Origin of the sequence: Pseudomonas sp. S5F11 (assembly GCF_019641515.1) — a bacterium.
GTDB lineage: Bacteria > Pseudomonadota > Gammaproteobacteria > Pseudomonadales > Pseudomonadaceae > Aquipseudomonas > Aquipseudomonas rhodesiae.
In genome coordinates this window covers 1,377,393-1,492,452 of the sequence record NZ_JAIFJZ010000001.1, presented here as the reverse complement: position 1 = coordinate 1,492,452, position 115,060 = coordinate 1,377,393, and the positions used below count along the sequence as shown (strand labels likewise).

At 60.5% G+C, this 115,060-nt stretch carries 102 protein-coding genes, 1 rRNA gene and 1 pseudogene (1 of these 104 running past the window's edge); 52 read left to right on the top strand and 52 right to left on the bottom strand.

Annotated features, from left to right (window positions below; all coding sequences use genetic code 11):
- Positions 1-54: 54 nt before the first annotated feature.
- Both rrf and mrdA read left to right on the top strand, forming a co-directional pair.
- Positions 55-170, top strand: a 5S ribosomal RNA gene (gene rrf / locus K1567_RS06415).
- A 279-nt stretch (positions 171-449) separates the two neighbouring features.
- Positions 450-2,342, top strand: coding sequence for a penicillin-binding protein 2 (gene mrdA / locus K1567_RS06410; protein ID WP_169868877.1), 1,893 nt, complete (start codon positions 450-452; stop codon positions 2,340-2,342).
- A 1-nt stretch (position 2,343) separates the two neighbouring features.
- Here mrdA and K1567_RS06405 read toward each other — a convergent pair whose 3' ends face one another.
- Positions 2,344-2,745: a GFA family protein gene (locus K1567_RS06405; protein ID WP_080758705.1), complete on the bottom strand. Its 402-nt coding sequence runs from the start codon at positions 2,743-2,745 to the stop codon at positions 2,344-2,346.
- A 97-nt stretch (positions 2,746-2,842) separates the two neighbouring features.
- On the opposite strand from K1567_RS06405, the gene K1567_RS06400 reads away from it, so the two are divergent.
- From K1567_RS06400 to K1567_RS06375, 6 genes are all read left to right on the top strand, one after another.
- Positions 2,843-3,295, top strand: coding sequence for an SRPBCC family protein (locus K1567_RS06400; RefSeq protein ID WP_034096800.1), 453 nt, complete (start codon positions 2,843-2,845; stop codon positions 3,293-3,295).
- Positions 3,296-3,343: 48 nt separating this feature from the next.
- Positions 3,344-4,420: a M4 family metallopeptidase gene (locus tag K1567_RS06395; RefSeq protein WP_034096801.1), complete on the top strand. Its 1,077-nt coding sequence runs from the start codon at positions 3,344-3,346 to the stop codon at positions 4,418-4,420.
- Positions 4,395-4,709, top strand: a complete 315-nt coding sequence (locus tag K1567_RS06390) for a protealysin inhibitor emfourin (protein WP_034096802.1) — start codon at positions 4,395-4,397, stop codon at positions 4,707-4,709. Before K1567_RS06395 ends, K1567_RS06390 begins: the two co-directional genes overlap by 26 nt.
- Positions 4,710-4,797: 88 nt before the next feature.
- Positions 4,798-7,155 carry a DNA polymerase II gene (locus K1567_RS06385; RefSeq protein WP_169868878.1) on the top strand — a complete coding sequence of 786 codons (2,358 nt, stop codon included), beginning with the start codon at positions 4,798-4,800 and terminating at the stop codon, positions 7,153-7,155.
- Between the two features lie 64 nt (positions 7,156-7,219).
- A complete protein-coding gene (locus K1567_RS06380) occupies positions 7,220-7,852 on the top strand; it encodes a glutathione S-transferase family protein (protein ID WP_034112901.1) in 633 nt (210 codons plus the stop codon).
- A 164-nt stretch (positions 7,853-8,016) separates the two neighbouring features.
- On the top strand, positions 8,017-8,598 hold the full coding sequence (locus K1567_RS06375) for a DUF4174 domain-containing protein (RefSeq protein ID WP_034096804.1): 582 nt from the start codon (positions 8,017-8,019) through the stop codon (positions 8,596-8,598).
- 33 nt (positions 8,599-8,631) lie between these two features.
- Here the strand turns inward: K1567_RS06375 and K1567_RS06370 are convergent, their stop codons facing one another.
- From K1567_RS06370 to K1567_RS06315, 12 genes are read right to left on the bottom strand one after another with little or no spacing between them, the layout of a single operon-like run.
- Positions 8,632-9,666: an acyltransferase family protein gene (locus K1567_RS06370; RefSeq protein WP_034096805.1), complete on the bottom strand. Its 1,035-nt coding sequence runs from the start codon at positions 9,664-9,666 to the stop codon at positions 8,632-8,634.
- 30 nt (positions 9,667-9,696) lie between these two features.
- Positions 9,697-11,106: a lipid II flippase MurJ gene (locus K1567_RS06365; protein ID WP_220698271.1), complete on the bottom strand. Its 1,410-nt coding sequence runs from the start codon at positions 11,104-11,106 to the stop codon at positions 9,697-9,699.
- Positions 11,106-12,533, bottom strand: a complete 1,428-nt coding sequence (locus K1567_RS06360; protein ID WP_034096807.1) for an O-antigen ligase — start codon at positions 12,531-12,533, stop codon at positions 11,106-11,108. Before K1567_RS06360 ends, K1567_RS06365 begins: the two co-directional genes overlap by 1 nt.
- Before the next feature lie 2 nt (positions 12,534-12,535).
- Positions 12,536-13,639 carry a glycosyltransferase family 1 protein gene (locus K1567_RS06355; protein ID WP_034112819.1) on the bottom strand — a complete coding sequence of 368 codons (1,104 nt, stop codon included), beginning with the start codon at positions 13,637-13,639 and terminating at the stop codon, positions 12,536-12,538.
- Positions 13,630-14,847, bottom strand: coding sequence for a glycosyltransferase family 4 protein (locus K1567_RS06350; protein WP_167417986.1), 1,218 nt, complete (start codon positions 14,845-14,847; stop codon positions 13,630-13,632). Before K1567_RS06350 ends, K1567_RS06355 begins: the two co-directional genes overlap by 10 nt.
- Positions 14,848-14,855: 8 nt before the next feature.
- Positions 14,856-16,184: a GH39 family glycosyl hydrolase gene (locus K1567_RS06345; protein WP_220698270.1), complete on the bottom strand. Its 1,329-nt coding sequence runs from the start codon at positions 16,182-16,184 to the stop codon at positions 14,856-14,858.
- Positions 16,174-17,364 carry a glycosyltransferase gene (locus K1567_RS06340; protein WP_220698269.1) on the bottom strand — a complete coding sequence of 397 codons (1,191 nt, stop codon included), beginning with the start codon at positions 17,362-17,364 and terminating at the stop codon, positions 16,174-16,176. The genes K1567_RS06345 and K1567_RS06340 overlap by 11 nt, the downstream gene beginning before the upstream one ends.
- Positions 17,364-19,355 (bottom strand): exopolysaccharide transport family protein, encoded by a 1,992-nt coding sequence (locus K1567_RS06335; protein WP_034096812.1) that lies wholly within the window; start codon positions 19,353-19,355, stop codon positions 17,364-17,366. Before K1567_RS06335 ends, K1567_RS06340 begins: the two co-directional genes overlap by 1 nt.
- 15 nt (positions 19,356-19,370) lie before the next feature.
- Entirely contained in the window at positions 19,371-20,147 is a 777-nt protein-coding gene (locus K1567_RS06330) for a polysaccharide biosynthesis/export family protein (protein WP_034112829.1), read from the bottom strand.
- Between the two features lie 29 nt (positions 20,148-20,176).
- Entirely contained in the window at positions 20,177-21,088 is a 912-nt protein-coding gene (locus K1567_RS06325; RefSeq protein ID WP_220698268.1) for a glycosyltransferase family 2 protein, read from the bottom strand.
- A 1-nt stretch (position 21,089) separates the two neighbouring features.
- Positions 21,090-22,550: a mannose-1-phosphate guanylyltransferase/mannose-6-phosphate isomerase gene (locus K1567_RS06320; RefSeq protein ID WP_220698267.1), complete on the bottom strand. Its 1,461-nt coding sequence runs from the start codon at positions 22,548-22,550 to the stop codon at positions 21,090-21,092.
- Entirely contained in the window at positions 22,550-23,989 is a 1,440-nt protein-coding gene (locus K1567_RS06315) for an undecaprenyl-phosphate glucose phosphotransferase (protein ID WP_047882776.1), read from the bottom strand. The genes K1567_RS06320 and K1567_RS06315 overlap by 1 nt, the downstream gene beginning before the upstream one ends.
- 594 nt (positions 23,990-24,583) lie before the next feature.
- Between K1567_RS06315 and K1567_RS06310 the strand changes: the two genes are divergently transcribed.
- Positions 24,584-25,213 carry a LysE family translocator gene (locus tag K1567_RS06310; RefSeq protein ID WP_220698266.1) on the top strand — a complete coding sequence of 210 codons (630 nt, stop codon included), beginning with the start codon at positions 24,584-24,586 and terminating at the stop codon, positions 25,211-25,213.
- 8 nt (positions 25,214-25,221) lie between these two features.
- Here K1567_RS06310 and inhA read toward each other — a convergent pair whose 3' ends face one another.
- Positions 25,222-25,902, bottom strand: coding sequence for an isonitrile hydratase (gene inhA / locus K1567_RS06305; protein ID WP_184336865.1), 681 nt, complete (start codon positions 25,900-25,902; stop codon positions 25,222-25,224).
- 90 nt (positions 25,903-25,992) lie between these two features.
- On the opposite strand from inhA, the gene K1567_RS06300 reads away from it, so the two are divergent.
- The gene (locus K1567_RS06300) at positions 25,993-26,961 is read left to right on the top strand and encodes a GlxA family transcriptional regulator (RefSeq protein WP_220698265.1); all 969 of its coding nucleotides are present in this window, start codon (positions 25,993-25,995) and stop codon (positions 26,959-26,961) included.
- Here the strand turns inward: K1567_RS06300 and K1567_RS06295 are convergent.
- The 3 genes from K1567_RS06295 to K1567_RS06285 form a co-directional block, all read right to left on the bottom strand.
- Positions 26,958-27,857, bottom strand: a complete 900-nt coding sequence (locus tag K1567_RS06295) for an alpha/beta fold hydrolase (RefSeq protein ID WP_169868882.1) — start codon at positions 27,855-27,857, stop codon at positions 26,958-26,960. The two genes, K1567_RS06300 and K1567_RS06295, sit on opposite strands and share 4 nt — an antisense overlap.
- 90 nt (positions 27,858-27,947) lie before the next feature.
- On the bottom strand, positions 27,948-29,774 hold the full coding sequence (locus K1567_RS06290) for a glycoside hydrolase family 15 protein (protein ID WP_220698264.1): 1,827 nt from the start codon (positions 29,772-29,774) through the stop codon (positions 27,948-27,950).
- A complete protein-coding gene (locus K1567_RS06285; protein WP_220698263.1) occupies positions 29,767-30,567 on the bottom strand; it encodes a glucose 1-dehydrogenase in 801 nt (266 codons plus the stop codon). Before K1567_RS06285 ends, K1567_RS06290 begins: the two co-directional genes overlap by 8 nt.
- A gap of 628 nt (positions 30,568-31,195) precedes the next feature.
- Between K1567_RS06285 and K1567_RS06280 the strand changes: the two genes are divergently transcribed.
- The 13 genes from K1567_RS06280 to K1567_RS06220 all read left to right on the top strand — a co-directional run bounded on the left by K1567_RS06280 (position 31,196) and on the right by K1567_RS06220 (position 44,452).
- Entirely contained in the window at positions 31,196-32,344 is a 1,149-nt protein-coding gene (locus K1567_RS06280) for a transaldolase family protein (RefSeq protein WP_310794494.1), read from the top strand.
- Positions 32,341-33,069, top strand: a complete 729-nt coding sequence (locus tag K1567_RS06275; protein WP_034096824.1) for a sulfotransferase family protein — start codon at positions 32,341-32,343, stop codon at positions 33,067-33,069. The genes K1567_RS06280 and K1567_RS06275 overlap by 4 nt, the downstream gene beginning before the upstream one ends.
- Before the next feature lie 10 nt (positions 33,070-33,079).
- Positions 33,080-33,805, top strand: coding sequence for an SDR family NAD(P)-dependent oxidoreductase (locus K1567_RS06270; RefSeq protein ID WP_034096825.1), 726 nt, complete (start codon positions 33,080-33,082; stop codon positions 33,803-33,805).
- Entirely contained in the window at positions 33,802-34,947 is a 1,146-nt protein-coding gene (locus K1567_RS06265) for a hypothetical protein (protein ID WP_169868884.1), read from the top strand. Before K1567_RS06270 ends, K1567_RS06265 begins: the two co-directional genes overlap by 4 nt.
- Positions 34,947-35,717, top strand: coding sequence for a bifunctional 2-polyprenyl-6-hydroxyphenol methylase/3-demethylubiquinol 3-O-methyltransferase UbiG (locus tag K1567_RS06260; RefSeq protein ID WP_034096827.1), 771 nt, complete (start codon positions 34,947-34,949; stop codon positions 35,715-35,717). The genes K1567_RS06265 and K1567_RS06260 overlap by 1 nt, the downstream gene beginning before the upstream one ends.
- 8 nt (positions 35,718-35,725) lie before the next feature.
- Complete coding sequence (locus tag K1567_RS06255) at positions 35,726-36,928, top strand: nitrate/nitrite transporter (protein WP_220698261.1); 1,203 nt, start codon at positions 35,726-35,728, stop codon at positions 36,926-36,928.
- Between the two features lie 72 nt (positions 36,929-37,000).
- Complete coding sequence (locus K1567_RS06250) at positions 37,001-37,642, top strand: CGNR zinc finger domain-containing protein (protein ID WP_034112851.1); 642 nt, start codon at positions 37,001-37,003, stop codon at positions 37,640-37,642.
- Positions 37,643-37,731: 89 nt separating this feature from the next.
- Positions 37,732-38,232: a sigma-70 family RNA polymerase sigma factor gene (locus K1567_RS06245; protein ID WP_034096830.1), complete on the top strand. Its 501-nt coding sequence runs from the start codon at positions 37,732-37,734 to the stop codon at positions 38,230-38,232.
- A 26-nt stretch (positions 38,233-38,258) separates the two neighbouring features.
- Positions 38,259-39,209 carry a FecR family protein gene (locus tag K1567_RS06240; protein WP_034112903.1) on the top strand — a complete coding sequence of 317 codons (951 nt, stop codon included), beginning with the start codon at positions 38,259-38,261 and terminating at the stop codon, positions 39,207-39,209.
- A gap of 97 nt (positions 39,210-39,306) precedes the next feature.
- Complete coding sequence (locus K1567_RS06235; protein ID WP_220698260.1) at positions 39,307-41,703, top strand: TonB-dependent receptor; 2,397 nt, start codon at positions 39,307-39,309, stop codon at positions 41,701-41,703.
- A gap of 201 nt (positions 41,704-41,904) precedes the next feature.
- Positions 41,905-42,903 carry a type III secretion effector protein gene (locus K1567_RS06230; RefSeq protein WP_034096833.1) on the top strand — a complete coding sequence of 333 codons (999 nt, stop codon included), beginning with the start codon at positions 41,905-41,907 and terminating at the stop codon, positions 42,901-42,903.
- 252 nt (positions 42,904-43,155) lie between these two features.
- Positions 43,156-43,356 carry a type III secretion effector protein gene (locus K1567_RS06225; protein WP_232925227.1) on the top strand — a complete coding sequence of 67 codons (201 nt, stop codon included), beginning with the start codon at positions 43,156-43,158 and terminating at the stop codon, positions 43,354-43,356.
- A gap of 190 nt (positions 43,357-43,546) precedes the next feature.
- On the top strand, positions 43,547-44,452 hold the full coding sequence (locus tag K1567_RS06220; protein WP_236238711.1) for a hypothetical protein: 906 nt from the start codon (positions 43,547-43,549) through the stop codon (positions 44,450-44,452).
- A gap of 51 nt (positions 44,453-44,503) precedes the next feature.
- On the opposite strand, the gene K1567_RS06215 is transcribed toward K1567_RS06220, so the two are convergent.
- Positions 44,504-45,655, bottom strand: coding sequence for an MFS transporter (locus tag K1567_RS06215; protein ID WP_034112856.1), 1,152 nt, complete (start codon positions 45,653-45,655; stop codon positions 44,504-44,506).
- Positions 45,656-45,973: 318 nt separating this feature from the next.
- On the opposite strand from K1567_RS06215, the gene K1567_RS06210 reads away from it, so the two are divergent.
- The 5 genes from K1567_RS06210 (at position 45,974) to K1567_RS06190 (ending at position 53,106) form a co-directional block, all read left to right on the top strand.
- Positions 45,974-46,960 (top strand): DeoR family transcriptional regulator, encoded by a 987-nt coding sequence (locus K1567_RS06210; protein ID WP_047882783.1) that lies wholly within the window; start codon positions 45,974-45,976, stop codon positions 46,958-46,960.
- 315 nt (positions 46,961-47,275) lie between these two features.
- Positions 47,276-49,324: a type VI secretion system tip protein VgrG gene (locus tag K1567_RS06205; RefSeq protein ID WP_220698259.1), complete on the top strand. Its 2,049-nt coding sequence runs from the start codon at positions 47,276-47,278 to the stop codon at positions 49,322-49,324.
- A complete protein-coding gene (locus tag K1567_RS06200; protein ID WP_034096837.1) occupies positions 49,324-50,160 on the top strand; it encodes a DUF4123 domain-containing protein in 837 nt (278 codons plus the stop codon). Before K1567_RS06205 ends, K1567_RS06200 begins: the two co-directional genes overlap by 1 nt.
- The gene (locus K1567_RS06195) at positions 50,153-50,932 is read left to right on the top strand and encodes a hypothetical protein (RefSeq protein WP_034112861.1); all 780 of its coding nucleotides are present in this window, start codon (positions 50,153-50,155) and stop codon (positions 50,930-50,932) included. Before K1567_RS06200 ends, K1567_RS06195 begins: the two co-directional genes overlap by 8 nt.
- A gap of 14 nt (positions 50,933-50,946) precedes the next feature.
- A complete protein-coding gene (locus tag K1567_RS06190; protein ID WP_169868933.1) occupies positions 50,947-53,106 on the top strand; it encodes a lipase family protein in 2,160 nt (719 codons plus the stop codon).
- Between the two features lie 9 nt (positions 53,107-53,115).
- Here K1567_RS06190 and codA read toward each other — a convergent pair whose 3' ends face one another.
- The 6 genes from codA to K1567_RS06160 all read right to left on the bottom strand — a co-directional run bounded on the left by codA (position 53,116) and on the right by K1567_RS06160 (position 59,273).
- On the bottom strand, positions 53,116-54,351 hold the full coding sequence (gene codA / locus K1567_RS06185; protein WP_169868892.1) for a cytosine deaminase: 1,236 nt from the start codon (positions 54,349-54,351) through the stop codon (positions 53,116-53,118).
- 27 nt (positions 54,352-54,378) lie between these two features.
- Positions 54,379-55,584 (bottom strand): PucR family transcriptional regulator, encoded by a 1,206-nt coding sequence (locus K1567_RS06180; RefSeq protein WP_169868893.1) that lies wholly within the window; start codon positions 55,582-55,584, stop codon positions 54,379-54,381.
- Entirely contained in the window at positions 55,581-56,849 is a 1,269-nt protein-coding gene (codB, locus tag K1567_RS06175; RefSeq protein WP_034096842.1) for a cytosine permease, read from the bottom strand. The genes K1567_RS06180 and codB overlap by 4 nt, the downstream gene beginning before the upstream one ends.
- 191 nt (positions 56,850-57,040) lie before the next feature.
- On the bottom strand, positions 57,041-57,664 hold the full coding sequence (locus tag K1567_RS06170) for an NUDIX hydrolase (protein WP_034112870.1): 624 nt from the start codon (positions 57,662-57,664) through the stop codon (positions 57,041-57,043).
- 97 nt (positions 57,665-57,761) lie between these two features.
- Positions 57,762-58,118, bottom strand: coding sequence for a 6-carboxytetrahydropterin synthase QueD (gene queD, locus K1567_RS06165; protein ID WP_003173033.1), 357 nt, complete (start codon positions 58,116-58,118; stop codon positions 57,762-57,764).
- Between the two features lie 75 nt (positions 58,119-58,193).
- Entirely contained in the window at positions 58,194-59,273 is a 1,080-nt protein-coding gene (locus K1567_RS06160) for a patatin-like phospholipase family protein (RefSeq protein WP_169869103.1), read from the bottom strand.
- A gap of 193 nt (positions 59,274-59,466) precedes the next feature.
- On the opposite strand from K1567_RS06160, the gene K1567_RS06155 reads away from it, so the two are divergent.
- Genes K1567_RS06155 through K1567_RS06140 form a run of 4 tightly spaced genes read left to right on the top strand, consistent with a single transcriptional unit; the run spans position 59,467 to position 62,064 of the window.
- Complete coding sequence (locus tag K1567_RS06155) at positions 59,467-59,769, top strand: PepSY domain-containing protein (RefSeq protein ID WP_034096845.1); 303 nt, start codon at positions 59,467-59,469, stop codon at positions 59,767-59,769.
- On the top strand, positions 59,769-60,080 hold the full coding sequence (locus K1567_RS06150) for a PepSY domain-containing protein (RefSeq protein ID WP_034096846.1): 312 nt from the start codon (positions 59,769-59,771) through the stop codon (positions 60,078-60,080). The genes K1567_RS06155 and K1567_RS06150 overlap by 1 nt, the downstream gene beginning before the upstream one ends.
- Positions 60,080-60,748, top strand: a complete 669-nt coding sequence (locus K1567_RS06145; RefSeq protein ID WP_034096847.1) for a response regulator transcription factor — start codon at positions 60,080-60,082, stop codon at positions 60,746-60,748. The genes K1567_RS06150 and K1567_RS06145 overlap by 1 nt, the downstream gene beginning before the upstream one ends.
- A complete protein-coding gene (locus K1567_RS06140; protein WP_034096848.1) occupies positions 60,745-62,064 on the top strand; it encodes a sensor histidine kinase in 1,320 nt (439 codons plus the stop codon). Before K1567_RS06145 ends, K1567_RS06140 begins: the two co-directional genes overlap by 4 nt.
- Positions 62,065-62,115: 51 nt before the next feature.
- Here K1567_RS06140 and K1567_RS06135 read toward each other — a convergent pair whose 3' ends face one another.
- Positions 62,116-64,263 (bottom strand): methyl-accepting chemotaxis protein, encoded by a 2,148-nt coding sequence (locus K1567_RS06135; RefSeq protein ID WP_034112877.1) that lies wholly within the window; start codon positions 64,261-64,263, stop codon positions 62,116-62,118.
- A 251-nt stretch (positions 64,264-64,514) separates the two neighbouring features.
- Between K1567_RS06135 and K1567_RS06130 the strand changes: the two genes are divergently transcribed.
- Together K1567_RS06130 and K1567_RS06125 are read left to right on the top strand one after the other, a co-directional pair.
- The gene (locus tag K1567_RS06130) at positions 64,515-65,834 is read left to right on the top strand and encodes a Na+/H+ antiporter family protein (protein WP_167389905.1); all 1,320 of its coding nucleotides are present in this window, start codon (positions 64,515-64,517) and stop codon (positions 65,832-65,834) included.
- Positions 65,835-65,928: 94 nt separating this feature from the next.
- The gene (locus tag K1567_RS06125) at positions 65,929-67,608 is read left to right on the top strand and encodes a methyl-accepting chemotaxis protein (RefSeq protein WP_220698258.1); all 1,680 of its coding nucleotides are present in this window, start codon (positions 65,929-65,931) and stop codon (positions 67,606-67,608) included.
- Here the strand turns inward: K1567_RS06125 and yegQ are convergent, their stop codons facing one another.
- The gene (yegQ, locus tag K1567_RS06120; protein ID WP_040269463.1) at positions 67,609-68,928 is read right to left on the bottom strand and encodes a tRNA 5-hydroxyuridine modification protein YegQ; all 1,320 of its coding nucleotides are present in this window, start codon (positions 68,926-68,928) and stop codon (positions 67,609-67,611) included.
- A 270-nt stretch (positions 68,929-69,198) separates the two neighbouring features.
- On the opposite strand from yegQ, the gene K1567_RS06115 reads away from it, so the two are divergent.
- Positions 69,199-70,266, top strand: a complete 1,068-nt coding sequence (locus tag K1567_RS06115; protein WP_034096852.1) for an AI-2E family transporter — start codon at positions 69,199-69,201, stop codon at positions 70,264-70,266.
- A gap of 10 nt (positions 70,267-70,276) precedes the next feature.
- Here K1567_RS06115 and K1567_RS06110 read toward each other — a convergent pair whose 3' ends face one another.
- From K1567_RS06110 to K1567_RS06100, 3 genes are all read right to left on the bottom strand, one after another.
- Entirely contained in the window at positions 70,277-70,456 is a 180-nt protein-coding gene (locus K1567_RS06110) for a hypothetical protein (protein ID WP_034096853.1), read from the bottom strand.
- A 91-nt stretch (positions 70,457-70,547) separates the two neighbouring features.
- Positions 70,548-70,742, bottom strand: a complete 195-nt coding sequence (locus tag K1567_RS06105) for a hypothetical protein (protein WP_003173044.1) — start codon at positions 70,740-70,742, stop codon at positions 70,548-70,550.
- 225 nt (positions 70,743-70,967) lie between these two features.
- Positions 70,968-71,321: a hypothetical protein gene (locus tag K1567_RS06100; RefSeq protein ID WP_034096854.1), complete on the bottom strand. Its 354-nt coding sequence runs from the start codon at positions 71,319-71,321 to the stop codon at positions 70,968-70,970.
- A gap of 156 nt (positions 71,322-71,477) precedes the next feature.
- On the opposite strand from K1567_RS06100, the gene K1567_RS06095 reads away from it, so the two are divergent.
- From K1567_RS06095 to K1567_RS06090, 3 genes are all read left to right on the top strand, one after another.
- The gene (locus tag K1567_RS06095; protein WP_034096855.1) at positions 71,478-72,296 is read left to right on the top strand and encodes a shikimate 5-dehydrogenase; all 819 of its coding nucleotides are present in this window, start codon (positions 71,478-71,480) and stop codon (positions 72,294-72,296) included.
- 245 nt (positions 72,297-72,541) lie between these two features.
- Positions 72,542-72,844 carry a transposase gene (locus tag K1567_RS27915; protein WP_040267329.1) on the top strand — a complete coding sequence of 101 codons (303 nt, stop codon included), beginning with the start codon at positions 72,542-72,544 and terminating at the stop codon, positions 72,842-72,844.
- Between the two features lie 8 nt (positions 72,845-72,852).
- Complete coding sequence (locus K1567_RS06090) at positions 72,853-73,677, top strand: IS3 family transposase (RefSeq protein WP_405045956.1); 825 nt, start codon at positions 72,853-72,855, stop codon at positions 73,675-73,677.
- Positions 73,678-74,284: 607 nt separating this feature from the next.
- Here K1567_RS06090 and K1567_RS06085 read toward each other — a convergent pair.
- On the bottom strand, positions 74,285-74,935 hold the full coding sequence (locus K1567_RS06085) for a YceH family protein (RefSeq protein ID WP_034096856.1): 651 nt from the start codon (positions 74,933-74,935) through the stop codon (positions 74,285-74,287).
- Positions 74,936-75,052: 117 nt separating this feature from the next.
- Between K1567_RS06085 and K1567_RS06080 the strand changes: the two genes are divergently transcribed.
- Both K1567_RS06080 and K1567_RS06075 read left to right on the top strand, forming a co-directional pair.
- Complete coding sequence (locus K1567_RS06080) at positions 75,053-75,562, top strand: DUF1993 family protein (protein WP_034096857.1); 510 nt, start codon at positions 75,053-75,055, stop codon at positions 75,560-75,562.
- Between the two features lie 198 nt (positions 75,563-75,760).
- Positions 75,761-78,547, top strand: a complete 2,787-nt coding sequence (locus K1567_RS06075; protein ID WP_220698257.1) for a hypothetical protein — start codon at positions 75,761-75,763, stop codon at positions 78,545-78,547.
- Between the two features lie 48 nt (positions 78,548-78,595).
- Here the strand turns inward: K1567_RS06075 and sstT are convergent, their stop codons facing one another.
- Entirely contained in the window at positions 78,596-79,807 is a 1,212-nt protein-coding gene (sstT, locus tag K1567_RS06070; RefSeq protein WP_034096858.1) for a serine/threonine transporter SstT, read from the bottom strand.
- Positions 79,808-80,039: 232 nt separating this feature from the next.
- On the opposite strand from sstT, the gene K1567_RS06065 reads away from it, so the two are divergent.
- Positions 80,040-81,197: an MFS transporter gene (locus tag K1567_RS06065; protein ID WP_034096859.1), complete on the top strand. Its 1,158-nt coding sequence runs from the start codon at positions 80,040-80,042 to the stop codon at positions 81,195-81,197.
- Between the two features lie 4 nt (positions 81,198-81,201).
- On the opposite strand, the gene nhaR is transcribed toward K1567_RS06065, so the two are convergent.
- Positions 81,202-82,104, bottom strand: a complete 903-nt coding sequence (gene nhaR / locus K1567_RS06060) for a transcriptional activator NhaR (RefSeq protein WP_034096860.1) — start codon at positions 82,102-82,104, stop codon at positions 81,202-81,204.
- Between the two features lie 134 nt (positions 82,105-82,238).
- Between nhaR and K1567_RS06055 the strand changes: the two genes are divergently transcribed.
- The 4 genes from K1567_RS06055 (at position 82,239) to mnmH (ending at position 85,500) form a co-directional block, all read left to right on the top strand.
- Positions 82,239-82,490, top strand: coding sequence for a hypothetical protein (locus K1567_RS06055; protein WP_034137727.1), 252 nt, complete (start codon positions 82,239-82,241; stop codon positions 82,488-82,490).
- Between the two features lie 28 nt (positions 82,491-82,518).
- Positions 82,519-83,268, top strand: a complete 750-nt coding sequence (locus K1567_RS06050) for a TerC family protein (RefSeq protein ID WP_034112889.1) — start codon at positions 82,519-82,521, stop codon at positions 83,266-83,268.
- A gap of 94 nt (positions 83,269-83,362) precedes the next feature.
- Entirely contained in the window at positions 83,363-84,397 is a 1,035-nt protein-coding gene (gene selD / locus K1567_RS06045; RefSeq protein ID WP_034112891.1) for a selenide, water dikinase SelD, read from the top strand.
- Entirely contained in the window at positions 84,397-85,500 is a 1,104-nt protein-coding gene (mnmH, locus tag K1567_RS06040; protein WP_184316452.1) for a tRNA 2-selenouridine(34) synthase MnmH, read from the top strand. The genes selD and mnmH overlap by 1 nt, the downstream gene beginning before the upstream one ends.
- 156 nt (positions 85,501-85,656) lie before the next feature.
- Here the strand turns inward: mnmH and K1567_RS06035 are convergent, their stop codons facing one another.
- Complete coding sequence (locus K1567_RS06035; RefSeq protein WP_034096865.1) at positions 85,657-86,712, bottom strand: permease; 1,056 nt, start codon at positions 86,710-86,712, stop codon at positions 85,657-85,659.
- Positions 86,713-86,756: 44 nt separating this feature from the next.
- The gene (locus K1567_RS06030) at positions 86,757-87,458 is read right to left on the bottom strand and encodes a hypothetical protein (protein ID WP_034096866.1); all 702 of its coding nucleotides are present in this window, start codon (positions 87,456-87,458) and stop codon (positions 86,757-86,759) included.
- Positions 87,459-87,711: 253 nt separating this feature from the next.
- Here K1567_RS06030 and K1567_RS06025 point away from each other — a divergent pair, with 253 nt between their 5' ends.
- The 3 genes from K1567_RS06025 (at position 87,712) to hemB (ending at position 90,348) form a co-directional block, all read left to right on the top strand.
- Positions 87,712-88,410, top strand: a complete 699-nt coding sequence (locus K1567_RS06025) for a glutathione S-transferase N-terminal domain-containing protein (protein ID WP_034096867.1) — start codon at positions 87,712-87,714, stop codon at positions 88,408-88,410.
- Between the two features lie 3 nt (positions 88,411-88,413).
- Positions 88,414-89,256: a PhzF family phenazine biosynthesis protein gene (locus K1567_RS06020; protein ID WP_034112897.1), complete on the top strand. Its 843-nt coding sequence runs from the start codon at positions 88,414-88,416 to the stop codon at positions 89,254-89,256.
- A gap of 117 nt (positions 89,257-89,373) precedes the next feature.
- Positions 89,374-90,348, top strand: a complete 975-nt coding sequence (gene hemB, locus K1567_RS06015; protein WP_034112899.1) for a porphobilinogen synthase — start codon at positions 89,374-89,376, stop codon at positions 90,346-90,348.
- A 138-nt stretch (positions 90,349-90,486) separates the two neighbouring features.
- On the opposite strand, the gene K1567_RS06010 is transcribed toward hemB, so the two are convergent.
- The 8 genes and pseudogenes from K1567_RS06010 to K1567_RS05980 all read right to left on the bottom strand — a co-directional run bounded on the left by K1567_RS06010 (position 90,487) and on the right by K1567_RS05980 (position 98,329).
- The gene (locus K1567_RS06010) at positions 90,487-90,795 is read right to left on the bottom strand and encodes a contact-dependent growth inhibition system immunity protein (RefSeq protein ID WP_047882792.1); all 309 of its coding nucleotides are present in this window, start codon (positions 90,793-90,795) and stop codon (positions 90,487-90,489) included.
- Entirely contained in the window at positions 90,792-91,061 is a 270-nt protein-coding gene (locus K1567_RS27480; protein ID WP_310794506.1) for an RNase A-like domain-containing protein, read from the bottom strand. The genes K1567_RS06010 and K1567_RS27480 overlap by 4 nt, the downstream gene beginning before the upstream one ends.
- Before the next feature lie 382 nt (positions 91,062-91,443).
- A complete protein-coding gene (locus K1567_RS06000) occupies positions 91,444-91,761 on the bottom strand; it encodes a contact-dependent growth inhibition system immunity protein (RefSeq protein ID WP_034096872.1) in 318 nt (105 codons plus the stop codon).
- Positions 91,758-91,910 (bottom strand): annotated as a pseudogene (locus K1567_RS27910) (hypothetical protein); the annotation flags it as partial. The pseudogene K1567_RS27910 and the gene K1567_RS06000, both read right to left, overlap by 4 nt.
- An 82-nt stretch (positions 91,911-91,992) precedes the next feature.
- Positions 91,993-92,391 (bottom strand): hypothetical protein, encoded by a 399-nt coding sequence (locus tag K1567_RS05995; protein ID WP_310794493.1) that lies wholly within the window; start codon positions 92,389-92,391, stop codon positions 91,993-91,995.
- Positions 92,392-92,416: 25 nt separating this feature from the next.
- Complete coding sequence (locus K1567_RS05990) at positions 92,417-92,824, bottom strand: hypothetical protein (RefSeq protein WP_177329710.1); 408 nt, start codon at positions 92,822-92,824, stop codon at positions 92,417-92,419.
- Between the two features lie 410 nt (positions 92,825-93,234).
- On the bottom strand, positions 93,235-93,618 hold the full coding sequence (locus K1567_RS05985; RefSeq protein ID WP_052202182.1) for a hypothetical protein: 384 nt from the start codon (positions 93,616-93,618) through the stop codon (positions 93,235-93,237).
- A 1-nt stretch (position 93,619) separates the two neighbouring features.
- Positions 93,620-98,329: an RHS repeat-associated core domain-containing protein gene (locus K1567_RS05980; RefSeq protein WP_220698256.1), complete on the bottom strand. Its 4,710-nt coding sequence runs from the start codon at positions 98,327-98,329 to the stop codon at positions 93,620-93,622.
- 249 nt (positions 98,330-98,578) lie between these two features.
- Between K1567_RS05980 and K1567_RS05975 the strand changes: the two genes are divergently transcribed.
- A complete protein-coding gene (locus K1567_RS05975; RefSeq protein ID WP_034097203.1) occupies positions 98,579-99,664 on the top strand; it encodes a DUF1615 domain-containing protein in 1,086 nt (361 codons plus the stop codon).
- A gap of 143 nt (positions 99,665-99,807) precedes the next feature.
- Here K1567_RS05975 and K1567_RS05970 read toward each other — a convergent pair whose 3' ends face one another.
- From K1567_RS05970 to K1567_RS05960, 3 genes are read right to left on the bottom strand one after another with little or no spacing between them, the layout of a single operon-like run.
- On the bottom strand, positions 99,808-100,989 hold the full coding sequence (locus tag K1567_RS05970; protein ID WP_034097205.1) for an acetyl-CoA C-acetyltransferase: 1,182 nt from the start codon (positions 100,987-100,989) through the stop codon (positions 99,808-99,810).
- A gap of 11 nt (positions 100,990-101,000) precedes the next feature.
- Positions 101,001-101,660: a CoA transferase subunit B gene (locus K1567_RS05965; protein ID WP_034097206.1), complete on the bottom strand. Its 660-nt coding sequence runs from the start codon at positions 101,658-101,660 to the stop codon at positions 101,001-101,003.
- Positions 101,661-101,694: 34 nt separating this feature from the next.
- The gene (locus K1567_RS05960; protein WP_034097208.1) at positions 101,695-102,393 is read right to left on the bottom strand and encodes a CoA transferase subunit A; all 699 of its coding nucleotides are present in this window, start codon (positions 102,391-102,393) and stop codon (positions 101,695-101,697) included.
- A gap of 133 nt (positions 102,394-102,526) precedes the next feature.
- On the opposite strand from K1567_RS05960, the gene K1567_RS05955 reads away from it, so the two are divergent.
- The gene (locus K1567_RS05955; protein ID WP_220698255.1) at positions 102,527-103,429 is read left to right on the top strand and encodes a LysR family transcriptional regulator; all 903 of its coding nucleotides are present in this window, start codon (positions 102,527-102,529) and stop codon (positions 103,427-103,429) included.
- Positions 103,430-103,551: 122 nt separating this feature from the next.
- Here K1567_RS05955 and K1567_RS05950 read toward each other — a convergent pair whose 3' ends face one another.
- The 6 genes from K1567_RS05950 to K1567_RS05925 form a co-directional block, all read right to left on the bottom strand.
- Positions 103,552-103,881, bottom strand: a complete 330-nt coding sequence (locus K1567_RS05950) for a hypothetical protein (protein WP_034097212.1) — start codon at positions 103,879-103,881, stop codon at positions 103,552-103,554.
- A gap of 483 nt (positions 103,882-104,364) precedes the next feature.
- On the bottom strand, positions 104,365-105,210 hold the full coding sequence (locus K1567_RS05945; protein ID WP_034112914.1) for an NAD-dependent protein deacetylase: 846 nt from the start codon (positions 105,208-105,210) through the stop codon (positions 104,365-104,367).
- A gap of 8 nt (positions 105,211-105,218) precedes the next feature.
- Complete coding sequence (locus K1567_RS05940; protein WP_034097215.1) at positions 105,219-105,659, bottom strand: CBS domain-containing protein; 441 nt, start codon at positions 105,657-105,659, stop codon at positions 105,219-105,221.
- A 131-nt stretch (positions 105,660-105,790) separates the two neighbouring features.
- Positions 105,791-107,740, bottom strand: coding sequence for a DNA topoisomerase III (locus K1567_RS05935; RefSeq protein WP_220698254.1), 1,950 nt, complete (start codon positions 107,738-107,740; stop codon positions 105,791-105,793).
- 165 nt (positions 107,741-107,905) lie between these two features.
- The gene (locus K1567_RS05930; protein ID WP_220698253.1) at positions 107,906-109,528 is read right to left on the bottom strand and encodes an MFS transporter; all 1,623 of its coding nucleotides are present in this window, start codon (positions 109,526-109,528) and stop codon (positions 107,906-107,908) included.
- A 65-nt stretch (positions 109,529-109,593) separates the two neighbouring features.
- Positions 109,594-111,240 (bottom strand): GMC family oxidoreductase, encoded by a 1,647-nt coding sequence (locus K1567_RS05925; protein ID WP_034097218.1) that lies wholly within the window; start codon positions 111,238-111,240, stop codon positions 109,594-109,596.
- Between the two features lie 129 nt (positions 111,241-111,369).
- On the opposite strand from K1567_RS05925, the gene K1567_RS05920 reads away from it, so the two are divergent.
- Entirely contained in the window at positions 111,370-112,263 is an 894-nt protein-coding gene (locus K1567_RS05920) for a LysR family transcriptional regulator (protein ID WP_034112917.1), read from the top strand.
- Positions 112,264-112,461: 198 nt separating this feature from the next.
- The gene (locus K1567_RS05915) at positions 112,462-113,499 is read left to right on the top strand and encodes an IS110 family transposase (RefSeq protein WP_099311725.1); all 1,038 of its coding nucleotides are present in this window, start codon (positions 112,462-112,464) and stop codon (positions 113,497-113,499) included.
- A gap of 601 nt (positions 113,500-114,100) precedes the next feature.
- Here the strand turns inward: K1567_RS05915 and K1567_RS05910 are convergent.
- Positions 114,101-115,060: the 3' portion of a glutamine synthetase family protein gene (locus tag K1567_RS05910; RefSeq protein ID WP_169903890.1), read on the bottom strand. It continues 387 nt past the right edge of the window; the window shows 960 of its 1,347 coding nt (coding positions 388-1,347); its start codon lies beyond the right edge, outside the window; its stop codon occupies positions 114,101-114,103.

The following is a 115,060-nucleotide window of genomic DNA, read 5'->3' as shown; positions in this document are numbered from 1 at the left end:
CATACCCAATTTGCTGAAGCGAGGCCAAAAGGTCACGAGTCAGTACCCGAATTTCTTGACGACCATAGAGCATTGGAACCACCTGATCCCATCCCGAACTCAGAAGTGAAACGATGCATCGCCGATGGTAGTGTGGGGTTTCCCCATGTGAGAGTAGGTCATCGTCAAGATTAAATTCCGAAACCCCAATTGCGAAAGCAGTTGGGGTTTTGTTTTGCGCGCTCGAAAAGTGTTGTAAAGCTTTTTCCTTTTCCTCCACCGTCGATATAAAGCTCCGCTACGACGTCATGAGGAGCTGATTGTCTCGTGACAAAAACACCATTGAGTACCGTTGAAGAAATCGATGCAAAGCGTCTCTGCATTTTTGGTAAGGTGCAGCTCATTTTCAAAGGGACTTATCTTCATTCGCAGGACGCGGCAACGATCTTTTTCAAAGAGATGCTGTAGAAATGCCTGAAGTGATACCGATCAAGGACAACGAGAAAGAGAATCGTCTGGTCAACAAACGCCTGCTTGCCTGTGCATTGCTGGTCATTGGCATTACTTGTGCCCTAGTGGGCCGTATGTATTTTTTGCAGGTGGTGCAGTTCGACTATCACTCTACGATCTCCGAAAACAATCGCGTCCACGTCCTGCCTATCACTCCCACCCGTGGACTGATCTATGACCGCAACGGTGTAGTGCTTGCCGACAACCGCCCCAGCTATAACCTGACGATCACCCGCGAGCGCACCACAGACCTTAAGGGGGAGCTGGACACGATCATCGACTTACTGCACTTGCCTACTGAAGATCGCGCATTGTTCGACAAAGCCCTCAAGCAAGCGCGCCACCCTTTCGTTCCGGTGACCTTGTTTTACGAACTCACCGAGGAACAGATCGCGGTGCTGGCTGTGAATGAGTTCCGCCTACCCGGGGTTGATGTGGAACCACAATTCGTTCGACATTACCCCCTGGGTCCGCATTTTGCTCATTCCATTGGTTACGTAGGCCGGATCAACGAGAAGGAGTCCAAGAACCTAGATTCTGTGGAATATCGCGGTACTCAGTCGATCGGCAAGACTGGAATCGAACGCTTCTACGAGTCCGAGCTGCATGGTCATGTGGGTTACGAAGAGGTTGAGACGAATGCTCAGGGCCGGGTGCTTCGCGTACTCAAGCACACCGACCCGGTCCCTGGAAAAAATATTGTCCTGAGCCTCGACGTCAAACTTCAGGAAGCAGCAGAGCAAGCCTTGGGGGATCGCCGTGGTTCGGTGGTTGCTCTCGATCCGCAAACCGGCGAAGTACTGGCCATGGTCAGCAAGCCAAGTTTCGATCCGAACCTCTTCGTCACCGGTATCAGTTTCAAGGAATATGCCGCACTGCACGACTCTATCGACCGGCCTTTGTTCAACCGTGTCCTTCGGGGTCTGTATGCGCCAGGCTCAACCATCAAGCCCGAGGTGGCCATCGCTGGTCTCGACAGCGGTGTCGTCACTGCCCAAACCCGCGTGTTCGACCCTGGTTACTACCAGCTCCCGGACTTTGACCACAAATACCGCAATTGGAACCACAGTGGCGATGGTTGGGTGGACATGGACGCAGCTATCATGCGTTCTAACGACACTTACTTTTATGACTTGGCCCACAAGCTGGGAATCGATCGCCTGCATGATTACTTGGCCGAGTTTGGCCTGGGTCAGAAAGTGTCCATGGATATGTTCGAAGAGTCAGCCGGGCTGATGCCTTCCCAGGCATGGAAGCGCGCCACACGCCGCCAGCCTTGGTTCCCCGGTGAAACGGTGATCCTCGGCATCGGCCAGGGCTACATGCAGGTCACCCCGTTGCAACTGGCTCAGGCCACCGCTTTGATCGCCAACAAGGGCGTGTGGAACCGACCGCACTTGGCCAAGACCATCAACGGTGTGCCGCCAGTAGACGAAAACCCCATGCCAAACGTTGTCCTTAAGGACCCGCGCGACTGGGAGCAGGTCAACCACGGTATGCAACTGGTCATGCACGACCCACGCGGCATCGCGCGGGCGGCCGCACAAGGTGCGCAGTATCGGATCGCTGGCAAGAGTGGTACCGCGCAGGTCGTGGCGATCAAACAGGGTGAGCGCTACAACCGCGAGAAAACGCTGGAGCGCCATCGTGATAACGCCTTGTTTGTAGGCTTTGCCCCAGCCGAGCATCCAAAAATTGTCATTTCGGTCATGATTGAAAACGGCGAGGCCGGTGGCCGTGTGGCAGGGCCTGTGGTGCGGCAGATCATGGATGCCTGGTTACTAGACCAAGAAGGACACCTTAAACCGCAATATGCAACACCTGCTAAAGGGCCCGGAGATCCTCACGTTTGAGTCATGGTTTCCATTCGCTCCAGCACTCTACGTCCTCGTAGGCCAGCCATGGTTTAGCCTGGGCGGTCCAGATTTGCGAGGTTGGCCTGACGCCTGGGTCATCATCCAGCGTTGCCACTCGCACGATGACATGAGGCTGATGCCCACGTTCAGCCATCAAATGAGAGCCGCACCGCGAGCAGAAATGCCTGTGCTTGCCCGGTGACGATTCGAAGGACGACAGCAGCTCCTGTCCCTGCGTCCAAACAAAGTGTTCCCGCATCACCCCGGCGGTGCTGACAAAGGGGGCCGCATGCACTTTGCGACAGCTGTCGCAGTGGCAGTGGCTGATAGGCATGTCCAGGCGGAGTACTTGATAGCGCACCGCCTTGCAAAAGCAACTTCCGTTGAGTGGGTCAGTCATAAGGTAGGGTCAGTTCATGGACGGGTCATCATCATTGCTTACAACTCCAGGTTGCGCATTGTTTGATGTCACCTACGGTCAATGGAGGAGGTGACTTATGCACGTATTAGATCGCATCGAGCGAAAAATCCTGCTCAACGCTTCACGTAAAAAAGTTTGGGACGCGCTGACAGATGCCGAGCAATTCGGCCAATGGTTTGGCATTGCTCTCAAGGGCAAGGCCTTTGTCGAGGGGGAGATCGTTGAGGCGCCGATCACCTACCCTGGTTATGAGCATGTCGTCTGGAAGGCCAGGATCGAACGAATACTGCCGCAGACCCTGTTCTCATTCAGTTGGCATCCGTTCGCGGTCGACGACACTATCGACTATGACAAGGAAAGCCCGACCCTGGTGGAGTTCACTATCGAGGACCATGCGCCCGGTATTCTGCTGCGGGTGGTTGAGTCAGGTTTCAACGAAATTCCCGATGCCCGTCGCCAGAAGGCATTCAAGATGAATTCCCGAGGCTGGGACGAGCAAATGGGCAACATCGAGAACTTCCTCAAATGATGCCCGCTGTGTATTTACTATCCGAAACTGTCTGACAGGGAGAGTGCCATGTCTGGCCAACGTCATTACCTCGGATTCATGCCGCCCTACATTCTCAATCGCCTGATTGATCATGGCTCCGAATGGCAGCGTTCGCGCGCATTGAAAACCCTGACGCACGTCCGTCAGTTCTTGCCCGCGACCGCTCGCCAATCCCAGGCGCCCGTGGCCGAGGCCCATCAGCCTGGTCAACTGCAGCGCAATATTTACGATGCTCAACACTTGACCGTGCTGCCTGGCGCGCTGGTTCGGGTCGAAGGTCAGCGTGCCAGCGGCGATGTCGCCGTAGATGAGGCGTACGATGCCTTGGGCGCCACCCATGACTTTTTCTGGCAGGTCTATGGTCGAGACTCTATCGACAACCGGGGCTTTGCGCTGGCCGGCACCGTGCACTACGGAGAGGGCTATGAAAATGCGTTCTGGAATGGGGCGCAAATGGTGTTTGGCGACGGCGATGGCGAGGTGTTCCAGCGGTTTACGCGCTCGCTCGACGTGGTGGCGCACGAACTCACCCACGGAGTCATCGAAAGCGAAGCGGGCCTGGTCTATCGCAATCAATCCGGGGCACTCAACGAGTCGATTTCCGATGTGTTCGGTGTGCTTACGCGTCAGTACGTCCTCAAGCAAACTGCAGAGCAGGCCGACTGGCTGATCGGCGCCGATCTGCTGACCGACAAGGTCAAAGGTAAAGGCCTGCGCTCGATGTCCCACCCTGGCACGGCCTATGATGATCCTGTGCTCGGCAAAGACCCGCAGCCTGCGCATATGGACGATTTCATCAATACCCAAGACGACAATGGCGGTGTGCACCTCAACTCCGGTATTCCCAATCGCGCGTTCTACCTGGTCGCCATAGCACTTGGCGGTTCGGCCTGGGAGCGGGCTGGCCAAATCTGGTATGACACCCTCTGCGACAAAAACTTGGACAACGACGCTAACTTTCAGGCCTTTGCTACTCTGACCGTACAACATGCCCACCAACGTTTTGGCACTGAAGCGGCTGATGCTGTGCGTAAAGCCTGGGAGGAAGTCGGCGTCGGTCCAGCAGGAGAATCACGCAATGAAAGAACTTCCGGCCTTGGGTAACGACGCCACCGTGCGCCTGTCCCGTCAGGGCGGCCAGGTGACCACCATGACCCGGCCGCGTGAAATCGAATTTGCTCAGTGCAATGTCGATGAGCGTGAGCAAATCTGCAATGTGCTGAACCGTTGCCTGCCGCAAACGTCGACGGATGTAGGCCGGGGCGATCAGCGCTTCTATCAGATTGAAGTTCGCTATCGCTCGGACAATCGCGACGATCAACTGCGTTTTACGGTACCGGAAGACCAGGCCTCGGAAGAGCTGAAGCGTTTATGGGACAAGGGCCAGGTGTAATAACCCTTCTGCATGAGTATTACTTTTCGCCCCGAAGCTCGCGCCGCGTAGAATCACCGGCTCAAAGCGATTTCTGAGGTGCGGTACGGTGGATTTACAGCAGGGTTTTGTCCTGACCCGGCATTGGCGCGATACCCCGGCCGGCACGGAGGTCAGCTTCTGGCTGGCCACCGACCAGGGGCCACGGTACATCCGTCTACCCGTTCAGACCTCCGTGATGTTTATCCCTGAAGCCCATCGCAAGCCGTTGGATTGGCTGCTCAAGGGGGAGCGCGATGTCGAGTTGCGCCCGCTGCAGCTGTGTGACTTCCATCACCGCCCCGTCCTCGGTCTGTATACCCGCCAGCATCGCCAGTTGATGGACCTGGAAAAACGCCTGCGTGCCGCGGGCGTCGATGTGTACGAAGGCGACGTACGGCCTCCTGAGCGCTACATGATGGAGCGTTTCATCACTGCGCCCGTGTGGTTCGGTGGTACGCCGCAGGCCACGGGCGTGCTGTCGGACGCCCAGATGAAACCCGCGCCGGACTACCGCCCGCCGCTCAGGCTGGTGTCCCTGGATATCGAGACCACCGCCCAGGGCGACCTGTATTCCATCGCCCTGGAAGGCTGCGGCGAGCGCCAGGTGTATATGCTCGGGCCGCCCAATAAGACCGACGCCGTGGACTTCAAGCTCGACTATTGCGACAGCCGCGCTCAGTTGCTCGAACGTCTCAATGCGTGGCTGGCCACTCATGACCCCGACGCCATCATCGGCTGGAACGTGGTGCAGTTCGACCTGCGGGTGCTCCATGAGCACGCCCAGCGCCTCAATGTGCCCTTGCTGCTCGGGCGCGGTGAAGAGGCCATGAGCTGGCGTGAGCATGGCAGTCGCAACCATTACTTCGCGGCGGCGCCGGGACGCTTGATCATTGACGGCATCGAAGCGCTGCGCTCGGCGACCTGGAGTTTCGAATCGTTCAGTCTGGAAAACGTTGCGCAAACCTTGCTGGGCGAAGGCAAGGATATTTCTACGCCGTACCAGCGCATGGACGAAATCAACCGCATGTTCGCCGAGGACAAGCCCGCCCTGGCGCGCTACAACCTCAAGGACTGCGAGCTGGTCACGCGAATTTTCGAGAAAACCGAACTACTCAAGTTCCTGCTGGAGCGTGCCAGTGTCACCGGGCTACCGGCTGACCGCAGCGGCGGCTCCGTCGCCGCATTTACCCACCTCTACATGCCGCTGATGCACCGCGCAGGCTTCGTCGCACCGAACCTTGGCGATAAGCCGCCCCAGGCCAGCCCTGGCGGTTTCGTCATGGACTCACGTCCCGGCCTCTACGAGTCGGTGCTGGTGCTGGATTACAAAAGCCTGTACCCGTCGATCATTCGCAGTTTCCTGATCGACCCCGTGGGCCTGATCGAAGGCCTCAAACACGCTGATGACCGCGAATCGGTGGAAGGCTTTCGCGGTGCGCGGTTTTCCCGAACGCGCCATTGTCTGCCGTCGATTGTCGCGCGCGTGGCCGAAGGGCGCGAAGCGGCCAAGCGCGAACACAACGCACCGCTGTCCCAGGCCCTGAAAATCATCATGAACGCCTTCTACGGCGTGCTCGGCTCCAGCGGCTGTCGGTTCTTCGACACGCGTCTGGCCTCCTCGATCACCCTGCGCGGTCACCAGATCATGCGTCAGACCCGCCAATTGGTTGAGGCCCAGGGCTATGAAGTGATCTACGGCGACACCGACTCCACCTTCGTGTGGCTCGGCCGTGCGCATTCCCAGGAGGATGCCAGCCGCATCGGCCAGGCGCTGGTCACGCATGTCAACGATTGGTGGCGCGAGCACCTGAGCACCGAATTCGGTTTGCAGAGCGCCCTGGAATTGCAATACGAAACCCACTTCACGCGCTTTCTGATGCCTACCATTCGCGGCGCAGAGGAGGGCAGCAAGAAGCGCTACGCCGGCCTGGTCGTGCGCAGCGATGGTCAAGAAGAGATGATCTACAAGGGCCTTGAGACTGTGCGCAGTGACTGGTCGCCCCTGGCGCGACAGTTCCAGCAAGAGCTTTACCGCCTCATCTTTCACCGCCAGCCGCACCAGGCGTACATCCGCGATTACGTGCGTAGAACCTTGGGCGGCGAACTCGACGAGTTGCTGGTCTACCGTAAACGCCTGCGCCGCCGCCTGGACGATTACGAACGCAACGTCCCGCCCCATGTGCGAGCGGCGCGTTTGGCAGACGATTACAACGACCGCCTGGGTAGGCCGCGCCAGTACCAGCGTGGCGGCTGGATCAGCTATGTGATCAGCGTCAACGGGCCCGAACCGCTGGAAGTGCGCCAGGCGCCGATTGACTACGATCACTATGTCACCCGCCAATTGCAGCCGGTGGCCGACGCGATTCTGCCGTTCGTAAATGATGATTTCAGTACGTTGGTCGGCGGGCAGATGGGGCTGTTCTAAAACACTTGCGATGCACGGTCGGGCGTGTGCACGCTTGGGGCTCCGTCATAAAGGAGAGGCCATGATGTATACGCTCTACGGCACCGACGAATCCGGCTCATGCATGATCGAAATCGCCTTGCAGCGTTGTGCAGTACCGTGGCATCGGGTGGACGCCAGCTCCTGGCACGACGGCGAAGGCAGCGAGGTCCTGGCGCGTATCAACCCGCTCAAACAGATCCCGACGCTGGTGATGCCCGATGGTCAGGTACTGACGGAAAGCGCCGCCATCCTGATTCATCTCGGCCTGGCATTCCCCGACGCGCACCTGCTGAGCGGCGACCGCGCGCAGATCATCCGGGGCCTGGTTTATATCGCGGCCAATTGCTACTCGGCGATCGGCATCATCGATTACCCACAGCGTTGGTTGGGTGACGCGCCCGAGGCGGTGCAAACGCAACTGGTCTGCGGCACACGCCGTTATCTGCATCAAGCCTGGGTGGTATTCGCCGAACAGTTTGCCGAGCAGTTGTTTGCCAACAACGGTGAGCCCAATGCCTTGGGCATCATGGCGGCGGCGGTGTCGCGTTGGGACGCCGCGCGGGAGGCGTTGAGCGCCGTAGCGCCAGGCTTTGCGCGCACCTTGGCGCGTGTGGATGCCGACCCCGGCGTGGCGCCCGTGTTCGCCCGGCATTGGCCGCAGTGGACGGCGTCGTGATGATTCTGCAATCAGGCGAAACAATCCCTGCGGCCCCACTCAACCCCTTGCGTCACGGGCGTCCTGACCTACTCTTTCTCAAAGTGCCGTAGGAATCATCCTTGAATTTGACTGTCGCAGACATGAAACTCAAGAACCCTGCATGAAATTCAAAGGAGGTGCGCATGCTCATCCGGTCGCTGACCCTGGCTACCTTGATGGCGTTTACGGGGCCGCTGTTGGCGGCTGAGGATATCAACCCGCTCAAGCAGGATTTGGGCAAGGCCCGGCCGCTGGTGGTGGTGGAGCTTGATTCCGGCAACGATACGTTGGCCAAACTCAAGAAAGAGCTGGACGAGCCGGCCACCAAGCAGTCCTTTGAAGAACGCAGCATGGTGTTCTACACCGTCAAGTTCGGCAGTATCGGAGCTGAAGGTGAGAAGTTCGCCAAAGACCCGAAAGACAACAAGAAACTCACCCCGCCGGAAACCAATGCATTGATCCGCGCCCTCAAGCTCGGCGCCGGCAGCGGCACCAAAGTGATTCTGGTGGGCAAGGACGGCGAGAAGAAACTTGAGAAGACCGTGCCGCCGGACACCCTCGATCTCAAGGAATTCTTCAGCACCATCGATCAGATGCCCATGGCGGAAAAAGAAGCCGCGGCGGCTCCTGAGCCCCAACCTGCGGCGCCTGCCCCGGCTCCGGCCAAGGGCGCCAAACCTGCTAAACCCGGTAGCAAACCCGCGGTGCAACCATTGGATGATTGATGTCGGCAGGAGCGAGCGTGCTCGCTCCAACCGCTATGCCCGCTGTTTGCGCAGCGGAAACGGAAAATAGAAGAACCGCAGGAACGCCACGCGCTTGATCACCTCCCCGATCAACAACGGCGCGATCACCGCCACCCCAAACCCGATACACGCCGCGACGAATTCATGCAGCCCCAGGCGCACCAGCAGGTCGACCGTCTTGTGCTGGATCTCGCCATGGAAGATCAGCAGGATCAACGTGGATTGACCGATGTAGGTCATCATCCGCGTGAGCAGGGCCGATACCATGATCACCTTCGCCAAAGCCCAGCACAGGTACACGCCGATCAGCGCCAGCAGGCTGGTCCACAGCCAGTGGTCGTAGCGACGTTGCGCCAGGTCCATGGTGGCGTGGCTGTAGAGGAACACCGCGGCGAACAGCACCACCGACACCAGCAGCGTCAGCCATGAGCCGGCGTGGGTACGCAGCCAGTCGCGCAATAGGTAGCCATACACGAAACAGGCGCTGCTGATCAGCGTGACGTCGAGGCTGAAGGGCAAGCCGGGCAGCACCCACGTGTGCTCGCCGAGCGTCACCGGCAGTTGCCAGAACCACGGCAGCATCCAGATGCCCAGCAGCAGCGGTACGATCATCGCCGCGCAACTCACCGCCAGCGGTAAACGTTGAATCAGCCGCAGCAGCAACCAACTGAACAGAATCGCCACCCAGAAATGCGGCAAAAACCACAGCGCCTGCCAGGGGATTGTGGCCACCGTGGCATACAGCACGCCGCCGATATCCGGCAGTAACGGTTGGCCGCGCAGTACATCGCGCACGATCACATACACCAGCATGGTGAAGAAAAACGGTTTGAGCAGACCATCGGCCTTGCGCAGCGCCATCTCCACAAATGGCTGTTCCGGTTTGAAAAACACCCCGGACAGAAAGAAAAACAATGGCAACACAAACGACGCCAGGATCGGATACAGCAGATCGGGCGACTTGGCGACGAACCAACTGTGGGCATACACGATCACCAGGATGCCGATGCCTTTGGCGATGTCCATTTGGATCCAGCGATGTTTCACCTCAGTGCTCCCATTCGATCACACCCAATCTCATGCTTTACGCCACGGCTTGAGCCATAGCCCCAGGCCCACCAGCACCACGGCGCCGGCCAGTGTGCTTAGCCCCAACTGCAGCCATGCGCCCTGCACCGGGAACAGCAGCAGCGCCGCCAGGCCCAGTGCCAGCGCGCTTAGCAGCCAGTGGCGCATCCACGGCACCTCGGCGAGTAAACCCTGGCGCTGCATCAGCAGCAGCGCGGTGCAGATCACCCCGGCCAGTGCGGCCAAAGGGATGCCCGCCAGACCAAACACGAAGGGCAGGGCGCCCAGTAACAGCACATTGACCAGGCTGCCCAGCAGCTCGCAGCGCAGCGGCTGGCGTGTGTCGCCAGCGGCGTAGGCGTAGCGCGCGAGCAAGGCGTTCCAGGCGCCGAACACTAGCGGCACGGCAAACCAAGCCAGCAGCAGCGGCAGTGGCGAATCCATCGCGTGCTTGGGCAGCAGCAGCGTGACCAGGCTCGGCGCGGCGGCCACCAGGCCGACGCCGGCGGGCAGGGTCAGCACGCTGGCGGTCTCCAGGCCGCGCTTGAGCAAGGCCAGGCGCTCATCGCCTTGACGCTGGCTCATCATGCCCAGCAGCACCTGGTTGAGGCTCATCAGTGCAATCAGCGGCAGGTTCATCAGCTTGCGCGCCAGGTTCACCCAGGTCACAGCGCCTTCCCCCAGCAGCGATGCCACCAGGCGTTCAATCAAGGCCAGGCCCTGGCTGGCGCCGTTACTCAACAACAGCGGGCCGATGCGCTGGCCCAGTTCGCGTAAAGGCGCAAGCCTCAGTTGCCAGCACCATGGGCGCCAACCCTGGCGCCAGATCGATGGCAACAACGCCAGCGGCATCAACAGGCTGCCGACCAGGCACGCCAAGGCCAACGACTGCGGCTGCGTGGCGCTGCCCGCGAGAGCGAGGTAGGCCACCGGCGGCAGGTTGAATAGCAACGACCCCAGCCCCGCCAGCACAAAGCGTTCGTTGGCTTGCAACGGAATACTGAACAAGGCGTGCAGCAGCAACCCCGGCACGCACCACGCAACGATCTGCAAATTATTGCCGGCCAGGGCGGCGGCACCGGCGGCCAGCCCCGGCCCCAGTATTTGCACCAGCCACGGCGCCAACAGCATCAGCAGCAGACTGGTCAGCAATGCAATCAGCAGCAAGGCCGGAAACAACACCGCCAGCCAATCCGCTCGCTCAGCATCCTTGCGCGCCAGGAACAGCGGCAGGGCGGCGGCACTCAGCACGCCACCGGCCAGGGACATGCGCAGCGCTTCGGGCAGGAACAACGCGATCAGGAACGCATCGCTACGTTCGCCCGCGCCCCACGCCGCTACCAGCAGCCATTCGCGCGCAAACCCCAGGCATAAGCCCAAGAGGGTCGCCACGGTCAGCCATGCGGCGGAGCCGAGCATCAGGAGTGGGCGCCATCAAGCAGCGGCTTGCCGTAAGCCACACGCTTGACCTGCGGCACGCGCGCCGGAAACAGCCGCCGCGCCTCCAGTACATTGATCCCCACCATCAGCCAGAACAGCGCCACCATCACTACCGCAAAACTGAAGTAGTGATCGAACAAGCCGCTGACCAGCGCCGCCAGGATCCCGGCCGTAGTACCCAACCACAGGGCATTGTCCTTGGTCAGGCGAATCGGGCCTTTATCCGGGCGCGCTTCACGCCACCAGCGCACGGTCACCGCGACGAACAGCAGCATGCCCACCAGACCAATCTTGTAGATGTAATTGAGCCACAGGTTGGAGATCCCCAGCAGGTGCGAACCGGGCACCGGTGGGTCGGCCTTGAACCCGATACCCAGGGGATACGCCGCCACCGCCTGCGGGAACATGCGGTACTCGTCGAAGCGCACCTCCGTACTGGCATTGCTCGACGAAAAGATGGTTGCCAGGCGATCCTGCAACGGCGGATAGGCCAGCACCAGCGCTACTGTCAGCGCGGCGCCGATCATCAGCAGGCGCCCGGTGTACGGCACTCGCCGCGTGGCCATCCAGATCAAAACCAACGCCAGGCTGACCATCGCGCCACGGCTGCTGGCCAGCAGCAGCGCCGCCGCGCCGAGGCACGCCACGCCCAGGCCGAGGGCGCGTTTCCAGCCTTGCTCGGTCATGCCGAAGCAGAATGCCAGCGGCAACAGCAAGGCCATGATCCCGCCGATGGCATTCGGGTGGGTCCAGGGCGAACCCATACGCGACGACATGGCTTCCAGCCCGAACTTGAGCATGTCGAAGTTGGCGTAGTTGAACATCGCCAGGATCGGCGCAATGCCGGCACCGGAGCGGGTGCGCACGAACACGGCGATGGACAGTAGCAACATCGCCAGGGTGCCCAGCAGCAGTGCGATCACCAGGGCTTCGCGGTGTTTGCGCTGCACCAGCAGTTTGGCGGCGAGAAATACCCCCGACAGGTTCAGCAACCAGCGCAGCCAATTGGCTACGCCACTGGTGTCGGCCTGGATGGTGACCTGGCCGACGATAAACGGAAACACGCTGAACAGCATCAGCCACAGCAGCATCTGGTCGGTCGGCCGCGACGCCAGGCTCGGCGTGGCGGGCAGGCGCGCCAGCAAGCTGTGCCACAGGATCGCGCCCCAGGTCAGGGCCAGGATCGCTTCGCTGACCGTACTGCGGATGCCCAGATTGACGGTGGAGTACGGCATGAACGTCGCCAGCCCCGCAAACAGCAGCAAGCCCCATAACGGGAAGCGCAAAATGGTCACCATGCCCGCCAGGCCAATCACCGCCAGGAATGCCTTGGCCGGTGACAGCAACAAGGCCAGGGCGCCAAACAGCAGGCCGAAAAGGATCGCGACGAGGCTTGCCAGATTCACTCTCACTTCAGTTCCTCAAGCAGGTCGGCCAAGCGCTGGCGATATGCCTGGTGATTGAAGCGCTCGGCCCACAGGCGGCGTTCCTCCGCTGAGTCCTCAGCGGGCCGTTGGCTCAGGCTGAGCATCAACTGCACCAGCGCCGGGCCGTCGGAGGGGGAGAAACGCGGTGCGGTCGGCGGGGTGATTTCATCCAGCGAGGTGCCACTGGCCACCGCCACCGGCGTGCCGACGCTCAGCGCTTCGATCACCGGCAGGCCGAAGCCCTCGGCGTATGAGGGTTGCCATAGGCGTAAGGCGTGGCGGTACAGCGCATGCAGCTCGCCATCCGACACGCCGCTCAAGGCCCTAATGCCAGGCAGGCTACGCTGGGCCTCGGGCAAATGATCGAGGCTGCCCACCAGCACCAGTTCCGGCACTGCGGGTGATTGGCGTCGCGCCTGCTGCCATGCGTCCACCAAAAATGGCACGTTTTTGCGCAGCTCGCGGGTGCCCACCAGCAACCAATAGCGCGCGGGCAACTGGCGCGCCGTGAGGTCGGCGGCCAGCGCGGAAAACCCGTCGACCTGATTGGGCAGCACGCGGATCTTGCCCGTAGCCTTGGGAAACAGCCGCGCGGTTTCGTCGGCGCTGTACTGCGAGGGGGTCCACACCCGATCGGCGCTATGCACCGCATAGGTGATCGACAGGCGATCGCTGGTCTTGTAGATCAGCGCCTTGAGGCGGTTGGCGTGGTAGTTCTGCAGGGTGATCTGGAACAGGTCATGCAGCAGCACCACGGTACGCAAACCCGGTGGTTTGGGCGGCAGCGGCAGGCCCATATTGAACGTGCTGATATACAGGTCGATGTGCTGCTCGCGTAGCGCCCTCGGCAGAAAACCGGCTTCGAAGCGCAGGCGATTGTGTGGCTGGTGCATGGCGGTTTTTGCGCAGCCCCAGGCCGGGCAGTGGGCCTGCAAGCGCGCTTCGTCGCCCAGGGGCGCCACGGTGAACCGTTCGAGTTCGAGGCCCGGCAGGCTGTACAGTGCGCTTTCCAGCGCATACACCTGGCGGCTGATGCCCGATTGCGGCGATGTGCCAACGGTGCGGTAATCCAGGCCTATACGCATGCGGGTGCCTCGTGCGGGTGCGGCAACAGCGTGGCATAGACACGCTCCAGCTGGCTGGCGGCAACGCTCCAATCATGGGCGCGGCGCACATAGGCGCGGCCGGCGTCGCCCATCGCGGTGGCGGCCTCCGGGTGCTGCAGCAGGCGCACCACGGCATCCGCCAGGCCGGTCGCGCTTTGCCCGCCGAGGTAGTCCAGACCTTCCACCAAATCCAGCCCCGACACACCTTGCTCGGTGCTCGCCAAGGGCAGGCCGGCGGCCAGGGCTTCGAGTACCTTGAGCTTAGAACCGCCACCGTGGCGCAGCGGCGCGAGGAACACCGAACAGCTTGATTGCAGGTGCAGCAGGTCCGGCACAAAGCCTTGCCATTCGATGCGCGAGTCCGGCCAGCGCGCGCGCCAACTGCCAGGCATGCCGAAGCCGCACACGCTCATGCGCGCCTCGGGGCAACGCTCCCAGACCTTGGGCAGAATCTCGTCCAGCGCCCACTCGATGGCATCCACATTCGGCGCGTATTCGTAGTTGCCCAGGAACAACACGCGCTGGGTCGAAGGGTCGGGATGGGCGCCAGCAAAGTGGCCGCAGTCCACACCATTGACCACTACCGCCACCGGTTTGCCGGCGATGCCTTCCAGCACCTGGGCATCGCTTGGGGTGACGGCCACCACTTGGGCGGCCTGGCGCATCACCCGCTGCTCCCAACGCTGATAGCGCCATTGGTCGTAGCGGATGAAGGGCAGCGACCAGCGCGGCAGACGGTCGTAGGTCGCGGCGCCGAGGGCCGATTCCACATTGTGTTCGGTCAGCACAAAAGGCTGGGACAGTCGAGCCAACGTCTGCTCGTAGGGCTCAAAGGTATAGGAATGCTCGATCTGCACCACGTCCCACGGCTCTTTCAGCAATTGCTCGAAGCGCTTTTGCAGCGGCCCCGACAAGCCGTTGACGCTGGCCAGCAACGGGTAGGGCGCGAACAATCCGGCCACCAAGGTCTTGAGGCTGCGCAACGGGCGGCGCGGCAGAATGATCACTTGTTCGAGAAACGTCTCCAGCATTTGGCGGTCGGCGGGCGCCACCGGGTGTTTGTCGTGCAGCAGCAAGGTGATCCGATGCCCGCGCGCGGCCAGGCTGCGCAGCAGGTGGAACTGGCGCGTCTTGCCGCCGCTGGTGGCGGGCCAGGGCGAGTAGGGCAGGATCCATAAAATGCGCATGGCCGTTTCTAGTCCCATAACAGAATTTGCAGGTTCGGTTTGACCGCTACGGTCAGCCCTTGTGTGCCGCTGACCGGGGTTTGCGTGCCGCGCAATGGGTCATACAGGGTGGCGCGGGCCAAACCGGGCAAGTGCGCGTTACCGCCCTTGGCCGACCAGAAGAACCATAGCTTGCGCCCGTCCGCGCGGGTCCAGCTGATGCTGAACAGGCCGTCGGGCAGGCGGTCGGCGTTGGGCGGGTCGGCGGGAGTGAGCGTGGGCCCGCTGACGTCGAGGAAGTTTTTCAGCGCGGTGTAGACCGGCTTGGGGTTGGCGTCGATGTCCAGCAAGCCGTAGGACTGATCGCGCACGCTGGCGCGTTGGTCGAGGTCGCTGAGGGTGAACAGGAAAATCCTGTCGTAGTCCAGCGCGCTCATCAGGGCCAGGCGCCGCACCACGTAATCGGCCTGAGTTTGCGCAGAGATAAGGTCCTGCGCGTCCTTGGGCCCTTTGTACGTCGACCAGCCCCACTCGGTACTCCACAAGGTCTGGACACCGCTGTTGCGCAGGGCCTGGTTGAGCTGGGTGGTCTTGGCGACAAAGTCCAGGTTGGCCGGGTCGTTGCCTTCGGGCAACTGGGTGTACGGGTGGTACGAAATGACCGTGTTCAGACTGGCCACGCCCAGCGCGCCGAGGGCGTCGAGCATGGACTGGCCGTTGGGCATCTCGCCGAAGAACGCCATGCCGGCGGCCACCACCGGTTTGCTCGGGTTGACCGTGCGCAGCGCCGTGGCGGTGATCGTCAGCAGCCTGGCATACCCGGCCGGGTCGGCCACCGGGCGCCAGAAGCCCAGCAGGTTCGGCTCGTTCCACACTTGCCAGGCGTTAACGCTGGGGTAGCGCTGGGACAGCAACAGCATGCGGTTGGCGAATACGTTCGGGTCTTTGGGCGGGTACTGGTCCTGATAGGGCGCGCCGACCGGTGCGGTGGTTGCGAAGGGCGCGGACCCGACCAGATAGAACACCGACTTGAGTTGGTTGTCTTGCAGCTTCTGCACCAGTTGATCCAGGGTCGCCACCCGGTATTGACCCTCCACGGGCTCCAGTTGGTCCCAGTGCAAGTCCAGGCGCACCCACTCCAGCCCAAGCGCCTTGAGACGGTCGATCTGTTTCTGATAACGCTCGGGGCTGAACCATAGGAACTGCGCGTTCACCCCGAGAAAATCCTTCCACACCACCGGCTTGCCGGCCTTGAGCACATGGCTTTCGGCATCCGCCGGACGGCCCCAGAAAAACGCCGTCAGGCTCAAGGCTGCAACGACGGCCAGGCTGGCGAGGTAGGTGCGTTTACGCGCCATGGCGGGCTCCTGCGATGGCTTGACCGAACAGTTCGACGAACTTTTCCGCAGTCAGAGGCCACAAACGCTGGCGTCCGATTTCTCCGGCGCGTGCGGCCCAGTCCCGGGCCAGCAGCGGTTGACGCGCCAGCCTCAGAAGCTGCTCGCTCAGCGCGGCCACATCGCCTTCGGGATAGATCGCCCCGTTGCCGCTGGCCACTTCCTCGGCAAAGGCGCGGGCATCGGAAGTGATCGCGCCGCGCCCGCAAGCGGCGGCCCAGGACAGCGCACCACTGGTGCCACGCTGGCGCCCCAACAGGCCGAGTTTTTTCGATTCGCGGTAAGGCAACACCATTACATGGTGATCTTGGATGGTCTGAGCGATCTGCTCAGCCGGCAGGTTCAGTTGCCAGTCGACGGCATCGGCCAGGCCCAATGCGACGATCTGAGCGTTGAGCTGTTCCAGGTAGTTGCCGCCCGCGCCGAAAGCCATCTCCGGCGCGGTGCCGCCGGCCAGGCTCAGGCGCAGCCGTTCGCGCAACTGCGGGTCTTGTTTGAATACGTGCGCCAGCGCCTGAACCAGGTCTTCGATGCCCTTGCCGCGGTAGATAAACCCAAAGTACAGCAGGCGCAGAGGCTCCAGCGGCGGCAGCGCAACCGCGTCGATGGCCAGGTTGGCATGGTTGATCACCGCCACTTTGCCGGCGGGCAATTGCATGCGCTGGCTCAGGCACCCCGCGCCCAGACGAGTAAGGGTAATCAGACGCGTAAGGCTTTGGGCCACCTGACGTTCTTCGCGCAGGGTCAAGGGATCGGCCAACACCACGGCCGCCTGAGGCATCGGGCTGGGCAGGCGCTCCAACAGATTCAACGGAAATGGCAGATGCTCGCGTCGCCAAACCATTCGTTCCGGGTCGTGTACGGTGGCGGTCAGGGGCAATCGCGGGTAGGCCTTGCGCAGTTCACGCAAGGCCAGGAATTCCCCCAGGCGTCCGCCGCCCAGCTCGGCGTGCACCAAGTCCACGGTGTGCCAATCAAAGGCGCTGATGGCCGACCTGATTGCATCGCTGTTGCCCGCCACGCCCGCCAGCGGGGTCAGCACCGTCACGCCACGCGCTTGGAGTGCCGTGCGGAAATGGTTCGCGTAGTCGGCGATGCCATTTTTCTCCGGCGGCAGCGGCGCGAGCAGAGCGATACGCATCAGAACGCTCCCCGGTATTTGGCGATGGTCTTGAGTACTTTGGACGGCACTTCGAACTTGCGCCGGTTGATGATGATGCCGTCGACTTTGCCGAACGCAGTGTTGAGGATCGATAACGCGTGCTCGACCACCGGCACCGTGCTCTTCTGGGCTTCCACCACCAGTGCGATCAGGTCGGCGCGGCGCAGTGCGATGAACGCATCGCGGTTGTCCAGCAGGGCCGAGGCGTCCAGCAGCACCACTTCGCCCGGCGCCGCCGGCTCAGCGCCGCCGACCCGTACGTTGATACCGTTTTCATCGAGTAGCTGGCGCAATTGTTCGACCACAAAGGTCACCCCTTCGCCATGTCGCGCCGAGGTCAGGCCCAACGTCAGACCCTGTTCGGCGATGCGGTCCGGGCGCAACAGGCTGTAGAGCCGGTAGATGCTCGCATTGAACGCGTTGGTGCCTTGCGCGGTGCTGGTGTCCAGTTCCGGCAGGGTGGTCCACAACGGCAGGCCGAACTTGCGTTCCACCAATCCACCGTCGTGGATGCGCTGATCCAGCAGGTAGCACAGGTACACCACCAACAGGCCGACGACGATGGCGAACGGAACCGCCAGCACCAGCATCACCAGGGTTTTGGGGAAGATCCGCCCAGGGTTGAGGGTGGCTTCTTCGATCACCGCGATATTGCTGATCTGGCTGTTGTCCAGCTCGCGGTCGATGCGCGATTTCTCCAGGTTGTCGACGTACAGCGCGTAGTTACGCTCGGTGGCGCTCAGCTCGCGGGCCAGGCGGGTCAGTTCCGGTTCAATCTCCAGGGCTTGCTTGCGTTGGCCTTCAAGGTTGGCCAGTTGCTTCTGTTGCTGGGTGAGTTGGGTGCGCAGGGCGCGATTGTTGCTCGACTCGTCCAGCAGCACCCGCTGCAAGTGGATTTCCAGGGTGTTGGGCGCGCGGTTCTCGGAGCTTTGCACCGTGTTGCTCTCGCTGGCGACCTGGGCCTGCATGGCCTTGATCGACGCGTCCAGGGCTTTGACCGGCGGCGCGTTGTCAGTGTAGGTGCGCATCATGTCGGCCTTTTCCAGCAGCTTCTGGTTGAGCAGGCGGCGCAGGTCCTGCTGCTGCGGGTTGAGTGCGATCTGGCGCACCGTGGTGACTTCCTTGGGCTGGCTCTTGAGCTGGTTGCGGGTGCTCTCGATGGCGCTGTCGGACGAGGCGATCAGACGTGTGGTGTTGAACACCTCGCCACGCAGCACATTGATGCGCTCGGACAAATCCTCCAGGCGATCGGTGATGCTCGCCGCGCCGATTTGATTCAGGTGCGTGAGGATCTGCTGCTTGTAGCTCTTGATCTCGGTGGCGCTGTTGGACACCTGCCCCTCGTAGAAGGCATAGAGGCTTTTGCGCCCCAGGGCCTGGGTGCGTTCGCTGATATAGGTTTCGACCCAGTGCTTGACCACCTCTTGGGCAATCTGCGGATCGCCCCAGGTGAAGGTGATGTCCATCACCGTGGAGCCGGCGGCATGGCTGACGTCAAAGTTCTTTTCCAGGCTGGCGGCGAGGCGTTCCACCGGGGTGGTTTTTTCCACGATGCCGACGGTTTCCAGCACCACGCGCAGGCCGTCGAACACCGCGCCGATGGCGCTCTTGACGTAGTACTTGATGCGCTTCCAGGCGCCTTCCGGCGGCGGTGCGTTATTGATTACCTCCAGGTAGTGCTCGGCCACCGCGCGCACGATCGGCCGCCCGGTCAGCAGGCGCTCCTCGTCGACGATCGGGTCGCGCTGGGTGCTGGGCATGACCAGCGCCTGGCGGTTGCTGATCTCGATCGGCAGCGTCGAGTCGCGCCCCGGCTTGACCAGCAGGCGCGCGGTGGATTCGTACTTGGCCGGCAGCAGGAATGCCCCCAGCAAAATGATCAGCAGCGCGGCAAGGGCCGCCAGTTTGAACTCGTGGCGGAAGATGAAGAACAGGCGCAGAAGATCGCGGAAAGAACGGATCTCGATCATGGGATGTCGCTCCTTTTAATTGCTGCCGCCGCTGGTGCGCGTGTAGTTGTAGCCGACGCCAATGGACTTGGTGAACGGAATCAATTGGTTCAGGTAGGTATCCACCCCCTGGATGCGCTCACCCACATTGGACTTGGGCACAAACACCACATCGCCACGTTGCAGCCGCACCGGTTTGCGCCCGTCGGGACCGGTTTTGAGCAACTGGCTGAAGTCCAGAAAGTACGCGCGGTAGGCACCCTGGGCGTCTTCGCGCAGCAACGCGACCATGCTGGCGTCGCCCGCCGGGTTGATCCCACCGGCACCGACGATGGCTTGCTCCAGGGTATTGGCCGTGGCGATCTGCACCGCCGTCGGGTTGTTTACCGCGCCGCCGACAATCACCGAGTTGGCCGGCGCCTGGTTGATGTTCACCGTCACGCGCGGCTCGCGGTAGGTGGGCGCGAGTTTGCGGGTCAGCTCGGTGGCCAGTTCCGAGGGCTGGCGTCCGGCGACCTGGATCGGGCCCAGAAACGGATAGTTGATCTTGCCGTCGGTTTGCACGGTGTACAGGGTCAGCTCGTAGATGGTGCTGACGTTGAACGCCGACAGGGTGGGCATCTCGCCGGCGTCGCGCACGATGCGCAGCTGGTCGCCGATGCGGATGCGTTCCACCGCCGGCGGCAACTGCGCCAGTTGGTCGAGGGCGCGCTTGCCGTCCTCGACGGTTCTGTCATCCGGTGGCTCGATACGGGCCGGTGTATTGCAGGCGGCCAGGGCCAGCATGGCCACGGCGAGCAGGGTGCGTTTCATCAAGGGGGACTTCCTGTGGGTCATGATGCTCACCTCCAATACCCGGGAAACATGCTGATGCGCCGCTTAAGGGACACCGGCAGGCGCCGCTCAAGGTGGCCAAGCCGGTAACCCAGCCATTTGAATGCACTGCGCACCAGCACCTCGGGCGCGCGGTGCAGCGCGCCGGCCTTGCGCAAGGCGGCCAGCTCCGCCAGCACGTAGCGCTTGCCTTCGCCGCCCGCATCGCCGAAGGCTTGGCGGATCCACGGCTCGCGGCCGTAGAACACGCCGATATCGAAGTAGCGGTGAAACTCGTCCATGAGTGAGTAATCGTGGGAGTGATGCACCTGCGCCGTGGCGGCGTAGCGCACCTTGTAGCCGTCGAGCAGCAGGCGCGCCGCGACGTAGGCGTCTTCGCTGCCGATTACATCGACGGGGAACCCACCCACGGCGTGCAGCGCGCTGCGTCGGTACACGGCAAACGAGTCGGAGCTGAAGCAGGTCTTGATCCCCAGCTCCGGCGCGTCGACCAGGCTTTTGCTGCGGCTGTGGGGCGGGTAGTTGAAGTGCCGCGATTGCGCCCCCAGCAGCCCGGCGTCGGGGTGCGGCAACTGGCGCCCATAGGCGACGCCGTTGAGCGGGTCCTGCTGCAGCTCATCAAGCAGGTTGGCGAAGGTGTCGGGGGCCGCGGGAATGGCGTCCTGGGTCATCACGATCAGTGCGTCGCCGCCCACTTGTTCGCTGGCCCTACGGCGGGTGCCGCCGTGATTGAAGGTGCGCGCGTCGATCACTTCGACCCGTGCGCCGAAGGCGCGAAAGCGCGCCGCGGTGTCATCGTTGGAGGCGCTGTCCACCACCAGCATCTCGTCCGGTTGCAGGGTTTGCATCGCCAGGGCCGGCAGCAATCGCGCCAGGTGACTGGATGCGTTACGGGTCGGGATGATCAGCGCGGTACGCATGTCACTTTTTCACGTCGGCCGGGGTGCGGCCGTAAATGTCATCGAAGCGCACGATGTCGTCCTCGCCCAGGTACTCGCCGCTCTGCACCTCGATCATCACCAGATCGATGATGCCGGGGTTGGTCAGTCGGTGTTTGTGCCCGGCGGGGATGTACGTGGATTCGTTGGCGTTGATCAGAAATTCCCGTTCGCCGTTGGTGATCTGCGCCGCGCCGCTGACCACCACCCAGTGTTCGCTGCGGTGGTGATGCATCTGCAGCGACAGCGACGCTAAGGGTTTGACCACGATGCGCTTGATCTTGAAGCGGCTGCTTTCCTCCAGCACCGTGTAGGTGCCCCATGGCCGTGTGACGGTGCGGTGCAGGCTGTACGCCGGGTGATTCTGACGCTTGAGTTCGGCGACGATGTAACGCACGTCCTGGCTACGGTGGGCGTCGGCGATGAGCAGCGCGTCGGGGGTGTCGACGATGATCAAGTCGCGCACGCCGACCGCGCCGAGTACGCGTTTTGGCGAGTCGATGTAGCAGTTGTGTACGTCATGCAAGATGGCTTCGCCGTTGATCTGATTGCCGTGGGCGTCGTTGGGTGTGAGCTGGCGCAGCGCCTCCCACGAACCGATATCGCTCCAGCCGATGTCGCAGGGTATTACGGCGACTTGGTTGGACCTCTCCATCAGCGCCACATCGATGGAAATATCTGGCGCCTTGCCGAACGCCTCCGCATCCAGTTCACGCTGGCGCGAGGTGCTGTTCTGCAGGCTTTGGCTGTGTTCCAGTGCGGCGCGTGCCGCTTGCAGCACGTCGGGTGCATGGGTGGCCAGTTCATCCACCAGGGTGCTGGCCTTGAAGCAGAACATGCCGGCGTTCCACAGGTGTTTGCCACCGTCGAGGTAGGCCTGGGCGGTGGCCTGATCGGGCTTCTCGACGAAGCGTTTGACCCGGTTGCCTTGGGTGAGCGCTTCGCCTTGCTCGATATAGCCAAAGCCGGTTTCCGCGTGGTCGGGCTGGATGCCGAAGGTCACCAGGAAATCGGCGTCGGCCAGTTCGCGGGCCTGAGTCACGGCTTCGGCGAACGCGACTTCATTCAGTATCAGGTGGTCCGCTGGCATCACCAGCAACTGCGCCGCATCGCCGAAATGCTCTTGCACATGCAATGCCGCGACCGCGATGGCCGCCGCCGTGTTGCGCCCGAACGGCTCCAGCAACAGGTCCAGAGGCAAGCGGGCTTTGTTCACGCTGCGGTAGTCATCGAGGGTTCGAAACAGCAGGTCGCGGTTGGTCACCGTTAGCACATTTTCCACGCCGGGCAGTTTGGCGGCGCGCTGGAAAGTTTTCTGCAACAGGCTCTGGCCGTCACGCATGCGCATGAACGGCTTGGGCATATTTTGTCGCGACACCGGCCACAACCGCGTACCCGACCCACCGGAAATGATGCAGGGGATTAATCCGTTGAGGTTATTCATCAATACACTTCCTTGGTGGACAGGACGGCCGGGACCGTCATGAAAACGATGTACAGGTCAAACCACACCGACCACTTGGAGATGTATTCCAAGTCGTACTCGACACGTTTCTGGATTTTGAACAGGGTATCGGTTTCCCCTCGGTAGCCGTTGATTTGCGCCCAGCCGGTAATACCTGGTTTCACCCGATGACGGGAGCTGTATTCGCTCACCGCCACCTCGAAGGGAATGCCCGCCGCCTTGGTCGCCGTGGCATGGGGGCGCGGGCCGACCATGGACATATTGCCCAGCAGCACATTGAACAGCTGTGGCAGCTCGTCGATGCTGGTCTTGCGGATAATGCGCCCCACACGGGTGATGCGCGGGTCTTCGCGGGTGGTCTGACGCTCGGCGGTGAAGTCGCTCTGGTCGGTGTACATCGAGCGGAACTTGAATACGCGGATCTCGTTGTCGTTGTAGCCGAAGCGGTTCTGGCGGAAAAGTACCGGGCCTTTGGAGTCGAGCTTGATTGCAATCGCCGTCACCAGCATCAGCGGCAACAGCGCCACCAGCGCCAGGCTGGCCAACAGTACATCCTCGCAACGCTTGATCACCGGCGACCAACCGCGCAGGGGCAATTGCGAGGTGCTGAACATCAGGATGCCGCCCACGTCGGTGATGCGGCTGTGACCGTAGCGCAACGCGGCCATGTCAGGCACCAGCATCACGTTCACCGACATCTGCCGCAGGCGGTTGACCAGGCTGTGGATGCGTTGCTCGGCGGCCCAGGGCAGGCAGATCATCACCTGGTTGACCTGTTCGGCGCGGATCAGCTTTTCCAGGTCGCGGGTATTGCCCAGCAGCGGCAGGTTGCTCAGTTCCTTGGGAATGCGCTCGGTGCGGTCATCGATAAAACCCACCAGGCCGGAGCGAATATCGCCGTTGCGCTGCAGGTGCTCGGCGACATGCACAGCGGTGTCGGTAAAGCCCAGAATCACCGTACGTTGCAGGTATTTGCCCTTGCGCATCAGGTTGCGGTAAAGGCGCAGCATCAGCAGGCGTTCCAGGCAGAACAGACCGAGGCTGGCGATGTACCACGCCACCAGGTTGCGCGGGGTCAACTGTGGGAACATCTGCAAAATCTGGTACATGAACAACAGAATGCAAAACGCCGCCGACCACGCCTTGATCTTGGTTTTCAGGCGCATGCGGTTACTGAACAATTCTTCGGAGTAGATGCCCAGCGCCTGAAACAAAATGATGGTCAACGCCGCAAAGAACACTAGTAACCCGAGGAAGTGCGTGCGCATTTCAGGGGCCATCGGGTCCAGGAAAAACACCAGCACCAGCGGCGGCAGAATAGCCGACAGACCGTGGATCAATTTGACGAAAACAACAAAGAATTCAACAAAACCGGCACGCGTTAGAAATAGGCTGTCGACGGACGACTTCTTTCGCATAAAACATCCCTCATTGCACTCCAGGCGTGTCGTTTCGGCGTTTAAGCAGGAAGCTGCATTGGCGCTGAGTTGAACAACCGCACGCTGGGTAATACGCAACTATCCAATTCAAAAGGATCAATCCAATTGAATTGAATACGCGGGGCTAAAACTAAGGAGCGTTTCCTTTAAGGATTAGTCAACGAGCTGACGATGCTGCGCAATGGCTTGGTAGAAGGGTTGGGCGCTGTGGCTTTCGGCATTTTATTGATCTTCCTTGTTCGAGACTATCGCCTTTGAATATGCTTTTGAGTGTAGAAATAAATTTGAGATTTTTCCTGCGCAATGCAAAAAACCTTTTTCGAAGGGAGGTAGGAAAGGGGGACAAAAGGTCTGGCGCGACCCATTGGAGGTCCTGCCACAGTGCGGGGGAAGGGATCAGAAGTTACCTTTCAAACTGACCATAAAATTACGCGGTTCTGCCCACCCGACGGCAGGGGCGTCCCGTTAATCGTTCTTAGCGCCGGTGACTCTTCAAAGCGTATCCAGATCAATTTTTTGTGTGGGTCGGGCGTGCTGATTAATCTACGGGCTTCCACCCAGGACGACTCGGGCATGATCGATTTTGCAACCTTGGCGGTTTTTTCCGGCGCAGTGCTGTTGTTGCTCCTGTCACCGGGGCCGAACATGGCGTTTGTTATCAGCCATGGCATCTCCCATGGCTGGCGCGGTGGCCTGGCCGCAAGCCTGGGGATCGGTGTGGCCGACATAGTGTTGACGGTGCTGACCGCCACCGGTGTCACCGCAGTGGTCGCCGGTTGGCCGCCGTCGTTCGACCTGATTCGCTATGCCGGCGTGGGCTACCTGCTGTGGCTGGCGTTCAAAACCGTGCAAAAACGCCCCGGTAATGCGGTCGCTGCCGTCGAGCCCGTGGCGCTCAAGCGTGTATTCCTGCACGCCATGCTCAACAGTCTGCTCAATCCCAAGGCATTGCTGTTTTTTGTTGTGTTCCTGCCGCAGTTCGTACGACCCGAGGCGGGGGCGATTGCCGGGCAACTGTTGCTGCTTGGGGGAATTCTGACGCTGATCGCTGCGATATTTCATGGCGTGCTGGGGATCAGCGGCGGCGCCATCCGCCGTTGTTTTAGTGGCCGGCCAGGCAGCGCCGTGCTGCAAAGATGGGGGCTGGCCACTGTGTTGACGGCGTTGGCAGTGCGCCTGGCGCTGATGTCCCGGCCGGTTTGAGGCCGCCTTTAAACCAGGCGTGCGGCCGCGCGCGCGGTGATCTCGCCACGGGTCTTGCGCGATTCGACGGTGCGCTTGTTGGCTTCATCCAGCACCGCCTGCGGGGCGGTGTCCGGGCGGCCGGCGTTGAAGGGCGGGGCCGGCGCGTATTCAAGCTGCAACTGCACCAATTGCGCGGCCTCTGGGCTGTACAGCTCGGCGGCCAGGGTCAGGGCGAAATCGATCCCGGCGGTGATGCCGCCACCGGTCAATAGGTTAGCGTCGCGCACCACGCGGTCTTGCACCGGGATGGCGCCGAGCGGGGCGAGCATATCGTGGTAGGCCCAATGCGTGGTGGCCTTGCGACCGCGCAGCAGGCCGGCCGCGCCGAGCACTAGCGAACCGGTGCACACCGAGGTCACGTAACGCGCGGTATCGGCCTGGGCTTTGAGGAAGTCCAGGGTGACCGGGTCTTCCATCAGCGCGCCAACGCCTGAACCGCCGGGCACGCAGATCACGTCCAAGGCGGGGCAATCGGCGTAGGTCATGGTCGGGGTGAACACCAGGCCGGTACTGGAGGTGACCGGCGCCAGGTCCTTCCACACCAAGTGCAGCTTGACGTCCGGCAGCGAGCCCAGCACGTCATAGGGGCCGGTAAGGTCCAGTTGCTGGATGCCGGGAAACAAAACAAAACCGATGTTCAGGGTCATCAAGAACGCTCCGAGATAGGGGTGGACGGCTTCACTGTAGAGGCTTAGGCTTTGGCGAATACGCCATTGAGCCCACAAATCACGCCAATCATGACCAGAACCGTGCACGTCCTCGCGTTCCCCAATGCCCAAGTGCTCGATGTCACCGGGCCGTTGCAAGTGTTCGCCTCCTGCAATGACCTGGCGCGCCAGCGCGGTCTGCCGCTGCCTTATGCCGTGTCAGTGATTGCCGCCCAGACGGAACCGGTGATGACCTCTGCCGGCCTGGCGCTGGTGGCCGAGCCGCTGCCCACCGTCGATGCGCCGTGCGACACCTTGGTGATCGCCGGCGGCTGGGGGGTGTACAACGCCGCCGATGACCCGTCGCTGGTGGCGTGGGTGCGCGATAAGGCCCGGCATACCCGGCGCATGACCTCTGTGTGCACCGGCGCGTTCCTGCTGGCTGCCAGCGGTCTGCTCGACGGTTGCCGCGTGGCGACCCACTGGACGCGTTGCGAGGAGCTGGCCAAGCGCTTCCCGTCGCTGACGGTGGAGGCCAATCCGATTTTCATCCAGCAGGGTTCGGTGTGGACTTCCGCCGGCGTCACCGCTGGCATCGACCTGTGCCTGGCCTTGGTGGAGGAGGACCTGGGGCGCGCCGTGGCGTTGGAAGTCGCGCGCCATCTGGTGGTATTTCTCAAGCGCCCTGGCGGGCAATCGCAATTCAGCGCGACCCTGGCCCTGCAAGAGGGCGGCAGCCGTTTCGCCGAACTGCATGCGTGGATCGCAGAACACCTCACCCTCGATTTGAACATCGCCACCCTCGCCAGCCAGGCTGGCATGAGCGAGCGCAGCTTTGTGCGCCACTACCGCGCCGAAACCGGCCAGACTCCCGCACGCGCCGTGGAGCTGATCCGTGTCGAAACCGCGCGCCGGCAATTGGCCGACAGCAGCGCCTCGATCAAGCGCATCGCCGTGCAGTGCGGTTTTGGCTGCGAAGAAACCCTGCGCCGCAGCTTCCTGCGCGCCCTCGACGTGACGCCCCAGGCCTATCGCGAACGCTTCAGCGCGCCGGCCTAGGCGAGCAACTCCAGCAGCGCATCCAGAGTCGCCTGCGGTGCCTCCTGAGGGATGTTATGGCCCACGCCGGGCAGCACGCGGCGCTGATAAACGCCGCTGAAGTGCACAGCGTCTTCATCTTCCTCAGAGGGCGGCCCCACGCCGTCGTCGGCGCCGCATAGGCAAATGCAAGGCACCGTGATCGCCGGTTGTTGCGCGAGGGCCTGTTCAATCGATTCCAGTGCAGGATCGCCGGGCGCATACATGAAACGGTGACGATACGAGTGAATCACCACCTCGACAAAATCCGGGTTGTCGAACGAAGGCGCCGTCTGCTCGTACAGGCTCGGGCCTGCGGACCAAGTCGGCGACCACAGTGACCACAACAATTCACACAATTCACGGCGGTTGGCGGTCAAGCCGTCGACGCCGCGCTGCGTGTGAAAGTAGTACTGGTACCACAAACGATGCTCGGTTTCGGGCTGGCGTGGCGCGGTGGACTGGGCAATGTCCTGAATGTTGTAGCCATCCCCGCTGACCAGCGCGCGCACCCGTTGCGGCCACAGTGCGGCGACGATGCACGCGGCGCGCCCACCCCAGTCGTAGCCTGCCAGGGTGGCGCGGGGGATCGCCAGCGCATCCATGAAATCCAGCAAGTCCTTGGCCAGCGCTGCCTGTTGCCCGGAGCGCAGCACCTGATCGTGGATAAACCGCGTCGGGCCGTAACCGCGCAGGTATGGGACCAGCACACGGTAGCCGCGCTCGGCCAGCGGCGGCGCGATAGCGTCATAGGCGCGCGGGTCGTAGGGAAAGCCATGCAGCAAAATCACCGGCTCGCCGTCCAGGGGGCCATGAGTTTCATAGGCGATGTCGAGCATGGACGTGCGCGCGTACAGCAGTGGAGCGAGGAGGGCCATGGGAAGGTTCCTATGGGTGGTTCGGGTTCTGCCCACTGTAGTTCAAAGGCCAGCGGCGGGCAGCGTGGCGCTGCTCGCCCTGTGCAGGTTTTACGGTTGCCACACAGTCTTGGCGCCACTGAGCTTACGGTCCAGAAACGTGGCCGCGCTGATCAAGGCCAAGTGGCTCAACGCCTGGGGCGTGTTGCCCAGGTGGCGCGCCTGGTTGTCGAACTCTTCGGCGTACAGGCCTAGTGGGTTGGCGTAGCGCAACAGTTGCTCGAACTCCAGGTGGGCTTTTTCCACCTGGCCGGCGCGTGCCAGGCATTCGACGTACCAGAACGAGCACGCGGCGAACGCACCTTCGGTGCCTTGCAGGCCGTCGATCTGGCTGTCGTCGTTGCGATAGCGGTAGACCATGCCGTCGCGCACCAGGCTTTTCTGAATCGCCTCCAGGGTGCTCAGCCAGCGCGGGTCCGTGGCCGCGACGAAGCGCACCAGCGGCATCAACAGCATCGAACCGTCCAGCGCGGTGCTGCCGATGTACTGCACAAAATGCCCGCGTTCTTCGTTCCAGAAGTTGCTCCAGATATCGGCGTAGATCGCTTGGCGAGTCTGGTCCCAGCGCGCGAACGGTGCCGGCAGCGAGCGCTTGGAGGCCAGACGGATCGCACGATCCAACGCCACCCAGCACATCAGGCGCGAGTGCAGAAAGTGGTGTTGCTCACCGCGCATTTCCCAGATGCCGACATCCTTGTGGTTCCAGATTTCGCAGACCTGATCGGCGACCTCCACGGTATGTTTCCAACCTTCGTGGGAGATGGCTTCGCCGTACTTGTTGACCAGGTAAACCGCGTCCATCAGTTCGCCGTAGATATCCAACTGAATCTGATCGAACGCTTCGTTGCCGATGCGCACCGGCGTGGCGCCGCCGTGGCCGCCGAGGTGGTCCAGCTCGGTCTCCGGCAGTTCTTGGCGACCGTCGATGCCATAGAGGATGTTGATTTTGGTCGGCTGGCCGCAGCAATCGCTGACCCGCCCCCTGAGCCAGCGCATGTAAGCGTTGGCTTCCTCGACAAAGCCCAGGCGCATAAAGGCGTAGACGGTGAACGAGGCGTCGCGGATCCAGGTGTAGCGATAGTCCCAGTTGCGCTCACCGCCCGGGGTTTCCGGCAGGCCGAAAGTGGCGGCGGCGATGATCGCGCCGTGCCGGCGCGAGGTCAGCAGTTTGAGCGCCAGGGCCGAGCGGTTGACCATCTCGCGCCAGCGCCCGCGGTAGGTGGATTGGGCGATCCAGCCGCGCCAGAACTTGAGGGTGTGGGCCAGGGCCAGGTCGGTGCAGCCGCGGTCTACCCGTGGGTCGTCCTGGCCACCGAATACGAACTCGGCCGTTTCTTCCTGATTCAGGGTGAAGGTGGCCACGGCTGCGTTGTCGTCTAGCTGCAACGTCTGGCTGCCGGACAACCGCAGGCCAGGTTGGCCCTGGGCGGTGAAGCATACGGTGCCGTTGTCGAGGCCAGCGTGGGTTGGTGTTCGCGCATAGTCGTGACGCACCGCGCAACGCAGGTGCAGAGTGGCACTGCCGCTGACCACCCGCACGCGGCGGATCAGCAGCGGCAGGTCGTCGATCTCTTCGCTGATGGTCAGCAGGTCGGTGATTTCCACCACGGCAGTGTCGCTGAGCCAGCGGGTTTGCAGAACGTTGGTGTCGGGCAGGTAGATCTGTTCGCGCCGCGCGTTGGGCAGGTCTGGGGTGAGTTGGAAGGTGCCGGCCTCGGGCGAGTCCAACAGTGCGCAAAAGATCGACGGGCTGTCGAATTCCGGCCAGCAGAAAAAGTCGATGCTGCCTTTGTCGTTGATCAGGGCGGCGCTGCGCATATCGCCGATGATGCCATGGGCATCGATGGCGCTTTGGGGTTCGTTTTTAAGATCAACCATTGTCGCGAAACTCCGGATACAGGCTCATGCCGCCATCGATAAACAGGGTGCTGCCAACCACATAGTCAGAGGCGTCGCTGGCCAGCCACACCACGGCGTTGGCCACGTCCTGCACGTCACCCACGCGCCCGTAGGGAATCAGTTTGAGCAGCTCTTTTTGCGCCGCGCCTTCGGTGGCGGCGCGGTTGATGGCGGTGCGAATCGCCCCCGGTGCGATGCCGTTGATACGAATGCGCTGCTCGCTGACTTCCTGGGCGAGGGTGCGCATCAGCATCTCCACGCCGCCTTTGGATGCCGCGTAGTTCGCATGCCCGGCCCAGGGGATCACTTGGTGCACCGAGCTCATATGGATAATTTTGCCGGCCGCTCGCGACACGCCTTCGCGTACACCTTGGCGCTTGAAAATGCGCACCGCCGCACGAGCGCAGAGGAATTGCCCGGTGAGGTTCACGCCGATGACCGCGTTCCAGTCGTCGAGGCTCATGTCGACGAAGGCAGCGTCCTTCTGCATGCCGGAATTGGCCACCAGGATGTCCAGGTGCCCGAAGGCGTCGAGGGTCTGGGCGAACAGCCGTTCCACATCGTCTTCCTTGGACACATCCGCGCCGATGGCAATCGCACGGCCACCTTCGGCATTGATCTGCGCCGCCAATGCTTCGGCGGGGGCGGCCTGGGCGTTGTAATTGAGCACCACCGCGGCGCCGGCTTGCGCCAGGGCTTTGGCCGCACCGGCGCCGATTCCGGAACTGGCGCCGGTTACCAGCGCCACTTGTTGCTCCAACGAGATATGCATGCACACCCAGCCTTTGATTCGTGAGTTCAGTTAGCTGACTGATGGCACACAAGGGAAGTTCAGATGCCTGGAAACCGACGCCTACGGATTAAAGCTTATCTTGTATAAAAATTAAAAAATAAATAACTAGATGGTATTAGCAAGCCAGCTAAAAGCGTTTGACAGGATTTTGCGCCCCGTGTTTTATAGGGACACCTCAATCCGCTCCGCTGGTAGTTCAGAAGTCATCGCGGAGTCACCTATAAGAGAAGCCCATGTTTTCATTGGCCGTTATAGGGGAACTACCAGATAAGGGGCCGGCGCCTGTTCATATTGGCTTGCCTATGTCAGTGATCTTCAATGGCGATGATGTCGTCGTGCAAATTGGAGTTGTCACCCTGTCTGCAGTACGCTCCCTGATTATTAGTTACGTACTCACGCTGAAGTTGTTTGCTTGTTTTGCAGCCTTGAACACCCAGCGGCTATACGCGGGGGCATGCTTAGTTCATCGCTGTTGATAAGTACCCGCTGTCGTCTCTTTCATTAAATAACCCTTATCCGAGGAGGATGTGTCGTGGGCACTCCGGGTTACTTAGAACAACTAAAAAGTCATAACCCTCGTTCAGAATTGTGGTGGGATTCATCCCCCGTGTTGTATGCCCCCCATAAATACGGCTTGCTGGATAAGCACCCAACGGTAGCCGCATATATCGAGCGGTTGATGCCGGATGATTGGTGCCGGCCGCGAAGTTTCAGCAGCGTGACCACTAACCCGCGTCTGGTGACTGCGGTGATTCTGGACAGACGGGAATACGAGGCTTCACGTGTTGATCAGAGCAATCTGTCGCCTGAGGCGTTGCACAAAAAGTTGTACGACGAAGTAATTATCGACGGTGCGTCGGCGCTCAAAACCCTGTGGGAGCAATCGTCACACGCTGAGGGCTGGATGTGCGCTCAAGTGGAGCCGAGCGACGTGCGCTGCGCCCAGCGCATGACCGCCCGCGGCATGGAGCTGCATCATCTGGCACCGAACGTGATGGTCAAGGTGCCGGGCAGCCAGGAGGGTTTGGCGAGCGTCGAGCAATTGGTGGCGCGAGGGGTGTCGATCAACATCACCTTTTGTTTCACCGTCTCGCAGTTCCAGGCGGGTTTGCAGGCCATTGAGCGTGGCCGACTCAGTGCGCGCAGCCATGGCATCGATACGCGCCATTGCAAGTACGTGATTACCTACATGATCGGGCGCTTTGGCTGTCAGCCCGAGTTCGCCCAGCAAGCCGCCGCGCGCAGTATGGCGCTGGCGCCGCAGGAATTGCGCTGGGCCGAACTGCTGATTTACGAGCAGATCCAGGCCCTGGTGGCCGCGTCGCGCGTGCCGGTCCACACCTTGCTGTCGAGCCTCAAAATCGACGTCGATGCGCGTGGCAACCAGCATTGCTGGCACCTGGAACGCACCGGCCTGAGCGCCACCTACTACACACTCACGCCGGAGATGGTGGCATTTCTGGTGGAGCGCGAAAGCCGTGGCCAACCCGTGCTGCCCGCCCACGCGCCGCTGCAGGTACCGCCTGCGACGTTCGCCAAGTTGATGCGGATTCCGTACTTCTACCAAGCCTATTTGCTCGACAGCATCGCGCCGCAGGACTTCGCCCGTCATGCAGCCTTTATCACCGCCTGCCACGAAGCCAACGCCGCGCACCGGCGCCTGACCGATCACTGTGTTCGCCTATGCGCCGCGGCCCAGCACTCCAGGCGCTCGATCAACGAAATTCTGGCGACCGAATATGGGAGTGTGGCATGAACCAAATGGTTGCCTTATGGGCTCACCCGCGCTCGCGTTCCACGGTGCTGGAACGCGTATTTATCGAGCGCGGGGACTTCGAAGTCTTCCATGAGCCTTTTGCTCATGGGGCATTTTCCGCCGATTCCAGCATTCCTTCGGACGACTGGGACCACGCTTTTCCCACGACTTATACGGCGATCAAGCAACGGCTGATCGAAGCGGCAAGCCATTCCCCGGTGTTTCATAAAGATATGTGTTACCACTGCCTGGAGGAGTTGAAGGTCGACGTCGACTTTCTCGCCTGCCAAGACAATGTATTTATTATTCGCGAGCCGGTCAGCAGTATTGTTTCCCACCACCGTATATACCCGGATATGCCGTTACAGGCGATTGGGTATAAAGCACAGTACGAGATCTTTTGTGTGCTAAAAAAACTCACCGGTAAAGTACCGTATGTGATTAATGCCGATGATCTGGCCGCCGATCCGCAACACGTTATTCGTAAACTCTGTGATTATTTGAATATTGAGTTTCTGCCTCGCGCTTTGTCTTGGAAGCGCGAATGCCCGCCCCAATGGAAGATGTGGAGAAGTTGGCATGTGACCGCCGAAAATAGTGAGCGGATTATCGCCCCAGATAAACAAGTCCTGGATATAGCGCTATTCGAACAGTGCGCGAAATTAAAAAACTTATATGACTATCACCGGCCGTTTTACGAGCATATGAACGCGTTTTGTCAATAAGGAGCCTGACATGCAAAAGTTAATAGTGACCGGCGCCGCCAATGGGATTGGTCGAGCGACGGTGGAGAAAGCCATTGAAGCCGGCTATTTCGTGATCGGCACCGACAAGGATGCCGCAGGCTTGAAGGCACTCACCCATCGCTATGGCGACGATGTACTGGACACCCAGGTCGCGGATTTCACCGACGACGCTGTGATCAAGCGCTTTATTCCCAAAATATATGCACGCCATCAGTCTATTTACGCCTTGGTCAACAATGCGGGGATCTATCACGGCAAAAGCATCTACGCCTATTCCGACGACGAAGTGGATGACATCCTCAGCGTCAACCTCAAAGCCTTGGTTTACCTGTCCAAGGACTTCGCCGAGCGGGAAATGCGCCATGAAGCTTCGCGCTGCATCGTCAATATCGCTTCGGTGGCCGGCGAGGTGGGCAGTTGCGATGCGCTGTATGGCGCCACCAAAGCGGCAGTGATCGGCCTTACCAAGGCTAACGCCTGGAATTTTGCACCCTTTGTGCGGGTGAACGCCGTGTCGCCAGCTCTGATCCACGACACCGCCATCTACGACCGCATTCCGACCTACCGGCGCGATGAATACGCGCGTCAGGAGATTCTCAAGCAACCCATCCTGCCCGGCGGCGTAGCGGAAATCATTCTGTTGGTGATCAGCGATGCCATGCGGCATATCACCGGCCGGGTCATCCCCGTCGACAATGGAGCCTACCCACGGTGAGCCCATCCACGCGCAAAAAAAAGCTGTTGCTGGTAGGCGCCGGCAACCTCTGCCTGCAGATCCTCAAACTGCTCGCGCCGAAGAATGCCTTCGAATTTGTGGTGCTGGGGCGCAATGAGGACGCCAACGTGCGTCTGTGCAACCTGGTGGCGCTGTCGTGTGCGCAGTTGGAGCAGTTCGTCGCGATCAGGCCGGTGATCGCGGATTTGACCGACATCGACCGCGTCGCCCAGGTGCTGCGGGACGAGGCACCGGACATACTCGTCAACTGCGCGTCGTTGCAGTCGTGGCGCGTCATCACGGCGTTGCCCAAGCGTTCGTTCGAACAACTCGACCAGGCGCAGTTCGGTCCCTGGTTGCCCATGCACCTGACGCTGATGCACAACCTGATGCGCGCGGTAAAAGCCTCAGGCATTGTCACCCGCACCGTAAATGCGGCTTTTCCCGATGCGGTCAACCCGATTCTCGCCAGGGTCGGCCTGGCGCCGGATATCGGCGTGGGCAACGTGGCCAACCTGATTCCGGCGGTGCGTTTTTCCATCGCGCGGTTGCTGGAGTGTTGCCCCGCCGATGTGCGGGTTCGCTTGTATGCCCAGCACTATTTCAGCCATTACGTCCCGCGCGCAGGGTTGCCGCCACGGGCTAATTACCGTCTGTTGTATGAGGTCCGCGACCAGCCGAATGTGGCGCGGTTGCCTGCCGAAGCGATTTTCTCGGCGGTCCGCTCCGAGTTCCGGCGTCGCGGTGGCGTGGACGGGCAGTTCCTCACCGCGTGTTCAGCGGCCACGGTAATCGAGGGGCTGTTTTCCAGTACGCCGGTGCTGGTGCATGCCCCTGGCCCGCTGGGGTTGCCGGGCGGTTACCCGGTGTGGTTGCACGAGGGGCGCATCGAGGTGCAGTTCTCCAACGCCTGCCCTCAGGACGACGCGGTGCGCATCAACACGATCTGTCAGAGCCAGGACGGCATCGACGAGATCCATTGCGACGGTTCGGTCACCTTCAACCCGCAGTGCATGGCCGTGATGCAGGCGATGCTGGGCTACTCGAAGAAAAACATGTCCATCGAACAATCCGCCGAGTTCGCCCGCGAGTTGGCGAGCAAGTACGCGGCGTTCAAAGCACTCAACCTGGCAGGTGCGTGATGAACCAGATGCCCAAGCAGCCGAATGGCCCCATCGCCCGTTATTCCACGCAGTACTCGGCGGATTTTGTCGAGCGCTGGGACGAGTTGATCGATTGGGAAAAACGCAAGGCGGGGGAGAGCGGGTTCTTTGAAAACCTGTTGCGCAACCACGGCGTGCAGTCGGTAATCGACGTCTCGACCGGCAGCGGCTTCCACGCGGTACAGCTTAAGCAGGCCGGGTTCGACGTAGTCGCCACCGACGGCAGCCCCACCATGCTGACCAAGGCGCGCGCGAACTTCCGCCGGTACGGCTTGGCGATCCCCTCCCATCATCGCGACTGGCGTGCCCTCGACCCGCAGGAACTGGGGCAGTTCGACGCCGTGGTGTGCCTGGGCAGTTCGTTGTGCCATGTGTTCGAAGCCAGCGAACGCCTGGACGTCCTGCAAACCTTCCGGGCGTTGCTCAAGCCGGGCGGCCTGCTGGTGGTGGATCAACGCAATTTCTTCGCCATTCGCGCCGGTCATTTCAAATCCAGCGGCCACTACTATTACTGCGGCACCCACGTGTCAGTGAGCCTGGGCGAGGTCAACGCGCACCTGTGCGAGTTCATCTACCGCTTTGACAACGCCGAGCAATACCGGCTGCAGGTCTACCCGCTGCTGCCCGGCGAGTTGACCCAGGAGGTGCTGGCCTGTGGGTTTTCGGAGCATGCCAGCTACGGCGATTTCCAGGCCGATTACGACATGATGCAGTGTGACTTTGTCATCCACACCGCGCTCGCCGCGTGAGGGGCGCTATGAATACGCTTGTGCAAGGCAACGCCCGGCCCCTCGATAGCGGGGTGCTGGCGATAGTGCTCACGGGGTTCGTGGCCAGCACTTATGGGTTCGGCGTTTACCTGTTCGCCAACCTGGTGGTGGACATGCGTCGCGACCTCGGCTTCGACTACACCACAGTGGGCTTGATCACCGGTGGCGCGCAGATCGGCTTTCTGCTGTTTTCATCGGTCACCAGCGTAATCAGCCGCTATGTCGCAGGCTGGAAGATCAGCCTGGCGTCCACCGTGATGACGTCCTTGGCGCTGCTGGGGCTGAGTGTCAGCGACACGATCTGGCTCTCCGGCGCGCTATTGATTCTGCTCGGCGGCTGTTCGGCGTCGGTGTACATCCCGCTGGCGGAGATCGTCACCAAAGGCTTCAGCGCCGGCCTGCGCTCACGAGTCATGGGCTTGATTTCCAGCGGCACCAGCTACGGCGTATTTATCAACGGGTTATTGGTGTCGTTTCTGACGATGCACGGCGGCTGGCGCGGGATTTGGCTGACTGCCGGGCTGATCTCGCTGACGCTATGCGTGGTGGCCTGGTACCTGTTACGCAACCTGGCGACGAGCGAGGAGGGCGAGGCAGCCGGGGAGCCCGGGCAGACGTCTGACCGCCACGCGCCCTGGCTGAGCCGTTCGTTGTACCTGACGTGGGGCATCGCCTTTCTTAATGGCATGGCGTTGCTGCCGTTCCAGACCTACCTGGCGCCCTACCTGCGCGACGAATTGGGGGTGTCGGTGCAAGACACCGGTTTTATCTGGACCACCCTCGGCGCCGTGGGCATGGCCTCGGGCTTTCTGCTGGGGTGGCTGGCCGACAAAGCGGGCGTGCGCACCTCCCTGGCTCTGTGTTTCCTTAGTGCCGGGGTGGCTGCAACGCTGATGTTTACGTTCAATAACCTGCCGTCGTTCTACCTGGCGGCGTTTTTATTTGCGCTGGCGTTTTATCCGATCTTCGGGCTGGTGCCCAGTTACATCGGGCAAATCGTGCCGGTCAGCCGGCTGACCCAGGCGTTCGGCATCGCCAATGTGCTGATCGGCTTGGGTGGGGTGTGCGGCAATTTCCTGGGAGGCTGGTCGAGGGACCTCAGCGGCTCGTTTTCCCACGTCTACTGGGTGGTGGCGCTGCTGCTGTTCGGGCAATACGCAATGGTGTTGCTGTTGGGTAAGCGGGAGTAGCGGTGCCTGCAACCTGGAAAAACGCGGTACTCTGCGTGCTTGCAGCGAGGCCGTATTTTCCCAGGAGCAGGCATGTCGCATTTTACTGGCTCTGCGAACTCGATCCGCCTGATTGGTGGCGCCCTGGTATTGGACTTTATCAATACCACCAACGGACGACGCCCTGGCACGACGCTCAAGGTGATGGAGGAACGGCTCACCAGCTTTCCATTCTTCTTTGAATGGGCGCTGCACGCGTCGTTGGTCTCGACCCATGAGTTTGAACATTACAAGCCCATGGTGTTTGAGTGGCCTATTGCCTATCAGCCGAACCTGGAGGCGGTGATTGCCTTCAGAGAATGCCTATACGCGGTGTTTTACCCGCTGGCGCTGCACCAGCCCATTCCCGATGCGGCGTTGGCGCAGATCAATCTGACTTTCCAGCAAGGTGTGGCCTGGCGCGAGCTTCGGGCGGTCGACGGTCAACCTGCCTGGGTCTGGAAGCCCTGTACGTCGGCCCAGGAACTGACCACGATGCTGCTCGGGCGCCTGGCGATCGACGCCACGCAATGGTTGGTACCCGGGGCGCTGCAGGGTTTGAAGTGCTGCGGCGCCCATGACTGCGATTGGATATTTCTGGATATTTCTAAGAACAAGCAGCGCAGATGGTGCCAGATGAGCGTGTGCGGCAGCCGGGAAAAATCCAGTCGACTCAAGCACGGCAGGCCGCCTTAGTCGTCGCGCGGTCAATCACGACGGGTAGCAATTGCTCCACTTAATAGGAAGCATTACTATTCACGCCCCGCCTACCCAGTGCCTTCGCGATGATCCCTCAGCCGCCCCGCAGAACAGGCTTTTTCGAGCACTATGAAGAGCTGATCGGGACCTGGACGCGTCGCTTGAGAAACCGTCAGCAGGCCGAAGATCTGGCCCACGACACCTTCGTACGGGTGCTGGAGTCCAGTTCCGCCGATGTGCAGCAACCGCGTGCCTATCTGCATCAAACTGCGCGCAACATTGCGGTGGACGCCTATCGTCGCGACGACCGCCGCGACGCCGCATCAGTCGATGCCTTCGTTCAATGCTCACCCCACGCCGGCGATCCGGAGCATGTCATGCACGCGATCCAGTTGGCGGACTCCATCGAGCGGGCACTGGCCGAATTGCCGCTCAACTGTCGGCGGATCTTCATTTGGCAGAAAATCGAGGGGCTCACCCAACAGGAAATCGCCGAACGCCTGGGTTTGTCTAAAAACATGGTGGAAAAGTATATGATCCGCACGCTGCGGCATCTGCGCGACCGCCTGGACGCGCCGACACCATGACTCGTATCGAAACAGGATCTTCCGCGATGGACAACCGTGCCCGTGATGAGGCCGCGCAGTGGTTCGCGCGCGTGCAGGACGGCGAACTGAGCCCCGAGCAAGCCCGACGGTTCGAGGCTTGGCGCGCGGAACATCCAACCCATCAATACGAATTCGACGTGCTGCAAGGCCTGTGGCTGGCCGCCGACCTGCTGCCCGAGGCGCGCTGGCAGGCGTTGTGCGAAGCGCCGGCCGAACGGCCTCGCAAGCCTGCGCTGTGGCGTTACGCGGTGGCGGCCAGCGTCGTCGCGGTCGCCGTGGGCCTGGGCTTGTTCAGCGGGCTCGATCATTCCAAGGTCTACCGGGCCGAATTCAGCACGCGTCTTGGGGAGCATCGCCAAGTGGCCTTGCCGGACGGTTCGCTGATCGACCTCAACAGCCGTAGCGTGGTTGCGGTGACATACGAAAACGCCCGGCGCGGCGTTGAACTCAAACAGGGCGAGGCGATGTTCAGCGTCGAACACGACAGCAGCCGCCCCTTTGTGGTGGCCGCCGGGGCGGGGCAGGTCACGGTCACCGGCACCCGCTTCGATGTGCGCCGCGATGACGACCAGACTCGCGTCGCGGTCGAGGCGGGCACGGTGCAGGTCCAGGGGCGTGTGGCGGAGCAGCGGGTCACCTTGACCGCCGGTCGTGGCACCCATGTGGACCGCCAAGGCGAGGTGGCGACGGCTTACGCGGTAAACGCCGAGGAGCTGACGGCCTGGCGTACCGGCAAATTGGTGTTCAACAACGCCACACTGAGCGACGTGGCCCGGGAAGTGTCGCGCTACCGCGAGCAACCATTGCGGGTCAGCGCGCCCGCCGTCGCCAACCTGCGCCTGACCAGCGTATTCAAGGCCAACGACACCGACGCCTTGCTCAAGGCTTTGCCGCGCATCCTGCCGGTGGCTTTGCGTACGTTGCCGGACGGTAGCCAGGAAATTATTTCGCGCTGACATTCAGGTTTTTTCCCCGTTCGTCGTCTTCTCCTGCAACTGCAACTGGTTTGCATTAACGGCCGCATACTTTTGCGATCACAGGACAAGGTTCGACGTGAAAAAAATCGCCTTCCACAACAATAAAATCCGCCGCTGGGTGCCCTTGGCCCTGGCGCTCGCCGTCAGCGCCTCGGCCAATGCCGACGACGCAATTCACATCCAGGCCCAACCCTTGGGCGCGGCCCTGAGCCAACTCGGCCAGCAGACGTCCCTGCAAGTATTCTTCAGCCCCGAGCTGGTTGCCGGTAAACGCGCGCCTGCGGTGGACGGCAACCTCAGTGCCGAGCAAGCCTTGCGCCAATTGCTGCAAGGCAGCGGTCTGGACTACCAGATCGACGCCGGTTCGGTGACCCTGCGCCCGCAAACCAGCGGCAGCGGTGAAGCCGGCTCGCCGATTGAGTTGGGCGCCACCGATATCCGGGTCGTCGGCGACTGGCTCGGCGACGCCAATGCCGAAGTGGTGCAGAACCATCCTGGCGCTCGCACGGTTGTCCGCCGCGAAGCCATGGTGGAGCAGGGCGCGATGAATGTCGGCGATGTGCTGCGACGGGTGCCCGGCGTGCAGGTGCAGGAGGCCAACGGCACCGGTGGCAGCGATATTTCCCTCAACGTCGGCGTGCGTGGGCTGACGTCCCGTTTGTCGCCACGCTCCACCGTCCTGATCGACGGTGTGCCAGCCGCGTTCGCGCCTTATGGCCAGCCGCAGTTGTCGATGGCGCCGATTTCCGCCGGCAACCTGGACAGCATCGATGTGGTGCGTGGCGCCGGTTCCGTGCGCTACGGTCCGCAGAACGTCGGTGGCGTGATCAACTTTGTAACCCGGGCGATCCCCGACACGTTCTCCGGCGAAGTCGGCACCACCCTGCAAACCTCCGCCCATGGCGGCTGGAAGCATATCGAGAACGCCTTTATCGGCGGCACGGCCGACAACGGTATCGGCGCTGCGCTGTTGTATTCCGGGGTCAACGGCAACGGTTATCGCAACAGCAACAATGGCAATGATATCGATGACGTGATCCTCAAAACCCATTGGGCGCCGACCGATCAAGACGACTTCTCGTTGAACTTCCACTATTACGATGCCAGCGCCGACATGCCCGGCGGCCTGACCCAACAGCAGTTCGACGCCAACCCGTACCAGTCGGTGCGCGATTGGGACAACTTCAGTGGCCGCCGCAAGGATATGTCCTTCAAGTACATCCGTCAGATCGACGACCGCACTCAGGCCGAAGTGCTGACCTATTACGCCGACAGTTTCCGAGGCAGCAACATCGCCAACCGCGACCTGAAAACCATCAGTTCCTACCCGCGTACCTACTACACCTTCGGTATCGAGCCGCGTGTGTCCCATGTGTTCGACCTAGGGCCTAGCACCCAGGAAGTCAGCGTGGGTTATCGCTACCTCAAAGAAGGCATGCACGAGCAAGCCACCAGCCTCAACCTGGTCAACAACGTGCCGACACCTGGCGGGCAGAGCGACGGTCATGTCTACCAGGACCGCACTGGTGGCACCGAGGCCAATGCGTTCTATATCGATAACAAAGTCGATATCGGCAAGTGGACGATTACCCCGGGCATTCGCTTCGAAAATATTCGCACCGAATGGCATGACCGCCCGGTGATCGCCCTGAACGGCACGCGCACCCCGGAAAAACGCCGCGAAGTGCATAACAATGAACCCCTACCGGCCCTAAGCGTGATGTACCACGTCTCTGATGCCTGGAAACTGTTCGCCAACTACGAAACGTCGTTCGGCAGCCTGCAGTACTTCCAACTGGGGCAGGGTGGCACCGGCAATCAGACGGCCAACGGCCTGAACCCGGAAAAAGCCAAGACCTATGAAATCGGCACGCGCTACAACGACAGCGTGTGGGGTGGCGAAGTGACGCTGTTCTACATCGACTTCGCCGATGAGCTGCAATACGTCAGCAACGATGTGGGCTGGACCAATCTCGGCGCCACCAAGCACGCCGGTGTCGAAGCGTCAGCGCATTACGACCTGGCCAATCTGGACCCGCGCCTGGAAGGCCTGACCGCCAATGCCGGGTTCACCTACACGAAGGCCACCTCCGAGGGCGATGTGCCCTTCAAGGGGCGCGATCTGCCGTTGTACTCCCGCGAAGTGGCGACCCTGGGGCTGCGCTACGACATCAATCGCTGGACCCATAACCTGGACGTCTATGCCCAGTCTGGCCAGCGTGCCCCCGGCACCACCAGCACTTACGTGACTCAAGGCACGGCCGATGGCCAGTTCGGCGATATTCCGGGCTACGTTTCGGTCAACCTGCGCAGCGGCTATGACTTCGGCCCATCCTTGTCGAACCTGAAGTTGGGCGCGGGGGTGAAAAACGTGTTTGACCAGCAGCACTACACGCGCTCCAGCGACAACAACGCCGGACTGTACCTGGGCGAACCGCGTACGTTCTTTGTACAGGCCAGCGTCGGGTTCTGATCCTCGAACGCTTGGGAAATATCGCAGCTCAACAAGGGGCTGCGATTTTTTTTGCCCGTTTCCTACAGGTGTAGCGTGCATCTGGTTGTCCGATCAGGAACCGAATCCGACATCCCCGCCACAGATGGGCTAGCTGCCGCGCTTCGACGCGCCGTCGCAGTGGCAGGCTGAATATCACGCCCCCTTGTGTTGGAGAACATTATGTCGGTATCGACACTTGATAAATCCTTGTCTGCTTCGCCTTCCCATGACCGTTTACAGGACAGTCCCAAAACCGACGTCAAGGCTCGTCGCCCGGCGCCTGAGGCCCTGTCCTTTTCGGACCGCAACATGGCCAACGTCAGTTTCTCTTCGCGAGAAAACAAGGCCGGTCCCGTTTTTGGTGATCCGCAGACGCCGACGGAGCGCCATTATCCTGCGTCTCCCGCCATGCACCACAGCGTGACGGCCATGCGTCCAGGCTTTATGGACCCGTTCCGACACTGGATGCACACTTGCTTCGGTTGGCCTCGGCCGCCACACCGTCCGTGCTCGGGTAATCCTCCGCCACGGCCGCAGCCTGGTTGCGGTAACCCGCCGCCACGCCCAGACCCCACCATCGGTAAACCCTACCCCACGTGGCCGGGCCGGCCTGATTCGGAGTACTCGCTCAAGAGCAATGAACAATTGGCAACGCAGCTGCGCCGTAATTTCAAAGCTTTCATGGACCCTAAAAATCCCGGTTTCGTGAGCATCGACAGCATTCAGACGATGGCCAAAAAAGGTTGGTCCCCGTTTTCCAGCGTCAACGATAACATTCGCCTGGCCAAGGAAATGCTGCGCCGTCCAGAACTGCTGAGCGCCCTCGACCGGCACAGCTCCACCGGCGCACTGGACGGTCTAATCGATCGGCAAAACGTGGACCTGGTCATCGGTGGCAAAAATTACTTCAAATATAAATCCGATAAAGAGTTGGTCGGGGAGCTCCTCAAGCACTTCAACGAATTGAAAGACGGGCCATGGTCTAGGGACATCAATATCCAGGATTTGAGAAACCTGGCGCGAGAGCCTTTGACTGGCGATTCTTCTAGAGACCATCTGGTGCAGTTGGCGCAGGAACTGCTCAAGCGTAACGATCTGGTCACAAGGCTGGATGACCTAGCGAGCCGAGAGTCTGACGAGCGAATCAATCTGCTCGCGCTTTTTATGCTGCGCTCTTGACTGAGCGGCACCGCAACCCGGTTGCGGTGCCTGCCACCGTTTTGTAAGGAACTGATTACGTTGATATGCCACATAGGAAGTACCTGCCGGAGTTGATCAAACCGGCTGATTTTCGGGCTCCGAGCCAGGGCAAACACAATGACTTCGACCTCGTTTCAATCACCTCATCACGGTTTTCACGAACCGTTTCGCAGCCTCCACGATGGCGATCCTGTTCGGTCAGCAGGTGCCTTGGCATCGCCGGACTTGCAGATGTCACCTGCCCTGTATGCCGCCCAAGCACGTCGCATGAAAGCCTTTGCCGGCCAGCGAAAGTTTCAGGCGCCGGTTGCCGATGATTTCTCCCGGGGCATGCTCGCGGCCGGGCAGGCTTCGAATGATGGCATCAAGTCACTCAAGCTCCCAGGGCTGTTCGAGGGCCTGGCCGCTTGGTGGCGCCGCAGGCTCGATTGAATCCGCCGGATGGCGATGTACTTCTGGCCCAGTGGTTACAAACGCTCAAATTTTACCGAGCGCGACTCGCCTGTCCTGCTGGAACCAGGGTTTTCCGAGCACCACTCACTCTTGGCCTGTTGAGTCAGGTGCGCAGCGATCGACCCGATAAGGTTTGGTCCGCGGAATCTAACTATGCTGGAGAAAAAAAATGGCTGACTGGCTGAATAATTTGAGGCAAGTAGCGCCTGGGCCGAATCTGAGCACAGGCAGTGGTCATGCGCATTGCGCAGTCGCTGAGCGCGCGCAGGGCACGTCACTTCCCCCTCAAGAGAGTCAGTTGCTTGATAGTCGATTTCGGAGCAATGGACAGGAGCATTTTGACGCTCGAGACTCATATTCAGGCGGTTCGCAGGTAGGCAACCCGTATGCCCGCTCGGACGACCAAGTGTTGGCGACCCAACTGAACAACGTTTTTCCCATGCTCGGTGATTTCAAGAAGAATGGTCGCCTGACTCTGGGCTCCTTGGAGGCGATTGCGAAAGAGGATCCCAAGGAAAGCAAGGCGCTTGAGCGCACGATCATGCTTGCGCGGGAGATACTCAGCCGCCCGCGGCTGGCCGACGCGATTGTTGCCAAGGGGGGCGAGATAACCTCGGCCAGTCTCGAAAAGGTCGCCAGTTATGCCACAGGCAACACCCATCCCAACACCCAGAGTGCCGACCCGTTTCATTCGAAGACCGACGCACAGGTGGTTCAGGCGTTCAGAGGGATGTTCGATGACTTGCGGGACCCATCGCAAGACTCCAATTTCTTTTTTGAAAAGCACCGCTACGTCAAGAAAGACAAGCTTATCGAGATGAGCAAGGACCCCGACGAAACAGACAAACACGGGCAGGTAGTACGCGACGCGGCCACCGGCTTTCCCAAGAAAAAATACAGCGAGCTGCAGGTCTACATGGCCAAAAACCTGGTGGAGCGGCCAGGTTTGCTGGCATCGCTGGACAGCACCAAGGCCAATGGCACCAACCTGTTCGGTAGCCACAACAATGGCTCGTTGAAGAACTACAGCATTGACCGTTGGTTGAAAAACGACAAGGAAGAAAAGGGACGATAAGGCCCCTGGCTACCTATGAGCTTCTCGATCCAACGCGCAAGCTCATGTCGTTCACACCCGCAGTATTTTTCCGCTGATTGCCACTGCCACCAGCAATATTCCAATCACCAGAAAGGCCGTGGCCAGGCTGCTGCCATGGGCGATGAAGCCGATGGCAGCAGGCCCGGTCAGAATGCCGGCATACCCCAACGTGGTTATGGCCGGCACGGCAATGTGTTCGGGCATGACCTTCTGTTGCCCAACGGCGGTGTAGAGCACCGGCACAATATTCGAGCATCCCGCCCCCACCAATGCGTAGCCGAGCAATGCGACCTCCCAGGCAGAAGACAAGGTGGCGAGGAAGATACCGCTGGCGGCCAGCACACCACCCACAATAATCACCTTCTTCGCGCCCAAGCGCCGCACGATGGCATCGCCGGTCAGGCGCCCGGCCGTCATGGTCAGGGCGAAGGCTGCATAGCCCAGGCCGGCGTAGGCCTCGTCCAGGCCGCGTTCGGCGCTCAGGAACACCGCGCTCCAATCCAACACCGCGCCTTCGGCCAGAAACACGATAAAGCACAGACAGCCGATAAACAGCACTACGCCATGGGGCACCGCAAACGCCGGTCCTGAACTTTCGCTGCCATAAGGCAATAAATGCGGCCCAGCCTTGAGCAGCGCCGCGAGCGTGATCACGATCACCACCAGCGTCGCCTGCAGCGGTGTCAGCCCCATTCCCAGCAAACCAGCAACGCCTGCCGCGCCGACAATCCCGCCCAGGCTGAACAAACCGTGAAACCCGGACATCATGGTTTTGCCGCTGGCCCGTTCGACGATCACCGCCTGCAGGTTCACTGTAGAATCCACGGTGCCCAGCCCGGCGCCAAACAGAAACAACCCGACGATCAATAACGGGATCGAGCTGACCGTGGCCAGCAGCGGCAAGGCCAGGCAGATCATGATCGTGCCGGCCGTGAGTACACGTCGACAGCCAAACCGCGATGCCAGCGCACCCGCCGCCGGCATCGCGATGATCGAACCCACCCCCAGGCACAACAGCAGCAGGCCCAGGGTGCCCTCACTCAGTTCCGCGCGGGCCTTGGCGTACGGCACCAGCGGCGCCCAGGCGGCAATGCCGAAACCGGCGATAAAAAAGGCGATGCGGGTCGACATTTGCTCCAGTCGCCCGGGAACCACGGGCGCTGAGGTGGGGATGGCTGTCATGAAAAGTCCTTGGTTTTGCGTTCAACGAACGATGTCCGGCGCGACATCCTTGCATATCAGGCCCTCGCGAGCGAGCTGGGTTCCCCGATCAGCATTGAGCGTGAATTTTCTTTTTACAAACCTGGAACGCAATCGGTGATGAACGCCACACAGGTGTTGTCGCTTCTGTAGGAGGCGTTCTGGAAGGTGTGTAATCCCCGCACAAGGTGATGAACCCCGGGCTTTGCGCGGTGGCTTACCACCCTCCAGGCCGCTTCGCACAAATGCGCCGTTCTGTAATACGCTGCTGTTCCCCTAAGTCGGAAACCGGACAACAGCATGACTCAGTTCTACGATGCCCGAGGCAATGTGTATGGCGTGGTCAGCCCGGCAGCGCTCCGGCGTCAGGGCGTTCAGCTACCCGACGACCCCGTCCAGGCCGCGCGTACGCGCAAAACCTGGGCCGCCTTGGCCATCGCGTCCGAATGCGGTTGGGGTTCACTGCCGCGTCCAACGGATGCCAAAGACCATCGGTGCGATGGCTTGCTGGTCGGCCCGTTTCAGAACGAGCCGCCATTTGACCTGTTGATCGTTAACACCGACGGTTCCCTGGCTGAGCGCAGTGGCAATGGTTTGACGATTTTTGCCCAGGCACTCACGGATCAGGGCTTGATGACCGACACATGTGAGTTGCGCGTGCACCATGACCAGCCTGACGGGTACTCGCCTGTGGCCACGCACATCGCCCCCGCCGTGCATGACCACACCGCAGGGTTCTGGTTGACCCTGGGCGTGCCCGAGTTCGGGCCATCGGCGGTTGGCGCGCAAGGGGTAGAGCCGGTGCTGCTCGGTGACGCTGAACTGAGCCAGGTGGACGCGCTTGCGGCCATCAATCCGAATTGGACCCACAGTCAGTTCGTGCGCGTGGGCAACCCCCATTGCGTGACCTTGGTCGATCGCATTGCCGACCTGCCGGACAACGGGACAATGCAGCAACCTTCCTTGTTCGGTCCCCTACAGGCCATTGCCTTCGCCCCGCCGATCGGTGGCGGGCAGCCGTGCATGGCTGGAGTTAATTTGCAGTGGGCCGCCAGGCTCCCCGGCAATCGTATGGCGGCGCGAGTCTTTGAGCGAGGTGAAGGCCCCACGGCGTCCTCTGGAACCAGCGCCAGTGCGGTGGCCTGTGCGGCATGGCGAGCGGGCTGGGTAGAGGCTGGCGACGTCGCAGTGGTCATGCCGGGTGGTACTGCGCCAGTGCGCTTGCAAACTCAAGACCATGGGTTGCTGAGCGTCAGTCTGTTCGGGGCTGCACGGCGCCAGGTCTGAGGGTTTCATTGCGCTGACGTCTATAAGTGGGCGTCAGTTTTTTCTTGATTAATTAACTTGTTTTCTTAAGTTGGCGTAGGCCCTTTCGTGCACTTCGGAAGTGGTACTTTGTCGCGATTTATTATTTTGTAAAAGACACTTCCATTACCGCCGTACGAAACTTCTTTTTTATTTCCCAACGGTCGATTTTTGCCTGAAATCGCTAAGCTTCAGGGCTCTGGCTCAAGCTCTTTCGCCAGGTTCTCGACGTTCAGTGGCGGGGTTTCAGTCCACTGATCAATTCAGCTGGGTCATAACCAAAGCGGGTAACAACGGATGGTTAACGCATTTGTTTCTTCAAGTTTTAAATTGATTCTCCCAGGCGTAAATACCGACTTTCAGGTGCTGGCGTTCAACGGTCAGGAGGTACTGGATCAACCGTTTTTCATTCAAGTGCAAGTGACCAGCGAAAACCCGTCGCTGGAGCTTGAGGCATTGCTGCACCAGCCCGCCTACCTGGATTTCGGCGACGCTGATCAAGGCCTGCACGGTCAGGTATACGCCGTCGGTCGCGATGACCCTGGCCGCCGATTGACCCGCTATCACCTCACCTTGGCGCCGCGTCTGGCCTGTCTGGCCCATCGCTGCGATCAACGGATTTTCCAGCAACGCAGCGTGCCCCAGATCATCGCCGCGGTGCTTGAGCATCACGGCATCCTGGCCGATGCCTACCGGTTCGAATTGGGCCCGGTGATCTATCCGCCGCGTACGTTCTGTGTGCAGTACGCGGAGACCGACCTGCATTTCATCCAGCGGCTGTGCGAGGAGGAGGGGATTCATTACCACTTCCGCCACAGCGAGCATGCCCATGTGCTGGTATTCGGTGATGACCAGACGGTATTTCGACGTCTACCCACGCAACATTATTCGGCCAGCGGAGGGCCCGAGGCGCCGACGCGGGTTATCCAGCGGTTCGATGTGCGCCTGTCCACCCGCAGTCGGCAAACAGTGCGGCGCGACTATGACTTTGAACATCCTTCTCTGCGCTTGCAGGACAGCGCAAGTATCGAGCCCGCGCACCGGCTTGAGGACTACCGTTATCCAGGAGGATTTACCGGCCATGTCCGCGGTGCGCAACTGGCGCGTCGCGGTCTGGAGCGCCATCACAGCGACCGGCATCGTGTCTTGGGCAGGAGTGATCAGCCGGTCCTGCGCAGTGGGCACTTTCTAGAGTTGCAGGATCATCCGGACCCGTCCTGCAACGATCTGTGGCTGATCACCTCGGTCCGTCATGAAGGCTATCAACCTCAAGTGCTGGAAGAAGCCGTCGTTGAGTCCGAGGGGTTTCAGGGTTACCGCAATCGTTTCACCGCGATCCCCTGGCGTTCGACGTATCGACCTCCGCTCAAGCATCCCAAGCCCACCATCAACGGCAGCCAGACCGCTACCGTGACCGGGCCGGCGGGGGAGGACGTGCATTGCGACGACTATGGCCGGGTCAAAGTGCGTTTTCACTGGGACCGTCTGGATAAGCGCGATGACAAAAGCAGTGGTTGGGTGCGGGTGGCATCGGGTTGGGCTGGGGATGGATTCGGCGCCACGATGATCCCGCGGGTGGGCATGGAGGTGGTGGTGACCTTTCTGGAGGGCGACCCGGACCAGCCCTTGATCACCGGCTGTGTGCCCAATGCGCTGCACATGCCTACCTACCCCTTGCCGCAGCACAAAACCCGCAGCGTCCTGCGTAGCCGTAGTTCCCCGGGCGGCGGCGGCTTCAATGAAGTATTCGTGGAGGACCGGCGTGGCGATGAGCTCATTTATCTGCGTGCTCAACGGGATCTGGAGCAACGGGTTGGTCATGACAGCCGCCTGGAGGTGGCGGGCGAGCGGCACGAAACCATTCGGGGCTTGAGTTCGACTCGCCTGGAACACGAAGCGCATCAGCACATCGCCGGCGACCGAAAGGTTGTGTTGCAGGCCAATGACCACCTGCGTGTGCACGGCAGCCGCCAAGTCCATCTTGACCAAAACCTGGTCATTGAAGCCGGTCAAGAAATTCATCTCAAGGCAGGGGCCAGCCTGATCATCGATGCGGGGGCTCAGTTGAGCTTCAAGGCGGGGGGTGAACATCTGGTGATTCAGGCCGGCGGCATTTTCAGCAGTCGACCCGTTGTGGTGGGTGGCATCCCTGCCATCACGCGATCGGCCGCGCCGTTGGCGCCGGGTGAGGATGTCGCAGCACCGCTCGCTCGGGTTGACGGTCCGAAGATGTCCCCTACCCAGGGGATGATCATGAGCCTGGCCAAGCAGTTGGGCGCGGATTTTTGCCCGGTGTGCAAAGGCTGTGGCGAGGGCGTGTGCGATATCAACGGGAGGGCGGCGTGATGGATAACCTGGCTCACCATTGGATGGTTCGCCAACAGCAGGCGGGGCTGCGATTGTGCCTGGTGCTGGATGGCACAAATGAGGCGTGCCAGTCGTTGTTGGCGGTGCGCAGCGTGTCGCAGTATTGCCGCTTCTACGCCCAGACCTCATTGGCGGATTTGGCCGCAGAAGGGCCTGTAGTCCTGCTGCTCGATCATGTCGGCGAGCCCGCGCTGCTCAGCCTTCTACGAACCCCGCAGATGAACTGGGGTTGGCTCGGCAGTGTGGCAAGCGCGGAGCTGTCGAACCTCGCACAGCACTGGCGAGACAGGCTACTGGTAGGGCCGCAGGGGGATCAGGCGCTGTACCGCTTTTATGACAACCGCACCCTTGCGCGGGCCCTCGACCATTTGGCGCCGGAGCAGTGGCCGCCATACCTCGGTCCACTGATCAGCGTGTGCTATTGGCATGAGCAGCGCTGGCATAGCGCCGACAACGCGGCGCCCGGCGAGTACCCAGTACCCGAGCCTGCGCCGTGGCTCAGTACGCCCAACCCGCAAGCCGACGCCATTCTGCACGCTAACATCCTGCGTTACCTGCTCGCCGAACACAGCGAGGACCTGGCGGCACTGTTCGAATTTCAAGACCCGAAAGTCTGGCTTGCCCAGGTGTTGGAACAGGCGCGTGCCTGGCAATGGAACCGGCCGGAACAGCTGGAATTCCTCGTGGTACGGCGCTTGGAAGAAGCCACTCGCGCCAGCAAGGTGCACTGGCCGCCCATGGCCGGAGAATTACCTGAAGACCACTTTCAACGGGTGGTGAAGCAATGGCGCTCAATGGAAAAAGCCGATGAGTAAACGAAGATGGTGCGCACTGTTGGCGCTGAGTATGAGCGGGCTAGTGGGCTGCACGATGAAACCGCTGGACAGCTTTACGCTGGAAGTGGATTTGCCGGCGGACTTTGAACTTAAAACCGCAGCCAACTACGGGCCCGCGACGGGCGAAACCTGCACTCTACCCAGGCGTCGAGGTAAACGGCCCGAGCGGAAGGTTTTTTTTACCGACTACAAATCTGTGGCCAGTCGAGTGAGCTATGAGCTGCCGTTGGGTGAAAGGGTAGAGGGGTGTCCGTTGGTGTTGCGCAGTGTGGAGTTGGGTTTTACTGCGAAGTGGGGAGCGAGGAGTACGGATATCGGGATGGACAGTGGCGTCATTGGTGTACGAGATTGGTTAGAGGGAAACGCCCCTGGTATGCCTGACTCGGGTATTCAGGAACTGCGAGGGGAATGCCAGTGGCTATTTCGGACGGCAGGTTCGCAGCACGCAATTATAAAAATTCTTAAATGCAACGAGTTGGATGCCAATCATCAACTGCTGCAGACGCGACCTGGAGGCATGGTTCAACGAGATCATTTAGCGGGAAGAACACTGAGGCTGGGAATGACGCTTACTGATAAAGAGTTGCCAGCGATTGGCGACAACTGGGTCGCTGTACCTGGCGGTTGGAAGCGGTGCAGGGGGGTTAACTTCGAAGATCGTTATGCTTTCTGCAATGGTGATTCCACTCACTTCAAACCTATCAAGATGCCGGATGGCCGCACATGTGATGTGTATCCATCTTGCAATTAACCAAGGAGCTGGTCATGAGTCTGGATGCACGGAAGCAACCATTTTTTAATAACAGCAGACCTGCCTGCCCGTTGCGAGGTGACTGGGTGAGCTTTCGTTTGGTCGATGAGCTCGGAGTAGGAAGCGGCTATGGCGGATTGCCCTACACATTGCACGACAGCGCAGGGCAAAGATACGAAGGCAGGCTCGATGTCGACGGATTCGCCAAACTGGAAGATATTTATTGCGGCCCCGTGGTACTTATTTTCGACACTCTCTATACCGGCGTTGATCAGCTGTATCGGCGGTTAACAGCGCGAAGCAGTTATCCGTTGCCTATTACCGAACTTCAGTTTCGGGCGGAACATACTCGATTCGCCACGCCTGATGGTAGCTGTACTGAAAATAACCCTGCTCGACAGCCGGCGACTAAGTTTTATCAAGTTGAGGTACGCGATTTAGTCCGCCACGTTGCTCATTTACCCCCGATAGCCCCTCGTACTAATCAACCGCAACGCCATGCTCTGAAAATGCTGGCTGAGCTGGGATTCGGCGTACCTGAGCCGACATTGGCGGGAGTCGTGCTGCTTCCCAACAATCACACGGTGCTGGAAGTGCGACCGCTGCGCGCTTTACGCCCAGCTCTCTCAAGTGAAGACAGCTTTAGTGCATTGAATCTGTATCAGCTGTCGTTGATCGCAGCTTTGAGTTATTGCGATTTTGGTCAGGAGCCTCCTGTAAAACCCACGGATCAAGTCCATTTTCCACAGAGTCCAAGTGTGGGCAATCTATTTGCCGAACAGCTTTCCTGCTGCGTGGAAGCCTGGAAAATTGATCCAGAACAGGTACAGCGTTTTTACCCGCTTTATGAAGAGGTGCCTTATTCGCGACGGTTTGAAATCCTTCCTTTCGATCCGCAGTTGTATCCACAAAATCGTCCCGAACTCGGTAAAGAACAGGAGCACCCCGCGAGTTTGCACTTTTTTGATGACGAAAAATTCGGTACCGATACTCAAGCGTTCATTACTCATCACGACGAGGTGATCTTGATTTCCGTGCGAGGGACGTTCAGTAGCGCCGATGCAGTGCGGGACGCAAACGCCCACCAAGTGCCTTTCGCGGATGGTATCGGCAAGGCACATGAAGGTTTTTATCAGGCTTACCGGGCGATGCGCGATTTTGTGCTGAGCTATCTCAGTCAGTTTCATATAGGGCAGCGAGTGGTCATTTGCGGTCACAGTCTGGGCGGCGCCATTGCATTGCTGCTGGCAGAGGGTTTACGCCGTATTCCTGATCGCGACTACAACATCCTCCTCTACACCTACGGCGCTCCCCGCGCCGCCGATTCCGAATTCGTCGCCGGTGCATCCGCTCTGGTCCATCACCGTATCGTCAACCATAACGATCCGGTCCCCAGCGTTCCGGCGCCGTGGATGAACACTACCGCCAAACTGTGGGTTCCCGGTGCGGTCACCTTGTTCAGCGCGCCCACGCCGGGCGGGCTGTTGTTCGCGGCCGGTCTGGTGCGCGTCGGTGGCAATCCTTATCAACACCATGGCGAACAACAGCATTTCATGCCGATCACACTGCCCGACGGCACCCCGTCCTCGGTGTTATGGAAGCCCGGTTGTGAGTCCATTCAGGAGGCCGGGGTCAACCGTGCATTGAAACTGCATGGCGACACGCCCCTGCGTGAGAATTTCTTGAGGCAACTGTTCCAGGCGAGTCAGCACTTCATGACCGCCAGCTATATCCCGGCCGCCTGGGCCACATTACGGCGTTGGCAGCAGGCCTTGGACAGTCAGGGTTCGCTGGTGACCCAGCGCGAGTACGAGCTGGTGGATCGGGCGCTGGAAACCATGCGTCAGCAATTGCGCGACAAGCGGAGTGAGCTGGACCGCAGGCCTGTGCCAAATGGGCGCAGCCATGTCCCCGAACACTATCATCAGGCCCTCAATGCCGAGATCGACCGCTTGCACACTAGCCGTCGACGCCTGGAGAGCCTGCGCTGGCGTCGCCTGGAGGCACGCGATGTGTACGGCAGCCATGCGCAGTCCGTGCACCTGCAAGGCTGCCTAAACCGTTGGTTCAGCCATCGTGAAAACCGCGAGTCACCGCCAGTGGCCAGCATCCCCGCAGCGGCGCCCAGCGAGCGGGGCAGGGCACAGCCACTGGATATCGACTCGATTGTCTGAAGCGCCGGCTTACATGAACGCGACCTGGGCCGGCTGGCGCTTCATCAATACTTTGCCGTTGCGGATCGAGTAGAGCGGCAGGCCCTGGCTGCGGATTACCTCGTAGTCGCTGTCTGCCGAGAGGATCAACAAGTTGGCGGGGCGCCCGGTTTCCAGGCCGTAGCGCTCGCCCAGGGCCATCGCCTTGGCGCTGTTGTCGGTGACCAGGTCCAGAGCACTTTGCAGGTTGCGATAGCCGAGCATGTGGCAGATATGCAGACCGGCTTCCAGCACGCGTAGGATGTTGCCGTTGCCCAGGGGGTACCAGGGATCGACGATGGAGTCCTGGCCAAAGCACACGTTCATGCCGGCCTCCAGTAACTCGTTCACTCGGGTCACACCCCGGCGCTTCGGAAAGCTATCGAAGCGCCCTTGTAGATGGATGCTCTCGGTGGGGCAGGAAACGAAGCTGATGCCGGAATGCCCCAGCAGGCGAAAGAGTTTGGCGCAGTAGGCGTTGTCGTAGGAGCCCATGGCGGTGGTGTGGCTGGCGGTGACGCGGGCGCCCATGTCGCGGCTGCGGGCTTCTTCGGCAAGCACTTCAAGAAAACGTGAGTGCGGGTCATCGGTTTCGTCGCAGTGCACGTCCACCAGGCAGCCGGTGCGTTCGGCCAGGTCCATCAGGAACTTCACCGAACTCACGCCCTGGTCGCGGGTGTATTCGAAGTGCGGAATGCCGCCGACCACATCGGCACCCAGACGGATGGCTTCCTCCATCAATTCGCGGCCGTTGGCGTAGGACTCGATGCCCTCTTGGGGAAACGCCACGATCTGCAGATCGATCAGGTGTGCGCTTTCCTCGCGCACCTGCAACATGGCCTTGAGCGCCGTGAGCTGCGGGTCGGTGACGTCGACGTGGGTGCGTACATGCTGGATGCCGTGGGCGGCCAGGGCTTGGATGGTTTGTTTGGCGCGGGTGCGGGTGTCTTCCTGGGTGATCGTGGCTTTGCGTTCGCCCCAGCATTCGATGCCTTCGAACAGGGTGCCGCTCATGTTCCAGCGTGGCTCGCCGGCGGTGAGGGTGGCATCGAGGTGGATGTGCGGCTCGACAAAGGGCGGGATCACCAGGTTGCCGGCAGCGTCCAGATCATCGGCCCCCAGGGATGGCACGTTGGTTTGTGCGGTGATGCTGGCGATCCGGCCGTTTTCCAGGTGCAGATCATGCAGGCCTTCACGGTGGCGCAGGCGAGCGTTGATGATGTGCATGGGCAAGTTCCTCTTGGCTTAAAACAATCAGGCAGATAGCCGCCAGATCATCAGGGCGATACCGATGTCCAGGCGGTCATAGGCGTTGTCCAGCGTCAACCCGCACAGGGCTTCGATGCGCTGGATTCGGTGTGTCAGGGTGTTGCGATGTACGGCCAGGCGCTGGGCGGCGGCCATCAGATTACCATTCTCGTGAAACCAAGCTTCCAAGGTCGGCATCAAGCTGGGGCCGTGCTGCAAGTCGTGACGCATCAAAGGGCCCAGGCGCTCCTTGAGGAATTGGTCGAGCAGCGCGCGATCACGCACCCCGCTGAGCAACTTGAGCACTCCCAGTTCGTCGTACACGCACAGCCCGGCGCGCTCGCGGAAGCGTCGCGCGGCGGCCAGGGCCTGACGCGCTTCATCCTGGGCCTGGGCCAGGCGGGCCGCCGGGTGCGCGGCGGCGCTCAGGCCGATAAACAACTTGAGCGGGGCCAGGCGCAGGTTCAATGGGCTCAACCACTGCGCCAGTTGATGGCGGTTGGCCAAGGCGGCCACAGCGTCCGGTGCCGGCAGCAGCAGGGTCCATTGCCCGGCGCGACCCAGGATCGGTACGGTCGGCGACCACTGGCGCAAACGCCGACCGATCGCGTCGTGTTGCCCCGTTAGGTGCGCCTCCACCTGCGCCGCATCGCCCTGGGCAAACAGCGCTTCACTGCCCTCCAACTGCAACTGCACGACCTGCCAGTGCCCCGTCAGCGGCATGCCCAATTGCGCGGCGCGGTGCAGCAGGATGTCCAGGGACTGATAATCACCGGCCAGCAAGCGCTCCAGCACATCGTGCCGCGAGCGTCCCAATTGCTCGGATTGGATCAGCGCCGAGCCGATGGCTTGGGTCACCAGCACCATCTTCAGCGAATAGGGCTGCTCGATCAGCGGCATACCGGCAGCCGCGGCGGCGTCCAGCACGCGCGGGGGGATGGCCTGGATATAGGTCGGCCCGGTGAGCACCACCAGCCCGGCAACCTGGCGCTGACAGGCCTCCTCTAGCAGTTGCAGCAGGTTGGCCTCATCGCGGGGATGGTTGATACCGGTGACAAACACCAGCTCACCGCCCAGCACCCATTCGGCGATCCCGCTGTTTTCCGCCACATAGGGCCAGCGCACGGGGTTATCCAGGCCCGTCTGGCCGGCACGCAAGATCAGGGATTCCAAACCCGGCAGCGCCAGCACATCGGCGACGGTCAAGCTCATGCCTGGACGTCAGCCAATGGCGCACGTACCCGCAGGAGGGCGCTCAATATGATGTAGGTCAGCGATGCCGCGACAATCCCTACCAGCGGCGCTACCCACGGCGAGTTGAAGGCCAGCACAGTGCCCACCGCGTAGGCGAGGAGCCCCGGCCAGTTGAACGCGGGCAAGCGTGTTTGCGCCAGGCGTGGGTATTGACCACGGTAGCGGTAGAAGAAGTCCGCCATGATCACCCCTCCGATCGGCGGGATCACCGTGCCTAGCAGGATCAGGTACGGCACCAGCATGTCGTACATGCCCAGCAGCGCCAGCAGGGTGCCGATCACCGCGCCGGCGAGGGTCACGGTCTTGCGGCGTTTGGTGCGCAGCAAATTGCAGCCGGCCACCGCGAAGTTATAGATGGTGTTGTCCTGGGTGCTCCAGATATTGAGCAGCAGCATCGCCATCGCAGCCATGGCAAAACCTTGCAACAGCAACACTTCCACCACATCCGGCTGTTGATAGACGATGGCGCCATAAGCACCGATCAGCACCATCAACCCATTGCCGACAAAGAAACCAATCAGGCTGGCCAGCACCGCCACCTTGGCCGAGCGGGAAAACCGCGTCCAATTGGTAGCCTGGGTCGCGCCGCTGACAAAGGTGCCGAACACCAGAGTAATGGCCGTGGACAGATCGAGTTGACCGGTTGGCACCACCGCCAGCAACCCTTGCAGTCCGCCGACTTTCACCGTAGCCACCCACATCGACAACACCAGCAGGATGCCCATGGCCGGCACTGCGATGTACGACAGGATCTCCAGCCCGCGATAGCCCACGTAGGCGGTGGCGCAGAACACCAGGCCGAACAGCACCATCAACACCAGCACGCTGCCCTGGCTCAGTTCGAAATACTTGCCGAGCACCACGGCGGCGGTGGCGGTGCCCCAGGCGTACCAGCCGATCTGGGTAAAACCGAGGATCAGGTCGCTGAGCTTGCTACCCACCTCGCCAAAGCAGAAACGCCCCATCAACACCGAGTTCAAACCGCTCTTGAAGGCGATATAGCCCAGGCCTGCGGCGTAAATACCCAATAGCAGGTTACCGAGGGCCACTACACCGAGCATCTCGGTGAAACTGAACGCCACCCCCAATTTGCCGCCGGCAAACATGGTTGCGGTAAAAAAAGTGAAGCCCAGCAGCACCATGGCGGTGGACGCCAGGCCTTTACGTGCATGCATCGGGACTTCGCTCAAGGGGTAGTCATTGCCGGATTCTTGCTGCGTCATGTGCCTTGCTCCCTGAATGAGTGACGCAGGCCCATTGCACCACGCGTGCCAAGCCGACAGCAGTGGTGGACGCACGGCGCCGGTTGTGCAGCATGCACAATTTTGCGCGCCAAACAGGAGGGCTAAGCTCAAAGCACTGTTCGCCATGCCCAGTAGGGCACGAAAGCGGTGCAGGGGTGATACAAAATGGATCAGTCGAACAAGGTCTGTGTGGTCTCGCCGCGATGAAACGCAAACGCCGCCTGCAGATCGCTTTCGATGGTGCGCCCACGGGACAATGGCGGCAGGTCGTCCAGGCTGAAAAAGCCCACCTCAGTGGTTTCGACACCAGCTACCGGCGCTGACTGATCGATGGGCTCACACAGGAAATACAACTTGTAGAAGTCCCGCACATCCGGCCGATACAAGCCTTTGGCTTTGTGCGTCACGCTGTACAGCGCCCGCGCCATTACTGTCAGCCCGGCCTCTTCATAAATCTCCTTGATGATGTTTTCCGACGCCGACAGGCCAATATCGGCATAACCCCCCGGTAGCGCCCAGCAACCGTCGGTGGCTTCGCGCACCAGTAAAATCCGGTCCCCCTCGATGACGGCACCGCGCACGTCAATCATCGGCGTCGAATAGCGCTGGGCGAAATCCGGCACCAGACCGGTGATGCGCTCAAGGGGCACATCGCCCAGCTGCGCAAGCATGCTGTGGGCGATCCGGGCGATTTCTTCCAGGCGTTCGCGCTCGAAATCATCGGTGCAAAAATGCAACCCCGTGGACGCCAACGCTTGCAGGCGCTTGGCCTGGGCCAGCCACGTGTTCTCCATTGCATTCTCCTTGATTGCAGGCAAAAGGGCTGGCTGAAAGGGTGCAACGCCAGGCACAAAAAAACCACCGCAAGGGTGGTTTTTTTACCGCGCCGGTTTATTCGCCGCGGTAGATGCAGCCGCTGGTGCAGGTTTCGTGGATACGGATCGCGCTCAGCTCAGGCAGCAACGGTTTGAGTTCATTCCAGATCCACTTGGCCAGCACTTCGCTGGTGGGGTTTTCCAGGCCGGGAATGTCGTTGAGGTAGTTGTGGTCCAGACGTTCGTAGAGCGGCTTGAAAATCGCCTTGATCTCCGAAAAGTCGCGAATCCAACCGGTATGGGGATCCAGGTCGCCACTCAGGTGGATCGCCACCTTGAACGAATGCCCATGCAGGCGCCCGCATTTATGGCCGTCCGGCACGTGCGGCAGGCGGTGGGCGGACTCGAAGGTAAATTCTTTGAAGATTTCCACAGTGTTTTAAGCTCGGTCAGTATCTGGCAGGCGGCGAGTTTAACAGCTTGCTCCCTCGCCGCGCATACCGCTGGGTCACAGCACCTGCAAGCGTTCGCCCAGGCCGCCGTTGTCGGCCAACTGCAGAAACTCGTCCCCCAGCCGCCGGCTCTCGCTCATCGCGGTTTGCCAGTACTTGTGGCGGCTCGGGTCGTCGCCCATAAAGCGTTTGAAGTCGCTGCGGTCCGGCAGTTTGCCGTGGGGCAGGCGCGCCAGGTAGTCCCTTGAGGGCGCGAGCAGTAACACGTCCTGCAAGCCCTGAGGGTTGCTGCGCCGCCACGGCAGGCCCTTGTCGAACCAGCCGGGGATGACCCGGTCGGTGAAGTGCGGGTACAGCACGATGTCGTCGCCGTGGTAGGGCAGGTCGAGGTGGTAGTCCAGCAGGCCGCCGTCGCGGTAGGTGCCTTGGCCCGCGCCGGGCAGGTCGCGTACGCCTTGCATCACCATGGGGATCGAGCCCGACGCCAGCAGCGCCTGGCGCAGGTTGCCCACTTCCAGTTCGAGGAAGCGCGATGGGAAGTCCTTGAGCGGATGCACCGGCGGCGGCTGGCGCGGGTCGTGGACGATCAGGCGTTCGAAGTGCCGCGACAGACGTGCGCGACCGCGCAGGTTGTCGGCAATCACCGACGACAGGCCCAGGCCCAGGCGTCCGCGATGGTCATCGGCGAGCAGGCCGTGGCTTTTGACCACCATGATGTTGAGTCGGTAGTCGGGGTTGTCCAGCACCCGCGCATCCCGGCCGGCCAGCAGGTCGTCGAGCATGCGCACGCAGCTTTGGCTGACTTGGGCCATGGTCACGCCTTTGGCGAAATGTTGCGCGTTGTACAGGCGACCGAGGTCCAGCAGGCCCTGCACCGGGTCGGGCAGGCATGCGCTGGCAAAGCGCCAGGAGCCGATGGACGCGCCGATCAGCGCGCGCTGCCGTGGCGCACGCGGCAGCCAGTCGCCGAACAGCGCCAGGTCCAGACCCTGGATGCCCAGGGCCTTGGGCCCGCCGGCCGCGCCGGGAAGAATGCCGACATCCGCCGGCTTTAGGCCCTGCTCACGAATACGTGCCAACGCGCGCGTGCCGGCCTTGAGGGTCAGCGCGGGGAATTTGATGTGGATGGCTGTCATACCGATCTCTGTTGAAGCGGGGTGTAGGAGCACGCGTGCTCGCGAAAAACGTTAACCATACCGCGTGAATCCGGAATAAACACCGTCGTTTGTCGCGTCGGCTTGGAATTGCCATGGTGGCAATTCAGTTTCAGTTAAGTTGCAGTCGTTACCGTGTCCGGCGTAGGAAAACATTGTGTAACGGAGACTTATCATGAAGCGCCTCACAGCTCTGGTCGCCGCCGGTATCATCGCTTCCACGGCGACCCAGGCCGGAGCCGTGGACCCCGACAAACCACTGACCGTGCCTGCCACTGTTACAATTGTCGCCTTCGATCAATTGGAAGCCACCGCCCTGGCCCTGCACCCTGGTTCGACATTACTCGACACCGACCTGGACGAGGCCTATGGCAAGTACATCTATGAAGTCGAACTGCAAGACCTCGACGGCATTGAATGGGATGTTGAATTGGACGCGCTCACCGGGCAGGTTCTCAAGAATCATCAGGATACGTAATGAAGGTAAATTTACGCGCCAGCAGCCGATGGCCGCTGGTGCTCATGGTGTTCTGCTCAAGCCTGGCGGCGCGCGACCTCAATCAAGATGAAGCCCTGGCGCTGCGGCAGCAGGGCGTGATCCTGCCGCTGGAACAGCTGTTGCAACAGGCCATGGCGCGCCATCCCGGCTCGCGCCTGCTGGAAGCCGAGCTTGAAAAAAAACACGGGCAATATGCCTATGAAGTGGAACTGGTGACCACCGACGGCGTGGTGCGCGAAATCAAGCTGGACGCCACCAGCGGCGTGCTGATCAAAGACGAGGAAGACTGATGCGCCTGCTTCTGGTGGAAGACAACGTACCCCTGGCCGATGAACTGCTGGCCGGCTTGCAGCGCCAAGGCTATGCCGTCGACTGGCTGGCCGATGGGCGCGACGCCGCATACCAGGGCCGCACCGAGCCCTACGACCTGATCATCCTCGACCTCGGCCTGCCCGGTCTGCCGGGGCTTGAGGTGCTGGCGCAATGGCGCGCGGCGGCGCTGGCCACCCCGGTGCTGGTCCTTACCGCCCGCGATTCCTGGGCCGAGCGTATCGAAGGGCTCAAGGCCGGTGCCGATGACTACCTGAGTAAACCCTTTCATCCCGAAGAACTGCACCTGCGCATCCAGGCGTTGCTGCGTCGCTCCCACGGTCAAGCCAACCAACCCACCCTGCAAGCCGCCGGCCTGCACCTCGACGAGGGGCGCCAGTGCGTGCTGCGCGATGGCGAAGAGGTCCAACTGACCGCCGCCGAGTTTCGTCTGCTGCGCTATTTCATGCTGCACCCTGAGCAAATCCTGTCCAAAAGCCATCTGGCCGAGCATCTGTATGACGGCGAAACCGAGCGCGATTCCAATGTGCTGGAGGTGCACGTCAACCACCTGCGCCGCAAGTTGGGCCGCAGCGTGATCGAAACCCGGCGCGGCCAGGGTTACCGGTTTGGCGCCAACCCCGCATGAGGTCGATTCAACGGCGCCTGAGCCTGGGGCTGATCAGTGTGATGGTGATCGTCGGCGTGGTGCTGGCGCAGACCAGTCTGTGGTTGTTCGAAGCCGGTCTGCAGCGATATCTGGAGGCAGGGCTGCGCAACGACACGGAAAACCTGCTGGTAGCGCTGGTGCGCGGGCCCAACGGCGTACAGCTGGACGAGCATCGTCTGTCACCGGCTTACCAGCGGCCGTTTTCGGGCCATTACTTTCGTATCGATTTTGCCGATACCCACTGGCGCTCTCGCTCACTATGGGATCAGGAACTGCCGCGCCTGCCCGAGGCGGGTCTGAAGGGCAACCTGCAGCTGGGGCCTGAAGGCCAGCAACTGCTGGTGCTACGTTCGGACTACAAGCGCTTTGGTCAGTCGATTTCCATCAGCGTGGCCCAGGATTACACGCCAGTGCGCGAAAGCTTTCGCCTGATGCGTCAGATCGGTCTGGTGCTGGGCTTGGCGGCGTTGCTGCTGGTGCTGGTGCTACAACGGGTGACTGTGCGCCGCGCCTTGCGCCCGCTGGAAACCGCGCGCAACCAGATCGCCCAATTGCAGCAAGGCCAACGCTCGCAGCTCGACACTCAGGTGCCGTTGGAGCTGGAACCGCTGGTGGCGCAGATCAACCACCTGCTGGCCCACACCGAAGACAGCCTCAAGCGTTCCCGCAATGCCCTGGGCAACCTTGGCCATGCGCTGAAAACCCCATTGGCGGTATTGCTGAGCGCGGCATCCAGCGAGGCGCTCAAAGACCATCCCAAGCTGAGCGCCTTGTTGCGCGAGCAATTGGAGCAGGTGCAGCAACGCCTCAATCGTGAACTGAACCGCGCCCGTCTGGCTGGCGAAACCCTGCCCGGCGCCTTGTTCGACTGTGAACAGGAACTGCCTGGCCTGCTCGCCACCTTGAACATGATCCATGGCGAACACCTGGACCTCAGCTACCATGCCGCCCCCGGCCTGCACTTGCCTTGGGATCGCGAAGACCTGCTGGAGTTGCTGGGCAATCTGCTGGACAACGCCTGCAAATGGGCGGATGCCGAGGTGCGCCTGAGCATTGATGAAACCCCCCACAGCTATTGGCTTGCGGTGGAAGACGACGGCCCCGGCATCCCCGAAGCCCAGCGCGATCAGGTGCTCAGCCGTGGCGCGCGTCTGGATGAGCAGATCGACGGTCACGGCTTGGGCCTGGGGATCGTGCGCGATATCGCCGAGGTGTGGGGCGGGGTGTTGCGGTTGCAGGACAGCCCCTTGGGCGGTTTAAAAGTGCTGGTCGAATTACCCAAGCGCCATGCCTGACAGGCGGCAAACGGGAGCAAGCTCCCGCCCACCCTGGATGGCCTTCAAGCGTCAGACCCGGAACTGATCCATCAACCCCTGTTGTTGATTGGCCAGGCTGTTCAGCGCCTGGCTCACCCGCGCCGATTCATTGGCCTGCTCCGACAGCGATTCGGTCACATCGCGGATGGTCGCCACGTTGTGGTTGATCTCTTCGGCGACGGCGCTTTGCTCCTCTGCGGCACTGGCGATTTGCAGGTTCATATCGCTGATCACGGTGACCGCGTCGCCGATCTGGCGCAGTGCGGTGACGGCCTGGCCGACCTGTTCGACACTGCCCTGGGCCTGGCGATAACTGCTGCCCATGGCACCGACCACGTCGGTGGTGCCGCTCTGCAAGTGCTCGATCACCAGGCGGGTTTCCTCCACCGATGCCTGGGTGCGTTGCGCCAGGTTGCGCACTTCGTCGGCCACTACTGCGAAGCCACGTCCGGCCTCACCGGCACGGGCGGCTTCAATCGCGGCATTGAGCGCCAGCAGATTGGTCTGCTCGGCGATGCCTCGGATCACTTCCAGCACCGAACCGATCTTCTCGCTGTTGGCCGAAAGGCCTTCGACCTGGGTCATGGCGGTGCTCATGTCCGCCGCCAGTTGACCGATATTGGCGGTGGTGCGGTCTATCACGTTGAGGCCATCGCGCGTCGCCTGGTCGGCCTCGCGCGCTGCCTGAGCCGCCTGTGCCGCGCTGCGGGCCACGTCCTGGGCGGTGGCGCTCATTTCATGGGAAGCGGTGGCCACCTGGTCGACCTGGCGGTACTGCTGCTCCATGCCGGCGCTGGTCTGGGTGGCGATCGCGGCCGACTGGTCGGCGGTGCCACGGGCGTCTTGTACCGAGCGTTTGACCTCGGCAATGATCGGCTGCAGTTTGTCGAGGAAACGGTTGAACCAGCCGGCCAGTTGCCCCAGTTCATCGCGTTTGTCATAGGCCAGGCGCCGCGTCAGGTCGCCTTCGCCGCTGGCGATGTCTTCGAGCATGTGCGCCACCCCCAAGATCGGCCGGGTCACGCTGCGCGCCATCAGCCATACCAGAATCAGGCCGATCACCGCTGCCAGCAGGCCCAGGCTCAGTTCCAGCAGGGTGCCGCGCGTGTTGTCCGCATCCATTTGTGCCTTGAGGGCTTCGGCGGGACCTACCAGGACTTTTTCCGGCACGTCCAGCAATACGCCCCATGGCTTGCCGTCGGGAATCGGTGCGAACGGCGCCAGCACTTTCAGTTGATGTTCGGTGTGCAGGCTGCTGATGCCCGTGCTGCCGGCCAGGGCTCCGATCAGTTGAGCGCCGCTGCGGCGGTCGACCTGGTCCAAACGCTGGCTGAGTTTGCTCGCGTCCGCGCTGTAGCCGGCGAGCAGGCCGGTGGGGCTGAGGATGCTGACCTGTGTCTGGCCGTCGTACAGCTTGGCGCTGGCTTGTTGGCTCACGGCCTGCAAACTGTTGAGGTTGATGTCCACCGACAGCGACGCGATGACTTTGCCGTTGGCCATCAACGGAAACACGATGCTGGTCATCAGTACGTTCTGGCCGTTGATCACATAAAAGTAGGGTTCGATCACGCAAGGCTTGAGGGTGCTGCGCGGGCAGGTGAACCAGGCGTTGGCCTTTTCGCCACTAGGGCCGACGGTGGTGTCGGTCATGTCGCTTTCCGGCAATGCCATGGAGGTCAACTGGCCGGGTGTCGGCTGCGACCAATACAGTGCGAAGCGGCCCTTGTCGTTGCTGCCCAGCTCGGTTTGGCCGGCGAACAGCTCATCCTTGCCGTCCAGCGCATTGGCTTCGAACACCAAGGACAGACCCAACAGGTCCGGGTTGGCCTGCAACGCGGCTCTGACTTGGCGGGTCAGGTCTTCGCGGGTGTCGAAGGCGTCCAGAAAGCGTTTCTCCGCCTGCTCGCGCAAGAACAGCACCTGGCGGGCAAAGCCATGGCCATATTGATAAGCGTCCATGAATTGCCGACGGATACCCAGCGCCTGCACCTCGCCCTGGGCCTCGATACGCGCCTGGGCGGCTTCATTGAGCATCTGCATGCTGGAGGCTTTGACCTGCTCGGAACTCTGCTCCATGCGGTACAGCGACAAACCCACCAGCAGGCTCACGATTCCCAGCAGGCAGAGGCCGGCGAGCAGGGTGATTTTCCATTGAATGGAGAGTTGTCTGAGCGACATCGGACATCCTTACCTGAAAACACAAAGAGCCCGTTTATCGGCCGCAGGAAGATTTTCTTTATTCAAACGATCAATTTAAACCTGCCGGAGCGGCGCGTCCCTCGGCAGCGGCTTTTGACATGGGGCCGCGCCTGCTGCAAAGTGCCCGCCCTCTAATAAGACCTCCTTGAAGCCTGCACACTGGCCGCCCTCCGATGGGCCGCTGGGGCGCGGGCATGCCTGTTTTTCTGTTTCTGCTTGAGGTAACCATGATTAACGCAGTCATCGCCGCGGTCGGCACCATGCTGGTGCTTAGCCTGTCCCGCGTGCATGTGGTCATCGCCATTATTGTCGGCGCCCTGGTGGGCGGTCTCACCGGCGGCCTGGGGATCGAAGCCACCCTCAGCGCCTTCAACGGCGGCCTCGGTGGGGGCGCGACGGTGGCGTTGTCCTACGCCTTGCTCGGTGCATTCGCGGTGGCCATCGCCAAGTCCGGCCTGGCCCATGCCCTGGCCGACAAGGCCCTGCTGTTGGTGGACCGCCAGGACGCCAGCGGCGGCAGTCACGTCAAATGGCTGCTGATCGGTCTGCTGTGGGTGGTGGCGATTGCATCGCAAAACATCCTGCCGATTCACATTGCGTTTATCCCGCTGCTGGTGCCGCCGCTGCTGTATGTGCTGACCAAGCTGCAATTGGATCGGCGCTTGATCGCCTGTGTGATGACCTTCGGCCTGATCACGCCGTACATGTTCCTGCCGGTGGGCTTCGGCAATATCTTCCTTAACCAGATCCTGTTGGCCAACGTGGCCAAGAGCGGCGTGGACGTCAGCCAGGTCAACGTGACCCACGCCATGGGCCTGCCGGCGCTGGGCATGGTGGTCGGCCTGCTGGTGGCGGTGTTTATCAGCTACCGCAAAAAGCGCGTGTACGACCTGGCGAAAATCGAGCGGGTCGAGCAGGTGGCGGTGCAGTACAACCCGCTGACCCTGCTGGTGGCCGGCGTGGCGATTGCCTCGGCGTTCATCATTCAACTGTGGCTGGATTCGATGATCATCGGTGCGCTGGCCGGGTTCCTGATCTTCTCGGCCTCGGGCATCGTGCGCTGGCGCGAGACCGACGACCTGTTCACCGAAGGCATGAAGATGATGGCAATGATCGGCTTCATCATGATCGCAGCCTCGGGGTTCGCCGAAGTGCTCAAGGCCACTGGGGACGTGCGTTCGCTGGTGGAAACTTCGGCCGCGTTCATCGGCCATAGCCGAGGGGTCGGCGCGCTGCTGATGTTGCTGGTGGGCCTACTGGTGACCATGGGGATTGGTTCGTCGTTTTCCACGGTGCCGATCCTGGCCGCGATCTTCGTGCCGTTGTGCGTGCAGTTGGGCTTCAGTCCGCTGGCCATTGTGTGCATCGTTGGCACGGCGGGGGCCCTGGGCGATGCCGGCTCGCCTGCGTCGGACTCCACCCTCGGTCCGACTTCCGGCCTGAATATCGACGGTCAGCACCACCACATCTGGGACACCGTGGTGCCAACATTCCTGCACTACAACATCCCGTTGCTGGCGTTTGGCTGGCTGGCGGCGATGTCCCTTTGACCCCATGCCTCTGTAGGAACGAGCGCGCTCGCGCCTACAGATAGTTTTCCATCGGCCGATAACCTCTCAAGTCGCTTAATAAGAGAGAAAAGCCATGCGTCTGAGTCTGAAGGCCAAAGTCCTGTCCCTCGCCGTTGTGCCGGTGTTGCTGTTCGCGCTGGTCATCAGCCTCACTACGGTGTGGATCCTCCAGGGCCAGGCGCGCAGTGAGGTGGATGAAACCCGCCAGCGCTTGCTCAATAACGCTAAGGCCACTTTGCAAAGTTACGTGGAAGTGGCTATGAGCACCGTCAAGCCGCTCTACGATGCCGCCGCGCCCGGCGATACGGCGGCGCGGGCCGAGGTGGTCAAGCTGCTGTCCAACATCAGCTACGGCAAGGACGGTTACTTCTTCGGCTACGACTCCGAGACCATCCGCCTGTTCAAGGGCAATAGCCCCGACGGCGTGGGCAAGAGTTTCAAAGACAACCGCGACCCCAATGGCGTCTACGTCAACCGCGACCTGGTCAAGGTCGGCAAGGACGGCAGCCATTACCTGCAATACAGCTCGACCCAGCCGGGGCAGACCGAACTGGTGCCCAAGCTTGGCTACACCGATTACCTGCCCAAGTGGGATATGGTCATCGGTACCTCGGTCAACCTCGACGGCATCGAAGCCCAGGTGGCGGTGGTCGAGGCCAAGGTCAAAGCGCGCATGGAAGGTGTTTTGCTGAGTATCCTCGGCGTGGCCGTGGTGGTGTTGCTGGTGATCGCCGCTGCGGGCATGGTGCTGGCCAATACCATTTTGCGTCCGTTGCATTTGATGAAAGCCAACCTCGACGATATTGCCGCCGGCGAGGGTGACCTGACTCGGCGCCTGGCCATCACCAGCCAGGACGAGTTGGGCGAGCTGGCCGGCGCGTTCAACCGGTTTGTCGACAAAATCCACGGCCTGGTGCGCCAGATCACCGAAATGACCGCTCAGCTCACCGGCCTGGTGGGCCAGGTGTCCGACCAGGCCCACCGCTCGGAGCAGGCCATGGAGCGCCAGCGCCACGAGACGGACCAGGTCGCCACCGCCATCAATCAAATGTCGTCCGCCGCCCAGGAAGTGGCGCGCAGTGCCCAGGGCGCCTCGGTGGCCGCGCAGCAGACCGACGCCGAAGGCCAGGCCGCCAAGCGCGTGGTGGACGGCAGCATCGCGCAGATCCACGCGTTGGTGAACGACATCCGCAGCAGCGGCGTGTCCCTCGACAGCCTGCAACAGGATGTGACGTCGATTGTCAGCGTGTTGAGTGTGATCCGCTCGATTGCGGAGCAGACCAACCTGTTGGCCCTTAACGCCGCCATCGAGGCCGCGCGGGCCGGGGAGGCCGGTCGTGGCTTTGCGGTGGTGGCCGACGAAGTGCGCGCCCTGGCCAGCCGCACCCAGACCAGCACCCAGGAAATCCAGGGCATGATCGACCGCCTGCAAACCGGCACCGAAGCCGCCGTGGAAGCCATGCGCAGTTCCAGCGAGGCCGGCGATGGCACCTCGGCCCAGGCCAACCAGGCCGGAGCGTCGCTGGACACCATGGCCCAGCTGATTGCCACCATCAATTCAATGAACGCCCAGATCGCCAGCGCCGCCGAAGAACAAACCGCCGTGGCCGAAGAGATAAACCGCAGCGTGCATCAGATTGCCTCGGCGGTGGACAGCGTGGCCGATGAAACCCAACTGGGGGCCCAGACGTCGCGCAGCCTGGCGGACCTGGGCCAGCGCCTGGGGCAACTGGTCGGTCAGTTCAGGATCTGATCAAACGTCGCGCATCAACAAGCCAAAGCGCAAATCCATCTCAACGGGCAGCGGTATATACACCGTGTGCCCGTCCCCGGGCGCTACGTCGATGGCTTCGTCCTTGGCGTTGCGCAGGCCGCCCAAGTCGAAGTGAAAATTGCCGGTGGGCGTCATCAATTCCAGGTGATTGCCCACGGCGAAGCGGTTCTTGACCTTGACCTCGGCCAGCTCGCCCCGACGTTCGCCGGTCAGTTCGCCGACAAACTGCTGGCGCTCGGAGACGGAACTGCCGTTCTGGTAGTTCTGGTACTCATCGTGGACGTGCCGGCGCAGGAAACCTTCGGTGTAGCCGCGCTGGGCCAAAGAGTCGAGGTCGGTCATCAGGTTGCGGTCGAACGTGCGACCGGCCACTGCATCGTCGATGGCGCGGCGATACACCTGGGTGGTGCGCGCGCAATAGAAGTGCGACTTGGTGCGGCCTTCGATCTTAAGCGAGTGCACGCCCATATGGGTCAGGCGCTCCACATGCTGCACGGCGCGTAAATCCTTGGCGTTCATGATGTAGGTGCCGTGCTCGTCCTCAAACGCAGGCATCTGCTCGTCGGGGCGGTTGGCTTCCTGTAACAGAAACACCTGATCGGTGGGCGCACCGATACCCAGGGTCGGTTCCGGCGCGTATTGCTGCACGATCTCGCCGGTGGCGTTTTCCACCGCCGGAGTGGCCTGGTACTTCCAGCGGCAGGCATTGGTGCAGGTGCCCTGGTTGGCATCGCGCTTGTTCATATAGCCCGAGAGCAGGCAGCGCCCGGAATACGCCATGCACAGGGCGCCGTGGACAAACACTTCCAGCTCCATGGCCGGCACCTGCTCACGGATTTCGCCGATCTCCTCCAGCGACAATTCCCGCGACAGAATCACCCGGCAGATCCCTTGCTGCTGCCAGAACTCCACGCTCGCCCAGTTCACCGTATTGGCCTGCACCGACAAGTGAATCGGCATCTGCGGAAAGTGTCGGCGCACCAGCATGATCAGCCCTGGATCGGACATGATCAGCGCATCCGGGCCCATGGCAATCACCGGTGCCAGGTCCTTGAGGAAGGTCTTGAGCTTGGCGTTGTGCGGCGCGATGTTCACCACCACATAGAAGCGCTTGCCCTGGGCATGCGCTTCCTGGATACCCAGGGCCAGGTTGGCGTGATCGAACTCGTTATTGCGCACCCGCAGGCTGTAACGCGGTTGGCCGGCGTACACCGCATCGGCGCCGTAGGCGAAGGCGTAGCGCATATTTTTCAGGGTGCCGGCGGGGGCGAGCAGTTCGGGGGCGATAACAGTGGGCATGGCGTAGGGTCGCAAAAAGGCGCGAGAGTAGTGCAGGGCGGGCGCAGGTTTATTGATCCAAGTCATTGAGACCACTGCTGTGCAAAGCAACGCGCCCGCATTCGCGAACGCGGTTATAAAAGCTTAGGAGAAGACGATCCGGGTGCTCTTGAGTGGGGTCCAAGGCGGGGAGTTCGCGGGCGTGCGATAAATAAGGGCACTCCCAGGTTTCGCAGCGGACTAAGCATCAGGGCCTACACAGGCCCAATGCTTTTCTGACATGGACCGGACATGAACCAAACCACCCTGCAATTCAAAACCCTGTTGTTACTGCTGGTCCTGGTGACCGTTGCCTTTATCTGGATATTACTGCCGTTTTACGGCGCGGTGTTCTGGGCGGTGATCCTCGGCATTATCTTTGCGCCCATGCAGCGCCGCGTGCAGCTGAAATTCGGCTGGAACCGTAACCTTACCTCCCTGGCCACCCTGACTGCGTGTTTGATCGTCGCGATTTTGCCGGTGATCATCACCAGTGCCTTGTTGGTACAAGAGGGGGCCACGCTGTACAAGAACATCGAAAGCGGCAAGCTGGATGTGGCGGGCTATATCGAGCAGTTCAAGAATTTCCTGCCGCCGTACTTCCAGCATCTGCTGGATCGCTTCGGCATGGGCAACCTGGAAGGGCTGCGTGAGAAAATCGTAAAAAGCGCGATGCAGGGCAGCCAATTTTTCGCCACTCAGGCGTTCAGCTTCGGTCAGGGCACCTTCGATTTTCTGGTGAGCTTTTTCATCATGCTGTATCTGCTGTTTTTCTTTTTGCGCGACGGCCCGGAGCTGGTACGCAAGGTGCGCACCGCCGTGCCGTTGGCCGAACCGCAAAAGCGTCGCCTGCAGCTCAAGTTCAACCGCGTGGTGCGGGCCACGGTCAAGGGCAACGTGCTGGTGGCCGTGACTCAGGGCGCGTTGGGAGGGTTGATTTTCTGGTTCCTGGACATTCCCAGCGCGCTGCTATGGGCGGTGCTGATGGCATTTCTTTCACTGCTGCCGGCGGTGGGCGCGGGCATTGTATGGGGGCCGGTGGCGGCATATTTCCTGATGAGTGGGGCGATCTGGCAGGGCGTGGTGCTGGCGTTGTTCGGCGTGTTTGTGATCGGCCTGGTGGACAACGTGCTGCGCCCGATCCTGGTGGGCAAGGACACCAAGATGCCGGATTACCTGATCCTGATCTCGACCCTGGGCGGCTTGTCAGTGTTTGGCCTTAACGGGTTTGTGATCGGACCGCTGGTGGCGGCGCTGTTCATGTCCAGTTGGGCGCTGTTTGTCGAGAGCAAGCCGCGGGTCAAGTTGCCATTGCCGTAAACCGGTAGCGTCAGGCTTCCAACTGGTAGGTGGTGGCTTTCAATTGGTGTTCGGCGGCTTTCAACGATGTCAGCGGGCCGGTGATCGGCTCGCCTTCGCGTACCAAGTACCAGCAAGCCAACACCCCCGAGGCGCGCAGAGCGGCGGGGACGGCACTGCCGATGACGGACATGATATGAACAGTGGGCATAAGGACCTCCAATCGTGGTAGGGGTCACCTTACGGGCCATGGCGGCTGAGGAAAAATCAACTGTCTCGATAGTCGACATTGATGCCACGCGTCAGTCCACCACTTGATCCAGCATGCTCACCACTTCCTGCTCGTTGAGCAGGCCCTTGCGCACCAGGTTTTCCGCAAGCAAGGCGAGGAACTTCGCGCTGCGGTGACCTTCCAGGTGCTTGAGTTCGGTCAGGGCGCTGTACACCTTGCTGGAGGTGCAAAGGCCGGCGGTGCGGTGTGGGTTTTGTGTGGGCATGGTTAATCGTCCTTAATTGTTATTGGGTGGACAGGCTCGATAGTGAAAGGGTTATGTGACGCAAACATGACAGCGCGAGCCCTGTTCGAGCAAGTAGACATTGGTGTCTATCATGTGCGATTGCGCACCAGACATTGTCTCCATAGCGACCTTGACGCGATAAAACCGGACTCGGCGCAAAAAAAAGGCCTCGCACGATTGCGAGGCCAGTTTCAGATCGAACAGTTACCAGCCACGACGGTAGTAACCATGGGGCGGGCCATAGTAACCGCGCGGTGGGCCGTAATAGACCGGCGCCGGGCGGTAATACACTTGCTGTTGCACATACACAGGCGGCGGTGGCGCGTAGTAGACCGGCGGCGGAGCGGCGTAGACAGGCTGCGGCTGCACATACACCGGTTGCTGCACGTAGACTTCGCGGGGTTGGCTGGCCACCACCGAGCCCACCACGGCGGCGCCGACCAACGCACCCAAGGCAGCCGGCCCCGCCCATCCACCACCGTGGGCGGAGGCTTGGCCAGCCATAGCGAGTGCACCTACCAGCAAGGCGATCTTGGGGATTGTACGAATCATGGTCATTCCTCGGTTAGCCCCTGCGCTCGTGTCCTGCCATCAATGGACTCAAGTCATGTCGCGGGGATACTTTTAAGACAACGTATTTCTGAAAAACAGCACGGCCGCTAGGTAAAGGTTGTGTAAGGTCTGTACCGATTTGCTTACTCACAGGAGTTTTCCATGCAGATGCACCCCAACAAGGACACCCAGCTGTGCATGTCACTGTCGGCGCGCCCCGGTAATTTCGGCTTGCGGTTTCATAACCATCTGTACGAGCAGTTGGGTCTGAATTTTTACTATAAGGCCTTCAGCAGCCAGGATTTGCCCGGCGCGATCGGCGGTATCCGGGCCTTGGGGATCCGGGGTTGCGGGGTGTCTATGCCATTCAAGGAGGCAGCCATTGCCTTGGTGGACGAACTCGACGATTCGGTTCAAGCCATCGATTCGTTGAACACCATCGTCAACACCCACGGCCATCTCAAGGCCTACAACACAGACTACATCGCCGTCGAGCAACTGCTGAAAAAGCATGCGGTCCCACAGGATTCCACCTTCGCCCTGCGTGGCAGCGGCGGCATGGCCAAGGCCGTGGCCAGTGCCCTGCGCGACGGTGGCTACGCCAACGGCGTGATCGTGGCGCGTAACGAGAGAGCGGGGCGCGCGCTGGCCCAGCACCTGGGGTACGCCTGGCAGGCGGATATGACCGGCCTGCGTCCGCAAATGCTGATAAACGTCACGCCCATCGGCATGACCGGCGGCGCGGAGGCGGAGGCATTGGCGTTTGACGCAGACATTATCGAGACTGCGCGGACTGTCTTCGATGTGGTGGCGATTCCCGCCGAAACACCGTTGATTGTGCATGCCCGAGCCAACGGCAAACAGGTAATTACCGGGTTGGAAGTAATCGCCATCCAGGCGTTGGAACAGTTCGTGCTCTATACCGGCGTGCGGCCGACCCAGGAACAATTCGAAAAAGCAGTGGCCTTCGCCCGTCTCTGAAAAAGCACTGGGAAGCTGGATATAGCTCCATCAGACATGGAGGTATTGTTCGGCTCACCGCCATCGGGGGCAAGCCCCCTCCCACAGGTTTGACCGCGTTCACTCGAACTCAGTGACCCAACGGACGGCGCGCCGAGCTCAAGGCAAAATGCAGATCCAAGGTGGGAGGGGGCTTGAACTGGCCTAATGATTTTGGACACTTCAATCGGGCGCTATGATGGCGCCCAAATCTGAGGTGTTTGGATATGCGTAAATCTTATTCGAGTGAGTTCAAGCTCAAGGCTGCCAGCATGGTGCTGGACGAAGGCCAGCCGGTTACCGAGGTGTGTGCCAGTTTGGATATAGGCCCTACCGCCTTGCGTCGTTGGGTCGATCAGGTACGCAAAGAGCGTTTGGGCTCGACGCCGGTAGGCGCCAAGGCGATTACCGCCGACCAGCGAGAAATTCAGAGGCTCAAAGCCCTGCTCAGGGAGAAAGACCTGGACATCGAAATCCTAAAAAAGGCCAGTGCTCTCCTGCTTTTGGACGCCAAAGATCATTCACGCTGATCGATGAGTTGGACGAGCAGTACGGCGTTAATCGGTGTTGCCGGGCGTTCGGCGTCAACCGCAGCAGCTTTTACGCTTGGCGTCAGCGCCAAGGTAAGGCTAACCCTCAGCGAGAGCAGCTTAAAGCCGCGCTGGTCAAGCATCACAAGGCATCGCGAGCTTCTGCGGGAGCGAGGACTTTGGCGAAGGAGCTGCAAGAGAAAGGGCATCGCATCGGCCGGTACTTGGCTCGCAGTTTGATGCGCGAAGCGGGGATCGCCAGCCGCCAGCGCCGACGCCATAAGTACAAATCGTCCGGCGTAGAAGCTTTGGTGGCACCGCACGTGCTCAAGCGTGAGTTTGATGTCACGGCGGTCAATCAGGTGTGGTGTGGCGACGTGACGTACATCAAGGTCGGCAAGCGGTGGCTGTATTTCGCTGCGATTCTGGATTTGTTCGCCCGTCGGATCGTGGGCTGGTCGTTTTCGATGATTTCCGATGCCACGCTGACCTGCGAGGCTTTGCGGATGGCGGTTGAGCTCAGAGGTCGTCCTAAAGAGGTGCTGTTTCATTCAGACCAAGGCTGTCAGTACACCAGTCATAAGTTCAGGAATGAGCTGCTGGCGCATGGCCTGCGGCAAAGCATGAGCCGTAAAGGTGAATGCTGGGATAACGCTCCGATGGAGCGTTTCTTTGGAAGTTTGAAATCAGAGTGGGTGCCCGAGACGGGTTACGCATCAGAACATGAGGCCCGAGCAGACGTGCAGCGTTATGTCTCGCGCTACAACATCACCAGGCCCCACAGTTACAACGATTACCGGTCGCCGGTCGTCAGGGAGAGACTGGCGGCATGAACCTTAAATGGTGTCCAAGAATACTTGACCAGTTCAGCTTGCCCCCGATATAGGTCCATCGGGAGATGAGGGTGTTGGCTTCACACCGCCATCGGGGGCAAGCCCCCTCCCACAGGTTTGACCGCGTTCACTCGAGCTCGGTGGCCCAACGGACGGCGCGCCGAGCTCAAGGCAAAATGCAGATCCAAGGTGGGAGGGGGCTTGCCCCCGATATAGGTCCATCAGGCGATGAGGGTATTGACTGGCTCACCGCCCTCGGGGGCAAGCCCCTTCCACAGGTTGGACAGCGCTCACTCGAGCTCGGGTCCCAACGGTCGGCGCGCCAAGCTCAAGGCAAGCGCAGATCCAAGGTGGGAGGGGGGCTTGCCCCCGATATAGGTCCATCAGGCGATGAGGGTATTGACTGGCTCACCGCCCTCGGGGGCAAGCCCCTTCCACAGGTTGGACAGCGCTCACTCGAGCTCGGGTCCCAACGGTCGGCGCGCCAAGCTCAAGGCAAGCGTAGATCCAAGGTGGGAGGGGGCTTGCCCCCGATATAGATCTATCAGGCGATGAGGGTGTTGGCTGGCTCACCGCCATCGGCCCCCCGGCCCCACCTATTACTGTGTCAGGCCTGTTCCAACTGTGCCAAGCGTTCCTCCAGCGCGGCGATTCGCGCTTCCAGCTCTTCGATACGTTCGGCGGACACCCCGCTGGTGCCACGCTCCACCGGGCTTGCCCGCGCCGCGATAATCGCCTCGATATCCGCCGGATCGCCCAGCGCGTGGGTGTACCGGTCTTCCCGCTGCCCAGCCTGACGCGGTACCAGCACCGCCAGCCCGCGGGCGATCAGGCGTTCGAGCTGGTGCACGACCTGTTCGACGTCCTCGAAATCATGCATGCGAGCGCTGCGAGTGAGCAGTTCGTTGACCGTCTGCGGGCCGCGCAGGAACAACAACCCGATCAGGATCACCTGGGCCGGTACCAGTTCCAGCGCCTTGTCCACCCGATGTTCCCAGCGGTCGGCACGGCTGCCCATCACCAGACGAGTGAAGCCTTGGCCCTCCAGCGCACGCAGGCTCTGGCCCACCTGGCCCTGGCTGAGGTTCATCACCGGCTCGCGGCTGGTTTTCTGGTTGCAGGCCAATACCAGAGCGTTGAGAGTCAGGGGGTAGGTTTCCGGGTTGGTCGCCTGTTTTTCGATCAGGCAGCCCAGCAGGCGGATTTCCGTGCTGTTCAGGCGCGGCTCAGGGGTATCGGTGTCGTGCTCGGCGGTCATCGCGCGTTCCCTATGCAGTGAAGGTCCTTAGCCTATCCCTGAAAAAATAAAAGACAAGCAGAGGGCATGGCTATAATCGCCGCTGGTTGCAACCCCGCCATTACCGATGAGAGTGCCATGACTATTTCCCTGTACGCCGCCTCCGTTCCTGTGTTCAAACAAATGCTCAACGCCCTGAGCGATGTGCTGAACAAGGCCGAAGCCCACGCTACGGCCAAGAACATCGAGCCCAATGCCTTGCTGCAAGCGCGTCTGTTTCCTGACATGTTCCCGCTGGTGCGCCAGGTGCAGATCGCCGTCGACTTCGCCAAGGGCGTTTCTGCGCGCCTGGCCGAGATCGAAGTGCCTAAATATGACGACAACGAAGTGACCTTCGCCGACCTGCAAGCCCTGATCGCCAAGGTGCTGGCCTTTATCGACACCCTCAAGGCCGAGCAAATCGACGGCAAGGAAGGCATCGAAATCGTCACCCGTCCAGGCACCCCGAAAGAGAAGCGCTTCAGCGGCCAGTCCTACTTGCTGACATACGGCCTGCCGCAGTTCTTCTTCCACGTCACCACCGCGTATGCGCTGCTGCGTCACAACGGCGTGGAAGTGGGCAAGCGCGACTACATGGGCGCTTTCTAAGCTCAAGCGTCAAAAAAGCCCGGTGTCGTTCCACGTTGAACGGCACCGGGTTTTTTTATGGGTGGCGGTTATGAATTCCCTGACCTTGTCGGAAAAGGTTACAGAAGGGCGGTGAACCAAGTCTTTCTGCCGCGGCACTCACCAGGCGATGAGGCATGTGCCTCCCCCCAATCCCCGTGAGTGTATGAGAGGCTTTAGATGATCACGACGCCCCACCTGTCAGCTGCTGTATCGCGTTTTTCTTCGTCGCACACGTCCTCGCCTGTGCTGGATAGTCAGGGCGCCTCTTCGGTTTTGCCCGGCCCGAACACCCGTGTCCGGCGAGAGGCATCGGGCGAGGCAACGGCGGTGGGCCAAACCCCGCCCTCGGAAGCAAATGAAGGAAGCACTGAACAGGCGCAGAGCGCCGATAAACGCGATGCGGGCAATCGACGCGACCTTGAGAAGTTCGTGCATGGGTTGCTGAACGTGTACGTAAAAGGCGACAAGTATCTGGATGAACAGGCGGCTTTGCATGCTTACCGATATCCGGGGGGCCGGCCTTACGACCGCGCCCAAGGGTTCACCAATTATTTGCGCAGTCAATGGATCCAACTGGACCCTGATTCCGGCTTTCAACTCAATAACGAGTCAAAGGCCGGGCAGCGCGTGAATCTTTTAGATTTCATTGATGGCCTTGGCTGGGAGCGACCGACCACGATGGCCGAGGTGCGGAATATGAGCGGGGCCGTGTTCCGCCTTTATCGGTCCTCGCCGTTGCCATCCGGCGATCTGGGCGGTGGGTTGTCCTGGCCGATTCCCCTTGATCAATCCACCCAAAAAGCGATTCACGAGGCTTCCAGCTCCGACGTGTATCGTTCGCTCCAGCACGGTGACCTGCCGGCGACGAATAACGGAGCGGTGCTGATGCTTCAACGCCATCAATGGTCAGATGCCGAGCTGAAGGATCCGCGCACCGCCCTGCTGAACATGATCAATGCACCGGCCGCACGAACGGTAGGTGAGCAGCTGCGGGCGCGGTTCAACGGGGCCGGCAGTCCTCAGGATTGGCTGCTTTCAATGCTTCAGGTGGGGGCCAATGGCCATTCGGTGATGCATCCAAACGAAAAAAACAAGCTGGCCGGCTATGATCTGTCCCAGCGCGATAATTGGGGTAAACCCTTGTCGTCGGTGGTGAAAGGGCTGACTGACCATCTGGCGCAGACCTACGGCCGAAACGCGCCAGTCGTAGCGTATTTGTTACTGTCACACCACGCGTCAGAGCTGCTGGTCAAAGACGTTCCAGCTTCTATCACCTATGGTTCGCCGGGATGGGTTGGCCTCAAAGCCATCGTCGCCAAGGCCAACTTCCACACGCCTGGCTCGGCAGCAGGGCAGACCTATGAGGCGTTGGTCAAGAACGACCTTGAGCCCGTTAGCAGCGCCGAAAGAGACGTGGAAGCCTTGGCGGGGCGGGAGGCGTTGATCCACTGGGCCGTAGCGGACGGTGCAATTGCAAAGCGCGATGACAACAATTACACGGACGACGAAATTGAGAGGGCGCGCACGCTCTCCAGCGAACGCTTGGAGACCCTGAAAAAAGCCTCCGACGCGCAACGTGAGCCATTAGTGCCCCGTAAGGAAAAAGCGCTGCAGATCCTCAAGGAGCATTTGTCGGGGAAATTCCCTAATGTCGATTTTGAAGCCAAGGTGCTGATGCCCACCGAGGCTCATCAGTATTTGCGGGGGCCTTATTCGATTCTGGATATTTATCTCGAACCGCAATTGCATACCCGCTGGTACTCCACTGACCCTGCAGTGCCCTTTGCTGACATGTTCGAAACGTTCCGGCGCATTCCGCCCATCGACAACTATGAAAAGGAAGTCTCCGACTACTACGACGCGCTCCAGGAGGCCATGGGTGTCACGGTCAAACACTTGATGTCCCAACTGCCTGTGCAGGACAGAGAAGCCCTGGAGTATGGCGAGCTGAGCGTTTATGCCGAAGAAAAAACCACCTCGAGTCGTGAGAGTTGGGGAAAGTATCGGGGGCCTGAAAAAAGGGTGAGTGAGCAGCCCGCTGATAGCCGTTCGTTATTGTTCGTCACGAAGTATGGGGCAACCAAAACGGTCTATGAGGTCAACCCCCAGCAGGGTTATATCCGCAAGCGCACTGATTTGACGGGCGACCTGAAACCGGGTCTGAAGGGTGAATGGTCCGGTCCCTTGACTGAGCGAGCCAATCCTGGCGTCAGGCGAATCTACAGCCGCCCGTCGATTCGCGAAGTGGTGGCAGATGGAGAAGAGGCACAGCAGAAACGACGTGCACGGGAAAAGGCCCCGGGGCCTGTGCAAACCTTCACGTCTGACCGGACTCAGTACATCACCGATACCGTGCTGAGCAATATCTTCAAGCCCGGAGAGCGAGAAGTGCTAGTCCAGAAAGCCAGGGGCATCACCACATTCGATACCGAAGTGACGGTGTTTGAAGAGATACAGGCGGTGACCCGGACCTTGGTGCCTTTTGCGTCCGCTATCGATAGGTTTCAAAAGGGAAAGGTAGGCGAGGGGCTTGGTTTTCTGGCATTTGACGTGTTGGGGTTTGCGGTGGGAGGCATTTTCGCAGGGGCTAAAATCGCGAGGCTGGGCCCCGGGCTTTCAGGCCGGGCTGGCGGCATCCTGACACGGGGTGCGATCAGCGCGGCCAACCCGTTTGCCGGAGGAAAAGCCATCGTCTCCAGAGGCCTGCCTTGGTGGCAGTCGGCATGGGGCAAAGGGACCTCCACCTGGCGCATCATTGCGGCGAATCGCGGTGTGGACCGGGCTCATCAGGATAAAAGAGATGGCGTCACCGTCGGCACTTATACAAATACTCTCGGCGACTCAATACGTATCACGGCTCAGTTGGATGAAATAACCGGGAAATGGTACGGCTATGATCGGACAACCCGTTCGCGTTTTGGCGTACCGCTTGAAGGCTTCAGTCCTGATAGCACCAGTGCTTGATGCTTTCGCCCCGGGACAGCCCTTGAACAGGCCGTCCCGGGGGATCGGTTATCTTTGTTTGCCCAGGCACGCTGCCGCAGTGAACAGCACATCGGTGGACGAATTGAGCGCGGTTTCCGCCGAATCTTGCAGTACACCGATGATGAAACCTACGGCGACCACCTGCATGGCGATCTCACTCGGGATGCCGAACAGGCTGCACGCCAGGGGAATCAGCAACAACGAACCGCCGGCCACGCCCGAGGCGCCGCAGGCACAAATGGCCGCGACCACGCTGAGTAACACGGCGGTCGGCAGGTCGACACTGATGCCCAGTGTGTGCACGGCGGCCAGGCTCAGCACGGTAATGGTGATCGCGGCGCCGGCCATGTTGATGGTGGCGCCCAGCGGGATCGACACCGAATAGGTGTCCTCATGCAGGCCGAGGCGCTCGCTCAATGCAAGGTTGACTGGAATGTTCGCCGCCGAGCTGCGGGTGAAGAACGCAGTGATGCCGCTTTCGCGCAGGCACAGCAGTACCAGCGGGTACGGGTTGCGGCGCAGTTTCCAGAACACAATGGCCGGGTTGATCACCAGCGCGACGAACAGCATGCAGCCGATCAGCACCACCAGCAGATGGGCGTAGCCGAGCAGGGCGCTGAACCCGGAGGTGGCCAAGGTGGAGGCCACCAGGCCGAAAATGCCCAGCGGCGCAAAGCGAATCACCACGCGCACAATCAAGGTCACGCCGTTGGACAGGTCATCGAGCACAGTGCGGGTAGTTTCGCCGGCATGCCGGATCGCGATGCCCATGCCAATGGCCCAGGCCAGGATGCCGATGAAATTGGCATTCATCAGCGCGCTTACCGGATTGTCCACCACGCTCAGCAACAGGCTTTGCAAAACTTCGCCGATACCGCCGGGCGCGCTCACTGTGGCGTCATGGGTGGCCAACACCAGTGTTGACGGGAACCACATGCTGGCGACCACCGCGACCACGGCGGCGGCGAACGTGCCGAGCAAATACAGGAACAGGATTGGGCGAATATGGGTTTCCTGGCCGTGCTTATGGTTGGCGATCGACGCCATTACCAGCACAAACACCAGAATCGGCGCCACGGCCTTGAGCGCGGTGACGAACACCTTGCCGATAAACCCGGTGGCTTTGGCCGCTTCGGGCAGTAGCAATGCCAGGAGAATCCCGGCGATCAAGCCGATGACGATTTGCGTGACCAGGCTGACGCGGGTCAGGCGTTTAAGGAGCGAAGGGGCAGCAGTCATAAAGAGGTTGTCTCTAGTTTTTTTAATGTGCGCAGCCCCATGAGCAGAAGGGGCTGTAGGAAGCAGGGCGCGAAGTCTAGCATGCTGTGGTGCGTGCTCCGGCGGCTGCGGCATCGCGTCACCCGCTTTGGCCAAAGCCGGACATACTCTGTTAAGCTTCTGGCCTCTCACCTTTCCTATCCGTCAGCGGGCCCTTCGGGCTGTCGTTGATGTCGTTGTTTCTGGAGTTTTCATGCTGTTTCCCATCCTGCTGCTGTCGGCCGCCGGTTTTACCGTGCTGACCACGGAATTCATCATTGTCGGGCTGCTGCCATCGATTGCCCGCGACCTGAATGTCAGCGTGTCCCAAGCCGGGCTGTTGGTGACCTTGTTTGCGTTTACCGTGGCGGCGTTCGGGCCGTTTCTGACGGCCTATTGCGCGCGTTTCCCACGCAAGCGTCTGTTTATCAGCATTCTGATTCTGTTCGGCGCGGCCAACGCCGTGGCCGCGCTGGCGCCGAATATCTGGGTGATGGCATTGGCACGACTGATCCCGGCCCTGGGCTTGCCGGTGTTCTGGGCCTTGGCAAGCGAGACGGCGGTGGACATCGTCGGCCCGGACTACGCCGGGCGCGCCATTGAGAAGATCGGTTTCGGCATCGTCTGCGCCACGGTGTTCGGCATCCCAGTGGGCACGTTGATTTCCGATGCGTTCGGCTGGCGCACGGCGTTCGCCATTCTGGCGGTGGTGGCCCTGGCCAAGGCCTTGCTGTTGTTCATCTACCTGCCGGTAACCCGGCCGAAGAACGATCAAGTGAGTCTGCGCTCGCAGTTCAAGATCCTGCGCAACCCCTTGATGCAGGGCCATATCCTGCTGTCGATCCTGGTATTCAGCGGTATGTTCACTGCCTATACCTACCTGGCGGACATCCTTGAACGCCTGGCCGGCTTCGATGGCACGTTAGTGGGCTGGTGTCTGATGGGCTTTGGCGCGGTGGGCTTGCTTGGCAATGCCTTGGGCGGCCGTGCGGTGGATCGCCATCCGTTGATCGCATCCATGGTGTTCTGCGGGTTTATGATCGCGGGCATGGTCGCGCTGGTGCCGGCCATTCATTCCACCATCGGCCTGGCGGCGGCGATGGCGGTGTGGGGTGTGACCCAGGCGGCGCTGTTCCTGGTCAGCCATGTGCGGCTGATGAAGGCCGCGCCCCATGCGCCGGCGTTCGCCGCGTCGCTGAACATTGCCGGGGCCAACCTGGGCATCGGCTTGGGGGCGATGGTCGGTGGTCATGTGATCGATACCTTCGGCCTCGGCAGCCTGGGGTTCGCGGCGTCTGGGTTTATCCTGGTGTCGATCCTGCTGGCGCTGTGGCTGATGACCGCCAGGCAGCCGGTGGCGTCCAACGCCTGAGCGGTCAGGGCAGGGCAGTGAACAATTCGCGCCGCGCGCCTTCGGTAATCGCCACGATGCCCGGGTGCTTGACCTTGCGCTCCACCGAGATCGCATAGAACGACTCGGTGACCGCGTCGGTCTGGCCGATCAGCGCCACACCGTACTGGCGCACCACCTCGTCGGCAATCACGCTGGGGGCGATGAAAATCCCGCTGCCGGATTGGCCAAACGCCTGCATCAAGGCGCTGTCGTCGAACTCGCCGATGATCTTCGGCTGGATCTGCTGCTCGGCGAACCAGCGCTGCAAGCGGCTACGCACTACGGTTTCCGCGCCGGGAATCAGCAGCGGCGCGCCGTGCAGGCACTGTGGGAATGGGCCGGTATGGCGGTCGGCCAATGCTTGGGTGGCGAAAAAACTGATGCCGCACTCTCCCAGTTTCTGGCTGTAGCCTTTGATATCCAGGTGCGTGGGCATGGGGCTGTCGGAAATCACCAGGTCCAAGCGCTGGATCGCCAGATCCGCCAGCAGGCGCTCGAGTTTGTCCTCGCGGCAGGTAATACGCAGCGGCTCGCTCAATTCCATGGTCGGTGCGATCAGCCGATAAACGATGGATTTGGGCACCACATCCGCCACTCCGACCCGAAACACAATCTGCTGCTCCTTGGGCTGCGCGCGCAGCATGGCTTCCAACTCATTGCCGGTCTGGAACATCTGTTCGGCATAGGGCAGCGCTTGCCGCCCGGCTTCGGTCAGCTCCAGTTGGCGCCCGACCCGCTGAAACAACGCGATGCCGAACGTCTGTTCAAGCAGGCTGAGTTGCCCGCTGATGGTCTGGGGCGTGAGGTTTAATTGCTCGCACGCACGCACGATGCTGCCGGTTTTGGCCACGACCCAGAAGTAATGCAGTTGTCGATAATTAAGCATGAGGGTGGTCACTTCGTAAAAAGCGAAGTATACGCGGGAAAAATACGAATTTTGCTGAAGTGTTGCTCTGCATAGAATGCGTCGCTATCGCGGGGCCACTATTGGGACCCAAGCGTTCTAACGAGGGATACAGCATGAAACTCAATTCTTTCGGCGCGGCCTCGTTGCTTGCGCTTTCATTGGTGATGATCAGCGGTTGCGATCAGGTCGAAAAAAGTGCGCAGCAGGTGATCGGCAAGGCCTCGGAATCGGCCAAGCAGGCAATCGACGATACCCAGAAAGCCGCCGAGCAAGCCCTGAGTGAAGCCACCCAAGGCCTGATCAACCCGCAGAAGAAAGACGATCAGGCTGATAAAACCGACGAATCGAATAGCCAAGAAACCTAATTCTCCAGCACACCACCAGGACTGACCTATGGATTACCTTGTACAACTGGCCGCCAGCCCCACCGCGTGGATCGCCCTGGCGACCTTGATCGTGATGGAAATCGTGCTGGGCATCGATAACCTGATCTTTATCTCGATCCTCACCAACAAATTGCCGGAGAAGCACCGGGCCAAGGCGCGGCGCATCGGTATCAGCATGGCCCTGGTCCTGCGCCTGGGCTTGTTGAGCACCATCGCCTTTATCGTGCAGCTCACTGCGCCGGTGTTCGAGGTGTTCGGGCAGGCGTTTTCGTGGAAGGACATGATCCTGATCGCCGGTGGCCTGTTCCTGGTGTGGAAGGCTACCACCGAGATCCATCACAGCATGGACCCGGAGCCTGAAGAGAAAGAAAGCACCAGCAACGCCGTGACCATCGGTTTTGCGGCGGCCATCGGGCAGATCCTGTTGCTGGACCTGGTGTTTTCCATCGACAGCATCATCACGGCGGTGGGCATGACCGAGCACTTGCCGATCATGATCATTGCCGTGGTGACCTCGGTGATCGTGATGCTGGTCGCGGCCGAACCGCTGGCCAAGTTCATCAACGACAACCCGACGGTGGTGATGCTGGCCCTGGGCTTCCTGATCATGATCGGCATGACCTTGATCGCCGAAGGCTTTGGCGCCCATGTGCCTAAAGGCTATGTGTACGCAGCCATGGCGTTCTCGGCGGCCATTGAGTGCCTGAATATCGCCCGTCGCAACCGCCATAAGCGTTTGCTCGCTGCGCGTCAGTAAACCCTGAAACAAACAGGCCGGCTGTGCTCATAAGAGCCCAGCCGGCCTTTTGCTGTCTGGTAGAATCCGCGCACTTGATAGTTTGAGGTCCAGCATGAACGAGCCGATTCGCCTTACCCAATACAGCCACGGCGCGGGTTGTGGCTGCAAGATTTCACCCCAGGTCCTGGAAGTGATCCTCGCCGGCAGCGGTGCGCAGAACCTCGACCCCAACCTGTGGGTGGGCAATGCTTCGCGGGACGACGCGGCGGTGTACGCCATCGACGACGAGCGCGGTGTGGTCTCCACCACCGACTTTTTCATGCCGATCGTCGACGATCCCTTCGATTTCGGTCGAATTGCCGCCACAAACGCCATCAGTGATATCTACGCCATGGGTGGCGATCCATTGATGGCCATTGCGATCCTGGGCTGGCCGGTGAATGTGCTGGCCCCGGAAGTGGCCCGCGAGGTCATCCGTGGTGGTCGCTCGGTCTGCGATGCGGCCGGTATCCCCCTGGCGGGCGGGCACTCCATCGACGCGCCGGAGCCGATTTTTGGCCTGGCGGTCACCGGCATCGTGCAAAAGCGCCATATGAAGCGCAACGACACCGCTACCGCCGGCTGCAGGCTCTACCTGACCAAGCCCCTGGGCATCGGCATCCTCACCACGGCCGAGAAGAAGGGCAAGTTGCGCGAGGCCGATATCGGCCTGGCTCGCGACTGGATGTGCACCCTCAACAAGCCCGGGAGCCGCTTCGGTAAACTGGCCGGCGTCACCGCCATGACCGATGTCACCGGTTTCGGCCTGTTAGGGCATCTGGTGGAAATGGCGGATGGCAGCGGCCTGACCGCACGCATCGAGTACGCCAATGTCCCACGCCTGCCGGGGATCGAGGACTACCTAGACCAGGGCTGTATGCCCGGCGGCACCCTGCGCAACTTCGACAGCTACGCCAGCAAGCTCGGGCGTTTGCAGGAACTGCACAAGCGCGTGCTGTGCGACCCGCAGACCAGTGGCGGCCTGCTGATCGCGGTCACCCCCGAAGGTGACGCCGATTTCCACGCTGTGGCCGCCGAACTGGGCCTGAACCTGGCGCCTATCGGTGAACTGGTCGAGCGACAGACCCACGCGGTAGAGGTGGTTTGATGGCAACTGACATCACCGACTATCGCAGCATTTTCCTTAACGACCGGCCGATGATGGATACCCGCGCGCCGGTGGAGTTCGTCAAAGGCGCCTTTCCGGGCGTGGTCAACCTGCCGCTGATGACCGATGACGAACGCCAGCGCGTCGGCACCTGCTACAAGGAGCAAGGCCAGCAAGCCGCCATTGTCCTGGGGCATGAACTGGTATCCGGCGCGATCAAGGCCGAGCGCATCGAACGCTGGGCGCAGTTCGCTCAGGCTCATCCTGATGGCTATCTGTACTGCTTTCGTGGCGGGTTGCGCTCGCAGATTGTGCAGCAGTGGCTCAAGACAGAGGCCGGTATCGACTACCCGCGCGTCGGCGGGGGTTACAAAGCCATGCGTACGTTTTTGCTTGAAACCATGGAGCAAGCCACCCAGCAGTGTGATTTTGTGTTGCTCGGCGGCATGACCGGCACCGGCAAGACCGAAGTCCTCGGCCACTTGCGCAACGCCCTGGACCTGGAAGGCCACGCCAACCACCGCGGTTCCAGCTTCGGCAAACGGGCCACGGCGCAACCGTCCAACATCGACTTCGAGAATCGCCTGGCTGTGGACCTGCTGAAAAAACGCGCGGCCGGCATCGAGCAGTTCGTGGTGGAGGACGAAAGCCGCATGATAGGCAGTTGCGCGCTGCCGTTGCCGTTGCACAAAGGCATGCAAACGTATCCGATGGTGTGGCTGGAAGACAGCCTGCAAGGGCGCGTCGAACGTATCCTGCGCGACTACGTGGTTGACCTGTGTGCCGAGTTCATTGCCACGTTTGGCGAACAGGGCCAGACGCTGTTCGGCGAGCGGCTGACCCAGAGCCTGGCCAATATCCACAAGCGCCTCGGGGGCGAACGGTTCCAACGCTTGCAGGCGATTCTGCAGGACGCCCTGGCCGAACAGGCGCGCAGCGGCGCCGTGGACCTGCACCGTGGCTGGATCGAAGGCCTGCTGCGCGAGTACTACGACCCGATGTACGCCTTCCAGCGCGAAAGCAAAGGCGCCCGCATCGAATTCGCGGGCGAGCAGGGGGCAGTGGTGGAATATTTGCGCGAGCGCAGTACGCGGCGCGAGTGAGGGGGATACCGGGGCCTATCGCGCCGCGTTGCCTGTGGCAGGGGGCTTGCCCTAATGCCAGTCTGTTAAGGCTCAGTTGACCCAGCCCAGGCGATAGCTATCAAAGGTGGGAGGGGGCTTGCCCCCGATAGCGCCCTCAGCCCCCCCACCGCATGTTTAAAGCACCACCACCGCAATCAACCCGCACACCACGCCCATCAGCATGGTCAGCCCGGCCACCGTTACCAGCACCCGCGCGTCGAAATCCTTGCGCAGCATCAGCAGGGACGGCAGGCTCACGCTCGGCAACGTCATCAGCAAGGCCACGGCCGGGCCGGTGCCCATGCCCAGGGTCATCATGGTTTGTACGATAGGGATCTCGGCCGCCGTAGGAATTACGAACAATGTGCCGACGATCGCCAGCGGTACGAGCCACACCAGGCTGTTGGCCATGGCTCCGTCTACGTGAGGGAACAGCCACACCCGCGCGGCACCGAGGATCAGCACGGCCAGGATGTACACCGGAATGGTGCTCCAGAACAGCTGCCACAACGTCCGCATCCAGCGGCTGAAAAAGGGTTGGGCTTCGACCTGGCTCACATCGGCCACCGCTTCCAGCGCGGCTTCCGGCACCTGATCGGGGCGTGCGATGCGCTGCGCCACCAACGACACCCCCACCACCAGCACAATGCCCGCCACCAGACGCAGCGCGGTAAACCCCCAGCCCAGCACAAAGCCCATGAACACCAGCGTCGCCGGATTCAGTACCGGGTTGGCGATCCAGAATGCCAGCGCCGCGCCCACCGACACCTGTTGCCGACGCATGCTCGCCGCCACCGGCGCCGCGCAGCAGCTGCACATCATCCCCGGCAAGGCAAACAGCCCGCCGCGTACTGTCGAGCCCAGCCCGGCCCGGCCGAACAGGCGCAGCAGCCAGTCGCGCGGGATCAGCACTTGCAGCAGCGAACCGAGGATTACCGCCAGGACTGCGGCTTTCCAGATCGCCAGGAAATACACCTGGGCATAGGCCAACGCCGCCGCCAAGGGCGAGCTTTGCTGATCATTGAGAATCGAGGCGCCGATGCTGTGGTTGTCAGCAGCCACAAACGCCTTGAAGTAGTAGGGCGACCACTTGACGTAGTAGAGGCCGACACAGGCCACCAGCAGGAACAGCGCCGGTTTCCACCAGAACGACCAGCCCCGGACGGGCTGGGTGGAGAGAAGGTTGGACATGGGGATGATCCGCAGATGAGTCGATAGCCGCGCATCATACGCTGTCAACTGTCGGCGCTCACCTGTGTCGGCTCTGGGCAGTTCTGTTCGCCGTCGTTCAGGCCCTGTTTGTAGTTGCGGCTCAGCAACGAGGCCTTGCCGTTGTGCCAGGTCAGCGTCAATACGTAAAGGGTGTCGTAGTCGCTGCCGGACCAGTCGTCGGTGATGGTGTGCTTCTCGCCCGACGCCTCACTCGCCACCTTGTTGATCAACTCCGGCAGATAGCCATGGGACCAGGCGGTGTAGATGGTGGCGTTGTGGTATTTGTCTTCGACCAACTCATCGGCCAGGTCGCTGGTGTCATTGGCCGAGAAATTGATGTTGACCGGCAGGCCCAGCTTGATGGCGCTGGGGCTGATGGTCATCAGTGGGCGAATGTAACTGTAGGAATTATCCAGCTCGCCTTCCTCGACATTGCGCGTCGGGTTAGCGGCGAACACAAAATCCGCCGGGCCGAATTTTTCCGGCAACACCGTGGCCAGGTTCATCGCGCGGTTCAGGCCCTGGCAATTGAGTTGGCCCAGGCCGCCGGCGGGTTTTTCGCCGTGGCGCAGGAATACCAAGGTCTGCACGCCGTCCACCGGCTGAGCGCGGCTTTCCGGCGCGTCAAGGAGGGCCGCTGTGGCACCGCCGACCAGCAGCAGCGGTAACATGATGTAGGAATAGCGTTTGAGTCGTTGCACAAGGCGCAGAGGCTTGATCGTCATTTTAGGTTCGAGTCTTCATGCGTCGCGTTAAGGCGGACACGCCTGGCCCCAGTGACGCACGTGCGTCCCGAGGTGTTCCTTGTCTATCTAGCCAGGTGCCTCCCTTCACCCTATGAGCGCCTTTAAGAGTGCGGCGGGGCGTATTGGTTCGCCCGGACGGGATAATAGCCAGGCGATGTTGCGCATTGATGACCCATGCACGACAGCGCGGGGATGACTATCATGAGGGCTTTCTGCCTCAGGGACTGTCCCGATGAACGCACTTGCCGCATTCCCGATCAACAGCAAATGGCCCGCACAGCACCCCGAACGCTTGCAACTGTATTCGCTGCCTACGCCCAACGGCGTCAAAGTCTCGATCATGCTCGAAGAACTGGGCCTGCCGTATGAGGCGCACAAGATCAATTTCGAAACTCAGGACCAATTGTCCCCCGAGTTCCTGTCTCTGAACCCCAACAACAAGATCCCCGCGATCATCGATCCCAACGGCCCGGGCGGTCAGCCGCTGGCGTTGTTCGAGTCGGGGGCGATCCTGATTTACCTGGCGGAAAAAACCAGCCAGTTGCTCTCCGAAGACCCGGCCACCCGTTACGAGACAATCCAATGGCTGATGTTCCAGATGGGCGGCATCGGCCCGATGTTCGGCCAGTTGGGGTTCTTCAACAAATTTGCCGGTAAGGACTACGAAGACAAACGCCCCCGCGATCGCTATGCCGCCGAGTCGCGGCGGTTGCTGCAGGTGCTGGAAAAACGCCTGCTGGGCCGCACCTGGCTTATGGGCGATGACTACAGCATCGCCGACATCGCCACCTTCCCTTGGATCCGTAACTTGATCGGCTTTTATGAGTCCGGCGATCTGGTAGGCATTGCCGATTTCCCTAACGTCCTGCGCGCGCTCGACGGTTTTGTCGCACGCCCGGCCGTGATCCGTGGCCTGAATATTCCGAGTTGATCCATGCCGACTTTCGATTTCAAACAACTGGATGTATTCAGCAGCGTATCGCTCAAGGGCAACCCGCTGGCCGTCGTCCTCGGTGCAGACAGCCTCAGCGACCAACAGATGGCCGACTTCGCCAAGTGGACGAACCTCAGTGAAACCACGTTTTTGCTGACTCCGCGCGACCCTCGTGCCGACTACCGAGTAAGGATCTTTACCACGTTGCAGGAGTTGCCGTTCGCCGGCCACCCGACGCTGGGTACGTGCTACGCGTGGCTCCAGGCTGGCGGCGTGCCCAAAGGCGAGGAGATTATCCAGGAGTGCGAAATCGGCCTGGTGCGTATCCGTCGCCAAGGCGCCGAGTTGGCGTTTATTGCGCCGCCGTTGTTACGCTCCGGTGCCGTCGACGCGCCGCTGCTTGAGCGTGTACGCCTGGGGTTGGGGCTGCCGCCGGACAGCATCCTGCGCAGTCAGTGGGTCGACAATGGTGCAGGGTGGCTTGCGCTCATGTTGGCTGATCGTGACCAGGTCCTGGCGTTGCAGCCGGACTATTCACAGCTATTAGGGTTGGCCGTCGGCGTGATCGCCCCGTGCAACCCGGTACGCGACGACGTGGACACGCAGTTTGAGGTGCGTGCTTTTGTCGCAGGCGATGGCGCCCAGGAAGACCCGGCCACCGGCAGCCTGAATGCGGGCGTCGCGCAATGGCTGCTCAGCGAAGGGCTTGCGCCGCCATGCTACGTGGTCAGTCAGGGCACGGCCATAGGGCGTGCGGGGCGTATTCGCGTTGAACGTCAAGGCGATGAAATCTGGGTCGGTGGCGCTGTCGCCGTGTGCATCGAAGGGCGTCTACAGCTCTAGATCAATACATTATTGCGCCCCTGGCAATACACTGTTGGCCCCTCGGCGTTTGTGCTGCCGGGGCCAAGGGGCATAAGCTTTCGCCCCAAAGATTTCTGCCATTTTTTCAGGAAAGCCATGACCAGCCAGTTCCCCCAAGCCCGTCCACGCCGCCTGCGCCGCTCCCCGGAGCTGCGTGGTCTGTTCCAGGAAACCGAGTTCACCCTCAACGACCTGGTGCTGCCGATTTTCGTCGAGGAAGAAATCGACGACTTCGTGCCGATTACCAGCATGCCGGGCGTGCGACGCATCCCTGAGAAAAAACTGGCCGGCGAGATCGAGCGGTTTGCCCGTGCCGGCATCAAGTCGGTGATGACCTTCGGTGTGTCCCACCATCTGGACGCCAATGGCAGCGACACCTGGAAAGAACGCGGCCTGGTCTCGCGCATGTCCTCGATCATCAAGGACGCCGTGCCGGAGATGGTGGTGATGTCCGACACCTGCTTCTGCGAATACACCGACCACGGCCACTGCGGCGTGATGCACGGCGCCCACGTCGACAACGACGCGACCCTGGTCAACCTCGGCAAACAAGCCGTGGCCGCCGCCCGCGCCGGTGCTGATGTGATTGCACCGTCGGCGGCCATGGACGGCCAGGTCCAGGCCATCCGCCGCGCCCTCGACGACGCCGGCTTCACCCATATCCCGATCATGGCGTACTCCACCAAATTCGCCTCGGCCCTCTACGGCCCATTCCGCGAAGCCGGCGGCAGCGCGCTCAAGGGCGACCGCAAAAGCTACCAAATGAACCCCATGAACCGCCGCGAAGCCGTGCGCGAATCCCTGCTCGACGAACAGGAAGGCGCCGACGCGCTGATGGTCAAACCGGCCGGCGCCTACCTCGACATCATCCGCGACATCCGCGAAGCCTCGCGCCTGCCGGTGGCGGCGTATCAGGTGAGCGGTGAATACGCGATGATCAAGTTTGGGGCGCAGGCGGGGGCGATTGATGAGGATCGAGTAGTGCGCGAGACGCTGGGGTCAATCAAGCGTGCGGGGGCGGATTTGATCTTCACGTACTTTGCGATGGATTTGGCGTTGGCGGGGATCTGAAGACAACGCGAGACCGTTGTGGTGAGCAGGCTTGCCCTGCGTTGGGCTGCGTAGCAGCCCATGACTTGCAAATAGAAGACTAATTTATTTGACGGTAAATAATATTCCCATAATTAATAAATCTTTCCATTGAATGCGCTATTTTTTAGGGTTGCCGTTACTTAATGCTGATGCAACATGTTTTAACCATGTTCTGCCATCGTTCCATTCGTTGAGGTAATAGTAGTAGCAACCCATCTCGGAGAATAGAAAGTCTTCAAGTTCTTTCTCGGTTTTCTCAGTGGAAATTAATCTGTCCAGTTCTCGTTGCACTATCGTCTTTGTCTCTTCAGAGGAGTCAGAGATAAAGTAATTAATCACGCCATCTGCGCTTTTGTGATCATCCACCCAATCTTGATTGAAATATCCAGCGAGAAATTGCTGTAACTCAGGGTAGTCTTGGTTCATGGGTTTGGAAAGCCTGTGTGTATGCGGTAGCCATTGGGCATGTTTTTGTTTCTTCGAATGATTAAGTAAATTTCTTTTCCTGGAACTGGTGTTGTAGTTTTCTTTTTAATACTGGTGCCTATTGGTTCTTTGGGCTTTTGGATGATCACCAACTGGTTGTTGCTTCCTTTGAGAAAGTTATTAGTTTTAGTTTTGTTTTCGTTGATTGCACTTGATATAGCGAGCTCTGCTGAGGTCCGGTCGTGAAAGGTAGAGGCCGCAGGGATGTTTGGTTACTGCTTCAAACGGTCAAGCAACTATTTGTTAGTTCTCCCAACGTGCTTTTCCATCAGATGTCCTCCTGCCGCTTCGTGTGCGGCTAAACCTCCTCCTGGCACTATTACGCTATACGGCCCCTCAGGGCAGTTCGTTTTTTTACAGCTCAGCCCCAGCGGATCTATCCACCCCGTAAGCGTGCTCGGGCCTTGAGCCTGTTTTGTGGTGAGCAGGCTTGCCCTGCGTTGGGCTGCGTAGCAGCCCTAAACCAGGCACCTTCCCCCGAGATATCACGTCGCCCTGACAGGGGCGGTTTCACGGCCCGCTGTGAATGAGATTGCTTGTGATGAGCTGCCTTTTAAGTGCTTCGCTATTTTCTCTGGTTAAATATCTTTATTGGTTTTGCTTTTCGGACAGGTAGCTGTCGAATTTGTGAATTATGTGGTTCAGCCACAGCGGTCCAGACGTCCACTCATGGGGGTAGTAATAGTAGCAATATTGCTCGTGCAATAGCTTTTCCAGAAAGTCTGATTCGTTTTGGTAAGAGTTAATTAGATCTATAATCTCATTTTTTACTGACATGATAACTTCCTTGGATGAGTCTAGTAGGAAACTATCAATGACGTCGTCAGCTGTTGCATGTTCCTCTGGCCAGTCTTGGTTAAAATAAGCACCAAAAAATTGTTGAAGTTCGGTTAATTGTTCACTCATTTTTCTATTGGATATCCAGTTAGTAGTAGGTAACCATCGGGCATCTTGGGTTTTTTTATTAGTATTAGCATGAACTTATAGACAGGGACTGAGTCTCTTGTGCCTCTTATAACGCTCAGCCCTACCCGCGTCGGCGCAGCGCAGGGGAGTGGGTTGCGGTCGGTTTAGTGGGGGGAGAGTGTGGTAATGAACGCTCGCCACAGGAGTGGGTTGTGAGAGGGAGTGGTGGTGTTACCACGTTGACTGGTCTTCAAGGCTGGCTTTTTGGAGGTCGTCTTTCCAGACTTCGTTGGCGAGCCTATAAATGTCGGCGAAGAAGCCTCGTGGGTTGGCGATTTCTGTTTCATTCCAGGTCATAGTTATATATTCGTCGTAATCGCTTTCGAATGGTTTCGAGAAGTCAAACTTGGGGTTGTCTAATGCATCACGTAGTGCAGATATCAGTACAAAGCGATGTCTGTATGATAGATACATAAGATCTTTAAAAATATAAGAGGTTATAATTTTTTCTCTATCTTTTTCATTGTTTGGGTCGTATTTCCATAATTCTTTTCCAACTGTGCTCTCAAGGTCGTATATCGATAAGGCTCCGATTATGTGAGAGATGTTCGGAATGTAAGGCGTGTTCATGAATGGGCATTTCAGCATTGTGAGTTCACTTAGGGAATGCGGTGAATGGTCTGGTTATATTGTTTCTATCGAATCTAATCTCTGCTCTATTCATATTTTCAATGTGCCTCGGGTTGTTTACGTCCTTGCTGTTGGGTTTGTAGCCACGTCCTGCTCCGGGTAGCTCTACCACGACCACAGGGTTACCTATTCCATCGAAACCTGTAGGAGATGGCGCATTCCCCTGCATTCTACCTATCGCCTTATTTATGGCGTGAAGTTGCATTTTCCAAGACTTAAATTGTGAGCTGGAGGCTACAGGCCCTATTTCCCTGGTGGTTGGGTTTGTTCCATCTATAGAACGTTGCTTTAAGGCCCTGCTCTCTGTCGCTTTTCTCGTTCGGGTTGTATTTTTCCAGTTCTTTGCCGCGGCTTTCCTCTTGATCATAAACATCAAATACTCCAATAAGCCACTTGAGGTCCGCATCGAAAGGTGCATTTGTGAATGGGTTTTTCAACATCATTTCTTCTCGCTTGGGAACGCTGTGAATGGTCGGCTATTATCATTCCTGTCAAATTTTACCTTGAACCAATTTAAGTTTTCGTTAAGGTGCGGATTTTGCGTGTTTGTCCTATTAGGTCGATTGATTGCGGTCGGTCTAGAGGGTGAGAGTGTGAAGAGGCGGCGTTACGCCGACGCTCATATCCTAGGAATGAGCCCCGTAAGTTTGCTGGGAACTTGAGCCTGTTGTTGTGGTAAGCAGGCTTGCCCTGCGCTGGGCTGCGTAGCAGCCCTAAACGTGGTTTTAAGCGCTGTCGCCTATGTTTGGAGATAGATAGTGGTGGTGTGAACTCAAGTATCGTTCAGATACTCGTGGGGTAGAGCCGGATTCTTGCTGTGCTCACTTGAACCCAACCTGTTTTTTCAGCTATCGGTTTCTCAAGGTCAATAAGGATGATTGAGTCGTTGATTTTTAATGCTGCACATTCTTCATCCTGATTTTTAATCATCTCAGCCGTTATTTGGGTGACGCCATTTATAGTGGTGATATGTGGTGTTTTCTTGTTCGAAAGCTTGATGTTCTTCCCCCAGGAAAAAACATCATCCAGATCGAATTCCACATCCAGAATTTCATTGTTCTCTGGAGCGGTTCCGCTCCATAGCGCAGTGGCATTTCCAGATGGCGATTGGAATTTCACATATAAAGTGCCTTTCACAGAAAATGCTTCGGTAATATGTATTTTCATTTCACTTCTTCGATAGTGGGACTCTGACAACTGTGTTATTCACGTTCATTGTGTTGCTTTTAAGCTCTAGCGTCCACGTTTCCTCATGATAGTGATGTTTGCTCGGCTTACTGTTCATCTCATGAGCGCCGTAACGAATACTTCTTTTCGCGTCGCTAGAAACTATTCTGTCACTATCAGGGGTGCCCGTTCTTGGATGGATGTTTGAATGTGGCCCAGGCCCTAGAAACTTTTCCCATTTTTGAGTGGTTTCTTCCGGCTTAATAGATTTATTAGCATAAATTTCCTTGTGGTAGCCCATTACAGGCGCATTGTTTGTGCTGATTTGGCTTAGCGGTATTCTTTTGTCGACAGTAGTTTTTACAAAAGAGTTTTCAGCATTGCTGTTCGGCTTGCATTTATCTTCACCAGGGCATGGGCTTAGCCCTAGCGGATCCACCCATCCCGTCGGATTGGGCACATACCGATACCCATTGATCCCACCCGCCAACTTCACCGGGTCCGGCGTCAGGTAGCGACCAGTATCCGGATTGTAGTAGCGATGGCGGTTGTAGTGCAGGCCGCTTTCTTCGTCGAAGTATTGGCCCTGGAAACGCAGCGGATTATCGATTTTGCCTACGTCGAGGCGGGCGATTTCGCCGTAGGCGCGGTAGTGGGCGGACCAGGCGATATCGCCCTCGGGGGTGGTGAGTTCCTGGGGTGTGCCGAGGTGGTCGAGTTGGTAGTGGTAGGGCTGGGTGTGGTCTGGACCGAAGCCTTCCAGTAGGACTAGCGGCCGGAAGCTGTCGGGTTCGTAGAGGTAGCTGCGGTGGCGGCCCGCTTGGTGTTCGGCGATAAGTGTGTCGCCTTGCCAGAAAAATTCGGTGGTGATGCCGTCGACGGTTTTGCTGATACGTCGGCCAAACGGGTCATAGCGGTAGCTGGCGGTTTGGCCGTTAGGCCGGGTGATTTCGATCAGCCGGTGCTGGCTGTCATAACGGTATTCCGTGAAGAGTTGCTGGCCTTTGCCACGGCGTTCCTGGGTCAGGTTGCCGAAGGCGTCGTAGGTGTAGTGGCGGTCGCCCTGGATCAGCAGGCGGTTGCCGGCGACGATGTCGGGGCCGGGGCGTTTTTGCATCAGCAGGTTGCCGGCTGGGTTGTGGGCGAAACGTTCCTGCACGTCGTGGGAATGGTCGGCGCGGGTCAGGCGTTGCAGCGGGTCGTAGCGGTAGTGGTGTTCGCCTTTGCGGGTGTCGAGCAGGCGGGTGAGGTTGCCGGCTCGGTCGTAGTCGTATTGGCGCTGGTAGAGCGGATGGGTCTGGTGGGTGACGGCGTGGGCGTGCAGGCGCTGTTGGTCGTCGTAGTGATAGTGGCTGAGCAGTTGGCCTTGTTGGCGCTGGTGTTCCAGACCGGCGTTGAACAGGTGCGAGGTTAGGGTTTTGCCATTTAATTCAACAGTCGCTAGGTGCCCGCCCTTGTCGCGGTTGAAGGCCACGCGGTTGTTATCCGGCAGGCGCAGGTGCTTGAGCTGGCCGCAGGCGTCGTAGCCATAGCGCAGGGTGCCCCAGCCCTGGTGTTCGGCGGTGAGACGGTTTTGGCGGTCGTACTCGTAGGCCAACGCCCAATGGCCGTCGTCGACGCTGAGGAGATTGCCCTGGCGATCGTAGGTATATTCAACGACGCTGTCATCGGGCAGGATTTTTCGTACCAGGCGTCCGGCATGGTCGCGTTCGTAACGAGTGACGAGCTGACTGCCGTCGTCGCCGTATTCGGTCTTTTCCTGCAGGTGGCCGTTGAGGTCGTAAACGTAAGCGGTGCGCTGCCCATCAAACCCGACTTCCTGTTGGATCAGGCCGTTGGGGTGGTAGTCGAGTTGGTAGGTTTCGCCGACTTCGTTTTCGATTTCGGTGAGCAGTAATCGGGCGTTGTCATAGCGGTACTGGACCTGAGTGCCATCGGCATTCAGGCGGCGGCTGATCAGGTGCAGGCCGTCGGCGTAGTCGTAGCGGGTGACGTGGCCGAGTTCGTCGCGTTCGGCGGTGATTTTTCCGTAGGGGTTGTAGCTGTATTCGCGGGTGGCACCGCCTGGCAGGGTCAGACGAGTCAGTCGACCCACAGCGTCCCACTGATACTGGGTCAGCGCGCCGTGTTCATCTTCGCGCGCCACCTCGCGGCCCAGGTCGTCGTAGCGATAGCGCCTGATGCCGCCATTGGGCAACTGCTCCTCAATCAGTTGCCCGCGCTCATTCCACACCAAGCGATGGCAGCTGTGATCCGGGTACCAGACGCCGGTCAGTTGCCCATGTTTGTTATAGCTGTAGTCGGTAACGTGACCGTCAGGATCGATCTTACGAATGACATCGCCCTGATCCTTACGCTCGTATTTCCAGACCGCCTCACCCCGACGCACCACGCGTACGAACCCGTGGTCATGCTCGTACGTAGTGGGCTCATCTTCCCCAGGAAACAACGCCACTAAGCGTCCGGCTTCGTCGTACTGATAGGCCGTCACCGCGCCCAGCGGGTCTTGTTCGACCGTCAACCGCCCTTGGGCATCGTAGGATTTGAAGTGCTGCGCGCCATCGGGATCGATGCGTTGCACCAATCGCGCACGGTCATCGTGGACATAGATTTCCTGGCTGCCATCGGCGTTGTGCACCGTGACCTGGCCGTCATCGCCCCACACATAGCGCGTGTCCATCTGCGAGAAGCTGGCCCAGTGCCGCACACAGCGCGCCGCCTTGCCGGAGCGTTCCCACGCCCAGAAGAAACTAGCCCCGCCGGCCAGGCCGCGTTCCACAATGACGTGCCGATCGTCGTAGCGGTACACCTCGCTTTCGCCGACGGCATTGGTCGCCGAGACCAGTCGGCCCAGGTCGTCATAGGCGTAGGAAACGACGTTTTGCTCAGTCGTCCAGACATACGGACCACGGCCTTCGGCGCGCTGAATCTGGTAGTCCACCGCGACAATGCGCCCAGCCCCATAGCGCAGAAACAACGAGCGACCCACCCCGTTATCCACCCGCTCGATACGCCCGAGCACATCGCGGAAAATTCGCAGGCGGTTGTCATACGCATCGCTGATCGCTGTCAGCACACCATCGCGAAAGTGGTAGAACCGCGACGCCTGGGCCAGCACCAGCTCATCCGGCGAAGCGCCCAGATAGATCGCCGCTTCGGCCAGGCTATTGGTGATTGCCGGTCGCGCAACGGTGGGGATTGGAAACGAGATAGAGCGATTTTCATGGTCGGTCCACACCACCGAATCGCCTGAAACCACCAGCCGCTGTGCCAGCCCATGGCTCCAGCCAAACCCCAGCCCAACATCGACTTCCACCGCACTGGTGCGATACAGCCGCGTCCACTCGAACGGCAACACCCCATCCAGCGTGCCATCAGTCAGGGTCAGCAATTCCTCGCCGGTGACCATCGACACCGGGCAGCCGTTAGTGACGGTTTTATCCGCAGAAGCCGCCGCATCGCCGTTCGGGTTTTTTCCCGAAACAGGTGCGTCGTCTACAGGCTCCTGCCGCACCAACACCGTCTGCTGCGTCTTGTTGCGCGCCGCTGTGACCGGGTTGGAAACCCATTGATCCCCAGCCTTCAACGGCCCCACCGGGACCGTATCGACCGCCGTGGTCTGGCGACTGAGCAACACCGGCTTAGCAGCCTCGGCGTGCTCCTCGACGCGCACCTTGCCAAACTGTTCGGCCAAATGTTCCAACCACTCGCGCGCGCGCCGCGACTTGATCCTACCCAGCACCTGCGCGCCCAAGCGAACCGCCACGCCCATGCCCGCTGTGGCCCAGATCAGCAACAGGTTGATCAGCACCTCGCCAGTGATTTCTCCGAGCAGCTCATTCATATACGGCGGTGGCAGCAGGCGCATCCAACTGACCATCGCCGCCATGTAAATGAACAACAACGGCTCATCGCTGAGCATCAGCAAGCCCGTCGCAATAGCGTCGGCACCGAGCGCCAGCAACTGGTCAAACTCGGCCTGGGACAGATACCGCAGCCATTGCTCGGCATGGGCCACCGGGTCCGACAGCCACTGGAACAGTTGCTTGAGGTTGTCCCACAGCGAGTACAGCGCTTCGCCGAATCCGCGCGCGTAGGCTGCGTGGAGCGAGAGGTAGCGCTTATGGAAGTGCGCCTCGGAGTAGCCCTGCCAAAGCGGTTCGAAGGTGTCGGACCATTCGCTGCGCAGCCACGCCTCCAGCGGCGCGATGACCGCCTGATAAGAGGCGTACAGCGCCTTGAAATGCGCGGCGGATACATTCGGGTAGAAGTGGATGCGGTAGCGCTGGTTGCGTTCGCATTCCTTGACTTCAAGAATGCCGCTGGGCCCGATGGTTTTATGGATCGGCTCGCCCAGCAGCGTGCCGTCCGCATCGATGCGCTGGAGTATCACCGGTGTATCGCCGATGGGTACGAACCGTGAACTCTGGAACCGATGCACCAAGGTCAAGGTGCCATCGGCCCGGCAGGTCGCGACCGCGCTGCTGGGGAACAGCGAGCGGTTGATCGGCGCGACCCGCTCCGCTTCATCTCCGGCCTTGAACACCTGCTCGATATTCAGCGCCGAAAAGCTGAGGACACTCTCGGCCCAGGCGTCGTAACTATTGAGGCATCCGCGGAAATCCCTGAGTACCGACTCGACGTCGCGGGTCTTCGCATCCAAGGCGGCGAGTACCAGAAAGCCAATGGTCTGGCTGGTCGCGCCAATCATGAGGTTGCCCTATCAATCAGGGCCATAACGAAAAAAAACATCTGCAATCCTTCGCACTGTGTGATCAGGCGAGGGACTTTGCAGAGGTTTGTGGGGCAGGGCAGTAGAGCTTATCCGGCGCTTGCGTGGGATGTTTCGGCAGCGGTCACATCCGGTCGTAACGGGCGAGCCTACCGAACCCACGAACCCTGGTTAGACTTACCTGTCGAAACGTGCAACTCACGGCCCGCCATCACTCAAGGACTCTTCATGTATTCAAGCCGCCTGATCCTCTGCCTTTTGCCCTTGCTGGTACTGGCGGGTTGCTCCACCGCCCGTGGCCCGCAGCAACCGGAACGCAGCGAAGCCGAGGTCAAGGCGCAGATCGTGCGGTTGCTGCCACCCAAGGTTACGGACCGCAATGGCTGGGCCCAGGATATCTACACGGCCTTTGATACCCAGAAGATTTACCCGAGCACCGAAAATATCTGCGCGGTGCTGGCGGTGACCGAGCAGGAGTCCACCTTCCAGGTCGACCCGCCGGTGCCCAATATGGGCAAAATCGCCCAGGATGAAATCCTGCGCCGTGCCGGCAAGGTGCATGTGCCGGCCTTTGTGGTGCGCAGCGCATTGCAACTGAATTCGCCCACCGGCAAAACCTACGCCGAACGTCTGAGCGCCGCACGTACGGAAAAAGACTTGAGCGGTATTTTCGATGACTTCATCAGCATGGTGCCGTTGGGCAAAACGCTGTTCGGCGGGTTCAACCCGGTGCACACCGCCGGGCCGATGCAGGTGAGCATCGACTTTGCACAGAAACAAGCGCGGGGTTATCCCTACACCGTGGACGGATCAATCCGACGCGAAGTGTTCACCCGCCGTGGCGGCATGTACTTCGGCATCGCCCATTTGCTCGGCTATCCGGTGAACTACGATCAACCGCTGTATCGCTTCGCTGACTTCAACGCCGGTTGGTATGCCAGCCGCAATGCGGCGTTCCAGGCGGCGGTCAGTCGGGCTTCGGGGGTCGAGCTGGCGCTGGATGGGGACTTGATTCGCTACGGCTCGCTACTGCCCGGTACCACGGAACTGGCGGTGCGTTCGTTGGGCGCGAAGCTGGATATGCGCAACCCCAGCATCCGCAGCCAGCTGGAGCAGGGCGAGCGCTTGGATTTCGAAGAAACCACCCTTTACCAACGTGTGTTCGCCCTCGCCGACAAGGCTGCCGGCAAACCCCTGCCACGGGCGATTCTGCCGGGGATTGTGCTCAAGAGCCCGAAGATCACCCGTAACCTGACCACGGCATGGTTTGCCAAGCGCGTGGATGAGCGTTATCAGCGTTGTATGAAGCGCTGAGGGCCCAGTGCGAGATTTGTATGGCTGATGGCGATGGCTTCCAATGAGGTGTTTGCAATGCCTCAAGCTGCCAGACAATGAAGATCAAAGGTGGGAGGGGGGTAAGCCCCCCTCCGATAGTTGAGCGATGTTGCTGTTTTTTATCAGTTGCGTTCCAGGGCCAGGGCTACGCCTTGGCCACCGCCGATGCACAAGGTCGCCAGGCCTTTCTTGGCATCGCGCTTGATCATTTCGTGCAGCAGGGTCACCAGCACGCGGCAACCCGAGGCGCCAATCGGGTGGCCGATGGCGATAGCGCCGCCATTGACGTTGACCTTGTCAGCATCCCACTCCAGCTCTTTGCCCACCGCCAGGGATTGCGCGGCGAAGGCTTCGTTGGCTTCGATCAGGTCCAGATCGCCCAGGCTCCAACCGGCTTTGTCCAGGCAGCGACGGGTGGCCGATACCGGGCCGATGCCCATGATGGCCGGGTCCACGCCTGCGTTAGCGTAACTGGCAATGCGGGCTAGCACGGGCAGACCGAGGGCTTTCGCCTTATCGGAACTCATCAGCATTACTGCAGCGGCGCCGTCATTGAGGCTGGAGGCGTTGCCGGCGGTGACGCTGCCGTCTTTCTTGAAGGCCGGCTTGAGCTTGGCCAGGGACTCGGCAGTGGTGCCGGCGCGCGGTTGCTCATCCACGGCGAAGGCGATTGGGTCGCCCTTGCGCTGGGGGATCAGGATCGGGGTGATCTCATCGACAAACCGCCCAGCCTCGATGGCTGCCGCAGCCTTCTGCTGAGAAGCGGCGGCAAAGGCGTCCTGGGCTTCACGGCTGATGCCGTATTTGTCCACGAGGTTCTCGGCGGTGATGCCCATGTGGTAGTCGTTGAATGCATCCCACAGGCCGTCGGTGATCATGCTGTCGATCATCTTGGCGTGGCCCATGCGCAAACCAGTGCGCGCGGCAGGCAGTACGTAGGGGGCCAGGCTCATGTTCTCCATGCCACCGGCGATGATGACGTCGGCGTCGCCGCAGCGGATGGCCTGGGCACCGAGGTGCAGGGCTTTGAGGCCCGAGCCGCAGACCTTGTTCAGGGTCAGGCTCGGCACCGCGTGGGGCAGGCCGGCGAGAATCGAGGCCTGGCGCGCGGGGTTCTGGCCGGAGCCCGCGGTGAGCACTTGGCCGAGGATCACTTCATCGACTTGGGCCGGGTCCAGGTCGGTCTGCTCCAACAGGCGACGGATTACGGCGGCGCCCAGTTCCGGAGCCGGGATGCTGGCCAGCGACCCTTGAAAGCTGCCCACGGCGGTGCGGGTGGCAGCAACAATCACGACGTCTTGCATGGAATCTGTCCTCACTGGAAGTGCATTTCTGGAACGTGGTCCGGGACGATCAGTTTACCGGCGGTCTTGCTCACAATCTCTTCAACGCTGACGCCAGGTGCGCGTTCCTTGAGGACAAAAGCGCCATTTTCGATTTCCAGGTACGCCAGGTCCGTAAGCACCCGTTTGATGCAGTGGGCGCCGGTCAGCGGCAGGCTGCAGCGATCGAGCAACTTCGACTCTCCGTCCTTGGAGGCGTGGGTCATGATCACAATGATGTTTTCCGCACCGGCCACCAGGTCCATGGCGCCGCCCATGCCCTTGACCAGTTTGCCGGGGATCATCCACGAAGCGATGTTGCCCTGCACATCGACTTCAAATGCGCCGAGCACGGTGAGGTCGACGTGACCGCCGCGAATCATCGCGAAGGACTCGGCAGAGGAGAAAATCGACGCACCGATGCGTGCGGTCACCGTTTGTTTACCGGCGTTGATCATATCGGCATCGATGGTGTCTTCGGTAGGAAACGGGCCCATGCCGAGCAGGCCGTTTTCCGATTGCAGCATCACTTCCATGCCGTCGGGGATGTAGTTGGCCACCAGGGTCGGAATGCCGATGCCGAGGTTGACGTAAAAGCCGTCCTGCATTTCGCGGGCGACGCGTTGAGCCATTTGTTCGCGGGTAAGAGCCATTTTGTGTGTCCTTATTGTTCGGGCTGGAGGCGGATTATTTGCGGACGGTGCGCTGTTCTATGCGCTTCTCGAAAGTGCCGCAGATGATCCGATCGACGTAGATGCCAGGGGTGTGGATCTGCGCCGGGTCCAGCTCGCCCGGTTCGACGATTTCTTCGACTTCGACCACAGTGATCTTGCCGGCGGTGGCGGCCAGCGGGTTGAAGTTCTGAGCGGTGTGGCGGTAGATCACGTTACCGAAGTGGTCGGCTTTCCAGCCTTTGACGATGGCGAAGTCGCCGGTGATGGACTCCTCCATCAGGTAAGGACGACCGTTGAACTCGCGGGTTTCTTTGCCTTCGGCCACTGGGGTGCCGACGCCGGTTGCGGTAAAGAAAGCCGGGATACCGGCACCGCCTGCGCGCATTTTTTCGGCGAGGGTGCCTTGGGGCGTCAGCACCACTTCGATTTCGCCGCTGAGCAATTGCTTCTCAAACAGCGCGTTCTCACCGACGTAGGACGCGATCACTTTGCGGATCTGTTTTTCTTCCAGCAGCACGCCCAGGCCGAAGCCGTCGACGCCGCAGTTGTTGGAGACCACCGTCAGCTCACGGGTGCCTTTGCGCTTGATTTCTGCGATGAGGTTTTCCGGGATACCGCACAGGCCGAAGCCGCCGGCGAGTACGGTCATGCCGTCCTCCAGGCCTGCCAATGCCTCTTCGTAGGACGCCACGCGTTTATCGAAACCTGCCATATGCACCTCTTTTATTGTTTGTGGGCCAGCCAATGGACCGAGTGTTGCGCTGATGTATTGATTTGTTAAGTTGTTTTTTAAGGTTGATTGATTTAGAAAACAGCATAGTTGATCCGTCTCTCGGAGTGCTTTTATGACCGTGAAACAGCTGCGTGCCTTCCTCGCCGTGGCCCAGAGCCTGAGTTTCGCCGCCGCCTGCGAGCGTCTGCACCTGTCCCAGTCAGCGCTGAGCCTGACCATCAAGGGCCTGGAAGAGGGCCTGGGCGGGCGGTTGTTCAGCCGCAATACGCGCAATGTCGCGCTGACCCCGGAAGGCGAATCGTTGCTGCCACTGGCCCGCCGACTGATGGCCGATTGGGACAACGCCGAGGATGAGCTGCGCCAGCGCTTCACCTTGCAGCGCGGGCGCGTCACGGTGGCGGCGATGCCGTCGTTCGCGGGCAACTTGTTGCCGCCGATCTTGAAGATATTCCGCGCGCGTTACCCGCAGGTGAACGTGACGGTGCACGACTTGATCAACGAACAGGTCTTGGAGATGGTGCGCGATCGCCAGGTGGAGCTGGGTGTGGCGTTCGAACCGTCTGAAGGCTCGTCGCTGGCCTTTACCCCTTTGTATCTGGATCGCTTCATTGCGGTCGTGTCGGCTGATTCACCCTTGGCGCAATGCGACGAGATCGGCTGGGAGACTTTATTGGAACACCCCTTTATCACCTTGCAACGGCCTTCCACGGTACGGGTGATGCTGGAGGAGCATTTGGGTGCGCTACGGATGAAACTGCCGGTCGCACTGGAAAGCCATCAATTGGCGACTGTGGGCAAAATGGTAGCCAGTGGCTTGGGCGTCAGCGCTGTGCCGGCATTGTGTGCCAGACAGATGGAGGAGGCGGGCGCGCATTGTATTACCTTGCGTGATCCGGTGATCGAGCGGCCGATTGGTGTGCTGACCAAGCCGGGGCATGAGTTGTCGGCGGCGGCGCAAGCCTTGTTCGATATTTTTCGCGATGAGGCGGGCAAGGGCCGGTTTCCAACATTTTGACCCGCAGCACAAACAAGTGTGGGAGATGGTTTGCCTGTTATAACGGTTTAACAGTCAACACTGTCGTTGAGCGTTAAATAGCTATCGCAGGCAAGCCAGCTCCCACATTGAACACGTTGATTCTAGTAGTAGCGATCAATCACTTTTACTTGCGAGCTGTCTTTGAAAGACTCCCAAGCGTTGTTAAGTGTGTCGAATACTTGTTCGATAAAGTTGCGATCGGCAGCGGCCTTCTTGCCGACATAACCCTGGCCGCGGCGGTACATCTTCAGGCGCGCCGCTAACTCACGGTTATTACGGTCGAACTCGGCTTCTTCAGTGTGGGGCGCCAGGCAGTCGATCTTGACTTCGCCCGATTTGCCAATCCACAGGATATGGTCGTCGAGTGTGTCTTTCTGCGCTGCGAACATCTCAGCCAATTCATCGATAGTTGGTTGGTTGTTCAGATTCATGTGTAAGCCCCTTGACCAGTTGGCGATCTATCAGTTGGTTCCGTTAAAACTGCTTAGTTGTCTCCGGCTTCAATAACCGGGCGTTAGTAACTGGCTGCCGAATACGGGCAGGGTCTTGAACCTGATGCTTGTAGTCTTACTGATGAACTGCTACGCAATGCTTTCATAACGAAGACAAGGAGCATTCGAGCTTCTTGTACCGTGCTCTTACGAGTCGGTCAGCTTCATCAATCTGCCTTGTGGGCAGTGCACATCCGGAAAAAACAGCTCGGCGGTCAGACGAGCTCTTTCAAAACGCGTGTTACCAACGCTCCCGATCCGGGAGACGCCTTGATCATGCAAGGACAAAAAGGTTACGTCAACGGTTATGTAGTGATTATTTTCGATCACTACATAATTCGTTGTGGGCACGGGGAGATACGGCAGAGGCGTGACTTGAGCGTCATTTTTTGCGCTGGACGGTCTCTACGGTGGAGAAGGGGGCTATTGCAGGCGGTTCGCCAGCAAGGGCAGCAGTTGTTCGCATGAGGTTTCGATCTTCACCTGCAACAGCTCGTCGCCCCGGGTCTTGCCCAGGTTGATGGCGATCACCGGTTTGCCTTGCTCGACCATCGCCTTGCACAAGCGAAATGCCGAATACGCCATCAGCGAAGAGCCCACCACCAGCAACCCCTCGGACTGTTCCACTGCCGCCATTGCCTTGGCGGCAGTGGGCGGGGCGACGTTCTCACCGAAAAACACCACGTCGGGTTTCAATCGTTCACCCTGGCAATATGGACACCGGGGTACCTCAAAGCGCGCTTCAAAGGCCGGGTCGAGCAGCGTGTCTCCGTCAGGCGCCTGCACAGCATCGACGCCCGTCAGGTAGGGGTTCTGGGTTTCCATCAGCTGTTGGATCGCATCGCGCTGGCTGCGCTGCTGGCAGTCCAGGCACAGCACGCGGTGCAGGCTACCGTGCAGTTCGATCACACCTTGGCTGCCGGCCTGGTCATGTAGGGTGTCGACGTTTTGTGTGATCAGCCCGGTGATGTGCTGGCGTTGTTGCAAGATGGCCAACGCTCGGTGCGCTGCATTCGGTTGTGCGACGCGTACGCGCGGCCAGCCCAGCATGGCGCGCGCCCAGTAACGTCGCCGCGCCTGCGGGGTGGCCAGGAATTCCTGGTACATCATTGGTGCCTTGCCTCGGCGCACGCCTTCGCTGTCCCGGTAGTCCGGAATGCCCGAGGACGTGCTGATGCCTGCACCGGTCAATACCAGAAAACGCCGATCAGTCATGGCCCGGTACAGGGTGTCGAGGTGGTCTTGCTGATGCGCCAGGGAATCGAGCATGGTTTCTCCTATTCGCCGCGGATGTACTGCTCCAACTGCTTGATCAGGTCAGCCTGCTCGGCGATGGCCTCCTTGACCAAGTCACCGATGGACAGCAGGCCCAGCAGTTTGCCGTCTTCGACCACAGGCAGGTGGCGCAAGTGACTGTCGGTCATGATGTTCATGCATTCTTCGACGCGCTTATGGGTGTCCACGGTGATCACCGGCGCGCTCATCACCTCATGCACCTTAGTGGTCACCGATGACAGGCCCTTGAGCATGATTTTGCGCGCGTAGTCACGCTCGCTGATGATGCCCACCACTTTGTTGTCTTGGACGACCGGCAATGCCCCCACGTTTTTTTCCGACATCCGCACCAGTGCTTCAAACACGGTGTGATCCCATTGGATGGTGTGGACGTCCTGGTTTTTCTGGTCTTTGGCTTTGAGCAACTGTGCAACGGTCTTCATGGCGGCCACTCCGGTGTTGTTGTAGGAAATCAGTGGAACCCCTACAGAATCCTAGACAGCCCGCGCCGTAGCAAGGACCAATGCGGCGTCAAACCTGTCGAAAAACGTCATTAACCGGTTTTTTTTGGTGTTTATCCGCTATTTACCGGTTTTTTTGCCCGTTTAGGGCTCGCTGTCGTCTTGCGAGGGGCTGCCTTGCGCTTCTTTTTCCACGGTGCCGCCCCTCGTCCTGCCGGGCTCGCGGGGCCAGTGATGGTCATGCGCATGCCATTGCAACGTGCCACCTGCTTGCTCATCCAGGCTGCTTGTTTGGCGACGAATTCCTCCAGACTCATTTCACCGCTTTGCACCATGTCCAGCGCCTGCTCCCAGATGGCAGTGGTGCCGGGATCGGCGATGGCGCGGGGCACCGCGTCGATCAGGCTGAATGCCGCCGGTGTGGCGGCCAGCGCCTTGCCATTCTTGCTCAGATAACCGCGGTCGAGCAGCCCCTGGATAATGCCCGCGCGGGTGGCTTCGGTGCCGATGCCGGTGGTGTCCTTGAGCTTCTGCTTGAGCAACGGGTCTTCCACCAGTTTGGCCACGTTTTTCATCGCTTTGATCAGGTCGCCTTCGGTAAAGGGTTTGGGTGGCTGGGTCCACAGGTCCTTGAGCGTGACCTTGGCTACTGCGTAATCCTGGCCCTGCACCAGCGCCGGTAGGGCCTGGGGCGCTGGCGCTTCGCGGCCCTTGGTGGGGGCGAGTGCTTCGGGCAGGGCGCGTTTCCAGCCCGGCTCGATCACCACTTTGCCCACCGCGCGCAGGGCAAAACCGGCGCATTCGAAATCTGCCTGAGTGCGATCGTATTCGTGGTTGGGCAGGAACTGCGCTAGGTAGCGCGCGCGAATCAAGGTGTACACCGCGCGGTGCTTGCCGCTGAGCTGGCCCACGTCCTTGCCGGCCCCGGTAGGAATGATGCCGTGGTGGGCGCTGACTTTGGCATCGTTCCACGCCCGCGAGCGCCGCTGGGGATCGATATGCGGCATCAGCTCACTGACCGCCGGGTCGGCACGGCCCAGTGCGGCGAGAATCTTCGCTGCCTCGCTGTGCTGGCTCAGCGGCAAGTAACCGCAATCGCTGCGCGGGTAGGTGATGACCTTGTGGCTTTCGTAGAGGGATTGGGCGATATCCAAGGTTTCCTGAGCGCCCAGGCCGAGTTTCTTCGAGCAGATTTCCTGCAGGGTGCCGAGGTCGAAGGGCAGGGGCGCCACGTCGCGCATGCGTTCGGTACGCAGCTTCACCAGGCGTGCGCTGGCGGCGTTGCCCATGGCAGCGGCAGCGGTCTGCGCCAGCTGCGGGTTGAGGCAGCGACCCTGGTCATCACAGGCGTCTTCCGTGGCGCGCCATTGAGCGGTGAAGGTCATGTGCGCGTGGCGCAGGTCGACATCGATGGCCCAGTACGCCACGGGGACGAAATCGGCGATGCTGCGGTCGCGGTCCACCACCAGGCGCAAAGTGGGTGTTTGCACCCGGCCCACCGGTAATACACCCTGATAACCGGATTGACGCCCCAGCAAGGTAAACAAGCGACTCATGTTCATGCCGATCAGCCAGTCGGCGCGGGAGCGGCCCAGGGCCGAGTGGTACAGGCTGAAGGTGTCGGCGCCGGGCTTGAGCGCGGCCAGGGCCTTGCGAATCGAAGCGTCGTCCAGCGCCGACAACCACAATCGCTGGATCGGCCCCCGGTAGCGGCAATGTTCCACCAACTCGCGGGCGATCATCTCACCCTCGCGGTCGGCGTCGGTGGCGATCACCAGTTCCTGGGCTTCCCCCAGCAGGCGCTTGACCGCTTTGAACTGGCTGGCGGTCTTGGGTTTGACCAGCATCTTCCATTTGTCCGGCACGATCGGCAGATCGGCCAGCACCCAGCGTTTGTACTTGGCGTCGTAGGCATCGGGCGGGGCGGTTTCCAGCAGGTGGCCGATGCACCAGGTGACGGTGACCCCATTGCCCAACCAACAGCCGTCACCACGACGACTGGCGCCGAGCACCGCCGCAATGTCCTTGGCCTGGGAGGGTTTTTCGCAGAGGTACAGCCGCATGGTCATCACATCAGATCGGATTGATGCTTTGCAGGATGCTCAGTCGGATGGATTTGAGCAACCATTATCTGTATGGATGTACAGCTGGGAATTTCAAGCGGCAAGCTGCAAGCGACAAGAAAGAGCCGAGTGGCTTTTACTTGAAGCTTGCAGCTTGCAGCTTATTCAGTTGCTATCGATATCCACATGCCGCGTTTCCTTGAGGCAAAACAACCCGACAATCAGGCTCACCCCTGTCACCATCACCGGGTACCACAGGCCGTAGAAGATATCGCCGGTGTACACCACCAGCGCAAACGATACGGTCGGCAGGAACCCGCCGAACCAGCCGTTACCGATGTGGTAGGGCAGGGACATCGAGGTATAGCGGATACGCGTCGGGAAAAGTTCCACCATCAGCGCCGCCAGCGGGCCGTAGCACATGGCGGCGATCAGGATCAGCACCACGATTAGCACCACCACCATGACCTTGTTGACCTGCGCCACATCCGCCGAAGACGGGTAACCGGCCAGGGTCACGGCACCGCGCAACGCCGCTTCGTCAAAACCGTCGATTTTGACTTCGCCGACGCTCACCTGCACCGGGCTGCCGGCCGGCGCAGCAGCGCTGGTGTAGGGCAGGCCTTGCTTGACCAAGAAGGTTTTGACCTTGTCGCATGGGCTGTCAAACCGCGCCTTGCCCACCGGGTCGAATTGGAAGGTGCAGGTGGCCGGGTCGGCCAGCACGGTGATCGGCGCCTGGTGGCTGGCCTGATCCATCGCCGGGTTGGTGTAGTGCGCCAGGCCCTTGAAGATCGGGAAGTACAGGGCGGTGGCCAGCAGCAGGCCGAGCATCAGCACCGGTTTGCGTCCGATCTTGTCCGACAGCCAGCCGAACAGGATAAAGAACGGCGCGCCAATCACCACGCTGATAATCAGCAGCATATTGGCCAGGGCCGGGTCCATCCGCAGGAATTGGGTGAGGAAGAACAGCACGTAGAATTGCGCCGCGTAGAAGGTCACCGCTTGCCCGCCGTTGATGCTGAACAGCGCGATCAGCACCACCTTGAGGTTTTCCCACTTACCGAACGACTCACGGATCGGCGCCTTGCTGGCCTTGCCTTCTTCTTTCATTTTCAAGAAGGCCGGCGACTCGTGCAGGCTCATGCGGATCCAGGTGGAAATGCCCAGCAGCACGATGGAAAACAGGAACGGGATGCGCCAGCCCCACACTTCGAACTGGTCGCCGGTGAAGTAGCGGCACGCCAGCACCACCAACAGCGAGAGCAGCAGGCCGATGGTGGCGGTGGACTGGATCCAGCTGGTGTGGAACCCGCGTTTGCCGACTGGCGCATGCTCGGCGACGTAAGTGGCGGCGCCGCCGTATTCACCGCCCAGGGCCAGGCCCTGCAACATGCGCAGCACGATCAGGATGATCGGCGCGGCGATGCCGATGCTGGCGTAGGTCGGCAACAGACCGACGCAGAAGGTCGCTACGCCCATCAGGATGATGGTCACCAGGAAGGTGTACTTGCGCCCGATCATGTCGCCCAGACGGCCGAACACCAGCGCGCCGAACGGCCGCACCACAAAGCCAGCCGCGAAGGCCATCAAGGCAAAGATAAAGGCCGTGGTGTCGTTGACCCCGGCAAAGAACTGCTTGCTGATCACCGCCGCGAGGGCGCCGTAGAGGAAGAAGTCATACCACTCGAACACCGTCCCCAAGGACGAGGCGAAGATGACTTTCTTGGAGTCGTTGCCGGTGCTCGTGTCTACTGCCGAGCCTAGGGTTTGAGCATGTTCTGACATCGGGTAACCCTCACAGTGATTATTTATTGTTGTTCCACTGTCGGCGCCGGGTGCGGCGCCGCTATTCAGATTGCGTGAACCAGTTCTTTCTCCGGTGCGAGGCTCCTTGTGTGCGGCGAAAGGATCAGCTGCGCGGCTTTTTCCGCGATCATCAGCGTGGGTGAACAGGTATTGCCGGATGTAATGCGCGGCATGATCGAGGCGTCGGCGATGCGCAGGCCGGGCACGCCGTGCACGCGTAGCTGGGCGTCGACCACTGCGTCCTTGTCGTGACCCATGCGGCAGGTGCCCACCGGATGGAAGATCGTCGTGCCGATGCGTGCGGCGGCTTCGTGCAGTTGTGCTTCGGTTTGCAGCGAATCGCCCGGCAAATATTCCACCGGCTTGAACTGGCTCAAGGCCGGCGCCGCGACGATGCGCCGGGTCAGGCGGATGGCATCGGCGGCTACGCGCAGGTCTTCGGGGTGGCTGAGGTAGTTGGGCTGGATCAGCGGCGCATCCGCCGGGTTGGCTGAGCGGATATCGACCCGGCCACGGCTCTGCGGGCGCAGATCGCAGACCGAGGCGGTGAACGCCGGGAAGCCATGCAACGGCTCGCCGAAACGCTCCAGGGACAGCGGCTGCACATGGTATTCGAGGTTGGCCGAGGCCTGCTCCGGCCCCGAGCGGGCAAATGCGCCGAGCTGGCTGGGTGCCATCGACAATGGCCCGCTGCGGTCGTACAGGTAGCGCAGGCCCATGCCCATCTTGCCCCACAGGGTGCCGGCGATCTGGTTGAGGGTGCGTGCGTTTTCCAGCTTGTAGATCAGACGTAGTTGCAAGTGATCCTGCAGGTTGCCGCCCACGCCGGGCAGTTCGTGCAGCACGTTGATACCGAGGGGTTTGAGCACGTTGGACGGGCCGATCCCCGAGCGTTGCAGGATGCCTGGCGAACCCACGGAACCGGCGCACAGTATGATTTCCTTGCGCGCTTTCCAACTCAGGGACTGACCAAGCCTGCGCCCGACCACTTCGCACGCGCGCCCGTTTTCCAGCAACACACGGTCGACTTCCACTTCGGTGAGCACGGTGAGGTTGGTGCGCTGACGGACCGGTTTGAGAAACGCCTTGGCCGCGTTCCAGCGCACGCCGGCCTTCTGATTGACCTGAAAGTAGCCGCAGCCTTCGTTATCGCCCTGATTGAAATCGCTGACCTTGGCGATGCCGCTTTGCGCCGCCGCTTCGCGGAAGGCATCCAGGATCGGCCACGACAGCCGTTGCTGCTCGACGCGCCACTCGCCGCTGTCATTGTGGAATTCCGAGCCGCCGGCAAAGTGGTTCTCGCTGTGCTTGAACAGCGGCAACACGTCGTTCCACGCCCAGCCGGCGTTGCCTTCGGCGGCCCAGCCATCGTAGTCACGGGCCTGGCCGCGCATGTAGATCATGCCGTTGATGGAGGAGCAACCGCCCAGCACTTTACCCCGTGGGTAACTCAACGCGCGGCCTTGCAGACCTGGCTGGGCTTCGGTTTTGAAGCACCAGTCGGTGCGCGGGTTGCCGATGCAGAACAGGTAACCAACGGGGATGTGAATCCAGGGGTAATTGTCGCGGCCGCCGGCTTCTAGCAGCAGCACGCGGTGGGCGGGGTTGGCGGACAGTCGATTGGCCAGCAGGCAACCTGCGGGGCCGGCGCCTACTACTACGTAATCGTATTCAGCAGCTGCATTGGGCATCTGAGGTCTCGCTTGTTTTTCTTATTGGCCCCATCCTAGTTGTTAGTTTTCGTCTTAAAAATGTTAGTTTTTACCCAGCTGCTGTGCGTTTTTGAACAGTGCTGTAGCGGCCCACGCATTGGAGGCGACATGTTCGATTGGAATGACTTGCGGTTTTTTCTTGAGTTGCAACGCAGCGGTCGTTTGCTCACCGCCGCGCAGCGCCTGAAAACCACCCACGCTACGGTGGCGCGGCATATCGAGGCCATCGAAAAGAGCCTGGGCACCGCGCTATTCGTGCAGCATGCCCACGGTTACGAGCTGACCCCCTCTGGCGAGGCCCTGCTCAAACATGCCGAAGCCATGGAAAACGTGGCGCTGCTGGCCGAAGACGAACTCACCCACACCGCCGCGCCGCTGGGCAAGATCCGCCTCGGTGTGGCCGAAGGTCTGGGGGTGATGTTTCTGGCCGGACGCATGGGCGGCCTGTTCGAACGTTATCCGGGGCTGGAAGTGGAACTGGTGGCCGTGCCGCGCTTCGTCAGCATCCTTAACCGCGAAGCGGAAATCAGCATCCACCTCGAACGCCCCAGTGTCGACCAACTCGTCACCCGCAAACTCACGGACTACCGCCTCTCCCTTTACGCCAGCCGCGCCTACCTGGATCGCAACCCGCCGATTGAAAAACGTGAAGATCTCGCGGCCCATGCCTGGATTGATTATGTTGACGACCTGCTGTTCAGCCAGGAGCTGAAATTCCTCAGCAGTTTCTGTCGCAACCCTAAAGTGGTGTTCCACAGCACCAGCGTCATTGCTCAACACCAGGCGGCGCGCTCGGGGTTAGGGATTGCGGTATTGCCCTGCTTCATGGCCGCCAGCGACCCGGACCTGGTGGCATTGCTGCCGGGGGAGGGCATCCAGCGCAGCTACTGGATCAGCTCGCGTCGGGAGTTGCATAAGTCCGTGCGGCTGCGAGTGTTGTGGGATTACGTGGTGGAGTTGTGCGCGCGGGAGCAGCCGCTGTTGCTTGGCGAGTCCGGCTGATGCCTCCACCCAGCAGTGTCTAGAGAGAGGGCCGCTCCGCGCCCCAGCGTGGGCGGTGCGACGATTCGACAAGCCCGCTCACACACAATAAGAGTGTGTGCCGCAGCCCTGTAGTAATGGAATGGACGCCCCCTTCCTAACGGCATCTATGTGCCAAAGTTAAAGTGTTACCCACACTTAGCGGAAGGGAGCGTCCTCATGCAGCTTACGACTGTTTCGGTTGACTTGGCAAAAACCGTGTTTCAACTTCACGCGATCGATCAACAAGGAAAAACAGCGCTAAGGAAGCGGCTTAAACGTGAGCAGGTTGTCCCTTTTTTTGCCAACCTGGAGCCCTGCCTAGTGGGCATGGAGGCATGTGGCGGAGCCCACTATTGGGCAAGAAAACTGCAGGCACTTGGTCATACGGTCAAGTTAATGGCTCCGCAATTTGTGAAGCCCTACGTGAAGTCGAACAAAAACGATGTAGCTGACGCAGAAGCGATCTGTGAAGCCGTTACTCGGCCCAACATGCGCTTTGTGCCGATCAAGACGGTAGAGCAGCAAGCTATTTTGGCGGTGCATTGCGCACGGCAAGGGTTTGTAAAGGCCAGAACGGCACAAGCTAATTCGATTCGTGGGCTCCTTGGAGAATTTGGCGTGGTCTTGCCTCAGGGCATTCGACATATCGTCGAGCGTTTGCCGGATATTTTGGAAGATCATGAAAACGCTCTTCCTGGATCGTTACGTCAACTGATGCAGCGCTTAATGGAGCATTTCAAAGAGCTGGATCGACAGGTCGTCGAGTTGGAACGAGAGATTCAACAATGGCATCGCAGCAATGAAGGCAGCTGCCGCCTGGCAGAAATCCCAGGCGTTGGCCCGCTCACTGCAACCGCGCTAGTGGCGTCAGTGGGTGACGCGAAAAACTTCAGTAACGGTCGGCAAATGGCGGCATGGTTGGGGTTAGTGCCGCGACAACACTCCAGCGGAGGCAAGCCCACGTTGTTGGGGATCAGTAAACGGGGCGATGGTTATTTACGCACCTTGCTGATTCACGGCGCACGCTCGATGGTTCGAGTGGTGGAGAGCAAGACAGATCCTTCGGCGGATTGGCTGAAGGGGTTATTGGCTCGTCGTCACACCAACGTTGCTGTCGTTGCCCAGGCTAATAAAACGGCTCGGATAGCCTGGGCATTATTGGCCCATGGCACCAAGTTCCGACCCGACTACACCCCCGACGTAACGGTGGCGTAGCCGGCCCGGTGGAATGAAAAAGTGATGCGTTAGAAGGAGTACTTCCAAGGTTGCTCAGGCGATCATGACGTGATGGCAAGACAGGTAGGACCGGGATCGGGTAACTCTGCCCTGCTCACAGCGCTTCGAGCGCGTTGTGGTGATAAGAGCCCGATCAGCGAATTCCATCAGGGACAGAGGCACCGCCTCACTTAAAGTCCGGATGTATGGCTGCAACCTTATCCCGTCTGTGTTTTCACGAATTGAGTGCTTGGCATACTGGGGGCGTCCATGTATGAGCAGGCTTGCCCTGCGCCGGGCTGCGGAGCAGCGCCGAAAACTGGCCAACCGTTTTTGCCTGGCACACCGCGGTGTCGGAAGAGAGGGCCGCTCCGCGCTCCAGCGCGGGGCAAGCCCGCTCACCACAATTAAAGTGTGTGCAGCTGCCCTGTAGTGAGCAGGCTTGCCCTGCGCCGGGCTGCGGAGCAGCCCCAAAACTGGCCAACCGTTTTTGCCTGACACACCGCGGTGTCGGGAGAGAGGGCCGCTTCGCGCCCCAGCGTGGGCGGTGCGAAGATTCGACAAGCCCGCTCACCAAAAAAGCTCACTGACCACAGCAGGGTTAAAGAAACCAGCGGTACTCACGCACACTTATCTCTTGTTGAAAGGCCAGATGATCCTGGCGTTTGTTTTCGCAATACACATCGACAAATTCCGCACCCAGCTTCTCGCGCACGCTGGGGTGCTGCTGCATGGTGCGTACGGCGTCGAGCATGTCCAGGGGGAAGTCGGTGCCGCTGGTGCGGTCCTCGTTCAAGGGCGCGATGGGCTCGCGCTGGGTGTCGAGGCCATGTTCCAGGCCGGCGAGGATCGCCGCGAGCACCAGGTACGGGTTGGCATCGGCGCTGGCCAGGCGGTGTTCGATGCGCAAGTTGCGCGGGTCGGAGTCGGGGATGCGCACGCACGCATCGCGGTCTTCGAAGCCCCAGCAGGCGCGGGTGGCGGCGTTGACAGTGCCGCCCAGGCGGCGGAAGGCATTGTGGTTGGGCGAGAAGATCGGCATGCAGTGAGGCAGCAACTCCAGGCACCCAGCCACGGCATGGCGTAGCGGTTGCTGCTGATGCGCCGCCAGCAAATTGTTGCCCGCGCCGTCATACAGGCTGACATGCACATGCATGCCGCTGCCAGGATGTTCCAGGTACGGCTTGGCCATGAAGCTGGCGCGATAGCCATGCTTGAGCGCCACGCCACGGGTGCTGCGGCAGAACAGCGCGGCCCAGTCGGCGGCGCGCAGGCCGTCGTCGAGGTGGCCGAAATTGATCTCGAACTGGCCGGGGCCGAGTTCAGCGGTAATCACCGTGATGTCGATGCCCTGGTCCTTGGCGGTCTGGGCCATATCGTCCAGGACTTCTGAGAAGCGCGACAGCCGCTCGATATGCAGGGTGGGCTGGTCGTCGGCGTCGTCGCTCAGCGGGTCGCGGGCAAATTGCGGCAGGCCGTGGTCGAGGGTTTTGTCGAACAGATAGAACTCCAATTCGAACGCCACCACCGGGTGGATGCCTTTGTGGTGCAGACGCTGCAG

Excerpts from the sequence above, each read along its gene's own strand:
- mrdA (WP_169868877.1), top strand. The coding sequence starts at position 450 with ATGCCTGAAGTGATACCGATCAAGGACAACGAGAAAGAGAATCGTCTG.
- K1567_RS06405 (WP_080758705.1), bottom strand. The coding sequence starts at position 2,745 with ATGACTGACCCACTCAACGGAAGTTGCTTTTGCAAGGCGGTGCGCTAT.
- K1567_RS06400 (WP_034096800.1), top strand. The coding sequence starts at position 2,843 with ATGCACGTATTAGATCGCATCGAGCGAAAAATCCTGCTCAACGCTTCA.
- K1567_RS06395 (WP_034096801.1), top strand. The coding sequence starts at position 3,344 with ATGTCTGGCCAACGTCATTACCTCGGATTCATGCCGCCCTACATTCTC.
- K1567_RS06390 (WP_034096802.1), top strand. The coding sequence starts at position 4,395 with ATGAAAGAACTTCCGGCCTTGGGTAACGACGCCACCGTGCGCCTGTCC.
- K1567_RS06380 (WP_034112901.1), top strand. The coding sequence starts at position 7,220 with ATGTATACGCTCTACGGCACCGACGAATCCGGCTCATGCATGATCGAA.
- K1567_RS06375 (WP_034096804.1), top strand. The coding sequence starts at position 8,017 with ATGCTCATCCGGTCGCTGACCCTGGCTACCTTGATGGCGTTTACGGGG.
- K1567_RS06365 (WP_220698271.1), bottom strand. The coding sequence starts at position 11,106 with ATGCTCGGCTCCGCCGCATGGCTGACCGTGGCGACCCTCTTGGGCTTA.
- K1567_RS06355 (WP_034112819.1), bottom strand. The coding sequence starts at position 13,639 with ATGCGTATAGGCCTGGATTACCGCACCGTTGGCACATCGCCGCAATCG.
- K1567_RS06350 (WP_167417986.1), bottom strand. The coding sequence starts at position 14,847 with ATGCGCATTTTATGGATCCTGCCCTACTCGCCCTGGCCCGCCACCAGC.
- K1567_RS06345 (WP_220698270.1), bottom strand. The coding sequence starts at position 16,184 with ATGGCGCGTAAACGCACCTACCTCGCCAGCCTGGCCGTCGTTGCAGCC.
- K1567_RS06340 (WP_220698269.1), bottom strand. The coding sequence starts at position 17,364 with ATGCGTATCGCTCTGCTCGCGCCGCTGCCGCCGGAGAAAAATGGCATC.
- K1567_RS06335 (WP_034096812.1), bottom strand. The coding sequence starts at position 19,355 with ATGATCGAGATCCGTTCTTTCCGCGATCTTCTGCGCCTGTTCTTCATC.
- K1567_RS06330 (WP_034112829.1), bottom strand. The coding sequence starts at position 20,147 with ATGAAACGCACCCTGCTCGCCGTGGCCATGCTGGCCCTGGCCGCCTGC.
- K1567_RS06325 (WP_220698268.1), bottom strand. The coding sequence starts at position 21,088 with ATGCGTACCGCGCTGATCATCCCGACCCGTAACGCATCCAGTCACCTG.
- K1567_RS06320 (WP_220698267.1), bottom strand. The coding sequence starts at position 22,550 with ATGAATAACCTCAACGGATTAATCCCCTGCATCATTTCCGGTGGGTCG.
- K1567_RS06315 (WP_047882776.1), bottom strand. The coding sequence starts at position 23,989 with ATGCGAAAGAAGTCGTCCGTCGACAGCCTATTTCTAACGCGTGCCGGT.
- K1567_RS06310 (WP_220698266.1), top strand. The coding sequence starts at position 24,584 with ATGATCGATTTTGCAACCTTGGCGGTTTTTTCCGGCGCAGTGCTGTTG.
- inhA (WP_184336865.1), bottom strand. The coding sequence starts at position 25,902 with ATGACCCTGAACATCGGTTTTGTTTTGTTTCCCGGCATCCAGCAACTG.
- K1567_RS06300 (WP_220698265.1), top strand. The coding sequence starts at position 25,993 with ATGACCAGAACCGTGCACGTCCTCGCGTTCCCCAATGCCCAAGTGCTC.
- K1567_RS06295 (WP_169868882.1), bottom strand. The coding sequence starts at position 27,857 with ATGGCCCTCCTCGCTCCACTGCTGTACGCGCGCACGTCCATGCTCGAC.
- K1567_RS06290 (WP_220698264.1), bottom strand. The coding sequence starts at position 29,774 with ATGGTTGATCTTAAAAACGAACCCCAAAGCGCCATCGATGCCCATGGC.
- K1567_RS06285 (WP_220698263.1), bottom strand. The coding sequence starts at position 30,567 with ATGCATATCTCGTTGGAGCAACAAGTGGCGCTGGTAACCGGCGCCAGT.
- K1567_RS06275 (WP_034096824.1), top strand. The coding sequence starts at position 32,341 with ATGAACCAAATGGTTGCCTTATGGGCTCACCCGCGCTCGCGTTCCACG.
- K1567_RS06270 (WP_034096825.1), top strand. The coding sequence starts at position 33,080 with ATGCAAAAGTTAATAGTGACCGGCGCCGCCAATGGGATTGGTCGAGCG.
- K1567_RS06260 (WP_034096827.1), top strand. The coding sequence starts at position 34,947 with ATGAACCAGATGCCCAAGCAGCCGAATGGCCCCATCGCCCGTTATTCC.
- K1567_RS06255 (WP_220698261.1), top strand. The coding sequence starts at position 35,726 with ATGAATACGCTTGTGCAAGGCAACGCCCGGCCCCTCGATAGCGGGGTG.
- K1567_RS06250 (WP_034112851.1), top strand. The coding sequence starts at position 37,001 with ATGTCGCATTTTACTGGCTCTGCGAACTCGATCCGCCTGATTGGTGGC.
- K1567_RS06245 (WP_034096830.1), top strand. The coding sequence starts at position 37,732 with ATGATCCCTCAGCCGCCCCGCAGAACAGGCTTTTTCGAGCACTATGAA.
- K1567_RS06240 (WP_034112903.1), top strand. The coding sequence starts at position 38,259 with ATGGACAACCGTGCCCGTGATGAGGCCGCGCAGTGGTTCGCGCGCGTG.
- K1567_RS06230 (WP_034096833.1), top strand. The coding sequence starts at position 41,905 with ATGTCGGTATCGACACTTGATAAATCCTTGTCTGCTTCGCCTTCCCAT.
- K1567_RS06225 (WP_232925227.1), top strand. The coding sequence starts at position 43,156 with ATGTCACCTGCCCTGTATGCCGCCCAAGCACGTCGCATGAAAGCCTTT.
- K1567_RS06220 (WP_236238711.1), top strand. The coding sequence starts at position 43,547 with ATGGCTGACTGGCTGAATAATTTGAGGCAAGTAGCGCCTGGGCCGAAT.
- K1567_RS06215 (WP_034112856.1), bottom strand. The coding sequence starts at position 45,655 with ATGACAGCCATCCCCACCTCAGCGCCCGTGGTTCCCGGGCGACTGGAG.
- K1567_RS06210 (WP_047882783.1), top strand. The coding sequence starts at position 45,974 with ATGACTCAGTTCTACGATGCCCGAGGCAATGTGTATGGCGTGGTCAGC.
- K1567_RS06205 (WP_220698259.1), top strand. The coding sequence starts at position 47,276 with ATGGTTAACGCATTTGTTTCTTCAAGTTTTAAATTGATTCTCCCAGGC.
- K1567_RS06200 (WP_034096837.1), top strand. The coding sequence starts at position 49,324 with ATGGATAACCTGGCTCACCATTGGATGGTTCGCCAACAGCAGGCGGGG.
- K1567_RS06195 (WP_034112861.1), top strand. The coding sequence starts at position 50,153 with ATGAGTAAACGAAGATGGTGCGCACTGTTGGCGCTGAGTATGAGCGGG.
- K1567_RS06190 (WP_169868933.1), top strand. The coding sequence starts at position 50,947 with ATGAGTCTGGATGCACGGAAGCAACCATTTTTTAATAACAGCAGACCT.
- codA (WP_169868892.1), bottom strand. The coding sequence starts at position 54,351 with ATGCACATCATCAACGCTCGCCTGCGCCACCGTGAAGGCCTGCATGAT.
- K1567_RS06180 (WP_169868893.1), bottom strand. The coding sequence starts at position 55,584 with ATGAGCTTGACCGTCGCCGATGTGCTGGCGCTGCCGGGTTTGGAATCC.
- codB (WP_034096842.1), bottom strand. The coding sequence starts at position 56,849 with ATGACGCAGCAAGAATCCGGCAATGACTACCCCTTGAGCGAAGTCCCG.
- K1567_RS06170 (WP_034112870.1), bottom strand. The coding sequence starts at position 57,664 with ATGGAGAACACGTGGCTGGCCCAGGCCAAGCGCCTGCAAGCGTTGGCG.
- K1567_RS06160 (WP_169869103.1), bottom strand. The coding sequence starts at position 59,273 with ATGACAGCCATCCACATCAAATTCCCCGCGCTGACCCTCAAGGCCGGC.
- K1567_RS06155 (WP_034096845.1), top strand. The coding sequence starts at position 59,467 with ATGAAGCGCCTCACAGCTCTGGTCGCCGCCGGTATCATCGCTTCCACG.
- K1567_RS06150 (WP_034096846.1), top strand. The coding sequence starts at position 59,769 with ATGAAGGTAAATTTACGCGCCAGCAGCCGATGGCCGCTGGTGCTCATG.
- K1567_RS06145 (WP_034096847.1), top strand. The coding sequence starts at position 60,080 with ATGCGCCTGCTTCTGGTGGAAGACAACGTACCCCTGGCCGATGAACTG.
- K1567_RS06140 (WP_034096848.1), top strand. The coding sequence starts at position 60,745 with ATGAGGTCGATTCAACGGCGCCTGAGCCTGGGGCTGATCAGTGTGATG.
- K1567_RS06135 (WP_034112877.1), bottom strand. The coding sequence starts at position 64,263 with ATGTCGCTCAGACAACTCTCCATTCAATGGAAAATCACCCTGCTCGCC.
- K1567_RS06125 (WP_220698258.1), top strand. The coding sequence starts at position 65,929 with ATGCGTCTGAGTCTGAAGGCCAAAGTCCTGTCCCTCGCCGTTGTGCCG.
- yegQ (WP_040269463.1), bottom strand. The coding sequence starts at position 68,928 with ATGCCCACTGTTATCGCCCCCGAACTGCTCGCCCCCGCCGGCACCCTG.
- K1567_RS06115 (WP_034096852.1), top strand. The coding sequence starts at position 69,199 with ATGAACCAAACCACCCTGCAATTCAAAACCCTGTTGTTACTGCTGGTC.
- K1567_RS06110 (WP_034096853.1), bottom strand. The coding sequence starts at position 70,456 with ATGCCCACTGTTCATATCATGTCCGTCATCGGCAGTGCCGTCCCCGCC.
- K1567_RS06105 (WP_003173044.1), bottom strand. The coding sequence starts at position 70,742 with ATGCCCACACAAAACCCACACCGCACCGCCGGCCTTTGCACCTCCAGC.
- K1567_RS06100 (WP_034096854.1), bottom strand. The coding sequence starts at position 71,321 with ATGACCATGATTCGTACAATCCCCAAGATCGCCTTGCTGGTAGGTGCA.
- K1567_RS06095 (WP_034096855.1), top strand. The coding sequence starts at position 71,478 with ATGCAGATGCACCCCAACAAGGACACCCAGCTGTGCATGTCACTGTCG.
- K1567_RS27915 (WP_040267329.1), top strand. The coding sequence starts at position 72,542 with ATGCGTAAATCTTATTCGAGTGAGTTCAAGCTCAAGGCTGCCAGCATG.
- K1567_RS06085 (WP_034096856.1), bottom strand. The coding sequence starts at position 74,935 with ATGACCGCCGAGCACGACACCGATACCCCTGAGCCGCGCCTGAACAGC.
- K1567_RS06080 (WP_034096857.1), top strand. The coding sequence starts at position 75,053 with ATGACTATTTCCCTGTACGCCGCCTCCGTTCCTGTGTTCAAACAAATG.
- K1567_RS06075 (WP_220698257.1), top strand. The coding sequence starts at position 75,761 with ATGATCACGACGCCCCACCTGTCAGCTGCTGTATCGCGTTTTTCTTCG.
- sstT (WP_034096858.1), bottom strand. The coding sequence starts at position 79,807 with ATGACTGCTGCCCCTTCGCTCCTTAAACGCCTGACCCGCGTCAGCCTG.
- K1567_RS06065 (WP_034096859.1), top strand. The coding sequence starts at position 80,040 with ATGCTGTTTCCCATCCTGCTGCTGTCGGCCGCCGGTTTTACCGTGCTG.
- nhaR (WP_034096860.1), bottom strand. The coding sequence starts at position 82,104 with ATGCTTAATTATCGACAACTGCATTACTTCTGGGTCGTGGCCAAAACC.
- K1567_RS06055 (WP_034137727.1), top strand. The coding sequence starts at position 82,239 with ATGAAACTCAATTCTTTCGGCGCGGCCTCGTTGCTTGCGCTTTCATTG.
- K1567_RS06050 (WP_034112889.1), top strand. The coding sequence starts at position 82,519 with ATGGATTACCTTGTACAACTGGCCGCCAGCCCCACCGCGTGGATCGCC.
- selD (WP_034112891.1), top strand. The coding sequence starts at position 83,363 with ATGAACGAGCCGATTCGCCTTACCCAATACAGCCACGGCGCGGGTTGT.
- mnmH (WP_184316452.1), top strand. The coding sequence starts at position 84,397 with ATGGCAACTGACATCACCGACTATCGCAGCATTTTCCTTAACGACCGG.
- K1567_RS06035 (WP_034096865.1), bottom strand. The coding sequence starts at position 86,712 with ATGTCCAACCTTCTCTCCACCCAGCCCGTCCGGGGCTGGTCGTTCTGG.
- K1567_RS06030 (WP_034096866.1), bottom strand. The coding sequence starts at position 87,458 with ATGACGATCAAGCCTCTGCGCCTTGTGCAACGACTCAAACGCTATTCC.
- K1567_RS06025 (WP_034096867.1), top strand. The coding sequence starts at position 87,712 with ATGAACGCACTTGCCGCATTCCCGATCAACAGCAAATGGCCCGCACAG.
- K1567_RS06020 (WP_034112897.1), top strand. The coding sequence starts at position 88,414 with ATGCCGACTTTCGATTTCAAACAACTGGATGTATTCAGCAGCGTATCG.
- hemB (WP_034112899.1), top strand. The coding sequence starts at position 89,374 with ATGACCAGCCAGTTCCCCCAAGCCCGTCCACGCCGCCTGCGCCGCTCC.
- K1567_RS06010 (WP_047882792.1), bottom strand. The coding sequence starts at position 90,795 with ATGAACCAAGACTACCCTGAGTTACAGCAATTTCTCGCTGGATATTTC.
- K1567_RS06000 (WP_034096872.1), bottom strand. The coding sequence starts at position 91,761 with ATGAGTGAACAATTAACCGAACTTCAACAATTTTTTGGTGCTTATTTT.
- K1567_RS05995 (WP_310794493.1), bottom strand. The coding sequence starts at position 92,391 with ATGAACACGCCTTACATTCCGAACATCTCTCACATAATCGGAGCCTTA.
- K1567_RS05990 (WP_177329710.1), bottom strand. The coding sequence starts at position 92,824 with ATGTTTATGATCAAGAGGAAAGCCGCGGCAAAGAACTGGAAAAATACA.
- K1567_RS05985 (WP_052202182.1), bottom strand. The coding sequence starts at position 93,618 with ATGAAAATACATATTACCGAAGCATTTTCTGTGAAAGGCACTTTATAT.
- K1567_RS05980 (WP_220698256.1), bottom strand. The coding sequence starts at position 98,329 with ATGATTGGCGCGACCAGCCAGACCATTGGCTTTCTGGTACTCGCCGCC.
- K1567_RS05975 (WP_034097203.1), top strand. The coding sequence starts at position 98,579 with ATGTATTCAAGCCGCCTGATCCTCTGCCTTTTGCCCTTGCTGGTACTG.
- K1567_RS05970 (WP_034097205.1), bottom strand. The coding sequence starts at position 100,989 with ATGCAAGACGTCGTGATTGTTGCTGCCACCCGCACCGCCGTGGGCAGC.
- K1567_RS05965 (WP_034097206.1), bottom strand. The coding sequence starts at position 101,660 with ATGGCTCTTACCCGCGAACAAATGGCTCAACGCGTCGCCCGCGAAATG.
- K1567_RS05960 (WP_034097208.1), bottom strand. The coding sequence starts at position 102,393 with ATGGCAGGTTTCGATAAACGCGTGGCGTCCTACGAAGAGGCATTGGCA.
- K1567_RS05955 (WP_220698255.1), top strand. The coding sequence starts at position 102,527 with ATGACCGTGAAACAGCTGCGTGCCTTCCTCGCCGTGGCCCAGAGCCTG.
- K1567_RS05950 (WP_034097212.1), bottom strand. The coding sequence starts at position 103,881 with ATGAATCTGAACAACCAACCAACTATCGATGAATTGGCTGAGATGTTC.
- K1567_RS05945 (WP_034112914.1), bottom strand. The coding sequence starts at position 105,210 with ATGCTCGATTCCCTGGCGCATCAGCAAGACCACCTCGACACCCTGTAC.
- K1567_RS05940 (WP_034097215.1), bottom strand. The coding sequence starts at position 105,659 with ATGAAGACCGTTGCACAGTTGCTCAAAGCCAAAGACCAGAAAAACCAG.
- K1567_RS05935 (WP_220698254.1), bottom strand. The coding sequence starts at position 107,740 with ATGCGGCTGTACCTCTGCGAAAAACCCTCCCAGGCCAAGGACATTGCG.
- K1567_RS05930 (WP_220698253.1), bottom strand. The coding sequence starts at position 109,528 with ATGTCAGAACATGCTCAAACCCTAGGCTCGGCAGTAGACACGAGCACC.
- K1567_RS05925 (WP_034097218.1), bottom strand. The coding sequence starts at position 111,240 with ATGCCCAATGCAGCTGCTGAATACGATTACGTAGTAGTAGGCGCCGGC.
- K1567_RS05920 (WP_034112917.1), top strand. The coding sequence starts at position 111,370 with ATGTTCGATTGGAATGACTTGCGGTTTTTTCTTGAGTTGCAACGCAGC.
- K1567_RS05915 (WP_099311725.1), top strand. The coding sequence starts at position 112,462 with ATGCAGCTTACGACTGTTTCGGTTGACTTGGCAAAAACCGTGTTTCAA.